We start from the raw sequence: 114,342 nt of genomic DNA, 5'->3' as shown, positions 1-114,342 counted from the left end.
GGGCCCCCACACCGTGGGGGCCCTCACGGTGTGGGCCCCACACCACGGGGCCCCGCGGCGTGGCCCTCACCCCGTGAAGGCCTCGCTCACCGCCGCGTACTCGCGCGTCCACCACACCGCCAGGGCCGACACCGCAGGGAACTGCGGGTCGGCCCTGCGGTCGTGCAGGCGGTAGCGCCAGCGCAGTATCCAGAAGTCGTTGAGCCGCTCCCACCACACCCGGTGCACCGCGGCGGCCAGTTCCGCCGCGCCCGCCCCGGCGGCGGTCCGGTACGCGCGGGCGTACGCCCGTACCTTCTCCAGCTCCAGTTCCCCGGCCGGCCGGACGAAGAAGATCGCCGCGGCCCGGACCGCCTCCTCGGCGCGCGGCTGCACTCCCAGCCGGTCCCAGTCGACGATCGCGACCGGGTCGGTGCCCCGGTAGAGCAGGTTCAGCGGATGGAAGTCGCCGTGCACCCAGCCCGTGGCGGGCCCCTCCGGGGTGGGCGGGCGGCGGTGGGCATGCCGCTCCAGCAGGGTGCGCCGCTCCACCAGCCGGTGTACGGCGAGTTCGTCGAAGGCGTCCCGCGGGGTGTCCCGGGGGTGCTGTCCGCGGGCCGCGGCCAGCAGATCGTCGATCAGCGCGAAGGTGTCGGCCGGGTCGGGACTCCCGTAACCGGGCCGGGGCGGCTGTCCGGCCGCCGTACAGCTACTGGGCCCGTCACCCTCACCACTTCCGTCACCCTCACCACTTCCGTCGCTGTCGCCGTCCTCGCCGCTGCCGGGGGCCATGACCTGCTCCAGACCGGTGTGTACGGCTCCGAGGAGCGTCCCGAGACGTTGGGACTCGGCACAGGTCAGCTGGGCGCCTACCCGGTGCAGACCGTCCACCCAGGGATGGAGGGCGTAGCTGCGGCCGCCGATCACCGCGACTGTGTCACCCTCCGTGTCCGCGAGCGGCGGGACCACGGGTACGCCGAGTGACTGGAGGCGCTGGGTCGCGCGGTGCTGGCGCACGATCGTGGCGCGTTCGCCGGTGGCGTCGTCCAGATGCTGCTTGTCCAGATGGTGCTTGAGGAAATAGGAACCGCTGGTGGTGGAGACGCGGTATCCGTGATTGAGAAGGCCCTTGGTGATCGGTTCGCAGGCGAGTGGCTCACCGACGTCCGGGTAGCGGCGCAGCACCTCGCCGACCGGAGGAACAGGCGGGCGGGTTACATATGAGCGCGGCACTCACCAAATGGTAGATCACGCTGCGTTGCGGATGAGCGGACTTGCGCGGAAGTCCAAAGTGTGCTCGCTGGCGAAGTGGGGGTCCAGGCTGAGGAAGGCCGGTTCGAACGGCTCGCCGTTGACCGTGGTGGGGGCGGTGCCGAACAGTTCCCGCAGGTCAGGGCGGGGATGCACGATCTCGGCGGGGCCGGTGAACTGCACCGACCAGAGATTCCCGCCGTCCGTGGAGGTGGCGGCGTTGAAGTTGTCCGCACCGTAGGCGACGACGCTGCCGTTGCACGCCTCGTGGTAGCCGAAGCCGCTGTGCATCCGCAGAAGGATGCGGTCGCCGACCACGATGTGCCGGGCCACCGCCAGGAAGGGGAGGGCCCGCATGCTCGTCGCCAGCCGGCCGTAGGGGACGCGGCCGAGCAGCTCGATCGCGTGGAGTTCCTCAGAGGGCATGGGTCCACTGTCCGGCACGGGTGTGGGCCGGGTTAAGAGTCGGCGGCCCCGGGTGGTCCGGGACCAAAGTCCCAGATCACCGGGGCCGCCGGAACTTCTCAGAAGGCTCTGGGCCTGCCCGGCGGGGCCGCGCGGTCCCGCCCGGGTGCCGTACCGGCCCCGCTCAGCGCCGTTCGGCCTGCAGGCGGGCCACATAGGCGGCGGCCTGCGAGCGGCGTTCCATGCCCAGCTTGGAGAGCAGGCTGGAGACATAGTTCTTGATCGTCTTCTCGGCCAGGTGGAGCCGCTCGCCGATGACCCGGTTGGTCAGCCCCTCGCCGATCAGGTCCAGGATCTTGCGTTCCTGTTCGGTGAGGTTGTCGAGCTTGTCGTTGCCCTTGCCGTTCTTGCCCTCGCGCAGGCGCTCCAGTACGCGGGCGGTCGCCGCGGGGTCCAGCAGGGACTTCCCGGCCGCCACGTCCCGTACCGCGTTCAGCAGCTCGTTGCCGCGGATCGCCTTCAGCACGTAGCCGGACGCGCCCGCCATGATGGCGTCGAAGAGCGCCTCGTCGTCGGCGTACGACGTCAGCATCAGGCACTTGATGTTCTCGTCCCGGGACCGGACCTCCCGGCACACCTCCACCCCGTTGCCGTCCGGCAGCCGTACGTCGAGCACCGCGACATCGGGGCGGGTGGCCGGAATCCGCACCAGCGCGTCCGCCGCCGTGCCCGCCTCGCCGACGACCTCGATGTCTTCCTCGACGGAGAGAAGTTCATGGACTCCGCGTCGGACGACCTCGTGATCATCGAGCAGAAATACAGTGATTTTTCCATCGTTGCGCACAAACGCAGTCTCACATATTCATCCCGGCTCCGCTCCTGCCGGCCTCGGACCAGCTTTGGATCAGCTGTGGATCAGCTCCTCGCTGCCCTTCCCTGGCGCCTTTCGCCGGGATAACGTGCCGTTGTTCCGGCGGCCTGCAAGGCTGTTACCAGTGCTGTGACCAGCAAGGCTTCACGATTTTTTCGATTTACTTGGAAATCCAAGCAAAATCGCAGGTCAGATAGGGTTTCGCAGTTATGCGAAGCACTGGGTAACGTGCCTATGACAGGACGCTCGCCGGGGCACCTGTCACGCCTGTTTCCGGCCGAGCGGCACCCACCCCGTGCACGGGTCCGGAAACAGGCGAGCCGCACTGGTTCCCGGCAGACCCCGGGGGCCGGACCGACGGAGGAGCACGCACGTGACCGTGGAGAGCACTGCCGCGCGCAAACCGCGACGCAGCAGCAAGCGGACCAGCGCCGCCAAGACGCCGCAGAGTTCCGAGCCCCAGCTCGTACAACTGCTGACGCCCGAGGGCGAGCGCGTCGAGCACCCGGACTACTCGATCGACATGACCGCGGAGGAGCTGCGCGGTCTGTACCGGGACATGGTCCTGACCCGCCGCTTCGACGCGGAGGCCACGGCCCTCCAGCGTCAGGGCGAGCTGGGCCTGTGGGCCTCGCTGCTGGGCCAGGAAGCCGCGCAGATCGGCTCCGGCCGGGCGCTGCGCGACGACGACTACGTCTTCCCGACCTACCGCGAGCACGGCGTCGCCTGGTGCCGCGGGGTCGACCCGACCAATCTGCTCGGCATGTTCCGCGGCGTGAACCACGGCGGCTGGGACCCGAGCACCAACAACTTCCACCTGTACACGATCGTCATCGGCTCGCAGACCCTGCACGCCACCGGCTACGCCATGGGCGTCGCCAAGGACGGCGCGGACTCCGCCGTGATCGCGTACTTCGGTGACGGCGCCTCCAGCCAGGGCGACGTCGCGGAGTCGTTCACCTTCTCCGCGGTCTACAACGCCCCCGTGGTGTTCTTCTGCCAGAACAACCAGTGGGCCATCTCCGAGCCGACCGAGAAGCAGACCCGCGTGCCGCTCTACCAGCGCGCCCAGGGCTACGGCTTCCCCGGCGTCCGGGTCGACGGCAACGACGTACTCGCCTGCCTGGCGGTCACCAGGTCCGCGCTGGAGCGCGCCCGCCGCGGCGAGGGCCCCACCCTCGTCGAGGCGTTCACCTACCGGATGGGTGCCCACACCACCTCCGACGACCCCACGAAGTACCGGGCCGACGAGGAGCGGGCGGCCTGGGAGGCCAAGGACCCGATCCTGCGGCTGCGCACGTACCTGGAGAAGCAGAAGTTCGCCGACAAGGCGTTCTTCACCGCGCTGGACGAGGAGAGCGAGACCCTCGGCAAGCGGGTACGCGAAGCGGTACGGGCCATGCCCGACCCGGACCCGATGGCGATCTTCGAGCACGGCTATGCCGACGGCAACTCCCTCGTCGACGAGGAGCGCGCCCAGTTCGCCGCCTACCAGGCATCGTTCGCAGACTCTGCCGAGGAGGGCAACTAGCCATGGCCGTGGAAAAGATGTCCATCGCGAAGGCGCTCAACGAGTCACTGCGCCACGCCCTGGAGAACGACCCCAAGACCCTCATCATGGGTGAGGACGTCGGAAAGCTCGGCGGTGTCTTCCGGATCACCGACGGGCTGCAGAAGGACTTCGGCGAGGACCGGGTCATCGACACCCCGCTCGCCGAGTCCGGCATCGTCGGTACGGCGATCGGCCTGGCCCTGCGCGGCTACCGCCCCATCGTCGAGATCCAGTTCGACGGCTTCGTCTTCCCCGCGTACGACCAGATCGTCACGCAGCTCGCGAAGATGCACGCCCGCGCGCTCGGCAAGATCAAGCTGCCGGTCGTCGTCCGGATTCCGTACGGCGGCGGCATCGGCGCGGTCGAGCACCACAGCGAGTCTCCCGAGGCCCTCTTCGCGCATGTCGCGGGCCTGAAGGTGGTCTCGCCTTCCAACGCGAGCGACGCCTACTGGATGATGCAGCAGGCCGTGCAGAGCGACGACCCGATCATCTTCTTCGAGCCGAAGCGGCGTTACTGGGACAAGGGCGAGGTCGACACCGAGTCCATCCCCGGCCCGCTGCACCGGGCCGCCGTGGCCCGCACGGGCTCCGACCTCACCCTCGTCGCGTACGGCCCGATGGTGAAGGTCTGCCTGGAAGCCGCCGCGGCAGCCCAGGAGGAGGGCAAGTCGGTCGAGGTCCTGGACCTGCGGTCGATGTCCCCGATCGACTTCGACACCATCCAGACGTCGGTCGAGAAGACCGGCAGGCTCGTCGTGGTCCACGAGGCACCCGTCTTCTACGGCTCCGGGGCCGAGATCGCCGCGCGGATCACCGAGCGCTGCTTCTACCATCTCGAAGCACCGGTGCTGCGGGTCGGCGGATATCACGTCCCCTACCCGCCGGCCCGTCTTGAGGACGAGTACCTGCCGGGTCTCGACCGGGTGCTCGACGCCGTCGACCGCTCGCTGGCGTACTGAAGGGGAGAGGGACGTGACGACGATGACTGAGACGTCTGCTCGTTTCCGTGAGTTCAAGATGCCCGATGTGGGCGAGGGACTGACCGAGGCGGAAATCCTCAAGTGGTATGTCCAGCCCGGTGACACGGTCACCGACGGCCAGGTCGTGTGCGAGGTCGAGACGGCCAAGGCGGCCGTGGAACTGCCGATCCCGTTCGACGGGGTGGTGCACGAGCTGCGCTTCCCCGAGGGCACGACCGTGGATGTCGGCGAGGTGATCATCTCGGTGGACGTGGCACCGGGCAGCGGTGACGCGGCTCCCGCGGCCTCTCCTGCCACCGCTTCCGCCGCTGTTCCTGCCGCTGCCGCGCCCGCTGCCGCCCCCTCGAAGGCTCCGGCGGCCGAGGACGAGGCACCGAAGGGCCGGCAGCCGGTCCTGGTCGGCTACGGCGTGGCCGAGTCCTCCACCAAGCGCAGGCCGCGCAAGGGTGCTGCCGCGGCTCCGGAGGCCGCCGCCGTCGCGGCGGCGGTGCAGGCCGAGCTGAACGGGCACGGCGCGCCCGCGCCCGCCGTCCCGGGGAACCGGCCGCTCGCGAAGCCGCCGGTCCGCAAGCTGGCCAAGGACCTGGGCATCGACCTGGCGACGGTCACCCCGACCGGCAAGGACGGCATCATCACCCGCGAGGACGTCCACGCGGCGGCCACGCCGGTCGCCGAGGTCCCCGCTGCCGCCGTGTCCGTCACCGCGGAGTCCGCCGGAACCGGGACCGAGGCCCCGGCCGCGCAGCCTTCCGCGACCGTCCGGGAGACCCGTATCCCGGTCAAGGGCGTCCGCAAGGCCATCGCGCAGGCCATGGTGGGCAGCGCGTTCACGGCGCCGCACGTCACCGAGTTCGTCACGGTCGACGTCACGCGGACCATGAAGCTCGTGGCCGAGCTCAAGGAGGACAAGGACATGGCGGGAGTCCGGGTCAACCCGCTCCTGATCATCGCCAAGGCCCTCCTGGTCGCGATCAAGCGGAACCCGGACGTCAACGCCGCCTGGGACGAGGCCGGCCAGGAGATCGTCCAGAAGCACTACGTGAACCTGGGCATCGCGGCCGCCACCCCGCGCGGTCTGATCGTGCCGAACATCAAGGACGCGCACGACAAGACCCTGCCCCAGCTCGCCGCGGCACTGGGCGAGCTGGTCACCACGGCCCGCGAGGGCAAGACCTCCCCGGCCGCGATGGCGGGCGGCACGGTGACGATCACGAACGTCGGTGTCTTCGGCGTCGACACGGGCACGCCGATCCTCAACCCCGGCGAGTCCGCGATCCTGGCGGTCGGTTCGATCAAGCTCCAGCCGTGGGTCCACAAGGGCAAGGTGAAGCCCCGTCAGGTCACCACGCTGGCACTGTCGTTCGACCACCGCCTGGTCGACGGCGAGCTGGGCTCCAAGGTCCTGGCGGACGTCGCCGCGATCCTGGAGCAGCCGAAGCGGCTGATCACCTGGGCGTAACGCCCTTCTGCGGTACGTGTTTCCGGTGGGCCCGCGCGTTGTTCCGCGCGGGCCCACCGGCATGTCCGGCAGTCACCGCACGGTGAGTTCGGCGAACACGGTCTTGCCGATGGCGCGTGGTTCGACGCCCCAGTTGTCCGCGAGCCGCGCGACGATCTGGAGGCCGCGGCCGTAGCAGTCGTCGGCATCGGCCTCCCGCAGACCGGGCAGCCGTTCGCCGCGCGGATCGCTGACCGCGATACGGAGCACGGTCGCGGTGAGGGTGAGCCGCACGCGGAAGAGGCGCCCCGCATGACCCCGTGCAGCAGGGCGTTGGTCGCCAACTCACTGACCAGGAGAGCCGCGTCACCGGCCAGCTCCGGGTGACCCCACTGAAGCACGAGCCGAGCGGTGCGGTGCCGGCTGAGCGAGACGCTGCGCGCGGTGGGGGTGTAGTCGGCCCGGTCCTCGCGGAGGACGGGCTCGGGGGCGGTGATCTCCTGGGCTGCGGTCATGGACGCGTGCCTCCGTGGGTGGTGCGGGCGGTGGCGGTGCCGCGCCTGCGGTGGGCCGGGGCCGGTTCGGGTCCGGCGCGGTTCCGGCGCAGGGCAGGGCGGTGCACTTCCGCCGACTGATTCCGCTGTGCGAGCGGCTGTGTGCCGAACGTAGCGATTCTGGCAGCTTGGGGGCAAGTGAAACGGAGACAATTGTCTCCAACGGGGGATGGTTGTCGACGGCCTGTGCTGCGGGAGTCCAAACTGGGGCGGTGAATCGAGCGACTCGGCAAGGCAATCGGTTGTCAACTGTCCTGGGGCGCAGGCTCGGTAGTGAGCTGCTACGCCTGAGAGACGCGTCAGGGAAGACGCAGCAACAGGCCGCCCAGGTCATCAGCGCGACCAACTCGAAGATCGTGAAGATGGAGCAGGGGTGGGTTCCGATGAGGGATCCGGACATCCGGACCCTCTGTGAGTTCTACGGTTCTGAGGACGTGCAACTCGTCAGCCGCCTGCTGGAAGTGGCGCGGGTAGATCGGGAACGCCGTAAGGCGAAAGGCTGGTGGAACCAGTATCCGGAGCTGCGTTCGCTGGTTGAGTACGTTGCGCTCGAAGACATCGCAACGGGCGTCAGGACCTGGCAAGGGGCTTTCGTGCCGGGACTGCTCCAGACGCCGGATTACGCCAGGGCGCTCGCCGTCGGCAACGCGGACTGGGAAGACCCGGACGAGATCGAGCGCTTCGTCGAAGCCAAGATCGCACGCCAAGCGCGTCTCACGGACGGCAGTCCTCTCGCGCTGTGGGCGATCGTCGCCGAAGGATCCTTGCGGCAGCTGGTCGGTGGCCGCGAGGTGATGCGTGCTCAACTGGCAAGTCTGGCGGAGGCTGCCACCGAGCCAAATGTCACGGTGCAGGTTGTCCCCTTCCTCGCGGGCTCGCACCCAGGCATGACCAGCGCTTTTAGCATCGTGTCATTCGCTGAACCCGGTGCGATGGACGTGGTCTACATGGACACCACGTCGTCTACGCTGTGGCTGGAGAGCGAGTCGGATGCGGCGCGCCACAACGTCACGTTCGGCCGTATCGCCAGAAGCGGACTCGCTCCCCGCGATTCCATCGCTCTGATAGGGCGTATTCGCAAGGAGTTGTAGTCGTGCCACACTTCGAGTTCGTCAAGTCCAGCTACAGCAGCGGCAATGGCGAGTGCGTCGAGGTGGCCCGCAACATTCCCCGTGCCGTCGCCGTCCGCGACTCCAAGCGCCCGGCCGGCCCCGTCCTCACCGTCACCCCCGCCGCGTGGGACGCCTTCACGGCGGACGTGCGTCGGCAGCCGTAGTTCGGGCCGGAGCGCCCGCCACACGCAGGGCGCGAGCAGGCCCCCGTACCCCGGCCCCGTACCTCCGAGCCGCACACCGCCTACGGCAGCCGCCGCTCCGCCAGGTCCAGCCATTGATCCACCTCGGCCGGAGCGAAGTGCCGGATGGCCCAGTCGGTCATGCGCAGGCTCATATGGGCCCAGGAGGGCAGCAGGACGTCCGGTGGGACCGTGTCGAGCACGGCGTCCAGCCTGGCCACGGTGTCCGGTTCGGTCTGTTCCCCGTGAAAGAGGCCGAAGCGCAGGGTGACGAGGTCGAATCTGCGGTCCCCGCGGGCCGCTCCGTCCCAGTCGATGATCCCGGTGATCCTTCCGTCCACGGCCAGCATGTTGCCGGGGTGGAAGTCCAGATGGACCGCGTCGGTGCCGTCGAGCCGGTCCGGATGGGCGGCGCCGATGGCGGCGATCCGGCGTTCGAGGGCGGCGGTACGGGGGCTGTGGTCGCGCAGCGGTCCGTGCAGGCAGTACCCGGGGCCGTCCTCGCGCAGATGCAGGGCGAGGGCCGGGATGTCGGTGCGGTGGGCCAGCCGGCCGGCCAGTGACTCGTTGAGGGCCAGTGCCTGGTCCAGGCCCTCGCGGTCCAGGCGCTCGACCGGTGTGCCGGGGAGGAGTTCCTGGACGGTGACGACCGCGTGCCCGGCCTGGACGGCCAGCTCGGTGGCCGGGGCGGGGAAGCCGTCCGCCCGCAGGGTTTCGCTGACCGCGAGCGGGCCGGCCCGGAGTGCGGCGAGTTCCGTGTGGGCGCGCCACTTGAGTACGGACCGGTGGCCGTCCGGCCATCGCACGTACGCGGCTCCCACCTGCCCGCCGGGGCAGGGGCCCTCCACGGTGAGCCGTATCCCGGTGCCGGCGTGCACGGCTTCGGCCATGCGGTCGGCGTCCAGTCGCTGTACGCGGTCCCGGCCGCGCGAGGAGGAAGTCATCGGCAGATTGTCGCGCGGCCGCAGGCGTGCGCGCGGAAACGGCGGTACGCGGACGGGCGCGGGGCCGGGGTACGCGGACGGGGGTGCGGCCACCCTCACGGTGACCGCACCCCCGTCGGGGTGCCGCGGGACGAACGGGCTACTTTTTGAAGCCGTAGTCCATGAGCTTCTTCGCGTCGGCGGTGCGCTTCGCCGCGGAGGGCGAGGTGAGCACGGTGCCGATGACGGTCTTGCCCTTGCGGGTCGCGGCGAAGACCAGGCAGTACTTGGCCGTCGGGCCGGAGCCGGTCTTCACGCCGATCGCGCCGCTGTAGCTGCCGAGCAGGGTGTTGGTGTTGCCCCACGACATGTAGCGGTAGCCACCGCTCTTCGTGGTCACCTTCTGCTTCGTCGACTTCGTCTTGACGATGGTGCGGAACGTGGAGTTCTTCATCGCCTTGCTGGCGATCTTCGTCAGGTCGCGGGGGGTCGAGTAGTTGTTCCCACCCCCTATGCCGTCGAACGAGTCGAAGTGGGTGTTCTTCAGCTTGAGGCTCTTGGCCGTGGAGTTCATCTTGCCGATGAACGACTTCACACGGGCCGCGCGGGTCTTGCCGGAGCCGTACTTGTCGGCGAGGGCGTACGCGGCGTCGCAGCCGGAGGGGAGCATCAGGCCGTAGAGGAGCTGGCCCACGGTGACCTTGTCGCCGACGATCAGCCGGGCGGACGAGGCGTTCTTGGAGACGATGTAGTCGCTGTACGCCTTCTGGATCGTGACCTTGGACTTCAGGTTCACGTTCTTCTGCGACAGCACCACCAGGGCCGTCATGATCTTGGTGGTGGAGCCGGTGGAGCGGCGGGTGTCCGCGGACTTGGTGAAGAGGGTCTTGCCGCTGCCGTTGTTCATCACGAAGCCGCCCTTGGCGGTGATCGTCGGCTTCGGCGGTGCTGCTGCCTGTGCCTGGGTGGCGAAGGCACTGCCCGCGAGAACGGCGCCCGCGGTGAGGGCCACGGTGGCCGTGGCGGTCGCGCGATTGATGCGCTTGATGCCGATATTCAACTGAACGCTCCAAATGCCCCTGAATTGCGGCCACATAAGGGTGCCGCTCGGTGGTGAGACTCCTGGGGCGGAGCAATGGATGTGCTCTCGAACGGATGGTTTTTTCACCGGGTCCCGGCTGGTTCGTCCCGTCGGCTCGCGGGTGCCGTCATGGGTGGTTCAGGGCGTAGTGCGGCGAACCGTCCGCCGTGCCGCCGAGGGAACGGATGCAGGCGTGCCGGCGCATGAACCGGAGGCACTCGTTCACCCGGTGCGTACTGAGTCCCGTGCGGTCCGCGAGGGACTCCAGTGACTGATGCAGCTCGCCTTCGGCAGCCAGTACGGGAGCGATGGTGACAGCCACCGACCAAACGTCCTCGGTCACGGACATCCGTGACTTCCAGCCGTCCAGAACGGCCTGGGCGGTGGGTCGGGCCGGCTGCGGTGCGCCGGCCTGGGCCGGGATCGTGGTGGCGGGCGAGGCGAACAGAGTGTCGAGGCGATCGGCAATGCGTTCCAGGGCGTGCGCCGTCGCGCGCTGTGCGAGAAGGGTCTCCCGCTGGGTGGCAAGACTCTCGTGCTGTGCGGCTGCGAACTGTTCGTCGAGGCGGATGTTCCGCTCCTCCAGGCGCACGATCACGTCGGCGACCCGGTCCGGTACGCCGGGGGCCGCCCAAGGTGCGGCCCCGGCGGCCTCCGGGGCGGCCGGAGGTCCGCCGAGGCTGTAGGACCCGTCCTCCTGGACGGTGGCGATGACGTCGGCGACCCATTGTTTGAAGGGGCGGCAGGACGGTTTCGTGCTGCCGCTGACCAGCAGGATCAGACCCTGGAGATCGATGAGTTGCAGGTCTCGGCGCCACTCTCTACCTGCGGGAACGCTGAGACTGTATCGCCCAGTTACAGTCTCGAGAAAGTCTCGGCTTCTCTCGGGGACGTGGTCGCTCAGCGCCTTCCTGGAGTTCGCGTAGCCGAGCTGTCCGCACACGTCCACCGCCGGGAACCAGTGCTTCCCGTCCGGCATCGTCAGCCGCCTGATCCGGGCCCCGGTCGCCCCGTACACGAAGTCGTTGATGTCGATCGCGTCGTGCCGTACGGCCGGCCGCCCCGTCGTCCCTGACCTGTCCGCCGTGGTCATGTGAACCACCTCCATGACGGAACGCAAAGCGGAGCAAATCGATTGGGCCACCGGATCCAGGAATGTTCATCCCTACGGGGAGCGGCCCCGAGGTTTGACGCGGTCGTCCAGATTCCGGACGCCGCGGCCACATGCGTGCATGTTGTATCTATGCTGTGTGCATGCCTGCCGCGCCTCTCACCCCCGTACAGCCGCCCAAGACGTCCCTCAAGCAGCCGCCCGCCGCCGAACGCGTCTACACCCACATCAAGGAGGCGGTCCTCGGCCGTCGCTACGAGGGCGGGACGCTCCTCACCGAAGGTGATCTCGCGGAGGCCGTGGGGGTCTCCCGCACGCCCGTGCGCGAGGCGCTGCTGCGGCTGGAGGTGGAGGGGCTGATCAAGCTCTATCCGAAGAAGGGCGCCCTGGTGCTCGCCGTCTCCGCGCAGGAGATCGCGGATGTGGTGGAGACCCGGCTGCTCGTCGAGGAGTTCGCCGTGCGCCGGGCCGTGCCGGCCTCGGCGCAGCTGATCATCCGCCTCGAACAGCTCCTGGAGGAGCAGCGACAGCTGGCGGAGGCCGGGGACCTGGCCGCCGTTTCGGTGAAGGACCGCTGTTTCCACGCCGAGATCGTGCGGAACGCGGGCAACGAGATCCTTTCGCGGCTCTACGACCAGCTGCGCGACCGGCAGTTGCGGATGGGCGTCGCGGTGATGGAGGCCCACCCCGGCAGGATCGCCGCCAACATCACCGAGCACGGTGAGCTGCTGGAAGCCATCCGGGCCGGTGACGCGGACGGTGCCGCGCAGGTCGTGCGGCGCCATGTCAGCCGGGTCAAGGTGCTGGTCAGGGGTGAGGACCGGTGAGCTCCGCGGCCGCTCCCACCCTGTCCCTGCCCGGTGATCCGCCCGGCGGCCGGCGTGCCGCCTGGGTGTGGGGCATCGGGGTCGCCGTCTACTTCGTCGCCATCGTCTTCCGCACGAGCCTGGGGGTCGCCGGGCTCGATGCCGCCGACCGGTTCGGCGTCAACGCCTCGGCACTGTCGACGTTCTCCATCCTTCAACTGCTCGTCTACGCGGGCATGCAGATACCCGTCGGCCTGATGGTCGACCGGCTCGGCACCAAGAAGGTCCTCGCCATCGGGGCCGTCCTGTTCACGGTCGGGCAGCTGGGTTTCGCACTCTCCCCCTCCTACGGAACGGCGCTCGCCTCGCGGGCTCTGCTCGGCTGCGGCGACGCGATGACGTTCATCAGCGTGCTGCGGCTCGGCAGCCGCTGGTTCCCGGCCCGGCGCGGGCCGCTGATCGGTCAGGTCGCGGCGCTCTTCGGGATGGCGGGCAACCTCGTCTCGACCCTCTTCATCGCCCGCGCGCTGCACGGCCTCGGCTGGACCACGACGTTCGCCGGGAGCGCGGTCGCGGGGGTGGTGGTGCTGGTGTTGCTGCTGCTGTTCCTCAAGGACCACCCCGAGGGGCATGAACCGCCGCCCGTCGAGCACGCCGGGTCCGTGTACGTCCGCAAGCAGATCGCCGCCGCGTGGCGGGAGCCCGGCACCCGGCTCGGCATGTGGGTGCACTTCACCACGCAGTTCCCGGCCATGGTGTTCCTGCTGCTGTGGGGGATGCCGTTCCTGGTGGAGGCGCAGGGGCTGAGCCGGGGGACCGCCGGTGAACTGCTCACCCTGGTGGTGCTCTCCAACATGGTGGTCGGGCTCGTCTACGGGCAGATCATCGCCCGGCACCATGCCGCTCGCGCGCCGCTCGCGCTGGGCACGGTGGGGCTGACGGCCCTGCTCTGGGCCGCGACGATCTTCCACCCCGGCGACCAAGCGCCGATGTGGCTGCTGATCGTCCTGTGCACGGTGCTCGGAGCCTGCGGTCCCGCCTCGATGATCGGTTTCGACTTCGCCCGGCCCGCGAATCCTCCGGAGCGTCAGGGCACCGCGTCGGGGATCGTCAACATGGGTGGTTTCATCGCGTCGATGACCACGCTGTTCGCGGTCGGTGTGCTGCTGGACGCGACCGGCGACAACTACCGCGTCGCGTTCGCCTCGGTGTTCGTCCTGGAGGCGCTCGGCGTCGTACAGATCCTGCGGCTGCATGTCAGGGCGACGCTCAGGGAACGCGACCACCATGTGGTCAGCCGGGTCGAAGCGGTCCACGTACCCGCGTAGTGCGGCGCGCGATCGGCGTGCCTGCGGCGCGTGGAGTGGGCACGGCGTGTGCGGGGCGATCGGCGCGCGTGCGGGGCGATCGGTGAACCGGCGGCGCGCCCGTCTCTCGTTCTCCGGGACGGGCGCCGCCGATCGGTACACCGTGTGCGGGTTCCCGCACAGGGGGACCGCGGTCGGGAACTACGGCATGACGGCGAAGTTGTGCAGGATCGCCGCGGCCAGCTCCTGGTCGCCCTCGATCTTGATGCGGTCGGGGACCGCTGTCGCCCGGACCCGGCCGCAGGCCAGGCGGTAGTACGTCTCCCAGTCCATCGCGAGCGTCACCGCGGGGCCGAGCGACGGCGCGCCGTCGATCGAACCGCGGCCGTCCGCGTCGACCCGGACCGTTCGCAGGAACTCCAGCGGCCCGTGCACATCGAGTACGACCGCCGAATTGGCCGGAGCGCCCGCGTCCTTGGCAACCACCTTGGGGAGCCCCTGGAGCAGGGTGTCCCGGACGATGTGGGCGCCGGCGGAGTCGAGATTGCCCGGGACGCCCAGCGTGACGCGCAGGTCCTGCTCGTGCACCCAGAGATCGACGGCCCGCATGTGCAGGGCCACTTCGAGGGTCTGCTCCGCACCGAGAGGCGCCCGGACCATCGTGTCGGGGGAGCGGTTCTCGTTGCGCAGCTGGCGGGCGCGGCGGATGAGCGTGTACTCCAGCTCGGAGGTCATCTCGGGCGCGGTGTGGTGGCGCCGTACGTCGACCTGCATCTCCATGTAGCGGGCGAAGTCACTCTGTATGTGGTAGAGGTCGCGCGGCAGTGTGTGGATGGGGCGCGGGTCGCCGAGCATCTCGCACTCCATGCCGATGATGTGCGACACGATGTCACGGACCGACCAGGCGGGGCAGGGTGTACGGCGGTTCCACTCCCCCTCGACGAGTGGCTTCACCAGCTCGGCTATCGCTTCGAGGGAGTGGGTCGCGGCGTCGGCGTAGGTCTGGAGGCTGGGATGGACGGTCACGGGACCCCTCGTGCGGTTCTGCGGTGCATGGGCTGGGAGAGCAGGGCGTACTGGCGGGCGGGCTGGCACTGACGGCGCTGTCTGCGAGCTGCGTGGGAGGTTCGTTGGCTAAGTTACGCTGCGAGCAGGCACCCCGGCAGTGCTTTGGTGTGACGATCGTAGGCCCGCGTTGACGGCTCGAATGCCAGGACGGTGGTAGTGTGCGCGCCTCTCTCATCCAGATCGCAGTAGACCCGGACGAATCAGTCAATTTCCGTCGGAAACGCGCGGTTTCGCTGGTCGTGGCCCAGCGCGGCGCGGATCTGGTGGTCCTTCCCGAGCTCTGGCCGGTCGGCGCGTTCGCGTACACGGACTTCGCCGCCGAGGCCGAACCCCTCCAGGGTCCCACCCATGACGTGATGGCCGCTGCTGCCGCCGAGGCGGAGGTCTGGCTGCACGCGGGCTCGTTCGTCGAGCGGGCCGTGGACGGGACCCTCTACAACACCTCGCTCGTCTTCTCGCCCGAGGGCGAACGCCGTGCCGTGTACCGCAAGATCCACCGCTTCGGCTTCGACAAGGGCGAGGCGGTCATGATGGGCGCGGGCGAGGAGCTGGTCACGGCCGTACTCCCGCAGACCACGCTCGGCCTCACCACCTGCTACGACCTCCGCTTCCCGGAGCTGTACCGCGGGCTCGTGGACGCGGGCGCCGAGACGCTGATCGTCGCCGCGGGCTGGCCGGAGCGCCGCCGGGCCCACTGGACACTCCTCACGCAGGCCCGCGCCGTCGAGAACCAGGCGTACGTCCTGGCCGTCGGCACCGCGGGCACCAACGGCGGGGTCGAGCAGGCCGGGCACAGCATCGCCATCGACCCGTGGGGCGAGATCCTGGCCGAGGCGGGCGCGGGCGAGGAGGTGCTGAGCGTGGAGTTCGACCCGGCGAAGGCCGCCACCACGCGGGAGCAGTTCCCCGCGCTGAAGGACCGCCGGCTGGGACTGGACACGCCGCAGGACGTGGCCCCGGCGCGCTGAGGTGCGGCTACGCCCTTCGGTGGGTCGGTTTCACGTGAAACCGACCCACCGAAGGGCGGGTGCCGGGCCACGCGGCGCATCCGGGCCCGGCTTCCCCCTCCCGGCCCCGCCGCCTCACTCCTCGCGTCCCTCACGCTCCTTGTCCGCGAGCACGATCACGCACATCGACACGGCGATGAGCAGCGCGGCGTCGGCCTCCTCGCGCACGACATCGATGCCGTACGTGTCCCGGATCGTCAGCAGGCGCCGGGAGATCTGTGCCAGCAGCTCCCCGTCGTAGTCGATGGCGAACTCGCGGTCCAGGATCCTGCCGCTGACATCCAGCTCCGTGCCGTCCACCAGCGTCACCCGGTAGTGGTTGCGCAGCAGCGAGAGCCGCTTGCGCCTGACCCTGGCCAGTTCCTCGCCCCCGCGCTCGATGACCATCGTGTCGCGCAGACTGACCAGCTTCTGCCGCAGTTCGACGAGTACCCGGCCGTCGCGGTCCTTCAGCTCGAAGGTGTCGCGCACCCGCAGGGCCTTGCCGTCGACGAGGAAGACCTTGCGCCCCTCGGTGTCCTCGATCCAGTAGTCGTCACCGACAGCGAACAGCCGCTCACGTACGAGAAGTCTCATGAGCCACAGGTTCTCCCGCGCCCCGGCGGAATGCGCGCAGGTTGGCGTGATGTTGACTTGTGGCATGGGTACACGTGCACGCGTCCGCGCCCCCGAGCTCATCGGCAGGGGCGGCTGGCTCAATACAGGCGACCGGCAGTACACCCTCGCCGATCTGCGGGGACGCATCGTCATCCTGGATTTCTGGACGTTCTGCTGTGTCAACTGTCTGCATGTCCTCGACGAGCTGCGCGAGCTGGAGGAGAAGCACCGCGACACCGTGGTGATCATCGGTGTCCACTCGCCGAAGTTCGTGCACGAGGCCGAGCACCGGGCCGTGGTCGACGCCGTCGAGCGCTACGAGGTCCATCACCCGGTCCTCGACGACCCCGAGCTGGCCACCTGGAAGCAGTACGCCGTACGCGCCTGGCCGACCCTGGTCGTCATCGACCCCGAGGGTTATGTGGTCGCCCAGCACGCGGGCGAGGGCCATGCCCACGCCATCGAGAAGCTCGTCCAGGAGCTGGAGGCCGAGCACTCCGCGAAGGGGACGCTGCGGCGCGGTGACGGCCCGTACGTCGCGCCCGAGCCCGTCGCCACGTATCTGCGCTTCCCGGGCAAGGCACTGGTGCTCCCGGACGGTGGCTTCCTGGTCTCCGACACGACGCGGCACCGGCTGGTCGAGCTGGACGCGGACGGCGAGAGCGTGCGCGGGCACTTCGGCGGCGGCGGCGGCCGGGGTCTGGCGGACGGGGGGCCGGCCGACGTCAGGTTCAGCGAACCGCAGGGCCTCGCCATGCTCCCCGACGGGCGGATCGCCGTCGCGGACACCGTCAACCACGCGATCCGTGTCCTCGATCCGTCGACGGGCGTCACGAGCACCCTCGCCGGTACCGGCCGCCAGTGGTGGCAGGGCTCGCCCACCAGCGGCCCGGCGTGTGAGGTGGACCTGTCCTCGCCGTGGGACATCGCGTGGTTCGCCGGCCGGCTGTGGATCGCCATGGCGGGTGTGCACCAGCTGTGGACGTACGACCCGGAGAGCGCGACCGTACGGGGCGCGGCCGGGACGACGAACGAGGGCCTGGTCGACGGGCCCGCCGACGAGGCGTGGTTCGCCCAGCCGTCCGGGCTCGCCGCCTCGGCCGACGGGGAGCGGCTGTGGATCGCCGACGCGGAGACGTCCGCGCTGCGCTGGATCGACCGGGACGGACATGTGCACACGGCCGTCGGATCCGGGCTCTTCGACTTCGGCCACCGCGACGGCGCCGCCGCCCGGGCGCTGCTCCAGCATCCGCTGGGTGTGACCGCGCTGCCCGACGGGTCCGTCGCCGTCTGCGACACCTACAACCACGCCCTGCGGCGTTACGACCCCGCGAGCGGCGAGGTCACCACACTGGCCACCGATCTGCGGGAGCCGAGCGACGCCGTGCTGGTCGACGGCGACCTGGTCGTCGTCGAGTCCGCCCGGCACCGGCTGACCCGGCTGCGGCTGCCCGAGGAGGCCGTACGCGTCGCGGACCGGGCGCACCGCACCCGGCGCGCGGCCACCGAGGTCGCCCCCGGCACACTCCGGCTCGACGTGGTCTTCCAGGCGCCCGCCGGGCAGAAGCTGGACACCCGGTACGGGCCCTCGACCCGGCTGCTGGTCTCCGCGACCCCGCCGGAGCTGCTGGCGGAGGGTGCCGGGCCCGGCACCGACCTGGGCCGTGATCTGGTGCTGGCGGACGGGTTCACCGAAGGTGTTCTGCATGTCTCCGCGATGGCGGCGTCGTGCGACGACGACCCGCTCAACGAGTACCCGGCCTGCCACGTCCACCAACAGGACTGGGGCGTCCCCGTCCGCGTGACCGCGGAAGGGGCGGCCCGGCTGCCGCTGGTACTTGCGGGGATGGACGCGCAGGGCTGAGCCCGCGGCGGGGGCGGGGCCGGCGGCCGAGGAGCCGTCGGCACGGCCCGCTGGGTGCGGCCCGCTGGGTGCGGCGCGCTGGGTGCGGCGCGCGCTCACCCCTCGTCCGCGAGCCTCCGCAAGGCCTGTTCGTGCCTTCTGCGGTACTCCGTCCGCGCCGTCACCCGCAGCAGTGCCGCCAGTGCCCGTACCGCGCCCTCGTCGTATCCGGCGAGTTCCGCTTCCGTGGCCGCCCGGTCCAGCAGACCGATTCCGTCGCCCTCCTCGCCGAGCGCCAGATGTGCCTCTCCGCCGACGGTCAGCAACAGCACCCGCCGGGCCGCCTCCTCGTCCTCCGGCCCCAGTTCGAGCGCGGTCCGGGCGGATTCGAGGGCGTCGGCGGGCCGGTTCGCGGTGAGCTGCATCCGGGCGAGGTGCTGGAGGCCGAGCATCTCGGTGTGCCGGTCCCGCGCCTCGCGGGCCAGCCCGACCGCCCGTGCGCAGCCCTCCAGCGCCGCGTCGAACCCGCCCTGTTCGGCCTGGACGACGGACAGGTTGATCAGCGCGGTCGCCTCGCCGAGCCGGTCACCGGCCTGCCGGGCGAGGGCCGGTGAGCGCTCCAGCAGGGCGACGGCCTCGGCGGTCCTGCCCTCCTCCGTCAGCACCCACCCGAGCAGGGTGATCACCCGTGATTCGGCGTACGGGTCCTTCTGGGCACGGGCGGCGTCCAGCGCGAGTTCCAGCATCGGGGCCCAGCTGTCCCGTACCCGCCACACGATCTGCGGCCACTGGAGCAGGACGATCCGCCAGGCCCGGTCGTCGAGGCCGGCGTTACGGGCCGCGACGGCCGCCAGCGTCAGATCGTCGCGCTCGGTGGCCAGCCACCGCATCGCCGCCTGCCGGCCGCTGAAGTCCCGGACGGCGGAGGGGCGGTGGTAGTCGTCCGGCAGGACGAAGCAGGGCTCCCCGCCGGGTTCGGCGGTGTCGGCGGCGGCCAGCGCGGTGGCGATGTAGTGGTCCAGGACACCGAGGAGGGCCCGCGGCGCGGAGGCGGGGTCGAGCCCGCGGGCGTAGAGGCGTACGAGGTCGTGGATCACCCAGCGTCCGGGCGCCCTCTCGGTGACGAGATGGGCCGCCGCGAGCCGCTCCAGCGCCGCCGCGGCGGTGACCGGATCGGTCTCCGCGAGCGCGGCGGCCGCGTACGGGTCGAAGTGGCTGCCGGGGTGGTGGCCGAGCCGGGCCAGCTGACGCACGCAGTCCGGCGGCAGATGCTGCACGGTCAGCCGCAGTGCGGCCGAGACGCCGATGTCGTCCACATCGAGGTACGACAGTCGGCCGCGCTCGTCGGCCAGTTCGTCGGCCAGTCCGGCGAGGGTCGACTGCGGGCGTCCGGCCAGCCGGGCCGCGGTGACGCGCAGCGCGAGCGGCAGGCCGCCGCAGAGTTCGGCGAGCCGGCGGGCGGCGACCGGTTCGGCCAGGACCCTCTCCTCACCGAGCACCCCGGCGAGCAGGGCCGTGCCGTCGTGCGGTTCGAGTGTGTCGAGGGGTACGGGGCGGGCCGCGTCCGAGGCGATGAGGCCCTCCAGCCGGTGGCGGCTGGTGACCAGCGTGACGCAGTCGGTGCCGCCCGGGAGCAGGTGCCTGACCGTGGCGGAGTCGCGGGCGTTGTCGAGGATCACGAGCAGCCGGCGCCGGTCGGTCAGGGTACGGAAGAGCGCGGCCGCGGCGGGCACGGATTCGGGGACTCTGCGCGGTGCGACGCCGAGGGCCAGCAGGAACTCGCGCAGCACCTCGATCAGCGCGGGCTCGCCGGTGTCGCTGAACCCGCGCAGGTCGGCGAAGAGCCGCCCGTCGGGGAAGGCGGCGGGGCTGCGGTGGGCCCATTGGAGGGCCAGCGCGGTCTTGCCCACCCCCGCCGGGCCGGTGACCAGGCAGACGGGCGCCTCGCCCGCCGCCGCGCGGGTGAGGGCGGCCAGTTCGGTGACCCGCCCGTGGAAGCCGCGGGGTGCGCGGGGCAGCAGATCGGCGGGGTGCGCCTCGCCGGTGACGGACAGCAGGGCGGGGAGGGGCCGGGGCGGTACGGGGGTGGGCGCGGCCGGGGGAACGGGGAGCGCGGGCGCCTCTGGAACGGAAAGGGCGAAAGGGGCGGAAGGAGCGGCGGTGGTGTCGGCCTCCCGCGTCGTCTCCGTACCGTTGCGCCGGTCCGGCGCCGGACGCGCGGCGGGTACCGGTTGCGCGGCACCGGCCGGAGCGGTGCCCGCGGTGGTGGTGCTCGTGGCGGGGCCCTCGGGGCCGGGGTCGCCGCGCAGGATCAGCGCGTAGGCGTCGGCGAGTTCATGTCCGGGATCGATCCCCAGCTCGTCGGCGAGCAGCCGCCTCGTGCGGTGGAACCGGTCCAGCGCCTCCGACTGACGCCCTGCCCGGTACAGCGCCATCATCAGCGCCGCCGCCAGTGACTCCCGCATCGGGTGGGTGACGGCCTCCGCGCCCAGCACGGCCGCGGCGCGGTTGTGCTCCCCCAGCGCCGAGTAGGACCGTGCCAGCTGCTCGACCGTCGCCAGCCGCGACTCCTCCAGCGAGTGCGCGGCGGCCCGGAGCGGGGCTCCGGTGAAGGCCCCGGTCAGCGCCGGGCCCTGCCACAGGGACAGGGCCTCCTTCAGCATCAGTACGGAGTCGGCGGGGCTGCGCTGCTCCCGCGCCAGCATCAGCAGTTCCTCGAACCGCTGGGAGTCCAGCAGGGTCTCCGGTATCCGCAGCACATACGCGTCGCCGAGCGTGACCAGTTCCACCCCGTACGCCACCGCGTCCGCGCCCATCAGGAGGGCGCGCAGCCGGGACACATGTCCCTGGATGACGCTGCGGGCCCGGAGCGGAGGGGTGTCGTCCCAGAGGGAGTCCGTCAGCCGGCCGATGGACACCGGTGTGTTGGCGGAAAGGAGCAGTGCGGCGAGCAGACTGCGCCGTTTGGCGGGGCCGAGCGGCAGCGGCCCGGTGAGCGTGTCGACGGAGACGGTGCCGAGCAGCCGGAACTCCACGAACGGCTTCCCTTCCGGGCAGGACGCACCCTCGGTCGGGGCGTGGAACGGTGCTCAGAATATCGGGGAGCCCCGGTGCCGACGAAGGGGTCGCACCCGGTCGCGGACGGACGTTCCGCCCGGACCGGTCACTGATAGCGGCGGTCGTCCTCGGACACGATGGTGGTGGGCGGCACGACCATGCGGCGGCGGCGCGCGACGCTCATGTGGACGAAGACCCCGACGAGGCCGACGATCATCATGATCCAGCCGACCAGGTCGACGTTGACGGTGTCCATTTCCCAGTCGGTGGCGAAGGCGAGTACCGCCCCGGCGCCGATGAGAAGGACGCATCCTCCGAGTCCCATGTGATTCCGCCTCCTTGACGGCCCGGTCACTCCGGGCCGTCACGACCGGGTACCCGGCCGGGCGGCGACCATGTCCCGGGGAGCCGTCGAGGAGACGCCGGGGCGTCGGGGACACCCGGCTGCCGGGTGTCCCCGGCGCCCCGGGCGTCGGACGTGTGGCGGTCAGCCCGCCAGGAACGCCGCCAGCGCGTTCGCCAGCAGATACGGGTCGTCGGCGCCGCACAGTTCACGGGCGCTGTGCATGGAGAGGATGGCGACACCGACATCGACGGTCTGGATGCCGTGCCGGGCCGCGGTGATCGGTCCGATCGTGGTGCCGCAGGGCATCGAGTTGTTGGAGACGAAGGTCTGCCAGGGCACGCCGGCCTTCTCGCACGCGGCCGCGAACACGGCCCGGCCGCCGCCGTCGGTCGCGTAGCGCATATTGACGTTGACCTTGAGGATCGGCCCGCCGTTGGCCACCGGGTGGTGCGTCGGGTCGTGCCGCTCGCCGTAGTTGGGGTGCACGGAGTGGCCGGTGTCGGAGGAGAGGCAGACGGTCCCGGCGAAGGCCCTGGCGCGGTCCTCGTACGAACCGCCGCGGGCGAACACGGAACGCTCCATGACCGTGCCCAGCAGCGGCCCGTCCGCGCCCGTGTCGGACTGCGAACCGTTCTCCTCGTGGTCGAAGGCCGCCAGCACCGGGATGTACGGGATCTCCTCGTCCGGCTGCCCGGCGACGGCGGCCAGCGCGGCGGTCGCGGCGTGCACGGAGAGCAGGTTGTCCATCCGCGGCCCGGCCACCAGCTCCCGGTCCCGGCCCAGGTACGACGGCGGCTCGACGGCGTGCGGCATCAGGTCCCAGCCGGTCACGTCCGCGGCGTCGACACCGGCCTCCCCGGCGACGAAGCCGATCAGGTCGCCCTCCGCGACATCGCCGAGTCCCCAGATCGGCTGCATGTGCTTCTGGCGGTCGAGCTTGAGGCCCTCCGTGTTCACCGAGCGGTCCAGGTGCACGGCCAGCTGCGGCACGCGCAGCAGCGCCCGGTCGATGTTCACCAGCCGGTGGGTGCCGTCCTTGAGCGAGATCCGCCCGGCGAGGCCCAGATCGCGGTCCAGCCAGGTGTTGAGCAGCGGCCCCCCGTAGACCTCCACCGCGACCTGCCGCCAGCCGTACGCGCCCGTGTCGGGCAGCGGCTTCACCCGCAGGTTCGGGGAGTCGGTGTGCGCCCCGGCGATCCGGAACGGGGTGTGCGCACCCGCGCCCTCCGGCACGTACCAGGCGACGATCGCCCCGCCGCGCAGGACGTACTTCCCCCCGGTGGAAGCGTCCCAGGCCGCGGTTTCCTCGACCTGGCGGAAGCCGGCCTTCTCCAGCCGGGCCGCGGCGTTGGCCACGGCGTGGTACGGGGACGGGCTGGCCGCCAGGAAGGACATCAGGTCGTCGGTGTGCGCGCGGTCGAACCGGAGGGGAGAACTCATGTTCTTCACTGTAACGAGGACCGCCCGGGAGAATCGCCGGTTGGCCGACGGTGGTACATGCCGATCATGCGCTCCGCGTGTGCGGTACGTGCGCCCCGTGTGTGCCTACGGTGAGGGAAGCTTTGCCGAGGGTTTTCCGCCGTCCTGCGCCTGATGCGCGCGCTTCGCGAACATGCCGCTGAACGCGTGAGATCGCGGTCGGAGGTCTCGTCCTCGCCGGTGGTGCCCGTGCTGATGCCGAGCACGGCCGTACCGACCCGTAGCTGCGCGATCGTCGCCGGACCGCCCAGGGTGCCCATGTCGGCGCGGTTCGCCAGGCGCTGGTCGCCGAGGCCGCCGAGGTCCACCTTCCGCGCGCCCACCCCCACCCGGTCGCCGCCGTACCACTTCGCCAGGGCGTCGTACGCGGTGCCGGCGGCCTTCTCGTCCTCGTAGGCGAGCACCCAGAAGTTCAGCGAGGTCTTGTCGGAGGTCCGGGCGTAGGCGGAGCCACCCCAGGAGGTGGCGCCCAGGCAGACCTCTTCCGCCTTCTTCTTGTCGGTGACACGGCACATCGCGGGCGGGAACTCCGGGTCCGGCTTCAGGGCCCCCGGCTCCAGCTGGGTCCGCCAGCCCGGTACGGCCGCCGCGTCCGGCAGGACCGACTCGACCTGCTTCAGGTTGAGCGACGCGGCCCGCGCGCCGCCTCCGTCACCGCCGCCTCCGTCACCGCCGCACCCGGTGAGCAGCAGTGCCGCCGCTCCCGCCGCCGCGCCTCCGCGTACGTACCGTCGCCGCTTCGCCATCGTGTTTCCGCCCCCGTTGATGATTGATCCGGACGACCGGTCCGGAGGAGTGGTCCCGTTTCCCGGCGCGTGCGCGCCGGGCTCTACGAGCCGAGCTTCGCCGACGGTTCGTCGCCGTTCTGCGCCTGCTGCGACCGCCGTGCGAACAGGGCCGCGAGGTCCTTGGCGAGGCCCTTGTCCAGCTTGGCCTCGCTGGGGGCGTCCGTGGCCGCCCACAGCACTGTCGTGCCCACCCGGATCTGCCCGGTGACGCTGTGCGCGCCGCTGTATCCCTGGGGCCCGGAACGGGCGTCACGCTCGTCGCCCACGGTGCCCAGGTCGGCCTTCTCGCGGCCGTTCGTGCGCGCGGTCGCCTTCCACAGGACGTCGTACGCGGCGTCGGCGGCCTTCTCGTCCTCGAACGCGACCAGCCAGAACCGGACCGCGGCTTCCCGGTCCTCGCGCTCGAAGGTGACGGAGCCCATGTAGCTGGAGTCCTCGCACCCCGCGTGGCCCTTGTTGGGGCAGATGGTGCTCTTGGCGAGGTCGTTCATCGGCGCGGTCGAGGAGTCCCCGCTCCGCTTCCAGCCCGGCATCGCGTCCTGGTCCGGCAGCAGCGCCGCCACCTGGGACTTGTCGAGCGCCGTCGCCTTGCCGTCGCTGCCACCGTCACCGCCGCCGCAGCCGGTGAGAAGCACCGCCGCCGCTCCGGCCGCCGCACAGCGTACGGACCACTTTCGCGGGGCCGAACCCTTGGTACTCACGCATGAACCTCCCCCTCGGACCTGGATGCCGATCATAGATACGGCCCGCCCCCGGAGCGGGGGGCGGGCCGTATCGATTCGGTGCCGGAGTGCGGCCGGAGCCGGAGCGCCGGACCGCGGAGGGAGCGGACTAGAACGCGGCCTCGTCCAGCTCCATCAGCGAGTTGTCGACGGACTCGGCGAGCGCGCGCTCGGCCGAGACGCCGGGCAGGACGTTCGCGGCGAAGAACTTCGCGGCGGCGATCTTGCCCCGGTAGAAGGCGGTGTCCCTCGCGGAGGCGGTCGGCAGCTTCTCGGCCGCCACGGCCGCGCCCTTGAGCAGCAGGTAGCCGACGACGACATCGCCGGAGGCCAGCAGCAGGCGGGTGGTGTTGAGGCCCACCTTGTAGATGTTCTTGACGTCCTCGCCGGTCGCGGTGAGGTCGGTGATCATCGCGCCGACGATCGCCTCCAGGTCCACGGCGGCCTTGGCGAGGGAGTCCAGCGAGCTCGCCAGCTCCTCGTTGCCCTGCGCGCCCGAGAGGAACTTCTTGATCTCCTCGGAGAGGGCGTTCAGCGAGGCACCCTGGTCGCGGACGATCTTCCGGAAGAAGAAGTCCTGACCCTGGATCGCCGTCGTGCCCTCGTACAGGGTGTCGATCTTGGCGTCCCGGATGTACTGCTCGATCGGGTACTCCTGGAGGTACCCGGAGCCGCCGAACGTCTGGAGCGACTGCGCCAGCTGCTCGTACGACTTCTCGGAGCCGTAGCCCTTCACGATCGGGAGCAGCAGGTCGTTGAGGCCGTGCAGCGCCTTGGCGTCCTCGCCCGCGGCCTCCTTCTCCTGGATCGCGTCCTGGACGGAGGCGGTGTACAGCACGAGGGAGCGCATGCCCTCGGCGTACGCCTTCTGCGTCATGAGCGAGCGGCGCACGTCGGGGTGGTGCGTGATGGTGACCTTGGGCGCCGTCTTGTCCATGAACTGCGACAGGTCGGTGCCCTGGACGCGCTCCTTGGCGTACTCCAGCGCGTTCAGATAGCCGGTGGAGAGGGTCGCGATGGCCTTCGAGCCGACCATCATGCGGGCGAACTCGATGATGCGGAACATCTGGCGGATGCCGTCGTGCTTGTCGCCGATCAGCCAGCCCTTGGCGGGGTGCTTGTCGCCGAACGTCAGCTCGCAGGTGTTGGACGCCTTGAGGCCCATCTTGTGCTCGACGTTCGTCGCGTACACACCGTTGCGCTCGCCCAGCTCGCCGGTGGTCCAGTCGAAGTGGAACTTCGGGACCATGAAGAGCGAGAGGCCCTTCGTGCCGGGGCCGGCGCCCTCGGGGCGGGCCAGCACGTAGTGAATGATGTTCTCGGACATGTCGTGCTCGCCCGACGTGATGAAGCGCTTCACCCCGTCGATGTGCCAGGAGCCGTCCTCCTGCTCCACGGCCTTGGTGCGCCCGGCGCCGACGTCGGAGCCGGCGTCCGGCTCGGTCAGCACCATCGTCGAGCCCCACTGCTTCTCGACGGCGATCTCCGCGATCTTCTTCTGCGCCTCGTTGCCCTCGTCGAAGAGGATGCCGGCGAACGCCGGGCCGGAGGAGTACATCCAGACGGCCGGGTTCGCACCGAGCAGCAGCTCCGCGTAGCCCCAGATCAGGGAGCGCGGGGAGGTGGTGCCGCCGATCTCCTCGGGCAGGCCCAGGCGCCAGTACTCGGAGTCCATGAAGGCCTGGTAGGACTTCTTGAAGCTCTCCGGGACCGGTGCGGTGTTGGTCTCCGGGTCGAAGACCGGCGGGTTGCGGTCGGCGTCGGCGAAGGAGTCGGCGAGCTCGTTCTCCGCGAGGCGGTTGACCTCGTCGAGGATGCTCTTCGCGGTTTCGACGTCCATCTCCGCGAACGGTCCGGCGCCGTAGACCTTGTCGCGCCCGAGGACCTCGAAGAGGTTGAACTCGATGTCGCGGAGATTCGACTTGTAGTGCCCCATGGGAAGGCTCCGTAATCAATAGCAGTGGCGCACAGCGCCCCGGGGAGTGATGCGGGTCGGGCGGCAGGCCGGCGTGGATGTGTCAGCTGACCTCTCCGATGATGCTACCCGTCAGTAATAAGGCGCAACCCCTCAAGCCGCAGATGTGTCCGATTACTCTTTGCGGCATGTACGGCTACGACCAGAACCAGGGTGCACAGCAGCAGATGGCCGGTGGTTACGCCGAGCAGCCGCTGTATCCCGAGCCCTCGCCGCCCTCCCTGGCCGATGCGGTACGGGCCTTCACCACCGGCTCGCTGTCCGCCGAGGACTTCCAGCAGATCTTCGCCACGTCGAAGGTCTACTGTCCGCGCGGCGACAATCCCGGCTTCCTCGCGCTCCACAACACCCAGCAGCCGGTGATCCCGATGTTCACCACGCTCAAGGAACTGCGGCGGTACGCGGGCAAGGAGTCCAAGTACTTCGTGATCACCGGCGCCGAGGTGATCGACCTGCTGCCGACGGGCTACGGCTTCGTCCTGGACATGGAGGGCGATCACCGGATGGTCTTCGACGCCAAGGCGGTGGAGCAGATGGTCGATTTCGCGATGCGCCGTATGTACGGCTGACCGCCCCGTACGGCCGAGTGCCGGCTGCGGCGGTCGCCGCCGTCGGACAGAGCAGGGAGGGCCCGCGCCGCTCGTGGCGCGGGCCTTCTCGCTGCCCGGGAATGAACGCCGCCTTGCAGGATGTTCACTGTTCAACTAAATTGGACGCAGAACACTCGCCCGGAGGTGGCTTCCATGCCCGCAGTGACTGTCGAAAACCCGCTGACCCTGCCCAAGGTCGCCGCCTCGGGCGACGCCGCGGCCCGTCCCGTGCTCGCCGTCACGACCGCGCCGAGCGGGTTCGAGGGCGAGGGCTTCCCGGTGCGCCGCGCGTTCGCGGGGATCAACTACAAGCACCTCGACCCGTTCATCATGATGGACCAGATGGGTGAGGTGGAGTACGAGGCCGGGGAGCCGAAGGGCACCCCCTGGCACCCGCACCGCGGCTTCGAGACCGTCACCTATCTGATCGACGGCACCTTCGTCCACCAGGACTCCAACGGCGGCGGCGGCACCATCCGCAACGGGGACACCCAGTGGATGACGGCCGGCTCCGGCCTCCTGCACATCGAGGCCCCGCCGGAGTCCCTCGTCCTGTCCGGCGGCCTCTTCCACGGCCTCCAGCTCTGGGTGAACCTGCCCAGGGCCGACAAGATGATGGCCCCCCGCTACCAGGACATCCGCGGCGGCCAGGTCCAGCTCCTCGCCTCCCCGGACGGCGGCGCGCTGCTCCGTGTCATCGCCGGTGAGCTCGACGGGCACGAGGGCCCGGGCGTCACGCACACGCCGATCACCATGATCCACGCGACCGTCCGTCCGGGCGCCGAGGTGACACTGCCCTGGCGCGAGGACTTCAACGGACTCGCGTACGTGATGGCCGGCCGCGGCACCGTCGGTACGGAGCGCCGCCCCGTCCGCATGGGGCAGACCGCGGTGTTCGGCGAGGGTTCCTCGCTGACCGTCCGGGCGGACGAGCAGCAGGACGCCCACGCCCCGGACCTGGAGGTCGTCCTGCTCGGCGGCCGTCCGATCCGCGAACCGATGGCGCACTACGGGCCGTTCGTGATGAACAGCCAGGCCGAGCTGAAGCAGGCCTTCGAGGACTTCCAGGCCGGCCGTCTCGGCACCGTGCCCGCGGTCCACGGCATGTGATGTTCGCCATGTGATGTTTGCTCACTCGTACGGGGGTGCGAGTGGGACAGCGGGCCCCTGCTGTGATCGGGTGGGAGGGTGCATACCCAAAAGCCCCTCCTGCCCGACACCGCGCGGCGCACGGCCGCCTGGTGCGGTGTCGTCCTGCTGGTCGCCGGTGTCGCCGCGGTCGCCGTCTGGCTGTGCATCGTCTTCAAGACCGCGATCACTCCCGTGCTGCTCGCGCTGCTCGGTACGGCGCTGCTCGGCCCCGTCCACCGCTGGCTGACCGCCCGTAAGGTGAATCGTTCCCTCGCCGCCGGTCTGACCTGCGCCGTGCTGGTCGCGGTGGTCGGCGGCGCCGGCTACATAGTCGTCACCGCGCTCATCGACACCGGCGATCAGATCATCTCCTCGCTGAAGGACGCCGGGCAGTGGGTGGTCGACCACTTCGGCATCGCCGAGGACACGAACGTGAACAGCCTCGCCGACAACGCCAAGTCCCTGGTCGAGAAGTTCGGCGCGAGCGCCGCGGGCGGCCTGCTCAGCGGAATCAGCCTGGTCGGATCGCTGCTGGCGACCAGTGTGCTCGCGCTGCTGCTGACCTTCTTCTTCCTGCGCGACTCCGACCGCGCCGTGAACCTCGCCCACTCCCTCGCCCCGCGCGGCACCGGGGAGCTGGTGGAGTCCATGGGACGGCGGGCCTTCGAGGCGGTCGAGGGATTCATGCGCGGCACCACGTTCATCGCGCTGATCGATGCCCTGTGCATCACGGTCGGCCTGTTGATCCTGGATGTGCCCGGCGCGGTGGGGCTGGGGGCGCTGGTCTTCGTCGGCGCGTACATCCCGTACCTCGGGGCGTTCATCTCCGGCGCCGTCGCCGTCCTGGTCGCCCTCGCCGACCGGGGCTTCGTGATCGCCCTGTGGGCGCTGGGGGTCGTGCTCGCGGTCCAGGTGCTGGAGGGCCATGTGCTCCAGCCGATGATCCAGAGCCGTACGGTCCAGATGCACCCCGCCATGATCATGGTCGCGCTGACCGCGGGCGCCAGTGTCGCCGGGCTGCTGGGGATGCTGCTGGCGGTACCGCTGTGCGCGGCGGCCTTCGGTGTGATCGGGGAACTGCGGAAGGGGTACGGGGGCCCCTCGGGCACCCAGCCGGACCGGCCGGACCCGTCGGGAAGCTCCCCGGAGCCGTCACCCGGCGCCTGAGCCGTCGTCCGGCGCCTTCGCCTTCGCGTCCTTCCCCGGCCCGGCCGACTCTTCCAGCTCGAACCAGATCGACTTGCCCTCGCCCCGGGGGTCGACACCCCATGAGTCCGCCAGCATCTCCATCAGCACCAGCCCCCGTCCGCTGGATGCCATCTCGCCGGGACACCGCTTGTGCGGGAGTTCGTCGCTGCCGTCGGCCACCTCGACGCGGAGCCGCCGCGCGCCCCGCTCACCGGCCGCCTCGGCGACCATCAGCGCGTCGCCGTCCGTGTGGACCAGGACATTGGTGGCCATCTCCGAGAGCATCAGGACCGCCGAGTCGACCTGGTCCGGGTCGGCCCAGTCGTGCAGGAGCTCCCGCAGCTGCTGCCGGGCGACGGCGACCCGCTCGGGCTCGGCCTGGGCGATCGTCAGCGCGGTGCGACGCGGCTGCGCGACCCGGGCCGCGGTGCTCTCGCGGCGGAGCACCAGCACCGCGACGTCGTCCTCGCGGCGGTCCGCCAGAGGCCCCGTCGTGTAGTGCGAGGTCGGCCCGTGCACCGCCTGGACCAGGGCGTCGGCGAGCTTCTCCAGGTCCTCGACGGGCTGTTCCAGAACCGGCCGGAGCCGGGTCCAGCCGGTGGTCATGTCATGTCCGCCGGTCTCGATGAGCCCGTCCGTGCACAGCATGATCGTTTCTCCGGGCTCCAGGACCACCCGGGTCGTCGGGTAGTCCGAGTCCTCCTCGATGCCCAGCGGCAGCCCGCCCGAGGTCTGCCGGATGACCGCGGTGCCGTCGACGCTGATCACCACCGGGTCCGGATGGCCCGCACGGGCGATGTCGAGCGTTCCGGCGACCGGATCCACCTCCGCGTACAGGCAGGTCGCGAAGCGCGGGGCCGTGTGCGCGTCGCGGTCCGCGTCGCCCAGGTCCTCGTACGCCTCGGTGAGTCCGGAGAGGAAGCGCGAGGCCCGGGAGAGCACGGCGTCGGGGCGGTGCCCCTCGGAGGCGTAGGCGCGCAGGGCGATGCGGAGCTGGCCCATCAGACCGGCCGCCCGCACGTCATGGCCCTGGACGTCGCCGATGACGAGCGCGATACGGCCGGTGGGCAGCGGGATCATGTCGTACCAGTCGCCGCCGACCTGGAGTCCGCCGCCGGTCGGGATGTAGCGCGCCGCCACCGTCATCCCGGGGATGTCCGGCCCCAGGGACGGCATCATCGAGCGCTGGAGCCCCAGGGACAGTTCGCGTTCGGTCTCGGCGACACCGGCACGGGCCAGTGCCTGCGCGAGCATCCGGGCGACGGTCGTGAGCACGGCACGCTCGTCGGGGGAGAACGCCACGGGGTGCCGGAACCCCGCCATCCAGGCCCCCATCGTGCGGCCCGCGGAGACCAGGGGCAGGAAGGCCCAGGACCGGCGCCCGAAGCGGCGGGCGAGCGGCCAGGTGGCCGGGTAGCGGCTCCGGTAGTCGTCGGGGGAGGGGAGATAGATGGCCCGCCCCGTCCGGACGACCTCGGCGGCCGGGTAGTCGGTCTCCAACGGCATGGCGGTGAACGGTTCCTCGTCCCCCGTGTTGTGCCCGTGGTGCCCGATGATGGTCAGCCGCTCCCCGGCGGCGCCGAAGACGGCGAGCCCGTCCGGCGAGAACCCCGGCATGGAGAGCGAGGCGGCGACCCGCAGCACCTCCTGGGTGGACCGGGCCTCGGCCAGTGCCCGCCCCGCGTCCAGCAGGAACGCCTCCCTGGACCGGCGCCAGTCGCCGGTGATGGAGGTGTGCGCGGCGGTGGCGCCCGGCTGGGGCTCGGCAACCTCCTGGAGCGTGCCCATCAGCACATAGCTCTCGGCTCCGTGCTCGGCCGGGTAGGTCGGCTTGGACCTGCTGCGTACGGTACGCAGGACCCGGCCCCGCTCGTCCACGATCCGCAGCCGGGCCTCGGCCAGGGTGCCTTCGGCGACCGCCAGATTGACCACCCCGTAGATCTCGTTCCAGTCGACCGGGTGGAAACGGGAGCGCACCGCGGACTCCCGGTAGACACCGGGCTCGGCGGGCAGCCCGAGCAGCCGGGCCGCCTCCCCGTCGAGGGTGACCGTGCCGGCGGCGTTGTCCCAGCGCCACAGACCGGTCGCGATCGCGGCCAGGATTTCCTCGGTGCGCATTGCCCCACTTTAGGAAGATGTACTCGGCCGACGCCACCGAGGGATGGCCGTACGCGATCATCCGCGGCCCCCATGGATGATCTTGAACGGTCAAAGGCAATGAAGTGGTGCGGGCGCGGGCGGTAGCCTGGGGTGGCTGAATCCACCCCGAACCGCGAAGACTGGATGAACGACGATGCATCGGTACAGGTCCCACACCTGCGGCGAGCTCCGCGCCTCTGACGTCGGCACCGACGTCCGGCTGAGCGGCTGGCTGCACAATCGCCGAGACCTGGGTGGCATCCTCTTCATCGATCTGCGCGACCACTACGGTCTGGTGCAGCTCGTCGCCCGCCCCGGCACGCCCGGCAACGAGGCCCTGTCGAAGCTGACCAAGGAGACCGTCGTCCGGATCGACGGCAAGGTCTCCGCCCGCGGCGCCGACAACGTCAACCCGGAGCTGCCGACCGGTGAGATCGAGATCGAGGTCACCGAGGTCGAGGTGCTGGGCGAGGCCGCCCCGCTGCCCTTCACGATCAACGCCGAGGACGGGGTCAACGAGGAGCGGCGTCTGGAGTACCGCTTCCTGGACCTGCGCCGCGAGCGCATGCACCGCAACATCATGCTGCGCACCGCCGTCATCTCCGCGATCCGGCACAAGATGACCGCCCTCGGCTTCAACGAGATGGCGACCCCGATCCTCACCGCGACCTCTCCCGAGGGCGCCCGTGACTTCGTGGTCCCCTCCCGGCTGAACCCCGGCAAGTTCTACGCCCTGCCGCAGGCCCCGCAGCAGTTCAAGCAGCTGCTGATGATCTCGGGCTTCGACCGGTACTTCCAGATCGCGCCGTGCTTCCGCGACGAGGACGCCCGCGCCGACCGCTCGCCGGGCGAGTTCTACCAGCTCGACGTCGAGATGTCCTTCGTCGAGCAGGAGGACATCTTCCGGCCGATCGAGAAGCTGATGACCGAGCTCTTCGAGGAGTTCGGCAACGGCCGCCATGTCACCTCCCCGTTCCCGCGCATCCCGTTCCGCGAGTCGATGCTGAAGTACGGCAACGACAAGCCGGACCTGCGGGCCCAGCTGGAACTGGTCGACATCTCCGACGTCTTCGCGGACTCCGAGTTCAAGGCGTTCGCCGGCAAGCACGTCCGCGCCCTCCCGGTGCCGGACACCGCGGGCCAGTCCCGGAAGTTCTTCGACGGCCTCGGTGCCTACGCCGTCGAGCACGGCGCCAAGGGCCTCGCCTGGGTGCGCGTCGGCGAGGACGGCACGCTGGCCGGTCCGATCGCCAAGTTCCTCACCGAGACGGACGTCAAGACCCTCACCGAGCGGCTGTCGCTGGTCCCCGGCCACGCGGTCTTCTTCGGCGCCGGCGAGTTCGACGAGGTCTCCAAGATCATGTCGGCCGTCCGGGTCGAGGCCGCCAAGCGGTCCGGCAACTTCGAGGAGGGCGTCTTCCGGTTCTGCTGGATCGTCGACTTCCCGATGTACGAGAAGGACGAGGAGACCGGGAAGATCGACTTCTCGCACAACCCCTTCTCGATGCCCCAGGGCGGACTGGAGGACCTGGAGACGAAGGACCCGCTGGACATCCTCGCCTGGCAGTACGACATCGTCTGCAACGGCATCGAGCTGTCCTCCGGCGCCATCCGTAACCACGAGCCCGAGCTGATGCTCAAGGCCTTCGAGATCGCCGGTTACGACCGCGAGACCGTCGAGCACGAGTTCGCGGGCATGCTCCGCGCCTTCCGCCTCGGCGCCCCGCCGCACGGCGGGATCGCCCCGGGCGTCGACCGCATCGTGATGCTGCTCGCGGACGAGCCGAACATCCGCGAGACGATCGCCTTCCCGCTCAACGGCAACGCCCAGGACCTGATGATGGGCGCTCCCACCGAGCTGGACGAGACCCGGCTGCGGGAGCTGAACATCCAGCTGCGCAAGCCGGTCGCCTCCTCGAAGGACAAGACCGAGAAGTAGGCCCCGCGCCCGTTTCACGTGAAACAGTCCCCGATCACCTGATCGGGGACTGTTTCGTTGTGCGGGGCCCCGCGGGTGACGGACCGTGCGGGGCCGACGGGCGATGAGCGGTAACTGCGGCGCACCCAACTCACCAGCGCGTACGGGCACGTGACGTTCGGGCCCGTCCCGCCCCGGTCACCGGTACAGCCGGATGGCCCCGGTCCGGATTCGGCGTGGCCGGGCCCGGCAAAGACTGGCACCTGAGACCACCGTGCCGTGCCGTGCCGGCCGCCGGAACCACCGAGGAGCCCGCCACCGTGTCCGTCCCCCGCCGCCCGTCCCTCCGTTCCACCGCCCCGTTCCTCCTTCTGCTCCTGCTCCTGCTCCTCACCGGCTGTTCCCCGGCCGCCCCGGAGGCCTCGGACGCCGGCCCCCCGCGCGGTGCGGCGGGCCCGGAACCCGCGGTGGAGGCCATGCGCGCAGCCCCGTCCCGCCCCGCGCCGCCCGCGGAGATCCCGGGCCTGGGGCCGGGGACCAGGGCGCTGATCCCGTCCACCGCCCTCCAGGCGTTCGTGGTGACCGGCGAGGCCGCCGACTCCCACCGGGCCACCGCCGCGCTCTACACCCGCGACGCCCCGGCGAGGAGCTGGCGACGGGTGACCGCCCCCTGGCCCGCCCACAACGGGATGAAGGGATGGACGGACCTCCATGTCGCGGGCGACCTCAAGTCCCCCAACGGCGTCTACTCCCTCACCGACGCGGGCGGCAGGCTGCCCGACCCCGGCTCCCTGCTGCCGTACGACGAGCAGCCGCACTTCGCGGTGAGCGGCGACGGGTTCTTCGGCGAACCGCTGGAGGGGTCCTTCGACTACGTGGTCGCCATCAACTACAACCGAGCGGAGGGCGTCAGCCCGCTGGACCGCGACCGGCCGCTCGGTCCGGAGCGCGGCGGCGGCATCTGGATCCATGTGGACCACGGCGGGCCGACCCAGGGCTGTGTCTCGCTCCCGGAGGAGCGGATGAAGGAACTCCTGCTCACCCTCGACCCGGCGAAGAAACCGGTGATCGTGATGGGCGACGCCGCCGCGCTGGGGCGCTGACACCGTGCCGCGGCAGACCTCGACGCACAGGGGCCCGGGACCGATCACTGATCGGTCCAGGGCCCCTGTGCTGTCTGATCCGGAAGAAGGACCTAGGCGGCCGGCTTCTCCTCCAGACGCGGGAACAGCACCGCGCCCTTGGTGACGGTGCTGCCCGCGGGCAGCAGACCCCAGGTGCCCGCGTCCTGGACCCGCTGGTCGGCCAGGGCGCCAAGGGACGCCTCGGCGCCCAGCGACTCCCACAGCTTCTGCGAGGTGTCCGGCATGACGGCGTTCAGCAGGACCGCGACCCCGCGCAGCGCCTCGGCGGCCGTGTACAGGATCGTCGCGAGCCGCGCCTGGCCCTCCGGGGAGGTGTCCTTGGCGACCTTCCACGGCTCCTGCTCCGTGATGTAGCCGTTGACCTGCTTCACGAAGTCGAAGACGGCCAGGATGCCCGCCTGGAAGTCCAGCTCCTCGCCGATCAGCCGGTCGGCCGCGGTGACCGCCGCCGCCAGACCTTCCTGGACGGCCCGCTCGGCGTCACCGGCGGCCGTGGCCTCCGGCAGCGCACCGCCGAAGTACTTGCCGACCATGGCGGCGACGCGCGAGGCGAGGTTGCCGTAGTCGTTGGCGAGCTCGGAGGTGTAGCGGGCGGAGAAGTCCTCCCAGGAGAACGAGCCGTCGCTGCCGAACGCGATGGCGCGCAGGAAGTACCAGCGGTACGCGTCCACACCGAAGTGTGAGGTCAGGTCCTGCGGCTTGATGCCGGTCAGGTTCGACTTCGACATCTTCTCGCCGCCGACCATCAGCCAGCCGTTGGCCGCGACCCGGCCCGGCAGCGGAAGACCCTGCGCCATCAGCATCGCGGGCCAGATCACCGCGTGGAAGCGCAGGATGTCCTTGCCGACCAGGTGCACATCGGCCGGGAAGGTCCCGTCGAACTTCTCCTGGTTGGCGCCGTAGCCGACCGCCGTCGCGTAGTTGAGCAGCGCGTCGATCCACACATAGATGACGTGCTTCTCGTCCCACGGCACCGGGACGCCCCAGTCGAAGGTCGAGCGGGAGATCGACAGGTCCTGAAGGCCCTGCTTGACGAAGTTGACGACCTCGTTGCGGGCCGACTCGGGCTGGATGAAGCCGGGGTTGGCCGCGTAGAACTCCAGCAGCTTCGGGCCGTACTCGCTCAGCTTGAAGAAGTAGTTCTCCTCCTTGAGGATCTCCACCGGCTTCTTGTGGATCGGGCACAGCTTCGTGCCGTCCTCGGCCTCGATGAGGTCGCCGGGGAGCTTGTACTCCTCGCAGCCCACGCAGTACGGGCCTTCGTACCCGCCCTTGTAGATCTCGTCCTTGTCGTACAGGTCCTGCACGAACTCCTGCACACGGTCGGTGTGCCGCTTCTCCGTCGTACGGATGAAGTCGTCGTTCGCGATGTTCAGATGCTCCCAGAGGGGCTTCCACGCCTCTTCCACGAGCTTGTCGCACCAAGCCTGCGGAGTGACGTTGTTCGCCTCGGCAGTGCGCATGATCTTCTGACCGTGCTCGTCCGTGCCGGTGAGGTACCACACCTTCTCGCCACGCTGGCGGTGCCAGCGGGTGAGCACGTCGCCTGCGACGGTCGTGTAGGCGTGGCCCAGGTGAGGAGCGTCGTTGACGTAGTAGATGGGGGTCGATACGTAGAAGGAATTCACGCCTTCGCCCCCTGCTTCTCGGATCCAGTGGCCGCCATGGTCGAAATCCTAACGGCCCGTGGGAGATCCCCTCACATCGATAAACGCCGCCGGCCCCGGGAAGGGCCCGCCGAGCGCCCGCCCCGCAGGGGCCGGGCTCCTGTGGAGAGCCTGTGGAGAGCTTTGCGAAACATGCCTTCCGGTAATTAAGACGCATCCTGGGAGGGAGTGGACACGCATGCACGAGGCAGGGGACATCACGATGCGGGTACTTGTCGCCGAGGACGAGGAGATCCTGGCGGAACTGGTCGCGACCGGGCTGCGCCGGGCCGGGTTCGCGGTCGACACGGTGTACAGCGGTGACGCGGCACTCGCCTATCTCGGGCTCCACGACTACGACGTCGTCGTCCTGGACCGCGATCTGCCCCGTGTGCACGGCGACGACGTGGCCCGCAGACTGGTCGCCTCCGGCTCCCGGACCAGGATCCTGATGCTCACCGCCTCCGGGACCATGGAGGACCGCGTCGCCGGGCTCGACCTCGGCGCCGACGACTACGTGGCCAAGCCCTTCGAGTTCCCCGAGCTGGTCTCACGGGTGCGCGCGCTGCGGCGGCGCAGCGCCAGGCCCGTACCGCCGCAGCTGGAGCGGTACGGAATCCGGCTCGACACCGTACGGCGGGCCGCGTCCCGGGACGGCCGGGACCTGGATCTCTCACCGAAGGAGTTCACGGTGCTCCAGCTGCTCCTGGAGGCCGACGGCGGGACCGTCAGCGCGGAGGAGCTGCTGGAGCGCGCCTGGGACGCCAACGCCGACCCGTTCACCGGGGCCGTCCGCGTCTGCATGAGCAAGCTGCGCGGCAAGCTCGGTGAGCCCGCGCTGATCCGTACGGTGCAGGGCGTCGGGTACGCCCTGTGAAGCGGCGGCCCCGGTTCGCGCGGGTGCCCGGCGCGGCGAGGATGCCGCGCTCCACGATCCGGACCCGCATCGCCCTCGTGTACGGCGGGGTGTTCCTCGTCCTCGGGACGGCGCTGCTCGTCACCGTCAACCTGGCCTCCCGCGCCGGTACGGACTCCCAGGCGCGGGCCATCGCCTCCTCGGCGGCGGTCGTGCAGCCGGGCTACGCGGTGAACGGGCCCCTCATCACCCGAAGACAGCTCGGACCGCTCACCGTCTACGACCTCACCGACCATGTCAGCGACGCCGCCGGGCAGCAGCTCATGTACTGGTCGGTCGCCGCGCTGCTCGTGATGACGGCGTGCGCGGTCGGAGTGGGCTGGTGGACCGCCGGGCGGGTGCTGCGGCCCGTCCACGCGATGACCGCGAAGGCCCGCCGGCTCTCCGAGCACACCCTGCACCAGCGCATAGCGTCCAGCGGCCCCGACGACGAACTGAAGGAGCTGGGCGAGACGCTCGACGCGCTGCTGGCACGGCTGGAGAGGGCGTTCGACAGCCAGCGGCGGTTCATCGCCAATGCCTCGCACGAGCTGCGGACCCCGCTGGCGACCCAGCGGGCGGCGATCCAGGTGGGGCTGGACGACCCGACCCCGGAGGATCTCGTCCGGACCCGGCAGATGCTCCTGGACGCCAACCGGCGCAGCGAGCGGCTCATCGAAGGGCTGCTGGTGCTGGCCCGCAGCGAACGCGGGCTGGCGTCGGGCGAGCGCGAGGCGGTCGGCTTCGCCCGGGTGGTGGAGGAGGAGGTCGCCCGGCAGCACTCCCGGCTGCGTGCGGCGCGCCGGGCCCGGGGCGGGCCGGAGGCGGACGTGATCGACGTGCGGACCGTGGTGAGCGGGCCCTGCACCGTACGGGGCAACCGGCTGCTGCTCGCCCAGTTGGTGACCAACCTGCTGGCCAACGCCGTGACGTACAACGTGCCCGGCGGGCATGTGGAGGTGTCGCTGACGGCGGAGGGACGCCTGGCGGTGCGCAACACCGGCCCGATGGTGGCCGAGGCGGACATCCCGGGCTTCTTCGAGCCGTTCCGGCGGGGCGAGGGCCGGGACCGGATGGGTCCGGGGTCCGGGCTCGGTCTGTCGATCGTGCGTTCTATCGCTGAGGCCCATGGCGGTACGGTCACGGCGGTTCCGGGCCCGGAGGGCGGCCTCGCCGTGACCGTACGGCTACCGGTGGATCAGCCTCCGGTCACGGTCTCGCGGGCCGCGATCCAGGCGGGCAGTCCGGCCAGGATCTCCCGGTAGAGCTCGGCGTCGGTCACCTCGCGCGGGGCCGGGCCCGCGTGGAAGAAGCCGGCGTTGTCGGCGTCCAGCTTCCGGAGGAAGTCGAAGCCCTTCGCGTCCTGCTCGCCGAACGCGACGAACTGGAAGAACAGCGGCAGCCGCGCGGCCTCGGCCAGCGCCTGCTTGGCGGCCTGCTTGGCGTCCGGCGGGCCGTCCGTCTGGAAGATCACCAGTGCGGGGCCGGTGGCCGCCGACTTCTCGTAGTGCGCGACGACCTCCTCGACGGCCCGGTGGTAGTGGGTACGGCCCAGGCGGCCGAGACCCGCGTGCAGCTCGTCGACCCGGCCCTCGTGGGCGGCGAGGTCGATCGTCCCGGTGCCGTCGATGTCGGTCGAGAAGAAGACGACGGGCACGGTGGCGCTCTCGTCGAGGTGCGCGGCGAGGGCCATGGCACGGTCGCCCAGGTGCTGGGCGCTGCCGTCCTTGTAGAACGGCCGCATGGAGCCCGAGCGGTCCAGTACCAGGTAGACGGTGGCACGGAGCCCCGTCAGCCCGTGCGCCTTGAGCCCGGCCTGCGCCGCCTTGTACGGGGCGGCGAGCTGGGGGGCGCGCGACTTGACCCGGGCCAGGGTGATCGCGGGCTTGCCGGGGGTGGATGCGGGGGCAGCGGTGTCGGCGGGGGCCGGTGCGGTGGGTGCTTCCGGTGCGGCCGTTGCTTCGGCGGGCTGGGGGGCCTCGGGGACGTCCGGGGTCTCGACGGCTTCAGCGGACTCGACGGCTTCCACGGCCTCGATGGGCTCGGGTGCCTTGACGGCTTCGGGTGCCTCGACGGGCTCGGCGGCCGCATGGGGAGCCGGTGCGGGCTCCGTCTCGGTGTCGCTCGCGGCTTCAGCTTCTGCTTCGGCTGCGACTTCGGCGGTGACCGTCGGCGTGGGCTCCGCCTCGGCGGTGACCGTCGGCGTGGGCTCCGCCTCTGCCTCGGCCGCTGCCTTTGTTGCCGTCTCTGCCTCGGCCACTGCCTCTTCCGGGGCAGCCTCGGCGGCCGGTGCGGGCTTGGCCTCGGCCTGCGGTTCCGGCTCCAGGTCGATCGTGATCGGCTCCGGCGCGGTCTCCGGCTCCGCGTCCGGGGTCTCGACGGCCTTGGGCGTTTCGACGGCCTTGGGCGTTTCGACGGGCTCGGGCGTTTCGACGGGCTCGGGCGCCTCGACGGGCTCGGGCGCCTCGACGGGCTCGGGCCTCGGCTTCGTCGGCTCCGGGGACGAACCCTGGGCCGGGACCGTCGGGATGACCGCCTTGTCGAAGGCCGCCGCGACCAGATCGGAGGCCAGCCCGCTCTCGGCGGAACCGGAACCGGAACCCGAACCGGAGCTGGAGCCCGAGCCCGAACCGGCGGCGGCTGAAGAGACCGACGTAAGGGTGGAAGTGGAGGAAGGCGAGGCCGGGGCAGGAACCGAGGCCTTCGCTTCCGGCACGGGTGCGGCCGCCGAAGTGGTCTCCGGCTCCGATTCCGTGGGCGGGGTGCGCTCGGCCTGGGGCGGGACGACGGCCGTGGTCGGCTCGTCCTGCTCCGTGCGGCCGAACACCTTGCGCAGCAAGCTCCGAATGCCCATGGGCGAGGCCTTTCGCATGAGTTGGGTGCGATAAATGTCCGACCTGCGGCAAATGATCCCTGGCCAGGACGGATACGTAAGGTTAGCGGCCGGATCCGGCCGTTCGGCGGTACGGCCCGCCCCCGGCACGGTTGAGCCGCGATCGTTTTCCGGCCGGACCCCGCCGCCGCCCCGGCGGATCACCAAGAGAGCAGCGGTGTCCCGGACTTCACCGTCCGTTCACCGGGAGTCCGTCGTACCGCGTGGATGCGCACCTACCGTCACGCAAGACACATAGATGGAGGGAAACCACGTGCGCAATCTGCTGCCGCTCATCAGCTCGCACCCGGGCGGGCGCTCTGCGCTGACCTGCCGCTTCCGCTGCGGTGACGCCTGCTTCAAGGAGATACCGAACACCAGCGACAACGAGTACGCGGGCGATGTCATCGCCGGCGCCCTGTCGCGTCGCTCGATGATGCGTGCCGCCGCCGTGGTGACCGTCGCCACCGCCGCCGGGACCGCCGCGCTGACCGGCCCGAACGCCCCGCAGGCCGAGGCCGCGGCGCTCGCCGGCCATGGTCACAGGCCCGGACACCCGCACCGGCCCACTCCCTTCGGTGCCCGCGGTCTGCGCTTCACGCCCGTGGCGCCCAACAAGAACGACAAGGTCACCGTCCCGGACGGGTACGGCCAGAACGTGGTGATCCGCTGGGGCGAGCCGATCCTGCGCGGGGCGCCCGCCTTCAATCCGGACAAGCAGTCCGCGAAGGCGCAGGCGGGCCAGTTCGGTTACAACAACGACTTCCTCTCCCTGCTCCCGCTCCGCGGTGAGCGCGGCCGTCAGGTCCTGGTCGCCAACCACGAGTACACGGACGAGATCCTGATGTTCCGTGGATACGATCCGGCCAACCCGACCCGCGAGCAGGTCGAGATCGCCTGGGCGGCGCACGGACTCTCCGTGGTCGTCGTCCAGGAGGAGCACCGCACCGGCAAGCTCGGCCCGGTCAACCGGCACCCGCTCAACCGCCGGCTCACCGCGACCAGCGAATTCCGGGTCACCGGCCCGGCCGCCGGCAGCGCCCTGCTGCGTACATCCGCCGACCGCACCGGCCGCAAGGTGTTCGGCACGCTCAACAACTGCGCGGGTGGCACCACGCCGTGGGGCACGACCCTGCACGGCGAGGAGAACTTCAACCAGTACTTCGCCAACGGTTCCACCGACATGCACAAGCGGTACGGCATCGGGGCGGGTGCCACGGAGCGCAAGTGGGAGCGGTTCGACAAGCGCTTCGACCTGGCCGAGGAGCCCAACGAGGCCAACCGCTTCGGCTGGGTCGTCGAACTGGACCCGTACGACCCGGACTCCACTCCGCGCAAGCGGACCGCGCTGGGCCGGTTCAAGCACGAGGCCGCCCAGCCCCGGCTGACCTCCGACGGGCGTCCGGTCGTGTACATGGGCGACGACGAGAAGTTCGACTACTTCTACAAGTTCGTCTCCAGCAAGCGGATGAAGAAGGGGAACTCGCGGGCGGCCCGCGAGCACAACCTCACGCTGCTGGACGAGGGCACGCTGTACGTCGCGAAGCTGTCCGGCGACTCCCCGGTCGAGGAGTTCGACGGCACCGGAAAGCTGCCCAAGGACGGCGAGTTCGACGGCAGCGGCGTCTGGATTCCGCTGGCCACGGGCAACACCTCGCATGTGCCCGGCATGACCGCCGAGGAGGTGTACGTCTACACGCGCCTGGCCGGTGACAAGGTCGGTGCCACGAAGATGGACCGCCCCGAGGACGTCGAGCCCTCGCCGCGTACCGGCCGCGTGTACATCGCGCTCACCAACAACTCCGACCGCGGCAAGGCGGGCAAGGCCGGGGCGGACGAGGCGAACCCGCGCAACGCCAACAAGCACGGCCAGATCCTGGAGCTCGCCGAGAACTGGGACGACCCGGCGGGTGACGGCTTCGCCTGGCGGCTCTTCCTCGTCGCGGGCGACCCGAACGACCCGGCGACGTATTTCGCCGGCTTCCCCAAGGAGAAGGTCAGCCCGATCTCCTGCCCGGACAACGTGGCCTTCGACGACCACGGCAACCTGTGGATCTCCACGGACGGCAACCAACTGGGCTCGCACGACGGGCTGTTCGGGGTTGCCACACAGGGTGACCGGCGCGGGGAGCTGAAGCAGTTCCTGACCGTGCCGACCGGCGCCGAGACCTGTGGCCCGCTCATCCAGGACCGCCGGGTCCTGGTCGCCGTGCAGCACCCGGGCGAGATCGACGGCGCGTCCGTCGAGAAGCCGGCGAGCAGCTGGCCCGACGGTCCCGGGAAGATCGTCCGCCCGTCGGTCGTCGCCGTCTGGCGCAAGGACGGCCGCGACATCGGCGTCTGAGACCGGACGCGCTTCCGGCAGGGGAGCCGGTCACGCGCGTCAGGCCCGTACCGACCCGGTGCGGGCCTGACGCGCGTCCCCGACCGGTCACCAAACGCGACACGACCCCCACCGCGGTCGGCACTTCAAGCCCGAGCGACTGCACGCGGACAAAGCGTACGACGTGCCCCACCTGCGGAAATGGCTATGGGGCAAGCGCATCGGCGTCCGCATCGCACGCAATGGCATCGAGTCCAGCGAACGCCTCGGCCGTCGCAGGTGGGTGATCGAGCGGACGATGTCATGGCTGACCGGCTACCGCCGGCTCAGCCCCCGCTACGAGCGCCAACCCGCCGACTACCCGGCCTTTCTCGGACTCGCCGCAGCCCTGTGCTGCCACAAGCGACTCGTCCGACTCACCACATAGGACACCGTCTTAGCCGGCGGGCCTGCGGCCCGCCGGCAGCGCGCAGGCCGGCGAGCCGCCGGGCAGACGGTCACGGTTGGTGGCGATGAGCCGGTAGGCACCGTGGGCGATCCAGCGTACCGGGGGCAGGGTGAGCAGGCCGCCCGGCCAGGCCCAGACACCGCCAGCACTCAACAGAAGCTTGGCGACGGCCTGCGCACCGCCGTACACCGTGCCGGCCGGTGAGATGTACAGCAGTTCGTGTTCGGCTCGCTGCTGGGTGACACCTAGAGCGCCCAGGTCCGCGAACTGCCAGGCTGTGACAGCGCAGTTCGGCCGCAACCACCGCACGAGGCAGTTCACCGAGGTCGTACAGAAGGCACAGTCACCGTCGTAGACCAGGACAGATCGATTCGGCATGGGCCCATCCTGCCTGAGTGAACCCCTCTGCGCCGGGAAGCTGTCCCAGTTCAACGAGGTCGACCGCCGTCCCTGTGGTGTCGTACGGCACCGGCAGTAACCAGGACGGTCAGCGCGGGTCCGGCGCCAGCCGATCCCTGCACGCATCATCCGGCCGCGCTCTTCCCGGAGTTGCCGACTCCCCGATGCCGGTTGATCCGCCCCTGAGCTGCGGAGGTACGGATCGCGAACCGGCCTCTCCCGGGGGAGTCGGCCGTCGCAGACCCATTCGCCCGGCCGCTCGTCGGCCCGAACGAGCCAGAAGAAGGTAGAAGCGGTCGGGAAGGAACGCCGCGTCGGCAACGATCATGGCACCGGAAAAGAGGGGAAGCCCCATGAGCACCGCGATGCCGATGTGCATGCCCAACAGCATTGCGAGAACCGGATACTTCAGCCTGCCGAAGAGCACGAACGGGAAGGCGACCTGCAGCAGCACCGTGACGTAGCTGGCGATCGCGATCAGGGTCACGTACTGGTCCACGACATGCGAGAGCGCCGGCCAGGGCTGGAAGAGTTCGAGGTTCAGAACATAGTGGAGAGCGGTACCCCCGCCCCAGGAAGCTCCCTGGACCTTGTAGAGACCGGCCGCCCCGTAGAGGAGACAGACCTGTGCCGCGATGACGAAGAGGCCGCAATTGTGCATGACCGTCGTCAAGGTGCCGCGTGTATCGCTCAGTTGCTGCAGCCAGTAGCTGCGAATCACGGGTCCCGGCGCTTTGGCCGATCGCGCGGTGGCTCGTCGGATTCTGCGGGCGTCCAGGGACCAGCGTCGACCGCAGGCGGTGAAGACGAGGTAGACGGCCATCAGCAGGATCAGGTTGTCTCCCCCGTCCGTCATGAAGATCGCTCTCGCGTGGAACGAGACCACCACCACGGCGAAGAGGACGGACACGGCGCGGGTCCGCCAGCCGAGCATGAACAGTGCGGACGTGAGGAGAGCCATCACGTAGCAGAGCTCGAAGTAGGTACGGCCGCCGGACAGAGTCAGGATGCTGTTCCAGCCCGACTGGTCGAAGAGCTGTTCCGCCAACCCGGGGGTCCAGGGCGAGCCGGGGCCCCAGATCTCGTCACGGTGCGGAAACTCGCGCAGGAGGAAGACGAGGTACAGCAGCCCGTAACCGATGCGCAGAACCGCGGCCGCGTACAAGGACACCGGCCGATCAGTCACAAGGGACCAGAACGCGCCGGCCCGCTCGGAGAGCCACTGGACCGGTCCGGTGGCCATGGGCTTCTGTCCCGTCGGCTGGTCCGCGGGCACTGTCGGGGATGGGATCGGGGAGACCTGCTCAGTTCCCATGGGGGGTCACCTTCCACCAAGGCAGAAGCCGGTTCTCGACCGGGACGGGCGGGCGGTTGGCAGCTGCGGTGCCGGGCGCGGCGATGGGCAGCGTCATGACGCGCAGCTGGATGAACTCGAACGGGCCGCCGTGGTGCTCCACGAAGCGGTCGGAGGCGATGTTGCGCAGGTACTTCCGCATCATCACGGCGCGTTCCGATCGCGCCTCGTCGCCTCCGCCGTGCAGTTCGACATAGGTGGTCCAGGCACGACGCAACAGGTTCTGCGTCGTGTGGCTCGGGAACACATTGTGCTCAACTGCCGAAGAATCCACGGCAGCCAGGTCGAACCAGTCACTCACCCGGACCGATCCGTCGGACTCGGTGTGTGAGGTTCTTGCCAGAACACGCCGGTTGGCGGAGTCGGGGTCCGGAGCGAACAGGCGCCAATTCTGCTCGAAAAGGGGGTACACCCACGCATTTACCTGAGGGCTGTACCGCTTCGAAATCGGGTTCGCGGGAGCCACATGGAGGAAGACCAGGGCGACATGGGTCAAGGCCGTCGCCAGACACATGAGTACGACGACGGACAAACCCTTTTGCAGCAACCGCCCGCCCCTGGCGCGGCTGCGCGACGCGGCCTCCCTGTTGCCGCCTTCGCAGGGCGGGCTGAAATCTGACCGTTGAATCTCTTCCATGTCCGCCGCTTGAATTCCGCCCGACACCGCCCACCCTGTCTTTCTCATGCCGGCTCTCACATCCACGCCATTGCTGGGAATACCGCTGACGGCATGCGGCAGAATCTGGATTCCGCCGCATGCCGTCAGGCTTTCATTCCGTCATTTCCGTCATCCCGCGGGAAAGCTCGGTGCGGTCCGCCACCTAGCCCGCGTAGCCCTCGGGGCTGCCTTCGCCCTCGGGCTTGTCCCCGTAGCCGTGGTGCTCGCCGGGCTTGCCCTCGTCCCCATGGCCAGGTCCTTCGCCATGACCGGGTCCTTCGCCATGACCGGGCCCTTCGCCATGACCGGGCCCTTCGCCGTGGCCGGGCCCTTCGCCGTGGCCGGGTCCTTCGCCGTGGCCGGGTCCTTCGCCGTGGCCGGGTCCTTCGCCATGGCCAGGTCCTTCGCCATGACCGGGCCCGCCACCATTGCCACCGGTGACGTTCCCTGAGGTATCGCCGCCGGTCGTGTTGCCCGCGACGTTCCCGGAGGTGTTGCCCGAGATGTTGCCGGACGTACCGCCGGTCACCGTGCCGGCGATCGGCCCGCCGAGCAGGCCGCCCCCGGTCGTGATGCCGCCGGTCGTGATGCCGCCGAGGACACCGCCGAGGACGCCCGTGGTCGTGCCACTGGTGGTGGTACCGGTCGTCGTGCCACTGGTGGTGGTACCGGTCGTCGTGCCACCGGTGGTGGTGGTCGAGCACGTCCCCGTGAAGATCCGGTTGGTGTCGAGCGTCACGGCACCGTTACGGGCCAGCGCCCGGCCCTGAATGTTCGTCCCCGTGGTCACACTGATCGAGGTCAGAGCCATGATGGTGCCGACGAAGGTGGAGTTGGTGCCCAGCGTGGCCGAACTACCGATCTGCCAGTACACATTGCAGGCAGAGGCGCCATTCGTGAGGAGCACGCGGCTGGAGGATGCCGTGGTCAGGGCTTCGGGGATCTGGAACACCCAGACGGAGTTGGGGTTTCCCCCGGCGTCCAGGACCAGATCGCCGGTGAGCCCTACGCCCGACACAGCGGTGTGAACTCCAGGAAGCAACGTGTCACCGTTGCCGATTCCCGCCGGAAGCGCGAAGTCCGTGGCCTGGCCTGCCGCATTGTTGTAGGCCACGACCAAGTCGCTCTTGGCCTGGAGTGCCACAGCGTCCGCGGAGTGCACGGCACCGAGCACCTCTCCGGGCGGGAAGCCGCTGATGGCCGTCCCCGGGCTCACTCCGAGGTCCTGGCTGATGACCGAAGGCCCTGTATTGGTGACCTCCGAACCTGCCAGCACGGAGAACGGGGCGGCCGTGCCCAGCGGCACGGGGGTTGCGATGGCCAGGGCCTGCGTCGGCGTCACGGCGACCATGACGCCGGCAACAGTTGCGGCAAGACCTGCGGAAAGCCAGCCGGACAAAGCGCGGCGGCGAGCGATTTTGGGGATCTTCAGCTTCATCGAGAGGCCATTCTCTATGAGAGGGTCCGTGGTCCGTGACATACCGGGCCCTACCGAATCGCCCGGGAAGCCTTCACGTTGTCGCCGCATAGTACGCATTTACTTTCACGCGCCGGAGAAAGGAGGTCACGGTTCCCGGGAATTCGTCATATCAGTGCACCGAAAAACCCTTGTTACATATAATTGACTATATGGACATTCGCCCGAGTGTGCCGATTCGGTAACTCACAGGAAGTACCATTCCTGGCCTTCGCCACAAGAGCATCCGCAACAGCTGGAATCGTGCCGCCGTCCAGGTGATTTCACAAAACCGTCGCGGTATCGGCGTGGCGGTCGACAGCCTGCAGGCGCCAACAGTTGAGGGCCGGTGTCCGGGGCCGCCTCCATGAAGCGGTGGTGTTCCGCCTCGACGACGCCGGCGTCATCGACGTCTCGCGCGTCGTGCTGGGCTCCGCGCACGTGCGGGCTAAGAAGGGGGCGAACACACAGGTCCGAGCCTCGTGGACCGGGGTGAGCCGGGTTCCGGGATGCACGTCCTGTCGGACGCGAACGGACTGCCCCTGGTCGTCGGCGTCTCCGCCGCGAACGTCCACGACAGCCTCGCCCTGAAGCCCATGGTCGCCGGTCACCAAACGCGACACGACCCCCACCGCGGTCGGCACTTCAAGCCCCAGCGACTGCACGCGGACAAAGCGTACGACGTGCCCCACCTGCGGAAATGGCTATGGGGCAAGCGCATCGGCGTCCGCATCGCACGCAATGGCATCGAGTCCAGCGAACGCCTCGGCCGTCGCAGGTGGGTGATCGAGCGGGCGATGTCGTGGCTGACCGGGTACCGCCGGCTCAGCCCCCGCTACGGGCGCCAACCCGCCGGCTACCCGGCCTTTCTCGGACTCGCCGCAGCATTGTGCTGCCACAAGCGACTCGTCCGACTCACCACATAGGACACCGTCTTATTAGAGTCGTACCCATGGTTTCCGGTGACGCACCACAGACGGAGGGAAGCGTCCGGGTCGACGTCTGGATCTGGTCGGTCCGGCTGACGAAGACCCGTTCGCAGGCCGCTGCCGCCTGCCGGGCAGGACATGTGAAGGTCGGCGGGGTACGGGCCAAGCCCGCCCAGACGGTCGGCGTCGGCGACGAGGTGCGGCTCCGGCACGCGGGGCGGGACCGGATCGTCGTCGTGTCGAAGATCGTGAAGAAGAGGGTCGGCCCGCCGGTCGCGGCGGAGTGCTTCGTCGACAACAGCCCGCCCCCGCCGCCCCGTGAAGTGGCGATCGAGGTACCGGTCCGGGACAGGGGCGCCGGCCGGCCGACCAAGCGCGACCGGCGGGAGATGCAGCGCCTTCAGGGCCGCGCCCCGGAACAGGCGCCCGGCCCGCGGCACTGACTTGTACTGACCCGCACGGGCTACCACGGGCTCTCTGGGGCTCGTACGGGTCCGTGGGGTGTTTCACGTGAAACACCCCACCGGGACGGTTGTGGCCGAGGGGGGTCGAGCCCGTACGGGGCTGAGCGGGAGCCGCCGCGAGGCCGGACCGGGTCAGGGTTGGGGCGAGGCGATGGCGCGGGCAGCCGCCACCTCCTGGCGCAGTGGCTCAAGGACGCTGTCCTCGTCGCCCGGCAGCTCCGCCCGCACCTCAACCAGGACCTCGCTGCTCCGGATGCCGTCGGCCAGCTCCCGCAGCTGCCGCTCGATCCCCGACACCTCGTCGGGCGAGGGCTCCGGGGCGCCGTGGTTCACCCGGACCCGGGCCGCCGTCGTCGCGTCCACGATCCGTTCGACGGCGACGACGAGCGGCCACCAGGCGGCGGCCCGGGTGCCGACCGGGGGCGGTTCCGTCAGGGCCCGCTGGAATTCGGACCTTACGGAGGACAGGTCGCGGTAGAGCCGGCGGCGGGCCCGTACCCGTTCGGCCTGGTCGGTGCCCCGGCCGTCGAAGCCGCAGGCCACATAGTCGGCGATGTCCGTCACGGCGTCGGCGAGCCGGGAGCCGATCCGGGTGTGCCAGCTCTCCGGCCACAGCAGATAGCCCGCGATCAGTACGATTCCGCAGCCGATCAGACTGTCCAGGAAGCGTGGCCAGACCAGCCCCACGCCCTGATGGTTCAGCAGGTCCGACAGCAGCAGGATGACCGGGGTGATGGCCGCGGTCTGGAAGGCGTACCCCTTCGCCGTGAGTGCCGGGATCAGCGCCGCGAGCACCACCATCACGGGCACGTCCCACCACCCGATCGGTACCGCGGACAGCACCGGGGCGGCGACGACGAGCCCGGCCGCCGTCCCCACCGCGCGCAGCACGGCACGCGAGAACACCGAACCGAAGTCGGGCTTCAGGACGAACGTGACGGTCAGCGCGACCCAGTACGAGCGGGGCACCGGGACCAGCGAGGTGAGCGCCTGCGCCAGACCGATGCAGAGGGCCAGCCGGAGCCCGTACCGCCAGGACGTGGCGGAGAGGAGCACACTGCGGGTCGTCCGGCGGATCCGTACACCGAGCGCGGCGGGCCGTCCGAGCCGGTCGTCCACGTTGTACGGGTCGGGGTCGGCCTTGTGTACGACGGTCGCCGTGTGCCGCAGCGCGCTGTCCACCGCACGGGCCTCGGGGGAGTCCGGTTCGGGCAGCCGGAGTTCGGGCTCGCCGGTACGGCTCCGCTCGACGTCGTCCGCCAGTTCGCGGACCGCCGCCGGGATCTCGGCGTGCAGCGGGTGGCGGCGCAGATGCACGGCGGGTGCCGCCTCGACGAGCGGGATGACGACGTTGAGCTGGGACAGGAGCCGCACCATGGGGGCGCTGCGCCCGTGGTAGCGGGCACGACGGGCGAGGATCAGGTCGTAGGAGGTGTTGAGCGACTGGGTGACCGCCTGGCGCTGCTGTTCGTACTCCGGGGTCGCGGCGGCCGTCAGCAGATCGGCGATGGACCGGTAGGTGTCGGCGACCGCGACGCGTTCGGGGAGCTTGCCGCGGAACGGCCAGGAGAGCAGGGTCAGGGCCAGCACCACCAGGCCGCCGAGGGTCAGCAGCAGGGGTGCCACCCACCAGGGGTCCGGCATCGGCAGACCGGCGCCGACCACCGCGTTGAGCAGGAGCAGCAGGCCGGAGACGGAGGCGACGGCGCCGATCGTCGACATCATGCCGGAGACCAGGCCGACGAGGGTCAGTACGGCGACGGCCGCCCAGCCGGTCCCGAACACGAAGGTGCCCAGCATGATGCCGAGGGCCCCGAACAGTTGCGGCACGGCGATGTTGAGGATCCGCATGCGGTAGGCGTCGGCGGTGTCGCCGATGACACCGGACAGGGCGCCCATCGACACGAGTGCGCCGTACGCGGGCCGGTCGGCGGCGAAGCCGACGGCCAGCGGGGCGGCCAGGGCGATGGAGGCGCGCAGGACCGCGGCCCGGTGAATGGGCGCGGACTGCGGGCGCAGCCCGTTCAGCAGCCAGGGCGGTGGGGCCGCGCGCTTCCGTTCGGCTTCCGCTTCCGTATCGGCGGCGTCGTCGGCCGTGGCCACTGCGTACCCCCTGGCTGTTCTTCGAGGTCTCCGGTCAGCTCTGGTAGCCCTCCACCTCGTCGGCGGGGCGGACCCTCGCCACGGACGGGTCCTCGCCGAATTCGCTGAGGGCGCGCCGCTGACGCAACAGGTCCCAGCACTGATCGAGTTGGATCTCCACCGTACGCAGGCGCGCCTTCTCCTCCGCCGACAGGCCCGGATTCCCGGTGGACCGGTCGCGCAGGGCCCGCTCCTCGGCGACCAGTCCGTCGATGTTCTCGAAGATGTCGCGGTCGGCCATGGGGGTTCCTCCGTTGGAGTCTCGTGGGTGCGGTGGGTGCGGTGGGTGCGGTGAGAGCCGGTGACGGGTCAGAGGGCGAAGACGGTTTTGCCGCGGGCGCCGCCCGCGCGGTTCCGGGCGAGGGCCTGCGGGGCTTTCTCCAGGGGGAGCTCGATGTCGATGGGGCTGTGCAGCGTGCCCGACAGGGCTCCGGCGGCCAGCACGTCGAGCAGGCCGGGGGCCGGGGCCAGCCGGAAGCCGACGCACTCCACCCCGGTGGGAGGCGCGGCCAGTCCGGCGACCGGGCGGGTGGTGAGTGCGACTCCGCCCTCGCGCACGAGGGCGGAGGCCGCGGCGAAGGCGGCCGGGTCGGTGGAGACCAGGTCGACGAGGGCGTCGGCCCCGTCCGGGGACATCTCCCGCAGCCCCGCTTCCAGAGCCCCGGGCCCGGCGGTGATATCGATGGTGGCGGCCGCTCCGAGGGAGCCCATCCGCCGTTCCTCGTCGCCGCGCACCACCGCGATCACCCGCACCCCGCGGGCTGCGGCGAGCTGGGTCAGATAGCTGCCGACACCGCCCGCCGCCCCGATGACGAGCAGGGTCCCGCCGCTGCCGGCCCGCGCGGACGCGAGGATCTGCGCGGCGCTCATCCCGGCGGACGGGAGTGCCGCCGCGATCCGGAGCGGCAGGTCACGGGGGGCGAGGGCGATCGGGGAGTTCTGCGGCACCGACACGTACTCGCTGTACGTCCCCTGTCCCACGGGCGGACGCGTCACGCGGCCGAAGACGGGGTCCCCCACCCGGAACCGGTTGCAGCCCCTGCCGATCAGGTCCACCCGGCCCGCGAAGTCCACGCCCAGGACCAGGGGAAAGACATGCGGGGCGGAGCCTTCCAGGGCGCCGTCCGCGGTCTGCCAGTCGAGCGGGTTGAGCGCGGCGTACTCGATCCGCACCCGGACCTCTCCGGGTCCGGGCTCCGGCTTGGGGACCTCGACCGGGCGCGGCTCCGTACGGAACGCGCTGACCGCGATGGCTCGCATGGGGGAAGGCCTCTCCGTCGCGCCCGGTACTGTCGCGCCCGGTACTCACGAGTCCCACTGTCGCCCGGCCCACGCCCGCCCGCACGTCGGGTCCGCCCGCGTGCACGGGGCCCGGCGGTCCGCGCGCGGCTCAGGTTCGGACAAGGCCCCCCACCCGTATGACGCCCGCCCGTACGATGCCCGCCCGTACGACGCCCGCCCGCACGGCGGCTGCGCTAACCCGGCGGAACGCCGGGGTCCGCCCGTTCCGGCCGCGCCGCCCGGCGACGGGTCAGCAGCCGCACCACCACCGCCCCCACCAGCAGGACGGCGCCCACGGCCAGCACCACCCACACGGTCGTCCGCAGCGACGCGGTCAGGGCGTCGAGGACGGCCGCGGCCGCGTCCCGGTCGGTGTGCGGCACCTCGTCCAGCACCCGGTTCCGGCCGACGGCGACCAGCACCCACAGCACGACCGCTCCGGCCACGAACCCCGCCCCGACGACCGCCGCGGCCGTCAGCGCGGCGCGCCGGCCGCCCCGCACCGCCGCGATGCCCACCATCAGCACCAGGAGCACCAGGGTTCCCACGGCCGGCCACACGCTGCAGTACCGCAGCCAGCGGAACGAGCCGCGAAGGCTGTCGGCCTGTTCGGCCGTGAGCACCGTGATCTCCGTGTGCCGGACGGGAATCCGGGCCGCGAACGTGACCCCGTCACGTACCAGTTCCTGCTTGACCTGCTCGATCACGGGCGCCAGATCGATGGTCACGGCCTCCCCGGTCTCACCGTCCAGTGCCGAGGCCACCGCCTCGTGCGCGGTGCGGTTGGCCGTGTCCCAGGCCGTCCGGAACGCGTCGGTGGTGGTGAACGACAGCGCGGTCCCGTGAAGGAGATCCCGGACGGTGTCCTGGAGCGGTCCGAGGTCGATCTGCTTCATCGCCTCGTCGGTGATCCGGTCGGCCACGGTGTTCCGCACGGCGGGATCGGAGGCGAGCGGGGAGACGGCGGCCAGGTACCGGTCGGTGTCGTCGATCTCCAGATCGACCCAGGCGGAGAGCGCGCTCAGCGGCACCAGGACGGCGAGGAGGAGGAACAGCACTGCCGACAGGGCCGCTGAGAGGTAGGTCCGCACACCCCCAGCAAATCCCCTGCAGGGGCCGCCCGCCGCGAGCCGTACGCCATTCGAGTTGCCGTGCGGCGTGGTCGGGTGTGCGCTGGATGGACGGGGGCGTGCGACGGGGGAGAGGGAAGGAGCTGTCCGCCATGGCCACACACGCAGCCATGCCGACCCGTGGGGGCTCGCGGGTTCGCGCACGGGCACGCCATCACAGTCCGCTCGCCTGGGCCCTGCCGCTCACGCTGGGCGTCATCTTCGGCTTCTACGCGGCATTCATCCGACGCGACGGCGGCCCGAGCACCGGCGGGCAGGTCGTCCTCGGGCTGGTCTCCGGAGCGGCGCTGGCCGTGCTCTGTTTCGTGCTGGGCCGGATCCAGCACGCGCTGCCGCGCGAGCTGAGAGCCGCGGCCTACGGCGGGCTGACCGCCTGCGCGATCGGATTCCTGGTCAGCCTCACCGATACGAGCGTGCTGCGGTCCACCGGGCTGGGACTGGTGGTCGGGGCCGTGATGCTGTGCGCCTCGTTCTATGTCTTCTACACCAGGGAGGACTGAGCGTTCCGTACCGGACAGGGCCCAGGGCGCGGTCCCGTTCTCCCCACCGGGCGTGGCCGCCGGATTCGATCTGGCGACCGCGCCCCGCCGTCTGGCGCCCCTGGGGCGAGGAGGCGGCCCGCACGCCGGTCACCTCCGCGCGCCACGGGTTCGGGAGCCACCGGCACGGGTCCACCGGTCAGTACCGGGTGGACAGCCGGGACCGGTCCCCGGCGCACCCCCGCCCATCGACGTACAGGGAACGGAACATGAGCACTGAACTGGCCATCGAGACCGCGGGGCTGGTGAAGACCTTCGGCGAGAACCGCGCGGTGGACGGCGTCGACCTGGCTGTCCCGACCGGCACGGTCTACGGAGTCCTCGGACCCAACGGCGCCGGGAAGACCACCACCGTACGGATGCTCGCGACGCTGCTGCGGCCGGACGGCGGCGAGGCCCGGGTGTTCGGCAACGACGTCGTGAAGGACGCCGACGCCGTCCGCGGCAGGGTCAGTCTCACCGGGCAGTACGCCTCGGTCGACGAGGACCTCACCGGCGGCGAGAACCTGGTGCTGCTCGCACGCCTTCTCGGGCATGCCAAGCCGGCCGCCCGGACCCGGGCGGAGCAGCTGCTGGAGGGCTTCGGGCTGACCGCGGCGGCGGGCAAGCAGGTGAAGAACTACTCGGGCGGCATGCGGCGCCGTATCGACATCGCCGCCTCCATCCTGAACACCCCGGACCTGCTCTTCCTCGACGAGCCGACGACCGGTCTCGATCCGCGCAGCCGCAATCAGGTGTGGGACATCGTGCGCACGGTCGTCGCCCAGGGCACCACGGTCCTGCTCACCACCCAGTACCTGGACGAGGCGGACCAGCTGGCGTCCCGGATCGCCGTCATCGACCACGGCAGGGTGATCGCGGAGGGGACCAAGGGCGAGCTGAAGGCCTCGGTCGGCTCCGGCACCGTCCATCTGCGGCTGCGCGACCCCGCGCAGCGGCCCGAGGCCGAGCGGGTGCTGGCGACCGCCCTGGACGCGACGGTCCAGCCGGAACCGGACCCCCTGGCGCTGACCGCCCGGGTCACGGGGAACGGCACCGAGCAGGGCGCGGCGGCGCAGGCCGCACGGGCGCTGGCGGAACTGGCCAGGTCCGGCATCACCGTCGACAACTTCTCGCTGGGCCAGCCCAGCCTCGACGAGGTCTTCCTCGCACTCACCGACAAGAAGGGGGCGGCGGCTTGAGTACCACGACCGCCAGGACGGAACCCGACGACGCGGCGCTCGCCGCACCGGACGCGGAGCGGCTCGCGTCCCTCCTGGTGGGCCGGCAGCGGCCGCCGAGGCCGAGCGCGCTGTCGGCCTCCGTCACCTTCGGGTGGCGGGCCATGCTGAAGATCAAGCATGTGCCGGACCAGCTGTTCGACGTGACGGCGTTCCCGATCATGCTGGTCCTGATGTACACGTACCTCTTCGGCGGGGCGCTGGCCGGTTCGACCGGGGAGTACATCCAGTTCCTGCTGCCCGGCGTCCTGGTGATGAGCGTCGTGATGATCACGATGTACACCGGGGTCTCGGTCAACACCGACATCGCCAAGGGTGTCTTCGACCGCTTCCGTACGCTGCCGATCTGGCGGCCCGCGCCGATGGTCGGCTATCTGCTGGGCGATGTGCTGCGCTATGTGCTGGCCTCGCTGGTGATGCTGGTCGTCGGCATGATCATCGGCTTCCGGCCGGACGGCGGAGTGGTCGGGATGGTGGCGGGAGTGGCCCTGCTGCTGGTGTTCTCGTTCGCGTTCTCCTGGATCTGGACGATGTTCGGTCTGCTGCTGAAGTCCGAGAAGTCGGTGATGGGCGTCAGCATGATGGTGATCTTCCCGCTGACGTTCCTGAGCAATGTGTTCGTCGACCCGAAGACGATGCCGGGCTGGCTCCAGGCCTTCGTGAACAACAGCCCGGTCACGCATCTGGCCTCGGCGGTCCGTGAGCTGATGGCCGGGAACCGGCCCATGGCGGAGATCGCCTGGACACTCGGCTGGTCCGCGCTGTTCGTGGCGGTGTTCGGCCCGGTCACGATGCGGCTCTACAACCGCAAGTGACGTGCCACGCCCTGTGGGCGTACGGCGGATCCCACGGACCCCGCCCCCGACCTCACGGACCCCGCACCGGATCCCACGGAGCCCGCCCGGGATCTCACGGAGCCCGCCCCGGACCTCACGGACCCCGCCCGGGATCTCACGGAGCCCGCCCCCCGGACCTCACGGAGCCCGCCCCGGACCCCGGCGTCGCGTTCCGGCGGCCCATCCTTGACCTTCCCCGCGGGGGAAGCCCCAGCATCGGTGGGGCCGGGCGGGAAGACGTCCGGTACGAGGAGGTACGTGGTGGAACGCGAAGGCCGTGCGGCGGGCGGGCTGGTGACGATCGGGGAGTTCGCCCGGCTGTCCCGGCTCTCCGCCAGGGCGCTGCGACGCTACGACGAGCTGGGCCTGCTCCGCCCCGCCCTGGTCGATCCGGAGAACGGCTACCGGTACTACGACCGGGCGCAGGTGGAGACGGCCCGGCTGGTGGCGTGGCTGCGCAGGGTCGGCATGCCGCTCACCCGGATCACCGCGGTGGTGGCGCTCGGACCGGGCGCCGCCGCTGCGGAGATCCGGGCCTACTGGGCGCGGGTGGAGGCCGAGACGGCGGCCCGTCGCGATCTGGCGACGTTCCTCATCGACCATCTGTCAGCGGAGGATGTCGCGATGCCGAAGACGCCGGACGATGCACGGGGCAGTAACGACGCACATGCGCACTACGGCCCCGGCGGCGGGGCCGGAGCCGGAACAACGGAGCGGGGCGGGGCCGGGGCCGGGCTGGGAACGCTCGGCATCCGGTACGCCGCGCTCTGCGAGACGGGGGCGGTGCGGGAGTCAAACCAGGACGCGGCCCACGCGGGGGCCCGATTGCTGGCCGTCGCCGACGGCTTCGGCGAGAGCGGCGCCGAGGCGAGTGCGGCGGCCCTCGACGCGCTGAAACCCGCCGCCCACGCGGTGGCCGGCGCCGCGGATCTGCTCAACGCGCTGGAGGACGCGGCGTACCGCGCGTCCCGGGCGGTCCGGGACGCCGTGGCGGGGCGCCCCGCGCCTCAGGAGTCGGGGACCACGCTCACCGCGATGGTGTGGACCGGCTCCCGGCTGGGGCTGGTGCACATCGGGGACTCGCGGGCCCATCTGCTGCGGGACGGCGAGCTGTTCCGGATCACGCACGACCACAGCCTGGTCCAGTCGATGATCGACGACGGTGCGCTGACCGCGGAGGAGGCGCGCTCCCACCCGCAGCGCGCACTCCTGCTCAAGGCGCTGGCGGGCGGGGCGGACACGGCACGGCGCCGGCCCGATGTCGGGCTCCACGAGGCCCGCCCCGGTGACCGCTACCTCCTGTGTTCGGACGGGCTGTCGGCGGTGGTGGACGAGGAGGACCTGCGCCGGGCGGTCATCGCGGCGGACGGTCCCGACGCGGCCGTACGCGATCTGGCGGCCCTGGCCGCGGACGCGGGCGGTCCCGACAACGTGGCGTGTGTCGTCGCCGATGTCGTGGCGCTGTGAGGCGGGCGCGCGAACGGGCCGCCCGCGTCACAGGCTCCAGTCGACGCGCCGCCCGCGTCACAGGCGCCAGTCGGGGAGGTCACCGGGGCGGTAGGCGCAGGTGGTGCCCGTGGTCACGGACTCCCGCAGATGCGCGGCCAGTCCGGGGTGCAGCGCGTCGAGCTTGCGCAGGGTGTCCCGGATGCGGGCGGTGACGGTCTTGCGGGCCCGTTCGGACTCGTCGCCCAGACGGCGGGTCCTGCCGCCGAGCCCGGCCGCGCGGCGCAGCTCGTCCAGCAGCGCCCGCCGCTCCCGGTCGTACTCCCCGGCCCTCCGTACGTCGTCCCGCGCCGCGGCACGGTCTATCTCCGCGTCGAGCCGGTCCAGGCGTTCCTTGTAGCGGCGCCTGGCCTCCTCGTCGAGCACGGGGTCGCCCCCGAGCCGGCGGGCGGCGGCCACGAGCTCGCCGCCCTCAGGGGCGAGCAGACGTACGGCGGGGACGTCGGTGCCGGGCACCCGTAGCAGGATGTGCAGGTCGCGGAGCCCCTTGGCGTCGGGCACATGGACGCTCACCCCGGCCCAACGGAGCGACCACACGGGCCCGTTCCGCCGGAACTCCGCGGCGGCCGGTACGGCGATGCCCCCGGGCGGTGTCCGCGGGGTGGAGCGGGCCTGCGGGGACGCGGCCCCGGACGCCAGGTGGGTCAGGCCCAACTCGGCCGCTTCCCTGCCGACTTCGGTCAGCAGCCGGCCCGCCCGCACGGCGTCCTCCGAAGGGGCACCCACCGCCGCGCCCGGGGCGGCACCGGCTCCGCTCCCGCCCCGGGCGAGCAGGGACTCCGCCAGATGCAGCCGGGCGCGTACGGACCAGGGGCGGGCGCCCAGGCGGTCCGAGGAGGCGGCGGCGTCGGTGAGCCGCGCCACCGCCGTGTCCCGGTCCTCGCGGGCGGCGGCGAGCAGGCCGAGCCAGAGGTCGACGGGACCGCTGATGTCGCACCCGTACAGCGAGACGACCCACTGCCCGGTGTACGGCGCGAGCGCGTCCTCGGCCCGGGAGATCAGCTGCCGGTCACCCGTCAGCGCGGCCGTCTGCGCCAGCAGCCGGAGCCACAGCGGGGTGAGGGGCCGCGAGTAGGGGGTGGCCCGGCCGGACCTCTCGGCGATATGGCGCAGCGCGGGCGCCGCGTCGCCCTGCTCCACCGCCGTGATCGCCTCCAGCAGGCGGGAGTAGGGATATCCGGTGCCCGGCAGGCCGGCGAGAACAGCCTCGGCCTTCTCGTACCGCCCCTGGAGCAACTGGTGGGCCCAGTGCAGATGGTCCGCCGTGAAGCCGAACGGTGACGCCTCGGCGTCGCCCTCGCCCAGCGCCTTGTCCGCGAGGGCCTCGTCGGCCTCGGCGAACCGCCCCTGCAGGGAGGCGATCAGGCCGGTGTCGACGGCGATGCCCAGATCGAAGCGGGGCATGCCGGACCGCTCGGCGAGCGTGACGTAGGTGCGGAACTGGTCCACGAACCGCGGGTCGCCGAGCTCCAGCAGGGTCACCCACCGCATCGACGTGGCGTGCAGCTCCATCTCGCGGTGGTGGGTGCGCCGGGCCACGGCGGTCATCTCGTCGGTCAGCGCCAGGCGTTCCGCCGAGGAGCCGAGCCCCCAGAGGGAGTCGTGGAGCGCCCAGAGGGAGAAGGCGAGCGCCTCGTCGTCCGAGCCGCGCCGGGCGAGCGACACGATGTTGATGGCCAGTTCCTGGGCGAGCCGGTCGGCGGAGAGGTTCTCCTGGCCGTCCTTGCCGGTGAGCTTGCGGTGCGCCTCGCGCAGCAGGGCCGGCGTGGACGCGTCCCGGGAGCCCAGGGCGCCTTGGCGGTGCAGGGTCATCGCGACCCGGGCCAGCAGCTCCGGCTCGTCCATCTCCTGGGCGAGTGCGACGACCCGGTCCAGACAGCGCTGCCCCTCCGCCTGCTCACCGCCGATTCGCAGCTGCCAGGCGAGGTCCAGGCAGATCAGCGCGATCCGGCGGTGGTCCGGCATCTCCTGCTCCGGCGCCTCCCGCTCCGGCGTCCCCCCGGCCGCCGTCCCCGTCCCCGCCTCCGCCGCTTCCCCCTCCGCCGCGGCCAGGGCCCGCCGGTAGTGGCCGACGGCCTCCTCGCCGGCCAGCCGTCCCGAGGCGTCTCGGGCGGCGTCCAGGAGCAGGCCGACACGGCGTTCGCGGTCCAGGGCCCCGCCCGCCAGATGGGCGTGCCGGGCGAGGTCACCGGGGAAGACGGACCCGGCGAGCCCGCTGTGGGCGTCCAGGTTCCGTACGACCTCCGCGTGGCGCGCGCGGACCGCCGTCGCGTCCAGCGAGGCGTACAGCGTCTCGCGCAGCAGGTCGTGGGCGAAGGAGTAGTGCCCGGACGGGCGGGCGACGACGACGCGGGCCGAGACCGCGCGTTCCAGCAGGGCTTCCACCTGCGGGACGGGTGCGCCGTGCACCGCGGCGAGGACCTGGCGACGGAACTCCCGGCCGAGGACGGCCGCGGTGGTCAGCAGGGCGACCACCGGACCGGGCAGCAGGCTCAGCCGCTGACCGACCGCCTCGCGCACACCGGGCGGAATGGTGGAGAGCGGGCTGCCGCTGTGCCAGAGCCGGGCGGTCTGCTCGACGAAGAAGGGATTGCCGCCCGTACGCCGGTGGACCTCCTCGACCAGCCGCGCCGCGGGCTCCCGGCCCGTCGTGACGGCCATCAGCGCTCCCACCTCGTCGCGGCCGAGGCCGGTCAGGGTGAGGGTGGCCGAGGCGCGGGAGACGAGCGGAAGGATCAGCTGCTGGAGCGGGTGTCCCGGGGCCTCCACCTCCACGTCCCGGTAGGTCCCGACGAGCAGCAGGCGCTCGAACCAGGCGTGCTGGGCGGCGAACTCCAGGAGCCGCAGCGATGCCGGGTCGGCGCTGTGCAGATCGTCGAGGACGACTATCAGCGGGCGGCTCTGCGAGACCGTGACGAGGGCCGTGGTCACCGCGTCGTACAGTCCGAACGTCTCCGCGCCGTCCGGTGGACCCGCCTCCGGCTCCGGAGCTGTTCCCGGCCCGCTGCCCGGCTCGCCGAGCAGCACGCCCAGCCGTCCGTCCGACGCCTCCTGGGCCGCGGCCCACTCCGCGTCGGTGGCCGCGCGGCGCACACCGCGCAGCACCTGCACCCACGGCCAGTAGCCCGGGGTGCTGTCGGAGTCCCAGCAGGAACCGCCGACCACGAGCGCCCCGTGCCGCCGCGCCCCGTGGGCGGCGTCCACGACGAGCGCCGTCTTTCCGATGCCGGCCTCGCCCGTGACGAGCACCAGGCCGCCGTGGCTGTCCGTCGCCCGGCCGATCTCGGAGCGGAGCACGCCTGCGGGATGGTCGCGCCCGAAGAGAGCTGGGGTCATGGCTACACGATAGGAGCACCCCCTGACAGCGGGCGGCCCCGCGTGGAATCACGCGGGGCCGCCCGGAGCCCGGTCCGCCGGTCGTGTACGACGGTCAGTCACATACGACGGTCAGTCGCGTACGACCGTCACCGGGCAGGGTGCGTGCTGGGTGACGTGGAGGCTGACGGAGCCGAGCAGCGTGGCCTTGAAGCCGCTGTACCCGCGGGCACCCACGACCAGCAGATTCGCGCCCTTGGCCCGGTCCAGCAGGGCCTGGGCCGGGTTGCCGATGACCACGATCTTGCTGACCCGGGCCGCCCCCTCGGCGCCGAGGGACTCCTCCAGCGCCTCGGTGAGGGACACGGTCGCCAGCGCCTGCGGATCGAAGTCCTCCGGCATGCCCGGCATCATGGACGCCCAGCTGGTCGCGGGGTACTCCCAGCTGTTCACGGCCTCCACCGAATCACCGGTCAGCTCGGCCTGGCGTACGGCCCAGCGCAGTGCCTTGATCGACGAGTCGGAGCCGTCCACACCTACGACGATCCTGCCCATATCTGCCTCCAGCTAGGTCAAAGATCAGCTTTCGAACCAACTGTAGTCAAACGGGACAAGCTGTCGTGCGGTGGGTCGGTCCGGGGGGACCGGCCCACCGCCGGCCCGGCCGGGCTCAGTCGAGCCGGAGGTCGGCGAGCTGCTGCTCGAACGGCACGACCTCGTCCTCGCCGCCGTCCGGGCCGGGTGTCCGGGCCGCGCCGGAGACCGTCCGCCCCATGACCGCCGAGGCCAGCTCGCCGCCGGCCCGCCTGATGCGGGAGGGCAGGCCCTCGGTGTACTCGTCACCGGACGAGCCCCAGTCCTCCGAGGCCGCGTACACGGACGTCGGTACGGTGACGGCCCGCAGATAGGCGAAGAGCGGACGCATCGCGTGCTCCAGGACCAGCGAGTGCCGGGCCGTGCCGCCCGTCGCCGCGATCACGACGGGCTTCCCGGTCAGGGCGGTGTTGTCGATCAGGTCGAAGAACGACTTGAACAGTCCGCTGTACGAGGCGGTGAACACCGGTGTCACCGCGATCAGCCCGTCGGCCTCCGCCACGGTCTCGATCGCCTGCTTCAGGGCCTGCGGCGGGAAGCCGGTGACCAGGTGGTTGGCGATGTCGACGGCCAGATCGCGCAGCTCGATGACCTGGACCTCGACGCCGCGGTCCTGCTCCGTCCGCAGCCGCTCGCCGGCCGCCCCGGCCAGCCGGTCGGCCAGCATCCGGGTGGAGGAGGGCTTGCTCAGCCCGGCGGAGACGGCCACGATCCTCAGCGGCTCGGTCGCGATGGTGTCGAACACGGTGCTCAGACCTCCTTCGGGGCGGTGGGCGCGAGGTGCGCGGCGCGGGCGGCGGTGACCGCCGGGTGGACGGGGGCCTCCGGCACGCCGGCCGGGCGCAGGGCGGCGAACTCCTTGCGCAGTACGGGCACGACGTCCTCGCCGAGGATGTCGAGCTGCTCCAGGACCGTCTTCAGCGGCAGCCCCGCGTGGTCCATCAGGAACAGCTGGCGCTGGTAGTCGCCGACGGACTCCCGGAAGGACAGGGTCCGCTCGATGACCTCCTGCGGGGAGCCCACGGTCAGCGGGGTCTGCTCGGTGAAGTCCTCCAGGGACGGCCCGTGCCCGTAGACCGGCGCGTTGTCGAAGTACGGGCGGAACTCCCGTACCGCGTCCTGCGAGTTCTTCCGCATGAACACCTGGCCGCCGAGGCCGACGATGGCCTGCTCGGCGGTGCCGTGGCCGTAGTGGGCGTAGCGCTTGCGGTAGAGGTCGACCATCTTCCTGGTGTGCTCCATGGGCCAGAAGATGTTGTTGTGGAAGAAGCCGTCGCCGTAGTACGCGGCCTGTTCGGCGATCTCCGGGGAGCGGATGGAGCCGTGCCAGACGAACGGCGGGACGCCGTCCAGCGGGCGCGGGGTCGCGGTGAAGGACTGGAGCGGCGTACGGAACTTGCCCTCCCAGTCGACGACGTCCTCGCGCCACAGCTTGTGCAGCAGCGCGTAGTTCTCGATGGCCATCGGGATGCCCTGGCGGATGTCCTTGCCGAACCAGGGGTAGACCGGCCCGGTGTTGCCGCGGCCCATCATCAGGTCGACGCGGCCGTCCGCGAGGTGCTGGAGGGTGGCGTAGTCCTCGGCGATCTTCACCGGGTCGTTGGTGGTGATCAGCGTCGTCGAGGTGGACAGGATCAGGTTCTCGGTGCGGGCGGCGATGTAGCCGAGCGTCGTCGTCGGCGAGGACGGGACGAACGGGGGGTTGTGGTGCTCACCCGTCGCGAACACGTCCAGGCCGACCTCCTCGGCCTTGAGCGCGATGGCGAGGGTCGCCTTGATCCGCTCGTGCTCGCTCGGTGTCGTGCCGGTCGTGGGGTCGGTGGTGACATCCCCGACGGTGAAGATCCCGAACTGCATGGCGCCCGCCTCCAAAGACGTGGAACTGACTGATCAAGGAACTGATCTATTGGTTGAACGTTGAACTATGTGAACACACCCTATAACGGGACGCCCCCTCGACCTATTCCGTCGCCCGTTTTCCGCCTCCGGCCCGCCCCGGGCCCGAGGCCCGCTTCCATTCCGCCTCCGGCCCGCCCCGGGCCCGCCTGAGCCCGCCCCGGGCCCGCATGAGGCCCGCCTCCATTCCGCCTCCGGTCCGGGGCCGGCTCCGGGCGAAACCCTGGAGGCCGGACCGGGGCGTGCGCTAGACTCGCCCCATGACCTCCGTACTGTGCCGAAACTGGTGGCGCTCCTCCTAGGAGCGGCCACAGCACCTGCACGGAACCAGGGCCGTTCGAGATGGACGGCCCTTTTCGCTGTCCCCGTACGGCATCCGCGTACGGCACGGACACGGACAGACACCGGAAACCGGCGGGCCGTCCTCCACGCACACCACCAGCGAGGAGAGACCCATGACCAGCACGCTCCCGGACACCGCCACCACCGCCGGCACGCCTTCCGGTACCGACCACATGTCCCTCGGCCCCGCCCGGCGCCGCAGCGCCGAGCTGGAGCGGCACTTCCGGCAGACGCCCGACCGCTTCCGGGTGATGACGGGCGACCGGCCCACCGGACCCCTGCACCTCGGGCACTACTTCGGCACCCTCCACAACCGGGTCCGGCTCCAGGACCTGGGGGTCGACGTCTTCGTGATCATCGCCGACTACCAGGTCCTCACCGACCGGGACATGGCCGACCGGCTCGGCGAGTACAAGGACGGGCTGCTGCTCGACTACCTCGCCACCGGCATCGACCCGGCCCGTTCCACGGTCTTCAGCCACAGCGCGGTGCCGGCCCTCAACCAGCTCCTGCTGCCCTTCCTCAGCCTCGTCTCCATCGCCGAACTGGGCCGCAACCCCACCGTCAAGGACGAGATCGCCAACTCCCGGCAGTCCACGGTCAGCGGGCTGATGTACACCTACCCGGTGCACCAGGCCGCCGACATCCTCTTCTGCAAGGGCAATGTGGTGCCGGTCGGCCAGGACCAGCTGCCGCACCTCGAAACCACCCGCACCGTCGCCCGGCGCTTCAACGAGCGGTACGGGGCCGTCTTCCCGGAACCCGACGCGCTGCTCTCCGCCGCGCCCCTGCTCCTCGGCACGGACGGGACCAAGATGAGCAAGAGCCGCGGCAACTCCGTCCCGCTCGGTGCCACCGCCGACGAGACCGCCCGCCTCATCAAGGGGGCGATGACCGACGCCGACCGGCACATCACCTACGACCCCGAGACCCGGCCCGGGGTGTCGGGCCTGCTGATGCTGGCCGCGCTGTGTCTCGGCCGGGACCCGCACGACGTCGCCGAGGAGATCGGGGACGGCGGCGGCGCGGCGCTCAAGCGGACCGTGACCGACGCGGTCAACACCTTCCTGGCCCCGATGCGCGCGCGGCGGGCGGAGTACGCGCAGGACATGCCGTACGTACGGTCGGTGCTCCGCGCCGGCAACGAGCGGGCCGACGCCATCGCCGAGGCCACCCTGGACGAGGTGCGCGAGGCCATGGGCATGTCCAGGTAGGGCGTGACGCGGTGGCCGGGCCGGACTGCGTCAGCGGCGCAGTGACACCGAGCGCTGTCTGCGCAGCAGTTCGGCCAGCCCCCGGCGGGTCGCGGCGATCACCACCCGGTCCTCGGCGCGCAGGACGTAGCCGGGGTGCAGATCCCAGATCAGGCCCGCGGGCTGGTCGTCGCCGTCGGGCCGGTACGGCGGGACGGCGGCCAGGTCCGGCCGTCGGTCGGCCGGCGGGGTGGCGTCCAGGGCCAGGACGCGCCAGGCACCCGCGCGGAAGGCCTGTTCCACGGTGCGTCCCTCCAGCTGGGGGTGGCCCGCGACCTCCAGCGCGGCGAAGAGCATCACCTTGCGCTCGACCGGGACCGCGCCGAGGATCTGGCGGCCCATCATGGCGACCGCGAAGGACGGGGCGGCCAGGTGGGAGACGGAACGGGAGCGGGTCAGGGCCTGCGGGTGCGCGGTGCGCAGGGTGCGGTAGACGGCGGTGGCGAACTCGTCGTCGTACAGCCGCAGGGCGACCTTGAGGTCCGGCTTGACCGAGCGGGCGTACAGCGCGGCTTCCAGGTTGGTGGTGTCGATGCTGGTGAGGGCCAGCAGGGCGCGGGCCCGGCGGATCTTGGCCGCCTCCAGGACGCCCTCCTGGGTGACGTCGCCCAGGACCGTCGGGACGTGCATGCTGCGGGCCAGCGGGATGCCCCGCGCCTCGGGGTCCTCCTCCACGACCACCACGGGGATGTCGAGTTCGCGCAGCCGGACCAGGACCCTCGTCCCGATCTTGCCGAGGCCGAGCAGCACCACATGGCCGGAGAGGCCGCGCGGCGGACGGCGCAGCGAGGACGCGGTGCGCAGCGAGCCGAACGCCTCCAGGACCGCGGCGACCAGGAGCGGCAGCAGCATCAGGCCCGCGAGGCCGGAGAGCAGCTGGATGATCTGGCGGGCCGGCCGGGCGCCCTCGGCCGGGTCGCCCATCGCGAAGAGGTCGAGCAGGGTGAGATAGGCGGCGTGCAGCGCGTCGTCCCCCGTCGTCAGGACGGAGGCCACGGCCAGGGCGACCACGGCGGTCGCCACTCCCAGTGCCGACCAGCGCAGCCGCCGGGAGAAGACCTGGGCGAGGGGCGCGCCCCGGCCTCCCATACGGGTGGCGGGCCGGTCCGGGTCCGCCCGGCTGATGGCTTCCAGGACGACCGTGCCGCGGCCTGTCGCCGCGTCCACCGAGGCCTGGTCGGGCAGGAGCCGGGGGCCTTCGTCGCCGCTGCTGTCGGAGCCCTCGGCGCCCGCCGGGTCGTGGGTGGTGGAGGACAGCAGGGCCAGCGTGCACAGTCCGGGGTCGGCCGTCTCGCCCGGCCGCGGCGGGGTGCGCTCGGCGGCGCGCAGGAGCAGGCCCTCGGCCTGGATGACCTTGCTGCTGCCGGTGAGCGCGGTGGCGGCCAGCGCGGGTGCGGCCGTGTCCGCGTCGGACAGGACGGTGGTGGAGGCGTCCAGGGCCGTGGGGTCGATGCCCGGCATGGTGACGGCCGCGGCCTGGTCCAGCAGGGCTTCCAGATGCTGGCCGAGCTTGCGGTTGTAGAGCCGGATGACCAGGCGCAGACGCGGGTTGAGGCGGCGGGCGGTCAGGGCGGCGCGGATGTTGCGCTCGTCGTCGTCGTAGACGAGCGCGAGCGCCGCCGCCCGGTCGACGCCCGCCTCTTCGAGTACGTCGTCGGAGGGCTCCGGCGCCTCCATGATGCGGACCGGCTCGACCCCGGCGTTGGTGTCGCTGTCGTTGGCGCCCGTGCCCATCCCCGTCCCCGTCCCGGTGGCGTGGGTGCCGCCGTTGCGGTTCATGGCCGACGACATCCGGCCGAACAGGGCAGCCGCCCGGCCCCGTTGGGTCAGCGGCAGCTCCGGGCGGTTCGCGTCGCGGCCCGGCGGGAGGAGGAGCGTGACCCGTTCCCCGTACACATAGCGCAGCTCCACCGCGAGCCTGCGGGCCAGCGCGTCGTCGCCGCAGACGACCATGTGTCCGGCGGACGCGGGGTGTTGCGGCTGCGGAGGCACGGGAAGTGGGGGCACGAAACCCAGCATGCCTTGCTCCGTCCCGATCGGTGAGGAGTGCCGGTGATCTTTGTGCGACGGTGCCGGTGGGGGTGATGGGGCGCCTGGGGCCGATGAGGGCTCATGGCGAGCCGATGAGGCTCACAGGGAGCCGATGAGGCTCATGGGGAGGGGGCGGACGCGGGCCCCGTGGCCCGGACGGGGAGAGGCCGCCGGTGCGGCACTGCGGACAGTGCCGCACCGACCGGGTCGTCCCCGTTGCTCCCCCGTGCTTCCCCCGTGCTTCCCCCGTGGTGCTGACCGGATCGTGTCACCCGTGGCCGGACCGTCGCACTGCTGGAACCCGGCAATCTTCATGTGCTCCCGATGCCGGGCACCGGCACCGGCCCGATTGCGTTAAGAGAGTGTCAATGAACTTTCAACTGTGGAGGAGTCGGCGTGGCCGAGCAGGAGATCCCCGAGGAGCTTCTGGGGGACTATGCCCGCGTTCTGGGAGAAGTCGCCGCCACCGGCCGCCGTCTCACGCGTGAGGAACTGGAGGACCGCCGGGCTCTGGGCCGCAGCGCCGCCGAGGCGGGGCATCAGCTGCGCGCCCTGGTGACGCTGCATCTGTCGGTGACCCGTACCGACTGGCCGCGTACCGCGCTCGGCCGCACCGAGGCGGGCACGGACTCCGTGCTCGCCGCGGTGGAACAGGCCATCGACGCCTTCGCCGAGGGTTTCGAGCGGGCCCAGCGGCTCACGGTGCGCCGCGAGGAGGCGGCCCGCCGTGAGTTCATCGACGACCTGCTCTACGGGCGCAGCGATCTGGGACGTCTCGCCGAACGGGCCACCCGCTTCGGACTCCGGCTCTCGCGGGCCCACGCGGTCGCGGTGGCCACGGGGCCCGAGGCGTACACCGAGACGGATGCCGCGCCGCGCAGTGTGGAGGCGGCCCTGCTGGCCCGGTTCAGCGGCCGGAAGATCCTGCTGACGACGAAGGACGGGCGGCTGGTCTGCATCGCCCCCGGCAGTCAGCCGGACGTCCTGCGGTATTTCGCGAAGCAGGCCCACGCGGCGACGGACGGCGGTCAGGTCGCGGTCGGCCGCCCGCACCGGGGGCCGGGCGGCGTCGTCCACTCGTACGACGAAGCGCTCGAAGCCCTCGATCTGGCCGGCCGGATGGGGCTCGACGACCCCGTGCTGTACACCGCCGATCTGATGGTCTATCCGGTGCTGACCCGGGACCGGCAGGCGATGGCCGATCTCGTCCGCAGCGAACTGGGGCCGCTCCAGGAGGCCAGGGGCGGTGCGGAGCCGCTGCTGAAGACCCTCTCCGTCTACTTCGACTCGGGCTGTGTCGCGGCCGAGGCCGCCCGGCGGCTCGCACTGAGCGTGCGGGCGCTGACGTACCGGCTGGAGCGCATCCACCAGCTGACCGGGTCCGACCCCTCCGACCCGATGCACCGCTACGCGCTCCAGACCGCGGTGATCGGGGCCCGGCTGCTGGACTGGCCCGCCAAGGAGCTCTGAGACGGGGCCGCACCGCGGGGGAGCGCCACGGCTGAACGGCGGCCCTGTCCACCGCCGTTCACCGTGACGGGACCGCCGAGCGGCGGCCGCGCCCTGCCCACCGCGCCCTGCGGGCCGCGGGGCTACACCCCCACGTCGCGCCGCTGCATGTCGTCCAGGGATTCCCGCCGCACCAGCAGCCGCGCCGTTCCCTCGTCGACGGAGACGACGGGCGGTCTGCCGACCAGGTTGTAGCCCGATGCCATCGACAGGTGGTACGCCCCGGCGGCGGGCACCGCCAGCAGGTCGCCGGGCCGGATGTCACCGGGCAGCTCCACCCCGTCCGCCAGGACGTCACCCGCCTCGCAGTGCCGCCCCACGACGGTGACCACCCGGTCCGGGGAGGCGGAGGACCTGCCGACGAGGCGCGGCGCGTACCGCACTCCGTACAGCGCGGGCCTCGGGTTGTCGCTCATCCCGCCGTCGACGGCGACGAACGTGGTGGTGCCGGTCCGCTTGACCGCGAGGACGCGGTAGACGGCGACCCCGGCGGGCCCGATCAGCGCCCGCCCCGGTTCGACGGTGAGCCGCGGCACGGGGAGGCCCGCCCTCGTACATCCGTCGACGAGTTCGGCGCGGATCCGGGCGGCGAGGGCCGGGACGTCGAGGGCGCGCTCGCCCGGCCGGTACGCGATCCCGTGCCCGCCGCCGATGTCGAGCTGCGGCAGGGCGGTGCCGTGCTGCTCGCGGACGCGGGCGAGCAGCCCCACCATGCGGCGCACGGCCGCGACATACGGTTTCACGGCGGTGATCTGCGACCCGATGTGACAGTGCAGGCCGACCAGTTCGAGGCGCGGCTGGCCCAGCACCCGGTCGACGGCGTGCTGGGCGGAGCCGTCGGTGAGGGACAGGCCGAACTTCTGGTCGTCGGTGCCGGTGCGGACGGCCGCGTGCCCGCCCGCCGAGATGCCCGGGACGACCCGGATCATGACGGGCTGCCGGTTTCCCCGCGGCACGAGCGCCGCCAGCCGGGTGATCTCCGAGGTGCTGTCGACGACGATGCGGCCGACGCCGAGCCGTACGGCGGTCCGCAGATCCTCAGGGCTCTTCGCGTTGCCGTGCAGGACAATCCGCTCGGCGGGGAACCCCGCGCCGACGGCGAGCAGCAGCTCACCGGCCGAGCAGACGTCGAGCCCCAGCCCCTCCTCCCGGACCCAGCGGACGACGGTCCGGCACAGGAACGCCTTGGCGGCGTAGACGACATCGGCCTCGTCCGGGGGGAACGCGGCGCGGTAGGCACGGCAGCGCCGGCGCACCTCGCCCTCGTCGAGTACGTACAGCGGTGTCCCGAACCGGTCGGCGGCCTCGGCGAGCGAGACCCCGCCGACGGCGACGTCCCCGTCCGGGCCGAGGCGCGCGGAGACGGGCCAGAGACCGGCCGGGATCTCGGACGGAGCGGTGTCCGGAGCGGTGTCCGGAGCGGTGTCCGGAGTGACGCCGGGGGCGACGTCCGGGGCCGGGGTGCGGACAACAGGAGTCGTGGTCATGGCGCGGGCCTCTCAGCAGCCGTGGCGGGCGAGGGCGGCCGCGGCGATGGCGGGTGCGCGAGTGTCGGTGCACGGCGGCCATGACGCGGTCCGGGGCGCGGAGAGCTGCGGGTCGACGGTGAGCGCACCCACCCCCAGCGGGGCCGCGAGAGCGCGCAGGGCGGGCTCCGCGAGCAGGATCCACGGCTGCCCGGCGCCCAGCGTGACTTCGAGCTGCGACACGGAGGTGAAGGCGACGGCCGTGCGGTCACCCAGGGGCGTACGGAAGAACCGTGCCGTGAAGGAGGGCGAACGGTCTGGGAAGCCCGGCTGGACGGGGACGACGAGCGGTCCGGCCGGGACGGGTTCGAGAGGGTCGGGGTCCGACATGGTGTTCCTCCTGCGTGTGCGGGGCCGCTGCTGTCATCGGCCCGTCTGCCGAAGCTATGCCCGGGCGGGAGGGGGGCGGATACGGCGTTGACGCGCACTTGACGCAAAACCCCACCCCGGTGACGCGATGCTGACGCGCGTACGGGGTGGGGTCCGGGGGTGGGGTCCGGTGCCGGGCGGGCGGAGAAGGTGGCCGGGGGCGCGCAGGGGGGGTGACACGCCCCCGGCCTGCCGGGCGGGGACCGGTGGTCGGTCGGTCCGCGGTCGTCCGGCAGTACTGGGGTCCGGCCGTGGTGCTGGGCGGCCGTGGTGCGGGGTCCGGGGACCCGGTCGGGAGGCCCTACGGGGCAGCCCTCAGAGGTCGAACTCGTGGGGCGGGAGGCCGAGCGCGAAGCACGCGTCCCGTACGACGGCCTGCTCGTCCTTGTCGAAGTCGCCGTCGGCGCCGCCGATGACGATGCCGATCTGGATGACGGCACGCGCCTCCGCGGGCTTCTTCTTCGCCTTGGCGATGTCCTGGAGCACGCTGACCTTGCCGAAGGCGAAGTCGGCGGTGAGCTTGTTCACGTAGTCGTTGAAGCGGCGCTGGAGGTCGTCCGCGGGGAAGTTCTGGAGCACCTCGTTGGAGGCGATCAGCGACGCGACGCGCTGCCGCTCGGACGCGTCGATGGAACCGTCGGCGGCGGCGACCAGAGCGCACATGGCCATGCTGGCATCACGGAACGCGCCGCTCTTCAGGTCGTTCTTCTTCGCCTCCAGCTGCGTCTGCATCGACGATGCGGATTCCTTGATCCGATCCCACAGGGCCATGACGTCTCCATACGTTGCGGTGCGTTTGCCGTGCATTGCTGTGCACTGCCGGAACCGAGTGGAACTCTACAGACGTGTAGAAGTTAGCAGGGCCGGACCCCCTGTCCCGCACGGGGTGCCGGTCCGCCCGGTCCGCCCGGTCGCCGGGGAACGCCGAACGCCCCGGCCACGGGCGGCGAGGGCCCGGTCGAGGCGTTCGACGGTGTTCTTCGCGGACAGCCGGAGGGGCGGTCCGGGCGCGGCCTAGTCGCGCGGGTCTCCCACCGGTTCGGGGGTGAGGCCGTCGTGCGAGGGCGTCCGGACCTCGGCCGCGGCGGATCCGGCGGCGGTTTCGCCGGTGGTTTCGGCGGCGGCCTCGTCGGTCACGGGTACGGCCGTGGCCTCGGGGCCCGCCACGGCGCCGGTACGGCCCGTGCCGCCGCTCTTCCCCTCCCCGCGCCCGCGCATGTCCTGGATCTTCGCCACGACGGGCTGGGTCCAACGGGCGGTCAGCGGTCCGACGATGACGAGGATCAGGACGTACGCCGTGGCGATCGGCCCGATCCGCGGCTCGGTGGCCACGGCCAGACCGGCGATGACGATCGAGAACTCGCCGCGCGCCACGAGCGTGCCGCCCGCCCGCCAGCGCCCGCGCGAGGCGATTCCGGCGCGCCGGGCCGCGTACCAGCCGGTGAAGATCTTGGTCAGGACGGTGACGACGGCCAGCAGGGCGGCCGGAAGCAGCACCGGTGGGATCTCCGCGGGGTTCGTGGAGAGGCCGAAGAACACGAAGAACACCGCGGCGAACAGGTCGCGCAGCGGCGTCAGCAGCTTGCGCGCGCCCTCCGCGACCTCGCCCGAGAGCGCGATGCCGACGAGGAACGCCCCGACGGCCGCCGAGACCTGGAGCTCCTGGGCCACACCGGCCACCAGGACGGTGAGGCCGAGGACGACGAGGAGCAGCATCTCCGGGTTGTCGGAGGACACCGCCCGGCTGATGAGGCGTCCGTGGCGCAGCGCCAGATACAGGACGAAGCCGACCGTTCCGAGGGCGATGAGCAGGGCGACACTGCCGCCGGCGAGGCCGGCCCCGGCCAGCATCGCGGTGAGCAGCGGGAGGTAGACGGCCATCGCGAGGTCCTCGATGACGAGGACGCCGAGGATGACGGGGGTCTCGCGGTTGCCGAGCCGTCCCAGGTCGGTCATCACCTTGGCGATCACGCCGGAGGAGGAGATCCAGGTGACCCCGGCGAGCGCGACGGCCCCGACCGGACCCCAGCCGAGGAGCAGCGCGGCGACGGCGCCGGGTGTCGCGTTGAGGACGAAGTCGACGGCCCCGGACGGATACTGCGTCTTGAGGCTGGTCACGAGTTCGGAGGCGCTGTATTCGAGCCCCAGCAGGAGCAGCAGCAGAATGACGCCGATCTCGGCGCCGACGGCGGTGAACTCCTCACTGGCGCCGAGCGGCAGCAGGCCGCCTTCACCGAACGCCAGCCCGGCGAGCAGATAGAGCGGGATCGGCGAGAGCCCGATGCGGCCGGCGAACCGGCCGATGATCCCCAGCCCGAGAATGACGGAGCCCAGCTCCACCAGCAGTGCAGTGGTGTCGTGCACGGTCAGCCCTCCGCAATGATCTCGGAGAGCGTGTCGACGCCCTCACGCGTACCGACGACGACGAGCGTGTCCCCGATGGCCAGCCGGAAGTCCGGTCCCGGTGACGGGTGCGCGCTGTGCGTCCGCAGCACGGCGACGATGGACGCCCCGGTGCGGGTCCGCGCCCGCGTGTCGCCCAGCAGCCGCCCGCCGTAGGGGGACCGGGCACCGAGCGGGATGTGTTCGGTGAGGAGGTCGATGCCCTCGGTCCGTACGGCGTCGATGGGTGCGGGATCGATGAGGTGGGCGAGCGCCGTCGCTTCCGCCGTCGTCAGGGGCACCGACAACTGGCATGAATCAGGATCGTCCTGTTCGTAGAAGCCGATGAACCGCCGTCCGTCGTGGTGGACGACGACGGAGATGTGCTGTCCCGAATCGGTGGTGAAGTCGTACTGAGCACCGACTCCGGGCAGCGACGTGTGACGGGTTCCCATGACTTCCTCCCGAGGTGTGCGGCGGACGACGGCGCACTTGGTGATCTCTTTATCCGGTCATTACCTTATCCGGGGACTTCGGACGTCCCCCGGGCCGCTCACGATGCCCCCGGCTGCCCCGGCTGCCCCGGCTGCCCTGGCTGCCCCGGCCGCATCAGCTGCACCGGTCGCTCCGGCCGCGGGCGTCCCACCGGCCGCCCCGGCCGCACCGGCCGCAGGCGTCCCACCGGCCCCGGGCGCACCCGTGCCCGGCGGTGAGCGGTCGCCGCCGGGCACGGGTACTTGGGGACGGGGATCTGGTCAGTCGGTGATCTCGATCTTGCCGTCGGCCGGGGCCGGCGCCGGTGCGGCGGCCGTCTCCGCGCCCTGGGCGGGTACCTCGGCCTGACCGGCCGTGCGGCCCTTCAGGTTCTGGAGGAGGGCGGCGAAGTCGACGCCGGTGGTGGAGTTGAGGAGCTCCATGCCCTGGGCCACGTTGTCGGTCACCGTACGGGCCAGCTGGCTCGCGCCGTCCGTGGAGATCACGGTCAGCTTGTCGACGGCGCTCAGCGGCTCGGAGGCCTTGGCGACGACCTGGGGCAGGACCTCGACCAGCATCTGGAGCACGGCCGCGTCGCCGTACTGCGCGAACGCGTCGGCCTTCTTCTGCATGGCCTCGGCCTCCGCGGAGCCCTTGGCCGCGATGGCGGCGGCCTCGGCCTCACCCTCGATGCGCACGGCGTCGGCGAGGGCGGAACGGTGCAGCTTCTCGCCCTGACCGGTCAGACGTGAGCGCTCCGCGTCCGCCTCGGCCTCCTTGACCTGGGCGATACGACGGGCCTCGGCCTCCTGCTCCGCCTGGTAACGGGCGGCGTCGGCGGGCTTGCGGACCTTGGTGTCGAGTTCGCGGTCGGTCAGGGCGGCCTGGCGCTCGGCCACCTTCTCCTGCTCCTGGAGGACTTCCTGCTGACGGGCGGCCTCGGCGAGCGGGCCCGCCGCGTTGGCCTTGGCGGCCGCGGCCTCCGTCTCGGCCTTGATCTCGGCCTGCTTCAGGTTGAAGGTCCGCTCGGCGATGGCGATCTCCTCGGCCGCCTTCAGCCGGGCCTGCTCCGAGGCGCGCCGGGCGATCGCCTCGGCGATGTCGGCCTCCTGCTTGGCGCGGGCGGCCTCGGGCCGGCCGAGGTCCTCCAGGTAGGAGCCCTCGGTGGTGATGTCCTGGATCTGGAAGGCGTCCAGGATGAGGCCCTGGCCGGAGAGGCTGGCCTCGGCCTCCTCCGCGACCTGTCCCGCGAACGCGGCGCGGTCACGGATGATGTCCTCGACCGACATCCGGCCGACGATGGCGCGCAGCGCACCCGAGAGCACTTCCTGGGTGAAGCCGACGATGCCGTCCTGCTGCTGGAGGAAGCGCTGGGCGGCGGCCCGGATCGCGTCCTCGCTGCCGCCGACCTTGACGATCGCGACGCCTTCGAGGTTGGACTTCACACCGCGCAGGGTGACGGCCCCGCGCACGGCGATCGGGATGTGGCGGCTGGAGAGGTCCAGCGTGAACTTCTGCTGCACGAACGGCACGACGAAGACGCCGCCGCCGACGACGACCTTCTGGCCGCTGTTGTCGGTGCTGGTGAGACCGGTCACCGGGTCGGTCGACTTCTTGCCGCGGCGGCCGGTGATGATGAACGCCTCGCTGGGCCCGGCGACCTTGTAGCGCGTGATGACTACGAGGGCGAGCAGTACGAGGAGTACGACGATGCCGATGACGGCGATCACAACTGGGCTCATAAGAGGTGTCCCCCCTGCCTCCCGAGGGGGACGGCAGATCGATTGCAGACAGGTGCGAATGGTGGGCGGCCGGGTGCTGGTCGGCGTGGTCAGCGCTCGACCGGGCGGACCGCGACCGAGGTGGTCGACAGCGCCGCCTCCACCCAGATCTCGGCGCCCCGTTCGACGGGTGCGGCGCTCTTCGCCGCGTACTTCACGGTCTGGCCCGCCAGCCGCAGCAGCACCTCGCCGTAGCCGTCGGCCGGAATGGCCGTGACGACGGATCCGGAGGTGCCGACGAGATCCTCGCCGCGAGGGGTCGCGGTGGTCTGATCCTGCATCAGCGCCTGGCTGAACTTCCAGGTCAGCCAGGCGGCGACGAGCCCGGCCAGGACTCCGGCACCGGTGGCGACGACCGTCCCGGCACCGGTGGTGCCGAGCACGATCGCCCCGCCGAAGCCGAGCATCGAAAGGAATCCCGCGATCACCGGCAGCGAGAGGAGACCGTCGAACAGGCCGTCCAGTACGCCGCCGAAGAGCCCTTCGAGGACTCCGTCGAAAATCAGGGAGAGCGCGAGAAGGATGATCCCCGCAATGCCGAGACCGAGAAACAAGGTCACGTGATCACTCCCCGATTTTCGATTTCCCCCGATTATTTTCCGTCGAACTGGCTGGATGATCCCATACGCGACCGGATCGGGACACTGCCGGGACCCGGCAGTCTTTACGCGGCTTTGATGCCGGACAACTGGGCGGCCAGGGTGTCGAGCGACTGGAAGGTGGCTCCGAGCAGCGCCACGTGCTTCCAGCGCAGGATTCCGTCCGGCCCGATGAGGAAGACCGCGCGGCGGACTCCGATGCCGGGTGCGGCGACCCCGTACGCCCTGGCGGTCTCCCGGCCCTCGTCGGCCAGCAGCGGCATGCGCAGCCCATGGGTCAGGGCGAACGACTCATGGCTGTCCACATCCTGTGGACTGATTCCCCAGACGTCGGCGTCGAGCCCCTCGAAGGTTTCCAGGCCGGAGGAGTACGAGCAGAGCTGCTTGGTGCAGACGGCGGTGTTGTCGCCGGGGTAGAAGGCCAGTACGACGGCCCGGCCCCTGGCGGTGGAGAGACGGTAGTCGGCGCGTGCGAAGGATTCGCCGGACAGGACTCCTCCCGGAAGGGTGAAGTCCGGTGCGGGGCTGCCGGTTTGTGGTCCTGATGCCATGTCGTATCCCTTGTCGGAGGTACGTGGGCGATGTCGTGCCCCGTACAGTGAACGGCACTTCCCGTTCAATGACACGTTCGCCCCGTCCGCGGTCCGCCCCGCTCCGAACATGGGGTGAGCGGGCGGTGCGGCCCGCGCCCGGATCTGGAGGTACGCGTGGCCCAACGACCGCCGTCGGCAGCGGTACTCATCCTGCACGGAGGCCATGAGACGGGCGTCGAAGCGCCCCCGCCCGGACTCCTGAATCTCCCCGCCCTGCGCATGCGGCCGTTCTCCCGGGCCGTCTCACGGGCCACCGGGGGCGGGAGCAGCGGCAGGGAGGACCGGGAGGACCGGGGTGTTCGCGAGGAACAGGATGCCCGCGAGGGGCGCGAGGGTGAGGGGCGCGGGCCGGTCCTGGTGCGCAACGTCAGATACACCCATCGGGGCTGGAACGGCACCCGCGAGGACCCGCTCCATGACGCCGTGAACGCCCTGGACGAGCTGCGGCGGGAGGCCGGTGACCTTCCGGTGGTGCTCCTCGGCCACTCCATGGGAGCCCGCGCGGCCCTCCGCGCCGCCGATCACTCCCTGGTCCGGGCCGTGGTCGGCCTCGCGCCGTGGTGCCCGCCGGGCGACCCGGTCACCCAGCTCGCGGGCCGTGATGTCGTGCTGCTGCACAGCACCCGGGACCGCGTCACGAGCCCCCAGGCCACCCAGTCGCTCACGGCCCGCGCCCGCCGCGCGGGTGCCCGTACGTGCATGATCACCATCCGGGGCGGCGATCACGCGATGATCCGCCGGGCCCCGGCCTGGCACCACCTGACGTCGGCGCTGGTCACCGGACTGCTGGGCCTGGCGCCGCTCCCGGGCCCGGTCACGACGGCGCTCGGGCTGCCGCTGCACGCCGAGGCCACCGAGGGGACCCTCGACCTCGACACGCTCCGGGCCGACCGCGCGCGCCCGGCCGCCGCGAGACCCCGCCGCTGAGACCGCCCGGATCCCCCGATCCCCGGACACCCGGAACCCTCGGTTCTCCCGGATCACGGCCTGCGGGTGTAGTGGCCCAGGAACATGTCGACGCCGCTCGTGATCAGCCGGTCCGTCGCGGCGTCGTCGATCTCCGTGCCGTACGAGCCGAAGACCAGGTGCGGGAAGACCAGGAGCGCGTAGAGCTGGATGACCGCCGTCTCCAGGTCGGGGATGTCCAGGCGGCCCCGGTCCGCCAGGGCGCGCAGGGCGTCGGCGACGGCCGGGTGATGCCCCGTGGGGCCGTGGCCCTGCCAGGCGCCGGCCAGTTCGGGGAAGCGGTGCAGCTCGGCGGCGACGAGGTTGCGCAGGGCGGTCACGTCGGAGTCGCCGCGGACGGCGGCGACCCAGGTGCGGGCCACGTCGACGAGGGCCGGACGGAGGTCGTCGGCGTCGGCCAGTTCGGCGAGTGCCGCCGTGGACGTACCGCCGAGCGGCTCGTCCAGGGCGCCCGCGATGACGGCGGTGAACAGGGCTTCCTTGCTGCCGAAGTGGTTGTAGACCGTCACCTTGGACACACCCGCCTCGGCGGCGATGGTGTCCATGCCCACGCCGAACCCCTCGCGGAGGAAGGCGGTGCGGGCCGCGCTCACGATGGCCTGCCGCTTGGCCTCGGCACGAGGGCCGCCGGGGGGCTGCTTCGCGTTCATGGGGTCAGGCTAGCAGCGGAGTGAACTGAACAGTTGAGTTCATGTGTACCGAACTGTACAGTTCAGTTCATGAGTCCCCACGGAGCCGATTCACCCGTACCCGCCCACGCCCCCGTACCGGACCGTGCCCCTGCCGGTTCCCGGGAGGGGCACGGTCCGCCCGACCGCCCCGATCCGCGCCGCTGGGTGCTGCTCGCGCTCGTCTGCGCCGGTCAGTTCATGCTGGTGCTCGATGTCACCGTGGTGAACGTCGCGCTGCCCGACATGGCCGCCGACCTGCACCTCGGCCGCACGACACTGACCTGGGTGGTCACCGCGTACACGCTCTGCCTCGGCGGGCTGATGCTGCTCGGCGGCCGGCTCACCGACGCGTTCGGTGCCCGGCGCACCCTGCTCGCCGGGCTGGCCGTCTTCACCGCGGCATCGCTCGCCGCCGGTCTCGCCCAGAACGCCACCGTGCTGATCGGCGGGCGGATCGCCCAGGGGGTGGGGGCGGCGCTGCTGTCCCCCGCCGCGCTGTCCCTGGTCACCACCACCTTCCGCGGCGAGGAACGGAACAGGGCGCTGGGGGTGTGGGCGGCGATCGGCGGGACCGGTTCGGCGCTGGGTGTCCTGCTCGGCGGGGCGCTGACCGCCGGCCCGGGGTGGAGCTGGGTGTTCTTCGTCAATGTCCCGGTCGGACTGGTCCTGCTCGTCGCCGTGCCCCTGATCGTGCCGCGGAGTGCGCCGCAGGCCGGTGCCCGGCTCGATGTGCCCGGGGCGCTGCTGGTCACCGCCGGTACGGGTTCGCTGATCTACGGCCTGGTCAGGGCGGGGGACACGGGGTGGGGTTCGGCCGCCGCGCTGCTGCCGGTGCTCGGGGCGGTGCTGCTGTACGCGGGGTTCGCGCTGGTCGAGCGGGTGGCGAAGGCTCCCCTGATGGACCTGCGGATGTTCACCCGGCGGCCGGTCCTGGCGGGGGCGTTCCTGATGCTGATCGCCACGGGGCTGCTGATCTCGTACTTCTTCCTGGGCTCGGTGTATCTCCAGCAGGTGCGCGCCTTCGGCCCGATGCGGACCGGGCTGGTCTTCCTGCCGGTGGCGGTCGCCGTGGGCATCGGCGCCCATCTGGGGTCCCGGCTCGTGGGGCGGATCGGCAGCCGGGCGACGGCCGTGGGCGGCATGGTGACCGCCGCCGCCGCCGGTTCCGTACCGCTGACGGGGCTCGGACAGGGCGGCAGCGTGTACGGGGCACTGCTGCCGGGGCTCGTCGTGGCCTCCCTCGGGATCGGGGCGGTGTTCGTCACCGCCACCACCACGGCGCTGGCGATGGTCGGGCACCACGAGGCGGGACTCGCCTCCGGGGTCGTGAACACCTTCCACGAGATGGGCGGTTCGGTCGGGGTGGCGGTCGTCTCGACGGTCGCGGCGGCCGGTATCGGGGCGGCCGGTACGGACGGGGGCGCGGCGGCCTCGTTCGGTGACGCCTTCACGGTCTGCGCCGTGGCGGCGGGGGTGAGCGCGCTGGTGGCGCTGGTGCTCGTACCGCGCGGGAAGCCGCAGCCGGCCGGCGGGCCGCACGTGCACTGAGGGCGGTGACCGGGCCCGCGGCTGTGACCGGGCCTCCGGCTGGGCATGGGGCTGGGCACGGGGCTGCGGCGCCGGCGCCGGTGGCGGCTGGGGATGCGGGACGGGAGGCGGCGGCCGACGATGAAAGACCGGTGGCCGACGACGGCAGGAGGCCCTCTTGCAGGCCGAACCGTACGACGACGTGCCGGTGCCCCTCGACCCCGCGCCGTTCGCCGCCCTGTTCGGTGGCAGTACGGCCGGGGTGGGCGTACTCGATCCCGGACTGCGCTACCTCTACGTCAATCCGGCACTCGAACGGATCAACGGCCTTCCCGCCGCCTCCCACCTCGGCCGGACCCCCACCGAACTGCTGCCGGAGCTGGGCGTGCACGGGGACCTGATGCGCAGCGTGCTCGACGACGGCAGGCCCCGCGAGACGACCCTCAGCGGGCACACCTGGGTGGCCTCGCCACTGGAGCGGCGGTACTGGCACTCCGCGTTCCACCGGCTGGAGAACGGCGGCCGGGTCCAGGGGCTGGTCGCGGTCATCGTGGAGATCACCGACTACATGCGTCAGCAGGAGGAGCTGGAACGCGCCCGGCGCCGGCTGGCCCTCCTGGACACCGCCGCCGTCAGCATCGGCACCACGCTGGACATGGACACCACCTGCCGCGAACTCGCCGACTTCGTCGTCCCCGCGCTGGCCGACATCGCCGCCGTGGAGGTCTTCCCGCCGGACATCGGGCACGAGGTGCGGCGTGCGGCCCCCGGGGTGCTGCGGCTGCGGCGGGCCGGGCTGGCGGCGGCCGGTGAACTCGCCGAACAGATGGACCGGTTCGGGCACCTGGGGGAGTACATCGACTACAAGGAGGAGACGGGCGTGGCCCGTTGCCTGGCGACCGGCCGGCCGGTGGTCGAGAACCGCGACGAGACCGGTGAGTTCGTCGGCGCGCTGCTGGTGGACGACTTCCGTGCCGCCTACCGTGCGCTCGGTCTGCGCGGGGCGGCCGTCGTGCCGCTCACCGCGCGCGGCCGTCCGCTGGGTGTCCTGAATCTGGTACGGGCGGGCGACTCGCCCGCCTTCGGCGACGAGGACCTCGTCGTCGCGCGGGAACTCGCGGACCGCGCCGCCGTCGACCTCGACCATGCCCGCCGCTACGCCCGTGAGCACAGCGTCGCCCGGGAGCTCCAGCGCTCCCTGCTCTCCGAGCCCCGCGGCCCGCACTCCCATGTCGAGGTCGCCACCCGGTACCGGCCCGCCGAGCGTGGCGTCCTGGTGGGGGGCGACTGGTTCGATGTCGTACCGCTGCGGGACGGGCGCCATCTGAAGGCGATGGGCGATGTCATGGGCCACGGTGTGGAGGCGGCCGTCGCCATGAGCCAGTACCGCTCGCTGCTGCGGCTGCTGGCCAATGACGATTCTCCGCCGCACCTCATTCTGGAGCGGCTCGACGTGATGGTCGAACGGTCCGGCCTCGACCGCGCGGCGACGTGTCTGCTCGCGGTCGTCGACCGGATGGGCGGGAACTGCGAGGTGGCCAGCGCGGGCCATCTGCCGCCGGTGTTCATCGAGGCGGGAGCGGCCGGGGCGCGGGTGGTCCGGGTGCCGGTGGGGCCGCCGCTCGGCACCGGCTTCGGCGGGTACCGGACCGTATCGGTGCCGTGCGGGCCGGGCACGGTGCTGTTCATGTACACCGACGGTCTGGTGGAGCGCCGGGGCGAGGACATCGACGTGTCCGTGGGCCGCCTGGCCGGACTGACGCTGCCGGTGAGCGGGCGGCTGGAGGACCTGCTGGACGAGGTCCTGGACCGCTTCGGGGACGACGCGGAGGACGACATCGCGGTTCTCGCCTCACGCATCCGGGAGGGAGTGGAGCCGGGCCGGTGAAGGGGCGGTGTCAGTGCCCGGTGCGAGGATGCGCGACATGGAACCCCGCACCGAGGAACGCCCCGGAATCCGTACCGAAGACCGCCCCGGAATGCGCCCCGAAGACCGCCCCGGAGCCCGGGGCGGAACCGCTCCCCTGCTCCTGGCCGGCATCGAGGCGGCCATCCGCGCCAGTTGGGACGCCGACACCACGACGCCGGCGCACCGGGACTCGTGGAGCCCGGACAATCCGGCCCGTGACCAGTGCGGGGTGACCGCCATGGTGGTCAACGACCTGCTCGGCGGTGAGCTGATCCGCGGCGAGGTGCACGTGGACGGCCGGCAGACGGACTTCCACTGGTGGAACCGGTTCGGGGCGGGCGTCGACATCGACCTCACCCGCGAACAGTTCGGCCCGCACGAGATCGTCTCGGGCGGCACGGTGATACCGAGGCCCGCCGAGTTCGTCCGGCTACGCGAGGAGTACGAACTGCTCGCCCGCCGGGTGCGGGAGCGCCTCGGACTGGGGTGAAGGCTGTCCCGTGATCCCTGGTGGGCGCCGGGTCAGCCCAGTTCCAGGCTGGTGATGCCGTACAGCCCCGACCGGTCGATGACCGGCTCCGGTCCGGTGTACATACGGGCGGTGTCGAACGACGGTGTCAGGCCCAGCTGTTCCGCGAGGCGCATCGCCGCAGGGTTGATGTCGGGGACGTCGATCGCCACGGGAGTGCCCGGCGCGGTGGCCGCGAGCGCGCTCACGAGCGCGGCGGCCACCTCCGGCGACGCGGCGTACAGCGGGCCGATGCGGGAGGCGGCCCGGCAGGGGCGGCGCACGGCGAGGCCCTGGAGTTCGCCGTCGCGGACGGCGGCCAGCGCGGCATGCCCGGCGGTCGCGATCCAGGGCGCCAGGAAGCTGTCCCGGGCGGCCGGGAAGAACCGCCGGTCGTACGCGGCGAGTTGCCCGAACGGCAGCGTGCGGGCATCGGTCAGGGTGACACCCGGCGGCGCGGGGATGTCCGTGGGCGGCACGCCCTCGTACCGCGCGTTGCTCCAGCAGGAACGGAAGCCGGACCTGCGGTAGTTGTCCTGCTGGGCCGGTACGCCGTCCAGCCCGACCGTGCGCCCGGAGAGCCGGGCCATCCCGGCCCGCCAGACCTGGATCCCGTAGCCCTGTCCCCGGAGCGGGGGGCGGGTCAGATACATGCCCAGGAAACCGAAGCCGTCGCCGTAGCGCACGACGGAGACGGAGGAGACGGGTTCGCCGTCGAGGCGTCCGGTCAGGAAGCCGCACGGGTCCGCGGCGAAGAAGGTCCCGCTGTCGGTGAGCCCCGGGTTCCAGCCCTCGTCATGGGCCCACGCGGCCAGGGTCGTCATGTCGTCGGCGCTCGCGGTGGTGATCTCGAAAGTCGGCACGGACCAGACGTACCCCGTCCGGGAGCCGTTCAGCACTCGTGCCGACGGCCCGTCCGGAGGGGATACGGACAGGGGCCGGTCAGCCGAAGGCGTAGGCGACGGTGGTGGCCGCGCCCAGTGCCGCGCCCGCCACGACCTGCGCGACCGAGTGGTACCGCAGGGCCACCCGGGACCAGCACACGGCCACGGTCAGCGTGCCGGCCGCCAGCCACCACGGGGAGTGCACCACGGCGAGCAGGGCGACCACCGCCGAGGCGACCGCCGAGTCCACCGAGATCTTCCAGACGGTGTTGACGCTCAGCAGGACGATCGTCATCGCCCACAGGGCGAGCATCGCGAGGAGGATCCCCTCGGGCGCGTGCCCCAGCACCATGACCAGCGAGCCGACGCCGACGGAGCCGAGGATGACGAAGAAGATCGGGGCGCGTTTGGTGCGGTCGACGACATGGCGGTCGCCCCAGGTGCCCCGCTTGCGTTCCCATTCGATGTAGCCCGCGGGGACGATCCCGGCGCAGAGCGCGCCGAGGAAGCCCCAGAGCAGTCCGGTCCAGTGGCCCGCGGCGGCCAGCCCGACGCCGAGCATGCCGGCCAGCAGGATGTTGCGGGGCTGGAGGGCGTCCGTGACGGCGCGGGCCGCGGAGACCGCGGCGGTCGCCGGGGGCGGCGGGGGGACGGCGGCCGGCGAGGTGCCGGCGGGGTCCGAGGGGGCGGTCGCCCGCGTTCCGGCACTGTTCCCGGTGGTGCTGTTCATGCTGCCCTCGCTGTCTTTCCCTGCTCCTGCGCGGATGGGGCCGGTACTCCCGCGGACGGCAGGAGCCGGCGGACACGTGCTTCGGTGACGGTCCGGCAGGCGTCGGCGACCCGCACCAGCCGGGCCACCTCTCCGTCCTGGTCGGCGGCCGTCTCCCCGTCCTGGTCGGCGGTGTGCTGGGCCGCCACCGCCGCGGCGGCCCCGGCGGGCGCCCCGGACGCCTTGGCGGCGAGCGCGGCCCTGATCCAGTAGGCCTCGGTCAGCGGGCCCGTCCGGCGCGGGTCCCGGGTGTCCTCGGCGGCCGCCCGCGCGGCGGCCGGGAGCAGAGCATCGGGCACATAGTGCCGCAACTTCTCGACCGCGTCCGCGATATCGGCGGCCCACCGGTCGATCCGGAGGTCCGCGGGGGTGTCGAACCGGGTCAGCTCGCGGGCCAGCGACGTGGGCGGGTCGAAGGGCTGGTCGGGGAAGGCGGCCATCAACTCGTACCAGAGCGCGTGCAGTTTCACCTGGGCCCGCCACAGCTTCGCCCGGTGCGCGCCCTTGCTGAAGGCCGGGAGAGAGGCACCGACCGCGAAGAACGCGAACAGCACCAGCTGTGCCGCCTCGGTGATCTCGTCGAACCGCAGGGCGAAGTCCTCGCTCGGCCGGTCCACCACACTGACCCACAGGAACAGGGTCCGGCTGACGGTGTAGCCGACGCCGATGAACATCGCGAAGGTCATCATCCCCAGACCGACGCGGAGATGGCGCAGCCGCGCGTCGGCGGTGGCCAGGGCCCACTGGTAGGCGCACACGGCGGAGGCGGCGCCCAGGTAGAGGTAGAAGACGCTCATGTAGAGCGTGGCGCCCCACTGCCCGGCGTGGTCGGAGACGAAGCGGTCCGAGGGTACGGAGCGGTCGACGACGGTGAAGAAGAGCACGGTCAGCAGGATCAGCGTCGCCACGGACGCCTTGGCCGCGATCTGCTGGACGAGGCGGGCGAACCGCACGTGCCGGGGGACGCCGTCGGCATCGGGGTAGCTGCCGTAGATGGCGACGATGTAGCTGAGGATGGCCAGAATCGCGATGGTCGCCGTGTAGTGCTTGATCAGTACGGCGAGGTCGGTCACGGGGCTGTTGTTGAGGCCGATACGGACGGCCCGGGTCTTGGTCCACAGGGCGACGGCGAATCCGGCGTAGCAGCCCCACAGGGCCCGCCGGCGTTTGTCCTCCTCGTCGCCCCACAGGGCTGCGGGCATGCGCCACAGGGCAACGGCCGTCATCAGGCCGGCTATCAGGTAGCCGGCGAGATCGAGGGGGGTCACGGCGGTCTTCGTTCCTCGGGGTCGGGGTAGGGGTCGGGTCTCGGGACGGGGCTCGGGCACGAGGGGCCGGGCGTGGGGGGCCCGTGCGGGAACACGGCTGCCGGACGGTGATGTCACGTGTCAGCGAAACGGAGTCATGTGCCGTCCGGGCGTCGTGACAGGCCGCGGCGGCGGTGCGCCACGGGGCGGGACAGGGAGTTGGCCAGCCGCCCCACCATGTCATCGGTGGTCATGTCCCTGGCCATCCGGGGGATCAGCGAGGCACCGAATTCCGCCATGCGCTCGTCATGGGTGTCGTACTGGGCGCGGGCCTGGACCGTGCTGCCGTCGGCCCGGAGCGCGTCGGCGACCGCGGTCGGGACCATCCGGGCGATCAGCGAGGTGTCGAAGACCGGGAGAAGCGTGCGGAGCTGGTCCGCGGAGAGCGACGTCCCGTGGTCGAACCACTCATGGCACAGCTCGTGCAGGATGACGTGCTGGGTCTGGTACGCGGACGGCCGCCGCCGGTAGAGCACGAAGCTGGTGTCGCCCGCCTTCAGGCGCAGTCCGCAGGCGGCGTTGACGCGCGCCAGACGGTCCGGCATCTCGTGCAGGCGGATGGTGCGGCCGCGTGCCGCCTCCATGTTCGCCACCAGCCGCGGCAGGGAGAAGGGGGTCGGAATGGGCAGGTCGGCCAGCCCCGACTCGCACTCCTTGCGCAGTTCGCGCAGAGACATGCGTTCCGCCGCCTACGCTGCGTTGCCGGGGCCGGGGCCGCCGGTGCCCCCGTGCCCGGGAGCCCTGTCTCCGCTCCGGGGGGCGTCCTCCAGCAGCGACAGCGCGAACTGCAGCAGCTCCGGGGAGAGCCCGCCGTCGCCGATTCCCCGTCCCGCCAGCCCGCTGATCTCCCCCGTGCGCCGCTTGGCGAGGAACTGCAGCCCGGCCACGACGTCGTCGACGACGTCGGACTCCTCCTTGAAGAAGTGCCAGTCCACGCCGAACCCCAGGCCGAGCGCCTTGAGGATCTCCTCGGACGGCTGGGTGACCTTGCCGGCGAGGATGTTGGAGAAGTAGCTGTGCGAGAGCGACCCGCCGCGCTCCCTGACCAGCTCCGCGAAGACCCGGCCCGAGATCTTCTGGCCGGGGAAGGTCTTCTCGACCATGTACTCGACCTTCTGGCGCAATGACTTCAGTTCCGGTGTGCGCTCTTCACCGTTGTCCATTGCCATCCGGGCCCCCACGATCACGTCCGCCGCGGGGCGCTCGGTCGTGCGCTGCGCGGTGTTCGATTCGGTCAACGGGCTCGTACTGTAACCAACCCCGACAGGGATCCCGCAGCGCGGGTGACGAAGCGGACCAATCCACTCCGGAGCCGGAAGTGAGCTTGCGTAAACACTCTACGTCACTGTTAACTCGAAAAAACATGGGCAGGGGACCACGAGGGGAGTCCCTTGCCCATGATTCCTCGGGCCGCCGGAGTATTGCGCGGCGCGTGCGGCGCGGCGCTCCGGTGGCACGCGGACCGTCTCCGGGAGGCGCGTCGGCGCGAGATATCCGGAATCTTGAACTCCGTTTGTTCCGGCCGAACATGGGTGTAGCCCTTCACGACGGGGGATGCGTGAAGGGCTACGCGTGCATTATGACCCTTGCTTCACCTGGCGACAACTGACCGGTCGGTCAGCTGCGTTGAGCGGACCTCCGGCCGTCCCGTCCCCGGCGCGGGAAATCTGTTCTGGCCGCGATAGACATGGCGTTCTCGTACGATTAGGGTTTCTTGTGCGGTCAAGCTAAAACAGCGGTACGCGGCAGTGGGACACCCTGGAGGCGTACGGCGCCGGGCCCCCTGTCATGCGCCGCGGAAACATGTGTGACAGAAGAGGTGCAGATGCCCCCGGAAACCCCCTCGCACGCCACCGATCGGCTCGATGACGACGACTACCCCGCGTACACCATGGGGCGCGCCGCGGAGATGATCGGTGCGACACCGGGTTTCCTGCGGGCGATCGGCGAGGCCCGCCTGATCACCCCGCTGCGTTCCGAGGGCGGCCACCGCCGCTACTCCCGCTACCAGTTGCGCATCGCCGCCCGCGCCCGTGAGCTGGTCGACGCCGGAACGCCGATCGAGGCAGCCTGCCGCATCGTCATCCTGGAGGACCAGCTCGAAGAGGCGCTGCGCCTCAACGAGGAGCTGCGGCGGCCGGCCGGCTCCTGAACATATCTGTATTCGCGAGCACAGGATTCTGTGCAATGCGCGGGGAGGGTTTATGTTCCGCGCGGCGGAGTGATATTACGTACAGCCCTCTTCCCCTCGCACCGTGCTACGGTTGATCTCAGTTGCAGTTGTGGTTCCCAAAACTTCAAGTGCTCTCGCCGGTTCTGTGTCGGAGAGTGCGCTTTTGTATTTCCGGTGCTTTCCGGACGGGGTAATCATCGCGGCGACGTGGGGCTCGCACAGTGTGGGCCCACGGGCACTGCCCCGAAGGAGATATGACATGGCTACTGGCACCGTGAAGTGGTTCAACGCGGAAAAGGGCTTCGGATTCATCGAGCAGGACGGCGGCGGCGCCGACGTCTTCGCCCACTACTCGAACATCGCCGCCCAGGGCTTCCGTGAGCTCCAGGAAGGCCAGAAGGTGAACTTCGACGTCACGCAGGGCCAGAAGGGCCCGCAGGCCGAGAACATCACCCCCGCCTGATCACTCAGGTTGTACTGCGCAGCTGGGGCCCGCACCTTGGGGTGCGGGCCCCGGCTCGTTGTCGTTTCCGGGGCACGCCTGGCGCGTCCCCGGCCGAAGCCATGTCCGGTGCGGTGATTCCCGGCGGCAGGGCTTCGTTTTCTTTTGTCATTTCATCGGCTCGTTCTTGCGATTCTGGGTGCTGTTTCCGGGCTCCCGCACAAAAAGAATCCCTCGATACGTGCCCCGCATCGAGGAAAGGTTCTGCATGAACCGCGAACGCGCACCCCGCTCGAACGACCGATATTCCCGGACCCGCTCGGGCGGTTCCACCGGCAGCCGCACCGGAGGTGCGTCCAGGTACTCCGGCGGCGCGCCGCAGCGTTCCGGCGGCGGACCCAAGCGTTCCGGCGGCTTTGGCCGCCGGCCCGCCGCGAAGCAGGGGGAATTCGCCCTGCCGGTCACCATCACTCCGGCGCTGCCCGCCGCGGCCGCCTTCGACGAGCTGGACATGCCGGCGGCGCTCAAGGCGGCTCTCGTCGCCGAGGGCATGACGGTCCCGTTCCCCATCCAGGCGGCCACCCTGCCGAACTCGCTGGCAGGCCGGGACGTCCTGGGCCGCGGCCGGACCGGCTCGGGCAAGACGCTCGCCTTCGGCCTGGCCCTGCTGGCCCGTACCGAGGGCCGGCGCGCCGACGCCCGCCGCCCGCTGGCGCTGGTCCTGGTCCCCACCCGGGAACTGGCCCAGCAGGTCACCGACGCGCTGACCCCGTACGCCCGCTCGCTCAAGCTGCGCCTGGCCACCGTCGTCGGCGGCATGTCGATCGGCCGGCAGGCCAGCGCGCTGCGCGGCGGCGCCGAAGTCGTGGTCGCCACCCCGGGGCGGCTCAAGGACCTCATCGAGCGCGGTGACTGCCGGCTGGACCGGGTCACGATCACCGTTCTCGACGAGGCCGACCAGATGGCCGACATGGGCTTCATGCCCCAGGTCACCGAGCTGCTCGACCAGGTGAATCCGGAGGGGCAGCGGATGCTCTTCTCGGCCACGCTCGACCGCAATGTCGACCTCCTGGTCCGCCGCTACCTGCACGACCCGGTCGTCCACTCCGTGGACCCCGCGGCCGGGGCCGTGACGACGATGGAGCACCACGTGCTCTACGTCCAGGGCTCCGACAAGTACGCCACGACCACGGAGATCGCGGCCCGCGACGGCCGCGTCATCATGTTCCTGGACACCAAGCACGCCGTGGACAAGCTGACCGACCACCTGCTGCACAGCGGTGTCCGGGCGGCCGCGCTGCACGGCGGCAAGTCGCAGCCCCAGCGCACCCGCACCCTGGAGCGGTTCAAGACCGGGCATGTCACGGTCCTGGTCGCCACGAACGTCGCCGCCCGCGGTATCCACGTCGACAACCTCGACCTCGTCGTGAACGTCGACCCGCCCAGCGACCACAAGGACTACCTGCACCGCGGCGGCCGTACCGCCCGCGCGGGTGAGTCGGGCAGCGTCGTCACGCTCGTACTGCCGAACCAGCGCCGCGACATGACGCGCCTGATGGCGGATGCCGGGATCACCCCGCAGGTGGCCCAGGTCCGTTCCGGTGAGGCCGAGCTGAGCCGGATCACGGGTGCGCAGGCGCCCTCGGGAATTCCCGTCGTCATCACCGCGGCGCCCAAGGAGCGTTCCCGGAGCGGCGGCGGCGCGTTCATGGGCCGCGGCACCAAGCGCGGCGGCGGCGCCCCCTCGCGGGGACGCCGTCCGGGCCAGCCCACCCCGGAGGCGCGGGCGGCCGCCGCGCAGCGCCGGAACAACCGCGCCGCGTAGCGGGCGGGGCCGCGCGGGCGGCCGGGCGACGGCACGGCCGGTACGGGACAGAGGCGGCGGGGACGGGCGGGACCCGGCCATCCCCGCCGATGGCTTCGGGCCATGGCGTGCGACGGGTTTCGTACCACTGCCTTCTCCTGGCAGTCTCATACCGGCAGTCTCGTACCGGCAGTCCCGTACGCGGTCTCGTACCGGCAGTCCGTACGCGGTCCCGTACCGGCCGTCCCGTACCGGCAGTTCCCTTTTGGCAGTCCCCTTGGCAGTTCCCTTTGGCAGTTCCCCTGGCAGTTCCCGTCCGGTTTCTCTCGACCCGACCCTGTTGAGGCACCATGCGCTGTGTCATCGCCCGCTTCCCCTTCGATCTGTTCAAGAACGAAGTGGAGGATTCGATGAAGGGCATCAAGCCCGAACCCGTCACCGGAGACGCCGTGGTCATCAGCCGCCGCGTCTACCCCGTCAAGCAGGTCGGGGAAGTGATCACCCGGCAGGACCGCCGTGACTTCACCGCCGCCGAGGTGACCAGGGCGCTGACCCGCCTCGGTTTCACCTGCCGTACGGCCCAGGCGGCCGTGCCCGCCCCCGCGCTCACCCCGCTGGAAGCGGCGTCCGCGATGCTCGGGACGCCGGCGCCCGCACCGGAGCCGGCGCTTCCCGTCTCGGAGCCGCAGCCCGCGCCGGGACTCGGCCGGATGTGAGTCCGGCCGGGTCCTCCCGGCCGCCGTACCTACGGGCCCCGCGGGCCGGACCGGCCATCGGGCCACCGGCCGGCGGGGCCCGTCCGGCTGTCGGGGCCCGCGGGGCGGTGACGACGCGGTGGCAGCGGCAGGGGCTCACACCGACGGGGGACGCCGTGTAACAAGTGCGCCGCCGAACGGGTGGGACCGCGGGTGTCGCCCCTGTGGACGGGGAGAGGATCGGCGGCATGAAGACCAAGCTCAGCGCGCTCGGCGTGACGGTTCTCGCCGCCGTGCTTCCCGCCGCCGGAACCGCGTACGCCGATGAGACCCACACGAACGCGCACAACGGTCCTCAGGTGGCGCTGATCTCCACCGGCCAGATCGACGACCCGCTGGAGGACGTCCTGGAGCACGCGGCGGTGCTCGGCACCACGAGCGTCGTCGACTGAGACCGCCGGACGTACGTCAGGCGGCCGTCCTGGCGCGCCGCTGCCGCGCCCAGTTCATCCGCGGCTCCACCACCGGCCGCAGCACCCGGCGGACGGGCGGGGTGCACAGGACGGTCACCGCCGCCGCGCCGCCCACGGTCACCGCGACCGTACCCAGGGGGGTCGAGAGAAACGGTTCGTCGTAGAGGCCCCGGTAGAGCGCGGTGCGGATGACGAAGCCGTGCAGCAGATAGCCGTAGAGGGTGCACGCCCCCAGCGCGCTCATCCAGCTCCGGCGGTTCGGCACCCAGGCCAGGAAGCACGCGCCGAGCACCACGGCACAGCCGAACAGGATCAGCGTCGCGAGCGGCCCCGCCCACGCGGGCGATCCGAGCTCCTGCGCGCTGTACTGCCGGTAGAACCACAGCGTCGACACCCGCGGCACCGCCCAGTACGCCGCGAGCAGGGCGAGCGCGGACACCGGGACGGACAGGACGCGCGCCCGGGTGCCGCGCACCAGGTCGAAGTGGTGGGGCCGCAGCCGCAGGCCGAGCACGTAGAACGGCAGGAACTGGAGCATGCGCTGCACCTGCATCCCCTGGTCGATGCCCACGGACATCGAGGCCAGGGCCGCGACCCCCAGGGCCACGGCCACCGGAGCGCGGACGGCCTGCCAGAGCGGTGCGGACAGGCGCCAGAAGAACAGCGCGGGCAGGAACCACAGCAGCCAGTACGGGGCGAACAGCGACGGGAACACCGAGACGGCGGGGTCTCCCACGGCGCGGTGGAAGTACGCGAAGACGATGTCGAAGACGGCGTACGGGACGAGGATCCCGGTGACCAGCTTCCACACCCGTTCGGGCCGCAGTTCGAAGCCGCGGGAGAAGTAGCCCGCGATCATGATGAACACCGGCATGTGGAAGGTGTAGACGAAGGTGTACGCCGTCTCCACCAGCCGGCCGCTGTCCGGCAGCGGCTCCCAGGCGTGGCCCATCGCCACCAGCACGATGGCCAGGTACTTCGCGTTGTCGAAGAAGTGGTCCCGCCCGGCCGGACGTCCGCCCCCTTCCCCGGTACCGGGAGCGGCGGGGCGCGGCGGTTCGGGGGCCGGTGAGGTCGGCGAGGTCAGCGAGGGCACCCCGACACCCTAGAGGGTGCCCCGGGGCACCTTCAGGGCCTGTCCCGGGCCTCTTTCCCCTCCCCTTTCCCCTCCGCTTCCAGATGCGGCAGGAGCCGGTCCAGCGGGCGCGGGGTCCACCAGGCGGCCCGGCCCAGCAGGGTCATCACGGCGGGCACCAGCAGCAGCCGGACGACGGTGGCGTCGATCAGCACGCTGGCGGCCAGCCCGAGGCCGAGCATTTTCACCACGATGTTGTCGCTGATGATGAACGCCGCGAAGACGCTGACCATGATGAGCGCCGCACAGGTGATGACGCGGGCGGTGATCTCCAGCGCGTGCGCCACGCTCGCCCTGGGGTCCCCGGTGCGCAGCCACGCCTCGTGGATGCGGGAGAGCAGGAAGATCTCGTAGTCCATGCTGAGCCCGAAGACGATGGCGAACATCATCATCGGTACGTAGCTCTCGATCGGGACGTCCCCCGAGACCCCCAGCGCCGGGCCGCCCCAGCCCCACTGGAAGACGGCCACCACGACCCCGTACGAGGCCGCGATCGACAGGACGTTCAGTACGGCGGCCTTGACGGCGACGAGCAGTCCGCGGAACACGACCAGGATGACGAGGAAGGCCAGGGCGACGACGACCGCGATGATCAGGGGCAGCCTGCTGGAGACGATGTCCAGGAAGTCGACCTGGGCGGCGGTCGTGCCGGTCACATAGGTGCTCGCCCCGGTGCCGGAGACGGCCTGCGGGAGGACGTCGTCGGCCAGCCGGTTCACCAGGCCGGTGGTGCGCGCGTCCTGCGGGGCGGCCACCGAGTACGCGGTGCCGGTCAGCACGTCGCCGTCCGAGGTGGCGGTGAGCGGGGTGATCACGGCGGCGTCCGGTACCCCGGTGAGCGCCTTCTGGGCCTGGTCCGCCAGCGCGGAGCGGTCGGACTGCGGGACCTGGCTCTGGTCGATCACCAGCGTCAGCGGGCCGTTCGAACCGGGGCCGAAGGCGGTGGACATCAGGTCGAAGGCGCGCCGGTCGGTGAAGGACTTCGGGTCGGCGCCGTCCCCGATATGGCCGAGCTGGATGAAGAAGACCGGGAAGGCGAGGACGGCCAGGACGACCACACCGGCGCCCAGGAACCACCACGGGCGCCGCTCCACCCGCTGCGCGTACCGGTGCCAGCCGCCGTGCGCCTCCTCGCCGGGTGCCGCGTCGGTCTCCGCGACGGGGGTCCGCACCCGCAGCCGGTCGATGTGCCGCCCGATCAGCCCCAGGATGCCCGGCACCAGGGTGAGCGCCCCGATCACGGCGGTGACCACGGTGACCGCCGCGGCGACGCCGAGCTTGCCGATGAAGCCGATGCCGGAGACCCACAGCCCGGACAGGGCGATGATCACTGTGCAGCCGGAGAGCAGGACGGCCCGCCCGCTGGTGGCGGCGGCGTTCCCGGCGGCGGTCACCGGGTCCTCGCCGTCGATGAGGTTCTGCCGGTGCCGGGTGACGAGGAACAGCGCGTAGTCGATGCCGACGCCGATGCCGATCATCGTGGCGAGCGTCGGTGAGACGGTGGCGAAGGTGGCCTGGGCGGCCAGCAGCCCCAGCAGGGCCAGCCCGCACAGGGCGCAGACCAGCGCGGTCACCAGCGGGAGCACGGCGGCGAGCAGACTGCCGAAGCCGATCAGGAGCACCAGGACCGCCACGCCGAAGCCGATGCCCTCGCTGGTGCGGTCGTCGGGCTCGGGCCGGGCCAGTTCGCCGAGCGGCCCGCCGTACTCCACCTCGACGCCCGCGGCCCGCAGCGGCTGGACGGCGTCGTCGACCCCGTCCAGGTACGAGGGGCCGAGGGTGGACGGCTGCACGCTGAACCGGATGGTGATGTACGCCGTTTTCCCGTCGGTGGAGAGCGGCCCGGTGTTCGGTGTGCCGGTGGGCGGCGGGGGCGGGGTCGAGCCGGACGGCGGGAGCGGATTCTGGACCGAGAGCACATCGGGGAGCTTCTGGAGGTCGGCGACGGCCGTGGAGACCTGGCCGCCGACCTCGCTGAGCGCCTTGGTCCCGTCGTGCAGCACCACCTGGCTGCTGTAGCCGCCGGCGCTGGGCGCGTGCGCCCTGAGGACGTCGATTCCGTCCTGCGACTGGGTTCCGGGGAGCGAGAAGTCGTCGGAGTAGTCACCGCCGTAGGTGTGCTGGAGGACCTGGAGCCCGGCGAGGGCGGCCAGCCATAGCACGAGGACGGTCACGAAGTGCCGGGCGCACCATTCGCCGGTCCGCCGCAGTACACCGGTACGGCGGTGGGCGGAGGGGCCCGGTGACCGGGGCCCGCGGGCCTGTGTCGACGGCATGGAGGGGGCTCCCGCTCCCGGAGAGGGGCACCTCGCGCGGCGCCCCGGACACTCCGTATTCAAGGACGGCCGCCGGGATGCGGCACCCCGGTGCGGGGGAACGGGTGACGGGCGCCGGACGGGGCCGGAGGGACACCCCGCCCCGACGGGAACCCTGACGGGTTAGCCCCACCCCGACGGGAACCCTGACGGGTTAGCCCCACCCCGACGGGAACCCTGACGGGTTAGCCCCACCCCGGCTGTCGGGCCTGCCGCATGGGAAACGGAAACACCGTCAACAACCCTTTCCCCATGACGACTTGTACGCGAAAGACCCTTCTGCTGGCCCTCTCCGCCACCGCCGTCGCCTCGACGCTGGCCGCCTCCGTCACTCCGGTGGCCCAGGCCGGGCCCCGGGCGTCCCCGGCCTCCGCTCCGCCCTCCCTCGTCTGGCACGGGTGCGAGCTGCCCGACGGCACCACCGGTGCCGAGGGGCAGCAGTGCGCGGAGCTGCCCGTGCCGCTGGACTACCGGAACCCGGACGGCCGTACGCTCACCGTCGCCGTGACCCGGCTGCGCAGCGACCGGCCCCGGGCACGGCGCGGGACGCTGATCGTGATCGCCGGCGGGCCGGGCGGTTCGGGCGTGGAGCGTCTGGCGCGGAAGGGCGAGGCGCTGCGGGCGGCCACGGAGGGGGCGTACGACCTGGTGGGCCTGGATCCGCGCGGTGTCGGGGGCAGCACCCGGGCCGGCTGCGGAACCGCGGACGCGGACCGCCAGTTGGTGACGCTGCGGGCCTGGCCTGGGGCGGACGGGGACATCACGGCGAACGTCGACCGGTCCCGGCGTGTCGCCGAGGCCTGCGCCCGCAACGGGGGCGAGGTCCTGCGCTCCTTCTCCACGCGGAACGAGGTCCGCGACATCGACCGGTTCCGGCAGGCGCTGGGCGAGGACAAGCTGTCGGCCTGGGGCAGCTCGTACGGGACCTATGTCGGCGCGGTCTACGCCCAGAAGTACCCGCGGCACACGGACCGTTGGGTCCTGGACTCCAACGGCGACCCGGACCCGGCGCGGGTCGGCCACAGCTGGATGCGGAACATGGCCGTGGGCGCCGCCGACCGCTTCCCGGACTTCGCGGCCTGGGCGTCGGACCCGGCCCGTGAGCAGGCGGGGCTGCGGCTGGCCGAACGGGCCGAGGACGTGGAGCCGTTGGTCCTCGCGCTGGCCCGGAAGCTGGACCGGGAGCCGAGGGAGTCGGACGTGCCCGGCCTCCCGCTGACCGGCAACCGGCTGCGCCAGGGGGTCCAGAGCGCCCTGTTCGGCGACGCCTCCTTCGCTCCGCTGGCCGGGATGATCCGGGCGGCGCTCGACCTGCGGGGGACTCCGGTCCTGACGCCGGACCTGGTCCAGGTGGTCCCCGACGAGGACGCGGCGGTGATGGTCGCGGTGGTCTGCAACGACGTGCGCCGGCCGGGGTCCGTCGCGGGGTACCGGCGGGCGGTGGCCGCCGACCGGCAGCGGTACCCGCTGACGGCCGGGATGCCCGCGAACATCACGCCGTGCGCGTTCTGGAAGGACGCTCCGGCCGACAGCCCCACCCGGATCACCGACGAGGGCCCGTCCAACATCCTGATGATCCAGAGCCTGCGCGACCCCGCCACCCCGTACAGCGGCGCCCTGAAGATGCGCGGCGCGCTCGGGGAGCGGGCCAGGATGGTCACGGTGGGCCGGGGCGGGCACGGCATGTACCTGGGCGGCGGGAACGCGTGCGGGGACCGCGCGGTCAGCGAATTCCTGGTCACCGGGCGGCGCCCGGCCCAGGACACGCACTGCGCGAACTGAACCGGGCGGGACCGGGCGGGGCCGAACTGAACCGGGCAGGACGGGACCCGGCGGGACCGGGCGGGAAGGAGCGGGACCGGGCGGGACCGGATCGAGCCGGACCGGGCGGGACCGGGGCCGGGGCCGTCCGGGTCCGACCGGGCCGGACGCGGAGGGGTGGTAATCGGGTGATTCGGGATACTTTCTTGCTATACACGAGCGATGGAGCACCCCGGGACCCTCATCCTGATCATGGCCATGGCGGTCCTCGCGCCGCTGCTCTCCTACGCGGTCGGGCGCAGGATCGCCGTCCCCATGGTCATCTTCGAGATCACGCTGGGCATCGTCATCGGACCCGATGTGCTCGGCTGGGCCCATCACGACGCGGTCATCGACGCGCTCTCCGACCTGGGCCTGTCCATGCTGATCTTCCTGGCCGGGTACGAGATCCAGTTCGGCGCCGTCCGCGGTGACACCCTGCGGCGCTCGGGGTGGGCGTGGGCGGTCTCGTTCGTGGCCGGGCTCGGTGCCGCCCTGGCGCTGTCCGGGGCGGACCTCGCGAAGAGCCTCGTCATCGGCACCGCGCTCACCAGCACCGCTCTCGGCGCCGTCCTGCCGATCCTGCGTGACTCGGGGCGCCTGGAGGGCCGCTTCGGCACGGTGGTGATGGCGTTCGGCGCGGTCGGTGAATTCGGCCCGATCATCGCGATGGCCCTGCTGTTCAGCGGCCGCAGCCCCGGGGCGGCCGGGGCGGTGCTGGCCGCGTTCGCCGTGGTCACCGCCGGGGCGGTGTTCTGGGCGATGCGGCCCCGGCCGCCGTGGTTCGCCCGGATCATCGCCAACACCCTGTACAGCAGTGGACAGTTCGCCGTCCGCTTCGTGATGCTGGTGCTCGCCGGGATGCTCGGCCTGTCCCATGTCTTCGGCCTGGACACCCTGCTCGGCGCCTTCGCCGCCGGGATGCTGACCCGGCTGGTGCTCCAGGGGGCGGTGCCCGACAGCAGTGAGGAGATCCTCGGCCGGATCGAGGCGATGGGCTTCGGCTTCCTCGTGCCGTTCTTCTACATCGTCACCGGCATCGACTTCGACCTCGCCGCGCTCCTGGCCGGCGGCCGTCCGCTGCTGCTCCTGCCGGTCTTCCTGCTGCTCTTCCTGGTGGTCAGGGGTGGTCCGGCGTATCTGCTCGCGCCGCGTGACCTGGTGGGCGGACCCACTCGGCCGGCGCTGGCGCTGTTCGCGTCGACCTGTCTGCCGCTCGTCGTCGCGATCACCACGATCGGCCTGGACGAGAAGGTGCTCGGGGCGGGCGAGGGCGCCGCGCTGGTCGGTGCCGCGATGGTGTCCGTGCTGACATTCCCCTGCTGGCCTTCCGGCTGCTGCGCCGGGGCAGGCCCGGCGCGGGGCCCGGCGCGCCGTCCCCGTCGGCGGAGGCGGCCGACCCCTGGTGAGCGGCGCGGGGCGCGGGGAGTGTGACGGGTGGTGCGGGGGTGGGGGTGTGCGGGGCGCGGGTGTGCGGGGTGCTCTCACCCGGTTGGCACACCGCTCTGCGAAGCGTGAGGCCAGAGCGCAGGCTGGAAACCATGTGGTCCCGCCGACTCGCCCCGGGCGTCCTGCTCCTGCCGCTGGCCTTCCTGGTGTTCCGGGACGCCCCGGCGGGGCTCGTCCCGCCCGCGCAGAGCGCGATCGGCCCGGTGCCACCGCGCGGGCTGCCGCAGCCGGCGATCGTGAGCCGGGCGGCCTGGCACGCGGACGAGGCCATGGTCAAGGAGCGGCCGCACTACACGGGGGCGGCGAAGGCGGTGTTCGTCCACCACACCGGGAACTCCAACGGGTACGACTGCGCCGACGCCCCGGACCTGATCCGGGCCGTGCAGGCGGAACACATCCGGGGCGAGGGCTGGGACGACATCGGCTACAACTTCGTCGTCGACCGGTGCGGAACCATCTACGAGGGGCGCGCGGGCGGCGTCGGGCGGCCGGTGCGCGGGGCGCACACCAAGGGGTTCAACGCCGACACCGTGGGCATCGCCGCCCTCGGCAGTTTCGGGCCCGGGACGACGGTGCCGAAGGCGCTCGCCGACGGGATCGCCAAGGTGGCCGCCTGGAAGCTGCGGCCCGGCATCGATCCGCGCGGGACGGTGGAACTCGTCTCGACGAACGACGAGAGCCTGTACGACAAGGGCGAGGCGGCCCGGCTGACGGTCATCTCGGGGCACCGGGACAGCTACGGGACCAGCTGTCCCGGTGAGGTGCTGTACGAGCTGCTGCCCGTGCTGCGGGAGAAGGTGGCCACGCTGCGTGCGAAGACCGGGCGGCAGGCCGCCACGGCCCGGCTGCGGCCCACGCTCTGACGGGGTGCGTGACGGCCGGGCACGTGACGGGCGGGCACGGGTCTACCGGGCCACGAACTGGGTCAGGATCGCCTGCACCTCGTAGATGTCGACCCCCTTGGTGAACGTCTTCTGGATCGGCGTGGCACTCCCCGAGATCCAGATCTTCAGCTCCGCGTCCAGGTCGAACGTCCCGGCCGTCTCCACCGCGAAGTGCGTGATGCTGCGGTACGGGACGGAGTGGTACTCCACCTTCTTGCCGGTGATCCCCTGCTTGTCGACGAGAAGGAGCCGCCGGTCGGTGAACAGGATGGTGTCCCGTATCAGCTGATACGCGGCGTGCACCTGCTCGCCCTGGCCCAGGAGCCGTGCGTAATCCTGCTGCGCCTTGCCCTGGTTGACCGTGTGCGCGTTGCCGAACAGTGCCATGGAGGCCCCCGTCTTCCTCTGTCTCAGGTGTCCGAGTCGGACGATCTTCCTACGTTATTACGCACTTGTCGGGGGTCCTGGTTCCCGTCCGGCACGAGCACCCGTTCCCGCACCTCTTCCCGTACTGGTGCCGGTGCCGGTGCCGGTGCCGTCAGAGCGTCACGATCGTCACCTCGGTCGCCTTGACGCTCGTCCAGACCTCCGTGCCGTCGGCGATCGCGAGTTCGGCGGCGGCCTGCGGGGTGATCTCCGCGACCAGGTCCGGTGCCTCGGGCGAGGTGATCAGCAGGCGCAGCCGGCTGCCGCTGCCGGTGATCTCGCGGACGGTGCCGGACCAGACGTTGCGGGGGCTGCCGCCGGGCCGGTCCCGGTGTACGGAGACGGCTTCCGGCGCGATGATCGCGAGCGCCTCGGTGCCCGCGGGGAGCGGGTCGGCGACGACGAGGAGCCCACCGCCGGGCAGGGCGAGGCCGTCGGCGGTGGCGGTGCCGGGCCAGGCGTTGCGGCCGAGCATGCGCGCGACCCACGGGGAACGGGGGTTGCGGGCCACCTCGCCGGGCGGCTCGTCCTGGAGCGCACGGCCCTCTTCGAGGACGAGGACCCGGTCGGCCAGCGAGACCGCCTCGACCGGGTCGTGGGTGACGATCAGGCAGACACCGCCGAAGTCCGCGAGATGGCCGCGCAGGGTGTGGCGTACGTGGGCGCGGGTGGTCTGGTCGAGGGCGGCGAGCGGTTCGTCCAGCAGCAGCAGCCGGGGGCGTGCCGCCAACGCCCTTGCCAGGGCGACGCGTTGGGCCTGGCCGCCGGAGAGCTGGGCGGGCTTGCGGTGGGCGAGGTGGCCGACGCCGAGCCGGTCGAGCCAGGCCTGTGCCTCGCGCCGGGCCTCGCCCCGGGCGACGCCGCGGGCACGGAGCCCGTACGCCGTGTTCGTCAGGGCGTTCAGGTGCGGGAAGAGGGCCCCGTCCTGGGGGACCCAGGCGACGCCCCGGCGGTGCGGGGGCAGGGCCGTGACATCGGCACCCCCCAGGCGCAGTTCGGCGTGGGCGCGGGGGGTGAGCCCGAGGAGGGCCCGCAGCAGTGTGGTCTTGCCCGCGCCGTTGGGCCCGACGACCGCGATGGTGGTACCCGGTCCGGCGTCCAGGGTCAGCCGGGTGAAACCGGTGACCTCGGCCCGGAGCGGCCAGCGCTCCCGCGGTCCGGGGGGCGGCGCGGGGACCGCGGCGGGGAGCCGGCCGGGCGCGGGACCGGGGAGCGGACCGGGGGCATCGTGCGTGGCGGGTACGGCCTTCGGCGGACGCGGGCGGTCGCCGCCGCCCGGCGTACCGGTCCAGCGGCCGCGCAGCGCGACGAGGACGGCCATGGCGATGGCGAGCAGCAGCAGGGAGACGGAGGTGGCGGCCTCGGGGGAGTCCTGGAGCAGCAGATACACCTGGAGCGGCAGCGTCTGCGTGGTGCCGGGGAGATTCCCGGCGAACGTGATGGTGGCGCCGAACTCGCCGAGCGCCCGCGCCCAGGTCAGCGCGGCTCCGGCGATCAGTCCGGGGGCGACCATGGGCAGCGTGACGGTGAGGAACACCCGTACCGGCGAGGCGCCGAGGGACGCCGCGGTCTCCTCGTACCGGGGGCGCAGACCGCCCAGCGCGCCTTCGAGGCTGATGACGAGGAACGGCATCGCGACGAACGTGGCGGCGAGCACCGCCCCCGAGGTGTGGAAGGGCAGCGTGATGCCGAAGGTGTCCTCCAGCCAGGGGCCGAGCAGCCCGCGCCGGCCGAAGGCCAGGAGCAGCGCCACCCCGCCGACCGTGGGCGGCAGGACCATCGGCAGCAGGACCAGCGAGCGGACGAACGCCTTGCCGGGGAAGGGCACCCGGGCCAGCAGCCACGCCAGCGGCACCCCGAGCACGAGCGAGAGGCCGAGCGCCCACAGCGACACGAGGAGCGACAGCCTGAGCGCCTGCGTGGTCCCCCCGGCGGTCAGATGTGCGCCGAGGTCGCCCCAGGACGTGCGGGCCAGGATGCCGATCAGCGGCATCATCAGGAACGCCACGGCGAGCAGCGCGGGCACGGCCAGGACGAGCGGGGCGCGGGAGCCCGGCGCGCGGCCGCGGAGACGTTTCATGACTGGCTGACCCCTGGTCCGGTCCTCGACGTGCGTGGTGCGGGCCGCCCGTCGCCGGTGGCCGGGCAGCCCGCGACGGCGGTCACGGCTGCTGGAAGCCCGCACCCTGGAGGATCTTCTGGGCCTCCGGCGTGGACAGCCAGGCGACGAACGCCGCCGCCGCCTCCGTGTGCTCGGAGGCCTTCAGGGTGGCGGCCGGGTAGGAGGCGACGGCGTTCTGCCCGTCGGGGATCTCGATCGCGTCGACCTTGCCGGTGACCGTGGCGGCGTCCGTCCGGTAGACGAGCCCCGCGTCGGCCTCGCCCAGCTCGACCTTGCTGAGGACGGCGCGGACGTTGGGCTCCTGGGAGACCGGCTTCACGTCGATCTTCTGGGCGTCCAGGATCTGCTTGCTGTACCGGCCGACGGGCACCTCGGGGGCGGCGAGGACGACCTTCAGGTCGGTGTCGGCGAGGTCCTTGAGGTTCTCGATCTTCTCCGGGTTGCCCTCGCCGGTGGCGATGACCAGGCGGTTCTTGGCGATCACGGTCGGGGTACCGGTGTCGGAGGCCAGCGTGTCCATCGTCCTGGTGTCCGCGGTGACCAGCGCGTCGGCGGGGGCACCCTGCCGGACCTGGGCGGCGAGCTCCTGGGAACCGGCGAAGGAGAACGTGATCTTCGTGCCGGGGTGGGACTTCTCGTACGCGGCGCCGGCCGTCGTGAAGACATCGGTCAGCGAGGACGCCGCCAGCACCGTCAGGTCGGCCCTCGGAGTGCCCGGGGCGGAACCGGTGGCCTTGGGGCTGTCGTCCGCGGCCTTGTCGTCACTGCCGCAGGCCGTCAGCGGCAGCAGCAGGGCGGCGGTCGCGGCGGCGGCGACGGCGCCGCGCCGTCCGGTGAACAGGGGAGACATGAGGTCGGGCTCCTTGGGTGCGTGCGGAGGTGCCGTACGCGGTCGGCGGATGACGGACGCCTTCCGGACGGGGACGGCGCGGCGGACGCGGGACGGCGAGCGGGTGCGGGTGGTGCGGTGGCGGTGCGGGCGTGCTGGCGGTGCAGTGCGGTGCGCGGCGCGGGTGGTGCGGGCGTGCGGGTGGTGCAGTGCGGTGCTGGCGTGCGGGTGGTGCGGGCGGCGCGCGGGCCGGGCGTGCGCGCGGGCGCCGGTGGGCGGTGCGCGCCTGTGTCAGGTGCGGTCGATGTGCACGTTGGTCGACTTCACGCGGGCGGTGGCCCGCATGCCGACTTCGAGGCCCAGTTCCTCGACGGCTTCCCGGGTGAGGAGCGAGACGAGCCGGTGCGGTCCGGCCTGGATCTCGACCTGGGCCGCCACATCGCCGAGCTTGACGGCGGTGACGATGCCGGGGAAGGCGTTGCGGGCCGAGGTGTACGGAGCCTCCTCCTCGCCGCTGCCGCTCTGGCCGACCTCGATGGAGAAGGCGGCCAGATCCCGGCCGTCGATCAGACGCCGGCCCGCTTCGTCGCGGTGGGTCGCGACCCGTCCGGCGTCCGCCCAGCGTCGGGCGGTGTCGGGGCTGACGCCGAGGAGGCGTGCCGCCTGGCCGATTGTGTAGGACTGCATGTGCGACACGCTAGGGCGATATGGCTCGCATGCGCAATTGTCCAGACGATTTTCCATGGCAGATGCGGTCCAGTTCGGTGGAACCGACGAAGTCCGCGGCGCCGGGTCCCCGGGCGCACGCCGGGGCAGACGGTCCCGCCGTGTGTCACCGCCTCCCGGCCGGCGTACCCCGGCGCCGGGGGCGCCCCGGAAGACCGCCGGAACACGCGGAACGGCGCCCGGCCCCCCGAACCGGTGCGCCGTCCTCCCGTACGCCCCTCAGGTCACCGGCGCGAGCTCGGGCATCTCGCCCGCGACCGTCGTGATGTCGATCACGGCGAAGGTCGCGCCCTGCGGGTCGCTGACTGCGGCGAACCGGCCGAAGGGGCTGTCCATCGGCCCGAACCGCAGTACTCCGCCGCGCTCGGTCGCCTTCGCCACCGCCGCGTCGCAGTTCTCGACGGTGAAGTACACGCTCACGTACGGCGGAGCCTCGGGCGGGAACTCGTCGCCCATCTTCATCCGCCCCAGGACCGGCTCGGCACCGAGGTCGAACACCCGGTAGTCGACCGCGGCGTCCTTCATCTGCTTCATCCGGTAGGGGAAGACACCGCTGAGGAACGCGTCCGACTTCTCGGGCTCCCGGGTGAAGACCTCGGCCCAGCAGTAGGCACCGGGCACGGCGGTCGCCTCGAACCCCTCGTGGGTGCCGGCCTGCCACACACCGAAGACGACCCCGCTCGGGTCGCGGGCGAGCGCCATCGTGCCGAAGTCGCCGACCTTCATCGGCTCCATCAGCACCTCGCCCCCCTGCGCGCGGATCTTTCCGGCGGTCGCCGCCGCGTCGGGCGACGCGAGATACAGACACCAGGCGGAGTGGCCCTCCGCGCCGGGCATCGGGGATACGACGGCGGCCACCGCCTTGCCGTCGGCGTACGCCTGCGTGTAGTTGCCGTACTCCGACGCGGACTCGCCGAACGTCCAGCCCAGCACGTCTCCGTAGAAGCTCTTCGCGCCTTCGACATCCGCGAACATCGCGTCCGCCCAGCACGGTGTGCCCTCAGGTTGTACAGCCATGGTTCTGACTCTCTTCCGTCGGTCGGGTGGTCCCGCCCCCGCACTGCCACGCTAGCCAGCCACCCGCCCCGCCGCGCGCCGAGAAGCCTTCCCGGCGTTATTGCACTAGTGCATAAAATAATGACGCTAGTTCAAAGTGGTCTACACTCTCGCCATGCCTGCGACAACTCCCCGGCCCGTGACCCTGACCGGGCGCCATGTCGGCCTCGTGCCGTTGACGATGGACCACCTCGACGACCTCTTCGCGGCCGGTGGCCGCGACGAGGAGGTGTGGCGCTGGCAGGGCCCGCCGACGCCGCTGACGCCGGGCGAGCTCGGTGCCAAGCTCGCGGACCTGCTCGAAGCCGCGGACCGGGGTACGTACGTCCCGTTCGCCGTCATCCACCGCGAGAGCGGCCGGGCGGTCGGCTGGACGACGTACATGGAGGTCGAGGAGCAGCACGAGCGCCTGGAGATCGGCTGGACCTGGTACGGGCGCGCGTACTGGAGGTCGCCGGTCAACACCGAGACGAAGCTGCTCCTGCTGACCCATGCCTTCGAGGAACTGGGAATGGGCCGCGTGCAGTTGAAGACCGACCACCTCAACGAGCGCTCGCAGGCCGCGATCGCCCGCCTCGGTGCCAGCCGGGAGGGGGTCCTGCGCCGCCACCGGCTCCGCCACGACGGGACCTGGCGGGACACCGTCTACTTCTCGCTGCTCGCCGAGGAGTGGCCCGCCGCCAAGGCCCGCCTCGTCGCGCGCCTCTACGGGGACGGGAGCGCGGAGGGCCGCGGTACGGTCGCCCCGTAGCGCACGATCCCCCCGACGGCTTCACGCCTCCGTCGGGGGGATCGGTCGGTTTCGGCCGGCGCGACGAAGGCACGCCGGAGCGAGGGGTGTGCGGGCCACCGGGCGGACGGCCCGTCCCGGCCGGCCTCTCACCGGTGGGTCGGGTGCTCCGTGTGCGCGTCGTCCACGACGTGGTCGGCGCAGTCCGGGTTCCGGCAGGGTCCGGGGCCCCAGACGGGGACGAAGATCCCGAGGGTCTTGTGCCGTTTCAGTTCGGTCGCGACGGGCTGCTTGCAGGTCGGACACATGAAGGCGGCCTGCCGCTGGATCTCACGCTCATTGCTGGCCATGTCCTCACCATAAACCTGGCTGGATTGTTTGAAAAGTTATTCCCTCACCTTTGCCGACGCAGGTGTTTCGTCCGCCGGGCGGGCACTCTCAGGGTGCTGGATTCGCACGGGAGTTCCTTTTGGGTGGACGGCGCAGGCTCAGTACCACCGACACCGTCAGGATCACGACGATGACGGCCAGGCTCAGCGGCGAGGGAATCTCCGGGACGCCTTCGCTGATCATCTTGTGGGACGCCTGGAGGATCAGTTTGACGCCGATGAAGGAGAGGATGATCCCGAGCCCGTGGGTCAGGTAGTGGAACCTGTCCAGCAGGCCCGCGAGCAGGAAGTACAGCGCCCGGAGCCCCAGAATGGCGAAGGCGTTGCTGGTGTAGACGATGAAAATGTCGTTGCTGACCGCGAGCACCGCCGGCACGCTGTCGACGGCGAAGACCAGGTCGGCGGCCTCGATCGCGGCGACGACGGCGAGCAGGGGCGTGCCGACCCGCCGGCCCGCCTCCTTGACGGTGAATTTCGCACCGGCGTATTCGTCCCGGACCGGAATCACTTTCCGCAGCAGGCGTACGGCGAGGCTCCTGCCCGGGTCGAAGCTTTCTTCCTCCCCCCGGAGGATCTTGTAGGTGCTGTAGAAAAGGATGGCCGCGAAGACGAAGAGCACGGCCGTGAATCGGCCGACCACCGCGACGCCGAGGGAAAGGAATATTCCGCGAAATACGAGCGCACCGAAGACGCCGAAGAAAAGGACGCGGTGCTGATAGGCGCGGGGAACCCGGAAGTACGCGAAGATCAGGGCGAAGACAAACAGGTTGTCGACCGAGAGACTTTTCTCCAGCAGCCAGGCGGTGGTGTATTCCGTTCCGGCGGTCGGCCCGAGGACCAGGAACACCACCCCGCCGAACGCGAGCGCGAGGCTCACCCACAGCCCGCTCCAGAGGGCTGCTTCCCTGAAGCCGATGACATGGGTGTCGCGGTGTGCCAGGAGGTCGGTCACCAGCGCCACGACCACGGTCGTGGCGAACGCCCCCCACAGCCACAGCGGTACGTCGGGCATGTGGGCGACCCCGGATCGGTCGCGAGAGGTGGATGGGGTCCTGTTCTACGAGTGTGCACCGCGCTCCCGCGTCCCGCGCGGCGGCGGACCGCTCCCGGCTCCGGGGCCGCGGGCCTCAGCCGTCTCCCACCGGTGCCGGGAGAAGGTGCCCGGTGAACCAGTCCCGGGCCAGGTCCGCGACCCGGTCCAGCGCACCCGGCTCCTCGAAGAGATGGCTCGCCCCCGGGACGATCTCCAGCCGGTTCTCGCAGGTCAGCAGTGCGCGGGCCTGCTGGTTGAGCGCGATCACCGTGGTGTCGAGGCCACCCACGACAAGGAGTGTCGGGGCGCGTACGTCATCGAGCCGGCTCCCGGCGAGGTCGGGCCGGCCGCCCCGCGAGACCACCGCGCCGATGTCCGCGTCCGGCTCCGAGGCGGCCCGCAGCGCCGCCGCCGCTCCGGTGCTCGCCCCGAAGTAGCCGATCGGCAGCGCCACCCGGCCGCGCAGCAGGCGGGTGGCCTCCGTCAGGCGCCGGGCCAGGGTCCCGATGTCGAAGACATGCCCGTGATCGGCCGCCTCCACGGGGGTCAGCAGATCGAAGAGGAGCGTGCCCAGGCCCGCTTCGTTGAGGGAGGCCGCGACCGACCTGTTGCGCGGGCTGTGGCGGCTGCTGCCCGAGCCGTGGGCGAACATCACGACCGCGCCCGCGCCCTCCGGCAGGACGAGGTCCCCGGTCAGCTCGATGCCGCCCGCCCCGCCCGGCCCGCCGGAGCTGTGCGCACCGCCCACGGCCAGGCGCAGCTCCTCCGTACGAACGGCCGGCGGCTGCGTGGACCCGGGCTGTGCGGGCCGGTCCGCCGCCGCCCGTGCCAGCAGGGCGACGACCTCGTCGTCCGAGGTCTGGGAGAAGTCGCGGTACCACTCGCCGACGGACGAGAACGGCTGCGGCGCCGCCAGGCACATCACCTCGTCCGCCCCCTCGCGCAGCCGGGCGACGGCGTCCGGCGGGGCCACCGGGACGGCCAGGACGACGCGTGCCGCGCCCTGCGCCCGTACGACCGCGCACGCGGCCCGAGCGGTGGAGCCGGTCGCGATCCCGTCGTCGACCACGATCACCGTCCGGCCCTCCAGCGCCCGGCGCGGACGGCCGTCACGGAACCGGTGCGCCCGCCGTACGAGCTCCGCCGACTCGGTGCGCTCGACCGCGGCGAGATCCTCCTGGGTGACGCCCGCGCGGCGGACGATGTCCTCGTCGACGACCCGTACCCCGTCCTCGCCGATCGCGCCGAATCCCAGCTCCCGGTGGTACGGGACGCCGAGCTTGCGGACGACGATCACATCGAGCGGTGCGCCGAGCTCCCGGGCCACCTCGTACGCCACCGGGACTCCGCCGCGGGGCAGCCCCAGGACGACGGGACGTTCTTCCTTCCACCGCCGGAGGGCCTGGGCGAGCCGCAGTCCGGCATCCGTGCGATCGGTGAACAGCACGATGGGTCACCCCCAGTGAGGGCGGTCGGAGGCCACGTACGTACACACCACGCAGTACGTCGCCTACCTCGACGCAACCCCGTTCGCGGCCGTTCCGCAACTCCGCACCGGGCCGTTGTCCGGTCGGTCCGTCGGAGGCTCTCAGCGCATCGGTACGACCCCGGCCCCGGTCCCGCCGGTGTCACGGGGGCGCCGGGTCGCGGCGGCGACGGAGGCCATGAGTTCGGCGTCCAGGAAGGACGGGTCGGCCAGCCGGGTCGCGGAGGCGTAGGAGCTGAGCAGGGCCTTGGTGACGCGCAGGGCGGCCTCGGGGCGGCGGACGACGGGCCTGGCCCAGGCGCTGACGGCCTCGTCGAGGGCGTCCTCGGGCACGACGCGCTGGAGGATCGACAGGCTGTGCGCCTCGGCGGCGTCGAAGGCCCGTCCGGTGAGGATCAGCTCGCGGGCGCGGGCGGCGCCGATCTCGTGGATCAGCCGGGGCAGCACGCCGCCCCAGGCGGTGGGCAGCCCGAGCGCCAGCTCCGGCAGCCGGAATCCGGCGGTGTCGGCGCCGACGCGCAGGTCGCAGGCGAGGGCCAGGGCCAGCCCGGCGCCGATGGCCTTGCCCTGGACCCGGGCGATGGTGACGGCCCGGCTCCCGGAGATCGCCTCGCAGACGCGGCGGGCCTTGTCCCCGGCGATTCGGATGCCGCGCCCGGTCGGGTCCTCCTCCAGCCAGTCGGCGAACTCGCTCCGGTCCCCGCCCAGGCAGAAGTCGTCCCCGGCACCGCTGAGCACCAGCACCCGTACGTCGGGGTCCGGCGCGGCCACGGCCTCCAGGAGGTCGTCCAGCATCGCCTCGGTGACCGCGTTGCCGGTGGCGGGGCTGTTCAGCTCCACGTGCAGGACGGGGCCCTCGCGCACGGTGCGTACGGTGCCCGGGCGGCCGTAGGGGGTCAGGAAGTCGGGGAGGGAGAGCCTCATGCCGTCACGCTCATCGAGGTCACCCGGCGGAAGACCATGCGCGACGCGTAATCCGGTGGAGCGGCGGCGCGCAGGGCCGGGAAGCGGTCCAGCAGCGCGGTCAGCAGCGTACGGGCCTCCAGGCGGGCGAGCGCCGCGCCCAGGCAGTAGTGCACACCGCCGCCGAAGGTGAGGTGGCCCCCGCCGCGCAGGATGTCGAAGGTGTCGGGGTCCTCGTTGTGCCGGGGGTCGTGGTTGGCGGCCCCGTACAGGACGTGGACCATGCTGTCCTTCGCGATCGGGACCCCGGCCAGAACGGTGTCCTCGGCGGCGATCCGGCTGTTGATGTGGATGGGCGGGTCGTACCGCAGGACCTCGTCGATCGCCGCGTCGATGTGCTCGGGGTGCTCCCGCAGCCAGGCCCACCGGCCGGGCTCCTCCAGCAGCAGCGCCACCATGGACGACAGCAGGGTCGCGGTGGTCTCCAGCGAGGCGATGGTGACGAACATGGTGAGGCGGTAGAGGATCTCGTCCGCCGTCTCCCGGTCGGGTTCGAGCCCGTCCCAGGTGTGGATCCAGCCGGTCAGGACGTCATCGCCGGGAGCGGCACGGCGCCGCGCGACCAGGTCGGTGAAGTACGAGCGCAGTTGCAGCGTCGCCTCGGCGGACACGGCGAGCTGGCTCCGGGTGGGCAGCAGCTCCTGGGCGTGCACCTGGTTGTGGGTGATCTCCAGGATGTGCGGATGGTCCTCGGGCGGGATGCCCAGCCAGGAGCCGATGGTGCTGATCGGGAGCTGTTCGCTGACGGTGCTGACGAGGTCCGCCTCGCCCCACCGGAGCTTGTCGGCCAGCTCGTCGAGGAGGCGGGTGACATGCCCCTCGACCTGCGGGGCCAGCCGCGCGATGGTCGAGCGGTCGAAGAGGTTGCCGAGGCTGCGGCGCTGGCAGGTGTGCGCGGGGGCGTTGAGGCGGGAGAGGGTCTTGGTCATCTCCTGCGTGGCGACCGCGTCCCAGCGGCCGGTGTCGTCCTGGCGTTCCTGCCAGGCGAAGTCCGGCGCCAGCCAGTGCCGGCCGCGCAGCACCTGGCTGCACGCTTCGAAACCGGTGACGAAATAGCCGTTCCACGGAGCGCGCACGACGTCCCCCATGGCGCGCAGTTCGGCCAGGAGGGGGTACGGGTCGGCCTGGCCCTGGGGGGAGTGCAGGCGTCGCAGGAGCGAGATGAGGGCGCGGCGGTCGGCGGTGGGCGTTTCTATGCCACTGATAGCGCTCACGCAGAGTTCCTTGACCTAGGCTCCGGGTTACCGCCTGAACCTACCCCTCCGCATATCTCCGCCAAGCGTCGATCTTTGTTGCCCCCGTCACATGCAAAAGTCGTGAATGCCCTGTGTCATATCCGAATAGCGATATGGGCACTCACTTATCGATGGCGTACGCACTCATCCGTGTACGCCCTTACTCAAACGCGCACGCATATGTGCGCTCAATTGCGTGTCGGCCGCCCGCTCACACCCGGAAGACGTCGAGGAACGAGCTCCACCAGCCCTTTGACTTCTTGTGCGACTCCGCAGCGTGATGATGCGGAACCGAGGAGTTGGGCGCCGGCTGCGCGGCCGGCTGCGCGGCGGCCCGTGCGCCGGTGGCGGTGCCGCGTGCGGCGGTCGGGCTGAAGCGCACCGGCAGGGAGACCAGGGCGCGGTGGAACGGGCCCGGCCGCCACTCGACTCCCGAGGCCTGCACGGCCAGGGTGAGGTCCGGCACCGTGTTGAGGATCTTCTCGATCGCGGTGAGGGCGATGAGCTGCGCGGGCGACTTGGCCGGGCAGACATGGGGGCCCGCGCCCCAGGCCAGATGGGCGCCCTTGCTCAGGGTCTGGCGGGCGCCGGTGAGCGCGGGGTCGCTGTTCGCGGCGGCGAAACTGATCAGCACCGGGGTGTCGGCCCGCAGGGTCACCCCGTCCAGGTCGATGTCCTGGATCGGGTAGTGCGTCGCGTAGTTGGCGATGGGCGGGTTGTTCCACAGCACGTCGTCGAGCGCGTCCTCGACGAGCATCCCCGTACCGCGCCGCTCCACCCCCGGGCCGGAGGCGTCCCCGGCCAGCAGGAGCAGCAGCGCGTTGGCGATGAGATTGCGCTCCGGCTCCACGCCCGCGCCCATCAGCATGACGAGCTGGTCCTTGAGTTCCTCGTCGCGCAGGCCCGCCGGGTGCTGGATGAGCCAGGAGGTGATGTCCTCGCCCGGCTGGCGGCGCTTGAGCGCGACCAGCTCCATCAGGCATTCCGTCAGTTCCGCGTTGGCCCGCAGGACGTCCTCGCCGTCGAAGATGGCGGACATGCTGCGGGTCAGCCGGTCACCGATGTCACCGGGGCAGCCGAACAGCTGGTTGAACAGCAGGAGCGGCAGGAGCTTGGCGTACTCGCCCAGCAGGTCGGCGCTGCCGCGCTCGATGAACTGGTCGATGAGATAGTCACCGATGCGCTCGACGTCCCGGCTGAGGCGGCTGGAGTTCAGGCGCCCGAGGCTCTCGGTCACCGCCTTGCGCAGCCGCAGATGCTCGGCGCCGTCCGTGAACAGGCAGTTGGGCCGGTACGCCATCATCGGCAGCACCGGGCTGTCGAGCGGCACCCGGCCCTCCCGCAGCGCGGCCCACCGGCGCGAGTCGCGCGGGAAGACCGCCGGGTTCTGCAGAACCCGGAGCGCGGCCTCGTGCTGCACGACGAGCGTGGCCTCCACCCCGGGGGCCAGCTCGATCGGCGAGGCGGGCCCGTTCGCGCGGAACGCGTCGTACACCCGGTGCGGGTCGGACGCGAACTCCGGCCCGTAGAGCGAGGTCTGCCCCTCCTGGTGCATGGGGCACCCAGCGGGGGCGCTGTACGGGGTGGCTCCCGGCTGAGAGTCCATGTGTGATTCCTCGGTGTGATCGCGGGGCTCCGCGGAGCCCCGGGCGGAAGGGAGGTCAGGCCGCGTGCGCGAGAAGGTGCCGGACCAGGGTGATCAGTGCCTGTGCTGACGAGTTCCGGTCCCGGGCGTCGCAGTAGACGACCGGGGTGTCGGGCAGCAGGTCGAGGGCCTCGCGCAGTTCGGCCTCGGCGTGCTGGGACTGGTCGAAGCTGTTGACCGCGACCGCGTACTCCAGTCCGTACGTCTCGACCAGGTCGATGACCGGGAAGGTGTCCGCCAGACGGGCCGGGTCGACCAGGAGCAGGGCGCCGAGCGAGCCCCGCGCCATGTCCTCCCACAGCTCCACGAAGCGCTGCTGGCCGGGCGTACCGAACAGGTACAGGACCAGCTCGTCGCTCAGGGTCAGCCTGCCGAAGTCCAGCGCGACCGTGGTGGTCTTCTTGTCGGGCGCGCCCCGGAGATCGTCGATGTGCGCCCCGGCCTGCGTCATCCGTTCCTCGGTGCGCAGCGGGGTGATCTCGGAGAGGGTGCCGATGAGCGTCGTCTTGCCCACGGCGAAGTGTCCGACGACGAGGATCTTCGCCGCACGCTGCACCGCGTCCGGCACATACATGTTCTCAGCCGAACCGGACCTGGAGTCCATGCAACACCTCTTCGAGGATCTTCCTGTCAACGAGTTGGGCCGGTGGCGGGGCCTTGCGGCGGAGCAGGTGCCCCTGTTCCGCTAAATCCTTCAGCAGCAGGCGCGCCACTCCGACGGGCAGCTCCAGATGCCCCGCCACCTCGGCCACCGACAGATAGCCGCCCGAGCACAGCTCCCAGATCGCCCGGACCTCGGGGCTCTGGTTCGGCGGCGCCTCCGCCTCCGGGGCGAGCGTGACCAGGGTGACGAGGGAGAGGTCCTCCGCGGCGGGCAGACCGCGCCCGCCGGTGATGACGTAGGACCGGACGAACCCGCTGCTGACCTGCTGCTCCTCGCCCGGCGCCGTCATACGTCGCTTCCCGCGTTCTGGCGGGGAGGAGTGGTCATCGCCTTCCCCAGCGCGGTGACCTGCTGCTGCATACGGAAGGACATGGCCTCCATGTCCACGTCGGCCGCCGCGGTCGCCGCCAGGTAGGCACCGGCGCCCGCCGCGATCAGGAAGATCCAGCCGTCCTCGTACTCCAGGAGCGTCTGCCGCCAGCGCCCGGGGGACTGGGTCCCGATGAACGGGGCGACGGCCCGGCTGAGCGACTGCATGGAGCTCATGGCCGCCGCGACGGTCTCCGCGTCGTCCCGGCCGATCTCACTGGAGTTGGCCAGCAACAGGCCGTCGGCGGACACGAGGATCGCGTGCCGTGCGCCGGGTACCTGGAGTACGTCGTTCAGTACCCACGAGAGATCGGGGTTCACTGGATCTCGGGTCCTTCCATCGTCGTCGTGTCACGCCCGGACCGCGTACCGCGCTGGAACGCGCCCAGCCGGGAAGCGGACTCCTCGTTGCTGCGCGCCGGCCCGGAGTCGGTCGACGGCACCGCTGACACGGGGCTCTTGCGGCGACGCTTGGGCAGACCGCCGGCGGTGGTGACCAGGCCCCCGTACTGCGGGGCGGCCTCCGTCAGCGGGGCGGCCGGCGGGAACAGCGGAGTGGGCGGCGGCGTGGGGGTCTGGTGCCGGGAGAACTCCGACGCGTCGTGCGCGGGGGCGTCGGGGGCCGGGGGAACCTCGCTGGTGAGAAGCTCGTCGGGCAGAAGAACCACCGCGCGTACGCCTCCATAGGGGGAAACGGAGTCCACCGAGATCTTGAACCCGTAGCGGGCGGCCAGCATGCCGGAGACGGCGAACCCGAACTGCGGCGGGATGCCCAGGCTGGAGACGCTGATCGCCGCCCGGGGCGAGAGGAGGGCCGCCGCGCGGTCCTTCTCCTCCTGGCCCATGCCGAGTCCGGCGTCGTCCACGATGAGGCAGACACCGGTGGGGACGGCCTGGATGTTGATCTCCACCGGGGTGCCGGGGGCGGAGTAGTTGGTGGCGTTGGCCAGCAGCTCGGCGAGCACCACGGCCACCGGCTCGACGGCCTTGCTGACGACCGAGAAGTTCACCTGTCCGTTGACCCGCACCCGGTCGAACTGCCGGATCCGCCCCTGGGCGCTGCGGGCCACGTCGAAGACCGAGGCGACGGTCTCCCGGCGGCCGAGCCAGCCGCCGCACAGCACGGCGATGCCCTGGGCGCGCCGCCCGAACTGGCTGTTGGCGTGGTCGATGGCCATCAGGTCGGCGAGCATCCCGGGGTCGTCGCCGTACTTGTGCTGCGCCTTCTCCAGAACCACCTGCTGCTCGTCCGCGAGACCCTGGAGGGTACGCACGGCGGCCTTGAGGACGGCCTTGGTCTCCTCCTCGGCGTCCTTGCGGACCTCGGAGAGCTCCGAGGCGTGCCGGTGGAGCAGGCTGTTGTGGGCGACATGGAGCTCGTCGCGCTGCCGGAGCAGCGTGTCGCGTTCCTTGCGGAGTTCGGAGTTGTGTCTGCGCAGTCTGATGTTGGTCGTGCGAGCCCGCAGAACGGCACCCACAGCGACCAGTGCTACGACAACCAGTGCCCAGGTGACGGGGCCCTGCGGAAATGTCATGAGACTCACTTCAAGTGCCATGGCTGGAAGACGGTGTGACACTTCCTCAGGCGGCGCACGGGTCCGGACTCGCCGAGTCGCGGTGGTGCACCTCTTGGGAAGGCCCCTCCGAACGTGGGGCCGAGGAATTCATTCCTCCCGGAATGCCCCCATACGCCGTCAGCCCACTGGAAGTAAGATGATCTTACCATTGGGGTGATGGCTAAATGTCAAGACAGCCACGCCAGTTGCGTTCCACGCGGAATGTTCACATGGCGTCCGACAAGGCGGACAACGCGGTCACAGCCCATTTCTCACGGGGAAACAGGGGCATCTCCGGAGCCGTGTCCCGGGCCCGGAGCGCCCCCGGAGGCGGCCCGGAAACCGGGACCGGGCGGCGGCTCCACCGGCCGTACCGCGTGCCGGGCGGCGGGGTTGGCGAGCGCGTGGCGGGGGTCCCCGGCCCGGTCGATCGCCGACTCGACGGCGGCGATCCGGTCGGCCAGCAGACCGAGCGCCGCGACGGCGCGGGTGAGCGGGTCGCCCTCCGGGCCGCCGAGCGTCCTGGCGCGCACATGGGCGGCCTTGACCTCGGCCCAGCGGGCGGACTGCGCCGGGGTGAGCGTGGCGCGCAGTTCGGCGAGCTTGAGGAGGTTGGCCTCGGCGCCGGTGGTGAGGGTCTGGGCCTCGCCGGTGTAGTGGTCGTCGATGAGCGCGGCGAGTTCCGCGTCGTTCATCACGGGGTCGATGCGTGCGGCGATCCTGTTCATGTTGCGGTAGGAGCCCTGGAGCTGGAACGGGGGTTCGGTGCGCGTGGCGTCGGGCTGCGCGGCGGAGGCGATGTAGGCCGCGTTGACCGCCAGGACGGTGGTCCGTGCGGTGAGCAGGTGCCGCAGCACGGCGAGCACGCGCTCCCGCTCGGCCGGGGTGCCCTGGTGGCCGAGCCGGTCGGCGCGTGCGGTGGGGTCGCCCTCCGCGAGGCGTACGAACAGGTCGAGGTCGGCGCGGTCCCGCCCGGCGAGCGGCGCGAGGACGGCGTTGGAGGTCAGGGCGTTCTCGATGAAGCTGAACGCGAAGGCGTCCTCCTTCCCGGTGAGGACATCGCCGAGATTCCACACATCGGCCCGGTTGGCGAGCATGTCGGGGATACGGAAGCGCCGGCCGGCCTCGGTGTAGGGGTTGCCCGCCATGCAGACGGCGAAGCGCTTGCCCCGCAGGTCGTAGGTGTGGCTCCGGCCGTCGCGGACGCCTTCCATCCGGCGGGTGGTGTCGCACAGCGAGATGAACTTCTGGAGCAGTTCGGGCGAGGTGTGCTGGATGTCGTCGATGTGGAGCAGGGTGTTGCTGCCGGTCTCCAGCGCGAAGTTGATCTTCTCGACCTCCCGGCGGGCGGTGGCGTTGGGGGCCTCGGCGGGGTCCAGCGAGGTCACCGTGTGCCCCAGGGCCGGGCCGTTGACCGTGACCAGGACCAGTCCGAGCCGGTCGGCGACGTACTCCATGAGCGTCGTCTTGCCGTAGCCGGGCGGTGAGATGAGCAGCAGCAGGCCATGGGTGTCGGTCCGCCTGCTCTCGCCGGTGGTGCCGAGCTGTTTGGCGAGGTTGTCGCCGATGAGGGGGAGGAAGACCTCGTCGAGGAGACGGTTGCGGACGAAGGCGGACATCACCCGGGGGCGGTACTCGTCGAGGCGCAGACGGGCGTGCTCGGCGGCGACGAGCGCGGCGCGCCGTCGCTGGTAGTCACGGAAACCGGCCGCGTCACGGGTGGTGAAGTCCCGAGTCCGGGCCAGTACTTCGTCGATACGGAGGGTGAGCCGGCGGCCGGTGACGCGCGGGTGGGTGCCGAGCAGCCCGTCGACCGTCTCGGACAGGGGCGCCTGTGCCTCGTACCGGTCGAGCCCCGGGCAGAGTTCGAGGGCCACCGCCTCCGCGAGGTCCTCGGGCGCGGCGGGCCCGCCGGTCGCGGCGCTGAACGAGGCCAGCCAGGCCTCGACGAGCTGACGCCGGTCGGCCAGGGAGTCCAGCGCCGCCAGGTCCTCGTCGTAGGCGCTGCCCGCCGCACGGCGGAACGCGCCCAGCAGGGTACGGGCGGCCGCGCTCGTGGCGAAGCCGTCCGGCCCGCGGGTCAGCTCCTCGA

98 protein-coding genes and 4 pseudogenes (1 of these 102 running past the window's edge) are annotated in these 114,342 nt (G+C 71.5%); 39 read left to right on the top strand and 63 right to left on the bottom strand.

Annotated elements, in window-relative coordinates; all coding sequences use genetic code 11:
- Positions 1-66: 66 nt before the first annotated feature.
- The 3 genes from ACIGJO_RS10310 to ACIGJO_RS10300 form a co-directional block, all read right to left on the bottom strand.
- Positions 67-1,164 carry a phosphotransferase gene (locus ACIGJO_RS10310; RefSeq protein WP_399955670.1) on the bottom strand — a complete coding sequence of 366 codons (1,098 nt, stop codon included), beginning with the start codon at positions 1,162-1,164 and terminating at the stop codon, positions 67-69.
- Positions 1,165-1,227: 63 nt separating this feature from the next.
- Positions 1,228-1,656, bottom strand: coding sequence for a pyridoxamine 5'-phosphate oxidase family protein (locus ACIGJO_RS10305; protein WP_399954966.1), 429 nt, complete (start codon positions 1,654-1,656; stop codon positions 1,228-1,230).
- Between the two features lie 163 nt (positions 1,657-1,819).
- Positions 1,820-2,479 (bottom strand): response regulator, encoded by a 660-nt coding sequence (locus ACIGJO_RS10300; RefSeq protein ID WP_399954963.1) that lies wholly within the window; start codon positions 2,477-2,479, stop codon positions 1,820-1,822.
- Between the two features lie 400 nt (positions 2,480-2,879).
- Between ACIGJO_RS10300 and pdhA the strand changes: the two genes are divergently transcribed.
- From pdhA to ACIGJO_RS10285, 3 genes are read left to right on the top strand one after another with little or no spacing between them, the layout of a single operon-like run.
- Entirely contained in the window at positions 2,880-4,037 is a 1,158-nt protein-coding gene (gene pdhA, locus ACIGJO_RS10295; RefSeq protein ID WP_266922249.1) for a pyruvate dehydrogenase (acetyl-transferring) E1 component subunit alpha, read from the top strand.
- A gap of 2 nt (positions 4,038-4,039) precedes the next feature.
- The gene (locus ACIGJO_RS10290) at positions 4,040-5,020 is read left to right on the top strand and encodes an alpha-ketoacid dehydrogenase subunit beta (RefSeq protein WP_266922250.1); all 981 of its coding nucleotides are present in this window, start codon (positions 4,040-4,042) and stop codon (positions 5,018-5,020) included.
- Positions 5,021-5,033: 13 nt separating this feature from the next.
- Positions 5,034-6,500 carry a dihydrolipoamide acetyltransferase family protein gene (locus tag ACIGJO_RS10285; RefSeq protein ID WP_399954958.1) on the top strand — a complete coding sequence of 489 codons (1,467 nt, stop codon included), beginning with the start codon at positions 5,034-5,036 and terminating at the stop codon, positions 6,498-6,500.
- Between the two features lie 72 nt (positions 6,501-6,572).
- On the opposite strand, the gene ACIGJO_RS10280 is transcribed toward ACIGJO_RS10285, so the two are convergent.
- Positions 6,573-6,773, bottom strand: coding sequence for an ATP-binding protein (locus ACIGJO_RS10280; RefSeq protein WP_399954955.1), 201 nt, complete (start codon positions 6,771-6,773; stop codon positions 6,573-6,575).
- A gap of 472 nt (positions 6,774-7,245) precedes the next feature.
- Here ACIGJO_RS10280 and ACIGJO_RS10275 point away from each other — a divergent pair, with 472 nt between their 5' ends.
- A complete protein-coding gene (locus ACIGJO_RS10275) occupies positions 7,246-8,124 on the top strand; it encodes a helix-turn-helix domain-containing protein (RefSeq protein WP_399954952.1) in 879 nt (292 codons plus the stop codon).
- A 2-nt stretch (positions 8,125-8,126) separates the two neighbouring features.
- Positions 8,127-8,309, top strand: coding sequence for a DUF397 domain-containing protein (locus tag ACIGJO_RS10270; RefSeq protein ID WP_399954949.1), 183 nt, complete (start codon positions 8,127-8,129; stop codon positions 8,307-8,309).
- An 80-nt stretch (positions 8,310-8,389) separates the two neighbouring features.
- Here the strand turns inward: ACIGJO_RS10270 and ACIGJO_RS10265 are convergent, their stop codons facing one another.
- The 3 genes from ACIGJO_RS10265 to ACIGJO_RS10255 all read right to left on the bottom strand — a co-directional run bounded on the left by ACIGJO_RS10265 (position 8,390) and on the right by ACIGJO_RS10255 (position 11,424).
- Positions 8,390-9,271, bottom strand: a complete 882-nt coding sequence (locus ACIGJO_RS10265) for a phosphotransferase (RefSeq protein WP_399954946.1) — start codon at positions 9,269-9,271, stop codon at positions 8,390-8,392.
- Between the two features lie 139 nt (positions 9,272-9,410).
- Positions 9,411-10,310, bottom strand: a complete 900-nt coding sequence (locus tag ACIGJO_RS10260) for a D-alanyl-D-alanine carboxypeptidase family protein (protein ID WP_399954943.1) — start codon at positions 10,308-10,310, stop codon at positions 9,411-9,413.
- A gap of 148 nt (positions 10,311-10,458) precedes the next feature.
- The gene (locus ACIGJO_RS10255; protein ID WP_399954940.1) at positions 10,459-11,424 is read right to left on the bottom strand and encodes a Bro-N domain-containing protein; all 966 of its coding nucleotides are present in this window, start codon (positions 11,422-11,424) and stop codon (positions 10,459-10,461) included.
- 161 nt (positions 11,425-11,585) lie between these two features.
- On the opposite strand from ACIGJO_RS10255, the gene ACIGJO_RS10250 reads away from it, so the two are divergent.
- Both ACIGJO_RS10250 and ACIGJO_RS10245 read left to right on the top strand, forming a co-directional pair.
- The gene (locus ACIGJO_RS10250) at positions 11,586-12,269 is read left to right on the top strand and encodes a GntR family transcriptional regulator (protein WP_399954937.1); all 684 of its coding nucleotides are present in this window, start codon (positions 11,586-11,588) and stop codon (positions 12,267-12,269) included.
- Positions 12,266-13,576 (top strand): nitrate/nitrite transporter, encoded by a 1,311-nt coding sequence (locus ACIGJO_RS10245; RefSeq protein ID WP_399954934.1) that lies wholly within the window; start codon positions 12,266-12,268, stop codon positions 13,574-13,576. Before ACIGJO_RS10250 ends, ACIGJO_RS10245 begins: the two co-directional genes overlap by 4 nt.
- Positions 13,577-13,756: 180 nt before the next feature.
- Here the strand turns inward: ACIGJO_RS10245 and ACIGJO_RS10240 are convergent, their stop codons facing one another.
- Positions 13,757-14,581 (bottom strand): maleylpyruvate isomerase family mycothiol-dependent enzyme, encoded by an 825-nt coding sequence (locus ACIGJO_RS10240; RefSeq protein WP_399954932.1) that lies wholly within the window; start codon positions 14,579-14,581, stop codon positions 13,757-13,759.
- Between the two features lie 200 nt (positions 14,582-14,781).
- Here ACIGJO_RS10240 and ACIGJO_RS10235 point away from each other — a divergent pair, with 200 nt between their 5' ends.
- Positions 14,782-15,591: a carbon-nitrogen family hydrolase gene (locus ACIGJO_RS10235; protein ID WP_399954930.1), complete on the top strand. Its 810-nt coding sequence runs from the start codon at positions 14,782-14,784 to the stop codon at positions 15,589-15,591.
- 114 nt (positions 15,592-15,705) lie between these two features.
- Here ACIGJO_RS10235 and ACIGJO_RS10230 read toward each other — a convergent pair whose 3' ends face one another.
- A complete protein-coding gene (locus tag ACIGJO_RS10230; protein WP_399954928.1) occupies positions 15,706-16,206 on the bottom strand; it encodes an LURP-one-related/scramblase family protein in 501 nt (166 codons plus the stop codon).
- 64 nt (positions 16,207-16,270) lie between these two features.
- Between ACIGJO_RS10230 and ACIGJO_RS10225 the strand changes: the two genes are divergently transcribed.
- Positions 16,271-18,091, top strand: coding sequence for a thioredoxin-like domain-containing protein (locus ACIGJO_RS10225; protein ID WP_399954926.1), 1,821 nt, complete (start codon positions 16,271-16,273; stop codon positions 18,089-18,091).
- 95 nt (positions 18,092-18,186) lie between these two features.
- Here the strand turns inward: ACIGJO_RS10225 and ACIGJO_RS10220 are convergent, their stop codons facing one another.
- The 6 genes from ACIGJO_RS10220 to ACIGJO_RS10195 form a co-directional block, all read right to left on the bottom strand.
- On the bottom strand, positions 18,187-21,105 hold the full coding sequence (locus ACIGJO_RS10220; protein WP_399954924.1) for a BTAD domain-containing putative transcriptional regulator: 2,919 nt from the start codon (positions 21,103-21,105) through the stop codon (positions 18,187-18,189).
- A gap of 128 nt (positions 21,106-21,233) precedes the next feature.
- The gene (locus ACIGJO_RS10215) at positions 21,234-21,452 is read right to left on the bottom strand and encodes a DUF6458 family protein (RefSeq protein ID WP_399954922.1); all 219 of its coding nucleotides are present in this window, start codon (positions 21,450-21,452) and stop codon (positions 21,234-21,236) included.
- Between the two features lie 162 nt (positions 21,453-21,614).
- Positions 21,615-22,913, bottom strand: a complete 1,299-nt coding sequence (locus ACIGJO_RS10210) for a M18 family aminopeptidase (RefSeq protein WP_399954919.1) — start codon at positions 22,911-22,913, stop codon at positions 21,615-21,617.
- A gap of 5 nt (positions 22,914-22,918) precedes the next feature.
- The gene (locus ACIGJO_RS10205; protein ID WP_399954916.1) at positions 22,919-23,698 is read right to left on the bottom strand and encodes a hypothetical protein; all 780 of its coding nucleotides are present in this window, start codon (positions 23,696-23,698) and stop codon (positions 22,919-22,921) included.
- Between the two features lie 83 nt (positions 23,699-23,781).
- Complete coding sequence (locus tag ACIGJO_RS10200) at positions 23,782-24,441, bottom strand: hypothetical protein (RefSeq protein WP_399954914.1); 660 nt, start codon at positions 24,439-24,441, stop codon at positions 23,782-23,784.
- 130 nt (positions 24,442-24,571) lie between these two features.
- On the bottom strand, positions 24,572-26,398 hold the full coding sequence (locus ACIGJO_RS10195; RefSeq protein WP_399954911.1) for an acyl-CoA dehydrogenase: 1,827 nt from the start codon (positions 26,396-26,398) through the stop codon (positions 24,572-24,574).
- A 167-nt stretch (positions 26,399-26,565) separates the two neighbouring features.
- Between ACIGJO_RS10195 and ACIGJO_RS10190 the strand changes: the two genes are divergently transcribed.
- From ACIGJO_RS10190 to ACIGJO_RS10180, 3 genes are all read left to right on the top strand, one after another.
- Positions 26,566-27,006 carry an SseB family protein gene (locus ACIGJO_RS10190; RefSeq protein ID WP_266922271.1) on the top strand — a complete coding sequence of 147 codons (441 nt, stop codon included), beginning with the start codon at positions 26,566-26,568 and terminating at the stop codon, positions 27,004-27,006.
- A gap of 174 nt (positions 27,007-27,180) precedes the next feature.
- Positions 27,181-28,137, top strand: coding sequence for a pirin family protein (locus ACIGJO_RS10185; RefSeq protein WP_399954906.1), 957 nt, complete (start codon positions 27,181-27,183; stop codon positions 28,135-28,137).
- A gap of 78 nt (positions 28,138-28,215) precedes the next feature.
- Complete coding sequence (locus ACIGJO_RS10180; protein ID WP_399954903.1) at positions 28,216-29,325, top strand: AI-2E family transporter; 1,110 nt, start codon at positions 28,216-28,218, stop codon at positions 29,323-29,325.
- On the opposite strand, the gene ACIGJO_RS10175 is transcribed toward ACIGJO_RS10180, so the two are convergent.
- The gene (locus tag ACIGJO_RS10175; protein WP_399954900.1) at positions 29,311-31,464 is read right to left on the bottom strand and encodes a SpoIIE family protein phosphatase; all 2,154 of its coding nucleotides are present in this window, start codon (positions 31,462-31,464) and stop codon (positions 29,311-29,313) included. The two genes, ACIGJO_RS10180 and ACIGJO_RS10175, sit on opposite strands and share 15 nt — an antisense overlap.
- Positions 31,465-31,639: 175 nt before the next feature.
- Between ACIGJO_RS10175 and aspS the strand changes: the two genes are divergently transcribed.
- Both aspS and ACIGJO_RS10165 read left to right on the top strand, forming a co-directional pair.
- Positions 31,640-33,424: an aspartate--tRNA ligase gene (gene aspS / locus ACIGJO_RS10170; protein ID WP_399954897.1), complete on the top strand. Its 1,785-nt coding sequence runs from the start codon at positions 31,640-31,642 to the stop codon at positions 33,422-33,424.
- Positions 33,425-33,723: 299 nt separating this feature from the next.
- Positions 33,724-34,506, top strand: a complete 783-nt coding sequence (locus tag ACIGJO_RS10165; RefSeq protein WP_399955667.1) for a L,D-transpeptidase family protein — start codon at positions 33,724-33,726, stop codon at positions 34,504-34,506.
- Positions 34,507-34,598: 92 nt separating this feature from the next.
- Here the strand turns inward: ACIGJO_RS10165 and metG are convergent.
- Positions 34,599-36,214: pseudogene (metG, locus tag ACIGJO_RS10160) on the bottom strand (methionine--tRNA ligase).
- A gap of 203 nt (positions 36,215-36,417) precedes the next feature.
- On the opposite strand from metG, the gene ACIGJO_RS10155 reads away from it, so the two are divergent.
- Both ACIGJO_RS10155 and ACIGJO_RS10150 read left to right on the top strand, forming a co-directional pair.
- The gene (locus ACIGJO_RS10155) at positions 36,418-37,071 is read left to right on the top strand and encodes a response regulator transcription factor (RefSeq protein ID WP_329944939.1); all 654 of its coding nucleotides are present in this window, start codon (positions 36,418-36,420) and stop codon (positions 37,069-37,071) included.
- Between the two features lie 41 nt (positions 37,072-37,112).
- Entirely contained in the window at positions 37,113-38,354 is a 1,242-nt protein-coding gene (locus tag ACIGJO_RS10150) for a sensor histidine kinase (protein WP_399955664.1), read from the top strand.
- Here ACIGJO_RS10150 and ACIGJO_RS10145 read toward each other — a convergent pair.
- Positions 38,288-39,943 (bottom strand): VWA domain-containing protein, encoded by a 1,656-nt coding sequence (locus tag ACIGJO_RS10145; RefSeq protein ID WP_399954893.1) that lies wholly within the window; start codon positions 39,941-39,943, stop codon positions 38,288-38,290. The genes ACIGJO_RS10150 and ACIGJO_RS10145 overlap by 67 nt on opposite strands.
- Before the next feature lie 292 nt (positions 39,944-40,235).
- Between ACIGJO_RS10145 and ACIGJO_RS10140 the strand changes: the two genes are divergently transcribed.
- Complete coding sequence (locus ACIGJO_RS10140; RefSeq protein WP_399955661.1) at positions 40,236-42,305, top strand: PhoX family protein; 2,070 nt, start codon at positions 40,236-40,238, stop codon at positions 42,303-42,305.
- 85 nt (positions 42,306-42,390) lie between these two features.
- A pseudogene (locus tag ACIGJO_RS10135) lies at positions 42,391-42,711 on the top strand (transposase); the annotation flags it as partial.
- A 9-nt stretch (positions 42,712-42,720) separates the two neighbouring features.
- Here ACIGJO_RS10135 and ACIGJO_RS10130 read toward each other — a convergent pair.
- The 4 genes from ACIGJO_RS10130 to ACIGJO_RS10115 form a co-directional block, all read right to left on the bottom strand.
- Positions 42,721-43,110, bottom strand: coding sequence for a thiol-disulfide oxidoreductase DCC family protein (locus tag ACIGJO_RS10130; protein WP_399954890.1), 390 nt, complete (start codon positions 43,108-43,110; stop codon positions 42,721-42,723).
- Positions 43,111-43,219: 109 nt separating this feature from the next.
- Positions 43,220-44,374: an HTTM domain-containing protein gene (locus tag ACIGJO_RS10125; RefSeq protein WP_399954887.1), complete on the bottom strand. Its 1,155-nt coding sequence runs from the start codon at positions 44,372-44,374 to the stop codon at positions 43,220-43,222.
- Positions 44,375-44,435: 61 nt separating this feature from the next.
- Positions 44,436-45,170: a DUF5819 family protein gene (locus tag ACIGJO_RS10120; RefSeq protein WP_399954884.1), complete on the bottom strand. Its 735-nt coding sequence runs from the start codon at positions 45,168-45,170 to the stop codon at positions 44,436-44,438.
- Positions 45,171-45,306: 136 nt separating this feature from the next.
- Positions 45,307-46,581 carry an ice-binding family protein gene (locus tag ACIGJO_RS10115; RefSeq protein WP_399954881.1) on the bottom strand — a complete coding sequence of 425 codons (1,275 nt, stop codon included), beginning with the start codon at positions 46,579-46,581 and terminating at the stop codon, positions 45,307-45,309.
- A 330-nt stretch (positions 46,582-46,911) separates the two neighbouring features.
- Between ACIGJO_RS10115 and ACIGJO_RS10110 the strand changes: the two are divergent.
- Positions 46,912-47,525, top strand: a pseudogene (locus ACIGJO_RS10110) (IS5 family transposase); the annotation flags it as partial.
- 26 nt (positions 47,526-47,551) lie between these two features.
- Complete coding sequence (locus ACIGJO_RS10105) at positions 47,552-47,971, top strand: RNA-binding S4 domain-containing protein (protein WP_399954878.1); 420 nt, start codon at positions 47,552-47,554, stop codon at positions 47,969-47,971.
- A 153-nt stretch (positions 47,972-48,124) separates the two neighbouring features.
- On the opposite strand, the gene ACIGJO_RS10100 is transcribed toward ACIGJO_RS10105, so the two are convergent.
- The 4 genes from ACIGJO_RS10100 to ACIGJO_RS10085 all read right to left on the bottom strand — a co-directional run bounded on the left by ACIGJO_RS10100 (position 48,125) and on the right by ACIGJO_RS10085 (position 52,506).
- Positions 48,125-50,095 (bottom strand): FUSC family protein, encoded by a 1,971-nt coding sequence (locus tag ACIGJO_RS10100; protein ID WP_399954875.1) that lies wholly within the window; start codon positions 50,093-50,095, stop codon positions 48,125-48,127.
- A 34-nt stretch (positions 50,096-50,129) separates the two neighbouring features.
- Positions 50,130-50,375 carry a DUF2630 family protein gene (locus ACIGJO_RS10095; RefSeq protein ID WP_266922280.1) on the bottom strand — a complete coding sequence of 82 codons (246 nt, stop codon included), beginning with the start codon at positions 50,373-50,375 and terminating at the stop codon, positions 50,130-50,132.
- A gap of 68 nt (positions 50,376-50,443) precedes the next feature.
- A complete protein-coding gene (locus ACIGJO_RS10090; RefSeq protein WP_399954871.1) occupies positions 50,444-51,394 on the bottom strand; it encodes an NADP-dependent oxidoreductase in 951 nt (316 codons plus the stop codon).
- A gap of 215 nt (positions 51,395-51,609) precedes the next feature.
- Positions 51,610-52,506, bottom strand: a complete 897-nt coding sequence (locus ACIGJO_RS10085) for a hypothetical protein (RefSeq protein WP_399954868.1) — start codon at positions 52,504-52,506, stop codon at positions 51,610-51,612.
- 131 nt (positions 52,507-52,637) lie between these two features.
- Between ACIGJO_RS10085 and ACIGJO_RS10080 the strand changes: the two genes are divergently transcribed.
- The 4 genes from ACIGJO_RS10080 (at position 52,638) to ACIGJO_RS10065 (ending at position 56,607) form a co-directional block, all read left to right on the top strand.
- Positions 52,638-53,045, top strand: a complete 408-nt coding sequence (locus tag ACIGJO_RS10080; RefSeq protein WP_399954865.1) for a hypothetical protein — start codon at positions 52,638-52,640, stop codon at positions 53,043-53,045.
- Between the two features lie 248 nt (positions 53,046-53,293).
- Entirely contained in the window at positions 53,294-54,265 is a 972-nt protein-coding gene (locus ACIGJO_RS10075; RefSeq protein WP_399954861.1) for an ATP-binding cassette domain-containing protein, read from the top strand.
- A complete protein-coding gene (locus tag ACIGJO_RS10070; protein ID WP_399954858.1) occupies positions 54,262-55,119 on the top strand; it encodes an ABC transporter permease in 858 nt (285 codons plus the stop codon). The genes ACIGJO_RS10075 and ACIGJO_RS10070 overlap by 4 nt, the downstream gene beginning before the upstream one ends.
- Positions 55,120-55,401: 282 nt before the next feature.
- Complete coding sequence (locus ACIGJO_RS10065; RefSeq protein ID WP_399954855.1) at positions 55,402-56,607, top strand: MerR family transcriptional regulator; 1,206 nt, start codon at positions 55,402-55,404, stop codon at positions 56,605-56,607.
- A gap of 57 nt (positions 56,608-56,664) precedes the next feature.
- On the opposite strand, the gene ACIGJO_RS10060 is transcribed toward ACIGJO_RS10065, so the two are convergent.
- The 4 genes from ACIGJO_RS10060 to ACIGJO_RS10045 all read right to left on the bottom strand — a co-directional run bounded on the left by ACIGJO_RS10060 (position 56,665) and on the right by ACIGJO_RS10045 (position 62,412).
- Positions 56,665-59,982, bottom strand: a complete 3,318-nt coding sequence (locus ACIGJO_RS10060; protein ID WP_399954852.1) for an ATP-binding protein — start codon at positions 59,980-59,982, stop codon at positions 56,665-56,667.
- A 111-nt stretch (positions 59,983-60,093) separates the two neighbouring features.
- Positions 60,094-60,516, bottom strand: coding sequence for a universal stress protein (locus ACIGJO_RS10055; RefSeq protein WP_399954849.1), 423 nt, complete (start codon positions 60,514-60,516; stop codon positions 60,094-60,096).
- Positions 60,517-60,631: 115 nt separating this feature from the next.
- A complete protein-coding gene (locus tag ACIGJO_RS10050; protein WP_399954846.1) occupies positions 60,632-61,300 on the bottom strand; it encodes an FMN reductase in 669 nt (222 codons plus the stop codon).
- A 5-nt stretch (positions 61,301-61,305) separates the two neighbouring features.
- Entirely contained in the window at positions 61,306-62,412 is a 1,107-nt protein-coding gene (locus ACIGJO_RS10045) for an LLM class flavin-dependent oxidoreductase (RefSeq protein ID WP_399954843.1), read from the bottom strand.
- A gap of 554 nt (positions 62,413-62,966) precedes the next feature.
- Between ACIGJO_RS10045 and trpS the strand changes: the two genes are divergently transcribed.
- Positions 62,967-64,007, top strand: coding sequence for a tryptophan--tRNA ligase (trpS, locus tag ACIGJO_RS10040; RefSeq protein WP_399955658.1), 1,041 nt, complete (start codon positions 62,967-62,969; stop codon positions 64,005-64,007).
- Positions 64,008-64,037: 30 nt separating this feature from the next.
- On the opposite strand, the gene ACIGJO_RS10035 is transcribed toward trpS, so the two are convergent.
- On the bottom strand, positions 64,038-66,065 hold the full coding sequence (locus ACIGJO_RS10035) for an NAD-binding protein (protein ID WP_399954840.1): 2,028 nt from the start codon (positions 66,063-66,065) through the stop codon (positions 64,038-64,040).
- 408 nt (positions 66,066-66,473) lie between these two features.
- Between ACIGJO_RS10035 and ACIGJO_RS10030 the strand changes: the two genes are divergently transcribed.
- The gene (locus ACIGJO_RS10030; RefSeq protein WP_399954837.1) at positions 66,474-67,547 is read left to right on the top strand and encodes a PucR family transcriptional regulator; all 1,074 of its coding nucleotides are present in this window, start codon (positions 66,474-66,476) and stop codon (positions 67,545-67,547) included.
- A 122-nt stretch (positions 67,548-67,669) separates the two neighbouring features.
- Here the strand turns inward: ACIGJO_RS10030 and lysA are convergent, their stop codons facing one another.
- The 8 genes from lysA to ACIGJO_RS09990 form a co-directional block, all read right to left on the bottom strand.
- Positions 67,670-69,073 carry a diaminopimelate decarboxylase gene (gene lysA / locus ACIGJO_RS10025; protein WP_399954835.1) on the bottom strand — a complete coding sequence of 468 codons (1,404 nt, stop codon included), beginning with the start codon at positions 69,071-69,073 and terminating at the stop codon, positions 67,670-67,672.
- A gap of 12 nt (positions 69,074-69,085) precedes the next feature.
- Positions 69,086-69,442 (bottom strand): SAV_915 family protein, encoded by a 357-nt coding sequence (locus tag ACIGJO_RS10020; RefSeq protein WP_399954833.1) that lies wholly within the window; start codon positions 69,440-69,442, stop codon positions 69,086-69,088.
- 354 nt (positions 69,443-69,796) lie between these two features.
- Positions 69,797-70,252: a tellurite resistance TerB family protein gene (locus ACIGJO_RS10015; RefSeq protein WP_399954831.1), complete on the bottom strand. Its 456-nt coding sequence runs from the start codon at positions 70,250-70,252 to the stop codon at positions 69,797-69,799.
- A gap of 243 nt (positions 70,253-70,495) precedes the next feature.
- Positions 70,496-71,845, bottom strand: coding sequence for a cation:proton antiporter (locus ACIGJO_RS10010; RefSeq protein ID WP_399954828.1), 1,350 nt, complete (start codon positions 71,843-71,845; stop codon positions 70,496-70,498).
- A 2-nt stretch (positions 71,846-71,847) separates the two neighbouring features.
- Entirely contained in the window at positions 71,848-72,318 is a 471-nt protein-coding gene (locus ACIGJO_RS10005) for a cation:proton antiporter regulatory subunit (protein WP_399954825.1), read from the bottom strand.
- Between the two features lie 300 nt (positions 72,319-72,618).
- On the bottom strand, positions 72,619-74,079 hold the full coding sequence (locus ACIGJO_RS10000) for a flotillin family protein (RefSeq protein ID WP_399954822.1): 1,461 nt from the start codon (positions 74,077-74,079) through the stop codon (positions 72,619-72,621).
- Positions 74,080-74,168: 89 nt separating this feature from the next.
- Positions 74,169-74,678, bottom strand: a complete 510-nt coding sequence (locus tag ACIGJO_RS09995) for a hypothetical protein (protein WP_399954819.1) — start codon at positions 74,676-74,678, stop codon at positions 74,169-74,171.
- A 104-nt stretch (positions 74,679-74,782) separates the two neighbouring features.
- Complete coding sequence (locus ACIGJO_RS09990) at positions 74,783-75,268, bottom strand: peroxiredoxin (RefSeq protein WP_399954816.1); 486 nt, start codon at positions 75,266-75,268, stop codon at positions 74,783-74,785.
- Positions 75,269-75,424: 156 nt separating this feature from the next.
- Between ACIGJO_RS09990 and ACIGJO_RS09985 the strand changes: the two genes are divergently transcribed.
- On the top strand, positions 75,425-76,237 hold the full coding sequence (locus ACIGJO_RS09985) for an alpha/beta hydrolase (RefSeq protein WP_399954813.1): 813 nt from the start codon (positions 75,425-75,427) through the stop codon (positions 76,235-76,237).
- Between the two features lie 53 nt (positions 76,238-76,290).
- On the opposite strand, the gene ACIGJO_RS09980 is transcribed toward ACIGJO_RS09985, so the two are convergent.
- Positions 76,291-76,926, bottom strand: a complete 636-nt coding sequence (locus tag ACIGJO_RS09980) for a TetR/AcrR family transcriptional regulator (RefSeq protein WP_399954810.1) — start codon at positions 76,924-76,926, stop codon at positions 76,291-76,293.
- 69 nt (positions 76,927-76,995) lie between these two features.
- On the opposite strand from ACIGJO_RS09980, the gene ACIGJO_RS09975 reads away from it, so the two are divergent.
- From ACIGJO_RS09975 to ACIGJO_RS09965, 3 genes are all read left to right on the top strand, one after another.
- The gene (locus ACIGJO_RS09975) at positions 76,996-78,495 is read left to right on the top strand and encodes an MFS transporter (protein WP_399954807.1); all 1,500 of its coding nucleotides are present in this window, start codon (positions 76,996-76,998) and stop codon (positions 78,493-78,495) included.
- Positions 78,496-78,652: 157 nt separating this feature from the next.
- Complete coding sequence (locus ACIGJO_RS09970; RefSeq protein WP_399954804.1) at positions 78,653-80,362, top strand: SpoIIE family protein phosphatase; 1,710 nt, start codon at positions 78,653-78,655, stop codon at positions 80,360-80,362.
- A gap of 91 nt (positions 80,363-80,453) precedes the next feature.
- Entirely contained in the window at positions 80,454-80,873 is a 420-nt protein-coding gene (locus ACIGJO_RS09965; RefSeq protein ID WP_399955655.1) for a hypothetical protein, read from the top strand.
- Between the two features lie 32 nt (positions 80,874-80,905).
- Here ACIGJO_RS09965 and ACIGJO_RS09960 read toward each other — a convergent pair whose 3' ends face one another.
- The 5 genes from ACIGJO_RS09960 to ACIGJO_RS09940 form a co-directional block, all read right to left on the bottom strand.
- A complete protein-coding gene (locus tag ACIGJO_RS09960) occupies positions 80,906-81,754 on the bottom strand; it encodes a GNAT family N-acetyltransferase (RefSeq protein ID WP_399954801.1) in 849 nt (282 codons plus the stop codon).
- A 79-nt stretch (positions 81,755-81,833) separates the two neighbouring features.
- Positions 81,834-82,505: a hypothetical protein gene (locus ACIGJO_RS09955; RefSeq protein ID WP_399954798.1), complete on the bottom strand. Its 672-nt coding sequence runs from the start codon at positions 82,503-82,505 to the stop codon at positions 81,834-81,836.
- On the bottom strand, positions 82,502-83,812 hold the full coding sequence (locus tag ACIGJO_RS09950; RefSeq protein WP_399954795.1) for an MAB_1171c family putative transporter: 1,311 nt from the start codon (positions 83,810-83,812) through the stop codon (positions 82,502-82,504). The genes ACIGJO_RS09955 and ACIGJO_RS09950 overlap by 4 nt, the downstream gene beginning before the upstream one ends.
- A 134-nt stretch (positions 83,813-83,946) precedes the next feature.
- Positions 83,947-84,528: a toxin gene (locus ACIGJO_RS09945; RefSeq protein WP_399954792.1), complete on the bottom strand. Its 582-nt coding sequence runs from the start codon at positions 84,526-84,528 to the stop codon at positions 83,947-83,949.
- 12 nt (positions 84,529-84,540) lie between these two features.
- Positions 84,541-85,014 carry a hypothetical protein gene (locus ACIGJO_RS09940; RefSeq protein ID WP_399955652.1) on the bottom strand — a complete coding sequence of 158 codons (474 nt, stop codon included), beginning with the start codon at positions 85,012-85,014 and terminating at the stop codon, positions 84,541-84,543.
- 662 nt (positions 85,015-85,676) lie between these two features.
- Between ACIGJO_RS09940 and ACIGJO_RS09935 the strand changes: the two genes are divergently transcribed.
- From ACIGJO_RS09935 to ACIGJO_RS09915, 5 genes are all read left to right on the top strand, one after another.
- On the top strand, positions 85,677-86,003 hold the full coding sequence (locus tag ACIGJO_RS09935) for a MerR family transcriptional regulator (protein ID WP_399954789.1): 327 nt from the start codon (positions 85,677-85,679) through the stop codon (positions 86,001-86,003).
- Between the two features lie 280 nt (positions 86,004-86,283).
- Positions 86,284-86,487, top strand: a complete 204-nt coding sequence (locus ACIGJO_RS09930; protein ID WP_069572018.1) for a cold-shock protein — start codon at positions 86,284-86,286, stop codon at positions 86,485-86,487.
- Positions 86,488-86,734: 247 nt separating this feature from the next.
- Positions 86,735-88,291: a DEAD/DEAH box helicase gene (locus tag ACIGJO_RS09925; protein ID WP_399954786.1), complete on the top strand. Its 1,557-nt coding sequence runs from the start codon at positions 86,735-86,737 to the stop codon at positions 88,289-88,291.
- 329 nt (positions 88,292-88,620) lie between these two features.
- A complete protein-coding gene (locus ACIGJO_RS09920; protein WP_399954783.1) occupies positions 88,621-88,986 on the top strand; it encodes an SCO5918 family protein in 366 nt (121 codons plus the stop codon).
- Between the two features lie 227 nt (positions 88,987-89,213).
- On the top strand, positions 89,214-89,417 hold the full coding sequence (locus ACIGJO_RS09915) for a hypothetical protein (RefSeq protein WP_399954780.1): 204 nt from the start codon (positions 89,214-89,216) through the stop codon (positions 89,415-89,417).
- Between the two features lie 16 nt (positions 89,418-89,433).
- Here ACIGJO_RS09915 and ACIGJO_RS09910 read toward each other — a convergent pair whose 3' ends face one another.
- Together ACIGJO_RS09910 and ACIGJO_RS09905 are read right to left on the bottom strand one after the other, a co-directional pair.
- Positions 89,434-90,534 carry an acyltransferase family protein gene (locus ACIGJO_RS09910; protein WP_399954777.1) on the bottom strand — a complete coding sequence of 367 codons (1,101 nt, stop codon included), beginning with the start codon at positions 90,532-90,534 and terminating at the stop codon, positions 89,434-89,436.
- A gap of 32 nt (positions 90,535-90,566) precedes the next feature.
- Complete coding sequence (locus ACIGJO_RS09905) at positions 90,567-92,849, bottom strand: MMPL family transporter (RefSeq protein WP_399954774.1); 2,283 nt, start codon at positions 92,847-92,849, stop codon at positions 90,567-90,569.
- A gap of 291 nt (positions 92,850-93,140) precedes the next feature.
- Between ACIGJO_RS09905 and ACIGJO_RS09900 the strand changes: the two genes are divergently transcribed.
- From ACIGJO_RS09900 to ACIGJO_RS09890, 3 genes and pseudogenes are all read left to right on the top strand, one after another.
- Positions 93,141-94,670, top strand: a complete 1,530-nt coding sequence (locus ACIGJO_RS09900) for an alpha/beta hydrolase (RefSeq protein ID WP_399954771.1) — start codon at positions 93,141-93,143, stop codon at positions 94,668-94,670.
- A gap of 201 nt (positions 94,671-94,871) precedes the next feature.
- Positions 94,872-96,097: pseudogene (locus ACIGJO_RS09895) on the top strand (cation:proton antiporter).
- 132 nt (positions 96,098-96,229) lie between these two features.
- Complete coding sequence (locus ACIGJO_RS09890; RefSeq protein WP_399954769.1) at positions 96,230-97,000, top strand: peptidoglycan recognition protein; 771 nt, start codon at positions 96,230-96,232, stop codon at positions 96,998-97,000.
- Between the two features lie 42 nt (positions 97,001-97,042).
- Here ACIGJO_RS09890 and ACIGJO_RS09885 read toward each other — a convergent pair whose 3' ends face one another.
- The 5 genes from ACIGJO_RS09885 to ACIGJO_RS09865 all read right to left on the bottom strand — a co-directional run bounded on the left by ACIGJO_RS09885 (position 97,043) and on the right by ACIGJO_RS09865 (position 102,141).
- Complete coding sequence (locus tag ACIGJO_RS09885) at positions 97,043-97,408, bottom strand: PH domain-containing protein (RefSeq protein WP_399954766.1); 366 nt, start codon at positions 97,406-97,408, stop codon at positions 97,043-97,045.
- Positions 97,409-97,559: 151 nt separating this feature from the next.
- The gene (locus tag ACIGJO_RS09880; RefSeq protein WP_399954763.1) at positions 97,560-99,527 is read right to left on the bottom strand and encodes an ABC transporter permease; all 1,968 of its coding nucleotides are present in this window, start codon (positions 99,525-99,527) and stop codon (positions 97,560-97,562) included.
- An 82-nt stretch (positions 99,528-99,609) separates the two neighbouring features.
- A complete protein-coding gene (gene modA / locus ACIGJO_RS09875; protein ID WP_399954760.1) occupies positions 99,610-100,419 on the bottom strand; it encodes a molybdate ABC transporter substrate-binding protein in 810 nt (269 codons plus the stop codon).
- 270 nt (positions 100,420-100,689) lie between these two features.
- Positions 100,690-101,085: a molybdopterin-binding protein gene (locus tag ACIGJO_RS09870; protein ID WP_399954757.1), complete on the bottom strand. Its 396-nt coding sequence runs from the start codon at positions 101,083-101,085 to the stop codon at positions 100,690-100,692.
- Positions 101,086-101,343: 258 nt separating this feature from the next.
- Positions 101,344-102,141: a VOC family protein gene (locus ACIGJO_RS09865; RefSeq protein ID WP_399954754.1), complete on the bottom strand. Its 798-nt coding sequence runs from the start codon at positions 102,139-102,141 to the stop codon at positions 101,344-101,346.
- A gap of 154 nt (positions 102,142-102,295) precedes the next feature.
- Here ACIGJO_RS09865 and ACIGJO_RS09860 point away from each other — a divergent pair, with 154 nt between their 5' ends.
- Positions 102,296-102,931, top strand: coding sequence for a GNAT family N-acetyltransferase (locus ACIGJO_RS09860; protein ID WP_399954750.1), 636 nt, complete (start codon positions 102,296-102,298; stop codon positions 102,929-102,931).
- A gap of 128 nt (positions 102,932-103,059) precedes the next feature.
- On the opposite strand, the gene ACIGJO_RS09855 is transcribed toward ACIGJO_RS09860, so the two are convergent.
- From ACIGJO_RS09855 to ACIGJO_RS09805, 11 genes are all read right to left on the bottom strand, one after another.
- The gene (locus ACIGJO_RS09855) at positions 103,060-103,260 is read right to left on the bottom strand and encodes a hypothetical protein (protein ID WP_399954747.1); all 201 of its coding nucleotides are present in this window, start codon (positions 103,258-103,260) and stop codon (positions 103,060-103,062) included.
- 88 nt (positions 103,261-103,348) lie between these two features.
- Positions 103,349-104,311: a TerC family protein gene (locus tag ACIGJO_RS09850; protein ID WP_399954744.1), complete on the bottom strand. Its 963-nt coding sequence runs from the start codon at positions 104,309-104,311 to the stop codon at positions 103,349-103,351.
- Positions 104,312-104,426: 115 nt separating this feature from the next.
- Positions 104,427-105,779, bottom strand: coding sequence for a phosphoribosyltransferase family protein (locus tag ACIGJO_RS09845; protein WP_399954741.1), 1,353 nt, complete (start codon positions 105,777-105,779; stop codon positions 104,427-104,429).
- A 141-nt stretch (positions 105,780-105,920) separates the two neighbouring features.
- On the bottom strand, positions 105,921-106,742 hold the full coding sequence (locus ACIGJO_RS09840) for an enoyl-CoA hydratase/isomerase family protein (RefSeq protein WP_399954739.1): 822 nt from the start codon (positions 106,740-106,742) through the stop codon (positions 105,921-105,923).
- Positions 106,739-107,869, bottom strand: coding sequence for a cytochrome P450 (locus ACIGJO_RS09835; protein WP_399955649.1), 1,131 nt, complete (start codon positions 107,867-107,869; stop codon positions 106,739-106,741). The genes ACIGJO_RS09840 and ACIGJO_RS09835 overlap by 4 nt, the downstream gene beginning before the upstream one ends.
- Positions 107,870-108,227: 358 nt before the next feature.
- Positions 108,228-109,622 carry a cytochrome P450 gene (locus tag ACIGJO_RS09830; RefSeq protein WP_399954736.1) on the bottom strand — a complete coding sequence of 465 codons (1,395 nt, stop codon included), beginning with the start codon at positions 109,620-109,622 and terminating at the stop codon, positions 108,228-108,230.
- Between the two features lie 55 nt (positions 109,623-109,677).
- A complete protein-coding gene (locus ACIGJO_RS09825; protein WP_329944573.1) occupies positions 109,678-110,265 on the bottom strand; it encodes an ATP/GTP-binding protein in 588 nt (195 codons plus the stop codon).
- Positions 110,240-110,614 (bottom strand): DUF742 domain-containing protein, encoded by a 375-nt coding sequence (locus ACIGJO_RS09820; protein WP_399954733.1) that lies wholly within the window; start codon positions 110,612-110,614, stop codon positions 110,240-110,242. Before ACIGJO_RS09820 ends, ACIGJO_RS09825 begins: the two co-directional genes overlap by 26 nt.
- Positions 110,611-111,015: a roadblock/LC7 domain-containing protein gene (locus ACIGJO_RS09815; protein ID WP_329944571.1), complete on the bottom strand. Its 405-nt coding sequence runs from the start codon at positions 111,013-111,015 to the stop codon at positions 110,611-110,613. Before ACIGJO_RS09815 ends, ACIGJO_RS09820 begins: the two co-directional genes overlap by 4 nt.
- The gene (locus ACIGJO_RS09810; protein WP_399954730.1) at positions 111,012-112,229 is read right to left on the bottom strand and encodes an ATP-binding protein; all 1,218 of its coding nucleotides are present in this window, start codon (positions 112,227-112,229) and stop codon (positions 111,012-111,014) included. Before ACIGJO_RS09810 ends, ACIGJO_RS09815 begins: the two co-directional genes overlap by 4 nt.
- A gap of 293 nt (positions 112,230-112,522) precedes the next feature.
- On the bottom strand, positions 112,523-114,342 hold the 3' portion of the coding sequence (locus tag ACIGJO_RS09805; RefSeq protein ID WP_399954727.1) for a DNA repair ATPase. Its footprint extends 3,157 nt past the window's final position; 1,820 of the gene's 4,977 nt are visible here — the last part of the coding sequence; its start codon lies beyond the right edge, outside the window; the stop codon is at positions 112,523-112,525.

Origin of the sequence: Streptomyces sp. NPDC079020 (assembly GCF_044542225.1) — a bacterium.
Lineage (GTDB): Bacteria > Actinomycetota > Actinomycetes > Streptomycetales > Streptomycetaceae > Streptomyces.
Note: the sequence above shows the minus strand (reverse complement) of the source record. Positions and strands in the feature narration are given on the sequence as shown.

Excerpts from the sequence above, each read along its gene's own strand:
- ACIGJO_RS10305 (WP_399954966.1), bottom strand. The coding sequence starts at position 1,656 with ATGCCCTCTGAGGAACTCCACGCGATCGAGCTGCTCGGCCGCGTCCCC.
- ACIGJO_RS09855 (WP_399954747.1), bottom strand. The coding sequence starts at position 103,260 with ATGGCCAGCAATGAGCGTGAGATCCAGCGGCAGGCCGCCTTCATGTGT.
- ACIGJO_RS10095 (WP_266922280.1), bottom strand. The coding sequence starts at position 50,375 with ATGGCCGACCGCGACATCTTCGAGAACATCGACGGACTGGTCGCCGAG.
- ACIGJO_RS09865 (WP_399954754.1), bottom strand. The coding sequence starts at position 102,141 with ATGGCTGTACAACCTGAGGGCACACCGTGCTGGGCGGACGCGATGTTC.
- ACIGJO_RS10255 (WP_399954940.1), bottom strand. The coding sequence starts at position 11,424 with ATGACCACGGCGGACAGGTCAGGGACGACGGGGCGGCCGGCCGTACGG.
- ACIGJO_RS10265 (WP_399954946.1), bottom strand. The coding sequence starts at position 9,271 with ATGACTTCCTCCTCGCGCGGCCGGGACCGCGTACAGCGACTGGACGCC.
- ACIGJO_RS09870 (WP_399954757.1), bottom strand. The coding sequence starts at position 101,085 with ATGCAGTCCTACACAATCGGCCAGGCGGCACGCCTCCTCGGCGTCAGC.
- ACIGJO_RS10155 (WP_329944939.1), top strand. The coding sequence starts at position 36,418 with ATGCGGGTACTTGTCGCCGAGGACGAGGAGATCCTGGCGGAACTGGTC.
- ACIGJO_RS10150 (WP_399955664.1), top strand. The coding sequence starts at position 37,113 with ATGCCGCGCTCCACGATCCGGACCCGCATCGCCCTCGTGTACGGCGGG.
- ACIGJO_RS10185 (WP_399954906.1), top strand. The coding sequence starts at position 27,181 with ATGCCCGCAGTGACTGTCGAAAACCCGCTGACCCTGCCCAAGGTCGCC.
- ACIGJO_RS10205 (WP_399954916.1), bottom strand. The coding sequence starts at position 23,698 with ATGGCGAAGCGGCGACGGTACGTACGCGGAGGCGCGGCGGCGGGAGCG.
- ACIGJO_RS10060 (WP_399954852.1), bottom strand. The coding sequence starts at position 59,982 with ATGACCCCAGCTCTCTTCGGGCGCGACCATCCCGCAGGCGTGCTCCGC.
- ACIGJO_RS09900 (WP_399954771.1), top strand. The coding sequence starts at position 93,141 with ATGACGACTTGTACGCGAAAGACCCTTCTGCTGGCCCTCTCCGCCACC.
- ACIGJO_RS09905 (WP_399954774.1), bottom strand. The coding sequence starts at position 92,849 with ATGCCGTCGACACAGGCCCGCGGGCCCCGGTCACCGGGCCCCTCCGCC.
- ACIGJO_RS10020 (WP_399954833.1), bottom strand. The coding sequence starts at position 69,442 with ATGTCGGACCCCGACCCTCTCGAACCCGTCCCGGCCGGACCGCTCGTC.
- ACIGJO_RS10175 (WP_399954900.1), bottom strand. The coding sequence starts at position 31,464 with ATGCGCACCGAGGAAATCCTGGCCGCGATCGCGACCGGTCTGTGGCGC.
- ACIGJO_RS10015 (WP_399954831.1), bottom strand. The coding sequence starts at position 70,252 with ATGGCCCTGTGGGATCGGATCAAGGAATCCGCATCGTCGATGCAGACG.
- ACIGJO_RS09830 (WP_399954736.1), bottom strand. The coding sequence starts at position 109,622 with ATGGACTCTCAGCCGGGAGCCACCCCGTACAGCGCCCCCGCTGGGTGC.
- ACIGJO_RS09965 (WP_399955655.1), top strand. The coding sequence starts at position 80,454 with ATGCGCCCCGAAGACCGCCCCGGAGCCCGGGGCGGAACCGCTCCCCTG.
- ACIGJO_RS10035 (WP_399954840.1), bottom strand. The coding sequence starts at position 66,065 with ATGCTGGGTTTCGTGCCCCCACTTCCCGTGCCTCCGCAGCCGCAACAC.
- ACIGJO_RS09860 (WP_399954750.1), top strand. The coding sequence starts at position 102,296 with ATGCCTGCGACAACTCCCCGGCCCGTGACCCTGACCGGGCGCCATGTC.
- ACIGJO_RS09925 (WP_399954786.1), top strand. The coding sequence starts at position 86,735 with ATGAACCGCGAACGCGCACCCCGCTCGAACGACCGATATTCCCGGACC.
- ACIGJO_RS10195 (WP_399954911.1), bottom strand. The coding sequence starts at position 26,398 with ATGGGGCACTACAAGTCGAATCTCCGCGACATCGAGTTCAACCTCTTC.
- ACIGJO_RS09940 (WP_399955652.1), bottom strand. The coding sequence starts at position 85,014 with ATGGACAACGGTGAAGAGCGCACACCGGAACTGAAGTCATTGCGCCAG.
- ACIGJO_RS09885 (WP_399954766.1), bottom strand. The coding sequence starts at position 97,408 with ATGGCACTGTTCGGCAACGCGCACACGGTCAACCAGGGCAAGGCGCAG.
- ACIGJO_RS10090 (WP_399954871.1), bottom strand. The coding sequence starts at position 51,394 with ATGCGAGCCATCGCGGTCAGCGCGTTCCGTACGGAGCCGCGCCCGGTC.
- modA (WP_399954760.1), bottom strand. The coding sequence starts at position 100,419 with ATGTCTCCCCTGTTCACCGGACGGCGCGGCGCCGTCGCCGCCGCCGCG.
- ACIGJO_RS09915 (WP_399954780.1), top strand. The coding sequence starts at position 89,214 with ATGAAGACCAAGCTCAGCGCGCTCGGCGTGACGGTTCTCGCCGCCGTG.
- ACIGJO_RS10145 (WP_399954893.1), bottom strand. The coding sequence starts at position 39,943 with ATGGGCATTCGGAGCTTGCTGCGCAAGGTGTTCGGCCGCACGGAGCAG.
- ACIGJO_RS09820 (WP_399954733.1), bottom strand. The coding sequence starts at position 110,614 with ATGACGGCGCCGGGCGAGGAGCAGCAGGTCAGCAGCGGGTTCGTCCGG.
- ACIGJO_RS09930 (WP_069572018.1), top strand. The coding sequence starts at position 86,284 with ATGGCTACTGGCACCGTGAAGTGGTTCAACGCGGAAAAGGGCTTCGGA.
- ACIGJO_RS10210 (WP_399954919.1), bottom strand. The coding sequence starts at position 22,913 with ATGAGTTCTCCCCTCCGGTTCGACCGCGCGCACACCGACGACCTGATG.
- ACIGJO_RS10230 (WP_399954928.1), bottom strand. The coding sequence starts at position 16,206 with ATGAGACTTCTCGTACGTGAGCGGCTGTTCGCTGTCGGTGACGACTAC.
- ACIGJO_RS10125 (WP_399954887.1), bottom strand. The coding sequence starts at position 44,374 with ATGGCCACCGGACCGGTCCAGTGGCTCTCCGAGCGGGCCGGCGCGTTC.
- ACIGJO_RS10005 (WP_399954825.1), bottom strand. The coding sequence starts at position 72,318 with ATGGGAACCCGTCACACGTCGCTGCCCGGAGTCGGTGCTCAGTACGAC.
- ACIGJO_RS09835 (WP_399955649.1), bottom strand. The coding sequence starts at position 107,869 with ATGGGGGACGTCGTGCGCGCTCCGTGGAACGGCTATTTCGTCACCGGT.
- ACIGJO_RS09810 (WP_399954730.1), bottom strand. The coding sequence starts at position 112,229 with ATGACATTTCCGCAGGGCCCCGTCACCTGGGCACTGGTTGTCGTAGCA.
- ACIGJO_RS09880 (WP_399954763.1), bottom strand. The coding sequence starts at position 99,527 with ATGAAACGTCTCCGCGGCCGCGCGCCGGGCTCCCGCGCCCCGCTCGTC.
- ACIGJO_RS09890 (WP_399954769.1), top strand. The coding sequence starts at position 96,230 with ATGTGGTCCCGCCGACTCGCCCCGGGCGTCCTGCTCCTGCCGCTGGCC.
- ACIGJO_RS10225 (WP_399954926.1), top strand. The coding sequence starts at position 16,271 with ATGGGTACACGTGCACGCGTCCGCGCCCCCGAGCTCATCGGCAGGGGC.
- ACIGJO_RS10250 (WP_399954937.1), top strand. The coding sequence starts at position 11,586 with ATGCCTGCCGCGCCTCTCACCCCCGTACAGCCGCCCAAGACGTCCCTC.
- ACIGJO_RS10120 (WP_399954884.1), bottom strand. The coding sequence starts at position 45,170 with ATGAGAAAGACAGGGTGGGCGGTGTCGGGCGGAATTCAAGCGGCGGAC.
- ACIGJO_RS10290 (WP_266922250.1), top strand. The coding sequence starts at position 4,040 with ATGGCCGTGGAAAAGATGTCCATCGCGAAGGCGCTCAACGAGTCACTG.
- ACIGJO_RS10055 (WP_399954849.1), bottom strand. The coding sequence starts at position 60,516 with ATGGGCAGGATCGTCGTAGGTGTGGACGGCTCCGACTCGTCGATCAAG.
- ACIGJO_RS10045 (WP_399954843.1), bottom strand. The coding sequence starts at position 62,412 with ATGCAGTTCGGGATCTTCACCGTCGGGGATGTCACCACCGACCCCACG.
- ACIGJO_RS10075 (WP_399954861.1), top strand. The coding sequence starts at position 53,294 with ATGAGCACTGAACTGGCCATCGAGACCGCGGGGCTGGTGAAGACCTTC.
- ACIGJO_RS09825 (WP_329944573.1), bottom strand. The coding sequence starts at position 110,265 with ATGGACTCCAGGTCCGGTTCGGCTGAGAACATGTATGTGCCGGACGCG.
- ACIGJO_RS09840 (WP_399954739.1), bottom strand. The coding sequence starts at position 106,742 with ATGAGGCTCTCCCTCCCCGACTTCCTGACCCCCTACGGCCGCCCGGGC.
- ACIGJO_RS09850 (WP_399954744.1), bottom strand. The coding sequence starts at position 104,311 with ATGCCCGACGTACCGCTGTGGCTGTGGGGGGCGTTCGCCACGACCGTG.
- ACIGJO_RS10105 (WP_399954878.1), top strand. The coding sequence starts at position 47,552 with ATGGTTTCCGGTGACGCACCACAGACGGAGGGAAGCGTCCGGGTCGAC.
- ACIGJO_RS09955 (WP_399954798.1), bottom strand. The coding sequence starts at position 82,505 with ATGAACAGCACCACCGGGAACAGTGCCGGAACGCGGGCGACCGCCCCC.
- aspS (WP_399954897.1), top strand. The coding sequence starts at position 31,640 with ATGCATCGGTACAGGTCCCACACCTGCGGCGAGCTCCGCGCCTCTGAC.
- ACIGJO_RS09945 (WP_399954792.1), bottom strand. The coding sequence starts at position 84,528 with ATGTCTCTGCGCGAACTGCGCAAGGAGTGCGAGTCGGGGCTGGCCGAC.
- ACIGJO_RS09980 (WP_399954810.1), bottom strand. The coding sequence starts at position 76,926 with ATGAACGCGAAGCAGCCCCCCGGCGGCCCTCGTGCCGAGGCCAAGCGG.
- ACIGJO_RS09935 (WP_399954789.1), top strand. The coding sequence starts at position 85,677 with ATGCCCCCGGAAACCCCCTCGCACGCCACCGATCGGCTCGATGACGAC.
- ACIGJO_RS09920 (WP_399954783.1), top strand. The coding sequence starts at position 88,621 with ATGCGCTGTGTCATCGCCCGCTTCCCCTTCGATCTGTTCAAGAACGAA.
- ACIGJO_RS10080 (WP_399954865.1), top strand. The coding sequence starts at position 52,638 with ATGGCCACACACGCAGCCATGCCGACCCGTGGGGGCTCGCGGGTTCGC.
- ACIGJO_RS10000 (WP_399954822.1), bottom strand. The coding sequence starts at position 74,079 with ATGAGCCCAGTTGTGATCGCCGTCATCGGCATCGTCGTACTCCTCGTA.
- ACIGJO_RS09990 (WP_399954816.1), bottom strand. The coding sequence starts at position 75,268 with ATGGCATCAGGACCACAAACCGGCAGCCCCGCACCGGACTTCACCCTT.
- ACIGJO_RS10190 (WP_266922271.1), top strand. The coding sequence starts at position 26,566 with ATGTACGGCTACGACCAGAACCAGGGTGCACAGCAGCAGATGGCCGGT.
- ACIGJO_RS10215 (WP_399954922.1), bottom strand. The coding sequence starts at position 21,452 with ATGGGACTCGGAGGATGCGTCCTTCTCATCGGCGCCGGGGCGGTACTC.
- ACIGJO_RS10115 (WP_399954881.1), bottom strand. The coding sequence starts at position 46,581 with ATGAAGCTGAAGATCCCCAAAATCGCTCGCCGCCGCGCTTTGTCCGGC.
- trpS (WP_399955658.1), top strand. The coding sequence starts at position 62,967 with ATGTCCCTCGGCCCCGCCCGGCGCCGCAGCGCCGAGCTGGAGCGGCAC.
- lysA (WP_399954835.1), bottom strand. The coding sequence starts at position 69,073 with ATGACCACGACTCCTGTTGTCCGCACCCCGGCCCCGGACGTCGCCCCC.
- ACIGJO_RS09975 (WP_399954807.1), top strand. The coding sequence starts at position 76,996 with ATGAGTCCCCACGGAGCCGATTCACCCGTACCCGCCCACGCCCCCGTA.
- ACIGJO_RS10130 (WP_399954890.1), bottom strand. The coding sequence starts at position 43,110 with ATGCCGAATCGATCTGTCCTGGTCTACGACGGTGACTGTGCCTTCTGT.